The organism is Methanothrix harundinacea 6Ac, from assembly GCF_000235565.1.
GTDB lineage: Archaea > Halobacteriota > Methanosarcinia > Methanotrichales > Methanotrichaceae > Methanocrinis > Methanocrinis harundinaceus.
The window spans coordinates 1468351-1580315 of sequence record NC_017527.1; the positions used below are offsets into that span (position 1 = coordinate 1468351).

Below are 111965 nucleotides of genomic sequence, written 5' to 3' on the forward strand. Positions count from 1 at the left end.
CGCGGCGTCCGGCTCGTTTCCGAATCCACCGTCCTCGTTCTGACAGGATAATAGGTAGCTGACGGCTTTTCTGATGGCTGGATCCTCCCCTCCCAGGGGGAAGTCCTGGGAAGCTCCCGCCCCGGCCAAGAAGAGGATGAGGATGAGGCCGAGCCCGAAAATTCTCAATTCCAGCCTCCCGGGGAGGATAGATCTGTATCCCTGATGCTTCAACTCCTTCACCCAAATTAAATTGATTAAATTCAACTTAATTTGAGCAAGAATAGTTTATCTTAGTTAAACTTTATTGTCTTAAATCGCAAAAACGAGGTATCAGCCGAATTGATCTCCAATGCCTCCGACCCGTCAGACCCGGTGGCTGCCGTCGCATAGCGGCTTCTTCGCCGATCGGCCGCACCTGCAGAGGGCGAACTGCCCCTCCTCGGCGATCAGTCGGCCGTCTTCTCCGAAGAGGGAGCACCTCCCCTTAACCAGGAGGGGGCCGTCCTTCACCACCCTGATCTCCGCGGCCGGGGCCCCTCCCGGGCCTTTAGCCCTTCCGATGTCGTCGTTTCTCCTGTAGGATAGGGCCCCCGAGGGGCATCGGTCGATGGCGGCCATGATCTCGTCGGAGGTGGCCCCCTCCATATCCACCCAGGGGCTCTTCTGGGGGTTGAAGACCCCCGGCAGGCCTCTGAGGCACTCCGCCGCATGGATGCACCTCTCCGGGTCCCAGAAGACGGTGATCTCGCCGTTTGTGTACTCCTTCACGATCCAGCACCACCATAGCTTTTCTCATTATGATATGGTCGGGGATCTCCCTAAAGCTTATCCTCCGGCCGTCTTCATCCCCCTCGGCCCAGGGCTGCGGCGAAGGGCACTCCTGGCAAGCAGTATCCGAACCGCCGGTCCATAAGGGCTGACGGAGATTTTTTATAGTTATCTCATCTATTTAACATCTGATAGTCATGAAGGTAATATCTCATCGAATATCGGCCTTCGCCCTGATCGTCGCCCTCCTCTGCACCGCAGCGGCTGCCGAGGAAGGGGCGGTAGAGGGCGGAAAGGAGCTTTTGAGGATCTCGACCACCACCAGCCTCTACGACACCCTCCTCCTGGACGAGATGGAGGACATCTTCGAGGAGATGTACAACGTCGACGTCCGGACCGTCTCCGGAGGGACGGGGATAGCCATCGAGCGGGCCGTCAAGGGCGACGCCGACCTGATCCTCGTCCACGACGTGGAGAGGGAGAGAAAGTTCATCGAGGATGGTTACGGTCTCTCCCGGACCTGCTTCGCCTACAACTACTTCATCATCGTAGGCCCCGAGGATGACCCCGCCGGGATCACCGGACTGAACGCCTCCGATGCGATGAGGGCGATCATGCTCCACGGCGTGGAGAACCCCGGCGAGGTCAAGTTCGTATCTCGAGGCGACGACTCCGGGACCCACGCCCGGGAGAAGCTCCTCTGGGATAGAGCTGGCCTCGACTACGCAGAGATCGCAACTTCTGGCAACTGGTACGTCGAGGCAGGGCAGGGGATGGGCCCGACCCTGATGATGGCCGACGAGATGGAGGGCTACACCCTCTGCGACACCTCCACCTTCGCCGCCTTCAGGAGAGACCTCGACCTCGTACCCCTGATCGAGAGCGATGAGTTCCTGATCAACGTCTACGCCGCCGTACCCGTCAGCCCCGCCGTCTACCCCGATACAAACTGCGAGATGGCAAGGAACTTCATCAACTTCCTCGTCTCCGCCGAGGGGCAGGACCTGATCGCCGAGTACGGTAAGGAGACGATCGGAAAGCCTCTCTTCAACCCCGCCAGAGGCAACTGCGATCTCATAGGATGCTCCGGCGACGAGTGCCTGGTTCCCCTAGCCGAGGACGTCTGCAGCAGGGCCTCGGCGTAACCGCCTTATTCGCGGAAGGAGTCCCTGGACTAAATAAGAGTACAGGTGAGCCCTTTGGATGAGATTGCGGCGGGTCTGGCGAAGGCGGTGGAGCTGATCCTCGCCCTCGATCCGGTTGTGGTGGAGATAACGGCCAGGTCCCTGGCCATAGCCATAACCTCGACCGCCATCGCCGCCGCCATCGCCGTCCCCATCGGCGGCCTCATCCATTTTCATAATTTTTTCGGTAAGAGGGCCGTCATCAACCTCATCCAGACCCTCTACAGCCTCCCGACGGTGACCGTCGGCCTCGTCGTCTTCCTCCTCCTCTCGCGGTCCGGCCCCTTCGGCAGCCTCGGCCTCCTCTTCACCCCCGCAGGGATGGTAGTAGGCCAGACGGTCCTCATAACGCCGATCATGATAGGTCTGACCATCGCCGCCCTCAGCGGCGTAGGCCCCGCCGTCCGGGATACGGCCTTATCCCTGGGGGCCTCGAGGTATCAGGCGATCCTCACCATCATGGGAGAGGCGAAGGCCGCCATGATGGCGGCGGTCCTCCTCGGATTCGGCCGGGCCCTCTCGGAGGTGGGGGTGGCGATGATGATCGGCGGCAACATCCGGGGTCACACCAGGGTTCTGACCACGGCCATCGCCCTGGAGACATCCCGGGGGGAGATCGAGCTCTCCATGGCCCTGGGGATCATCCTCGTCTCCATATCCCTCCTGGTGAACCTCCTCGTCAACAGGGCCCAGGGGAACTGGTGGGCATGATCGAGGCGGTGGGGGTCACGGCTATGCGGGGAGGGGCGGAGATCCTGAGGGGCGTATCTCTGAGGGCCGACCGGGGGGAGGTCCTCGCCGTCATCGGGCCCACCGGAGCGGGGAAGACTACCCTCCTGCGGATCCTGGACCTCCTCGACCCCCCCGACGGGGGGAGGGTCCTATTCGATGGCGTCGACGTGACCGAGGACGAGGGGGCGAGGTCTGCTGCCAGGAGGCGGATGGCGATGGTCTTCCAGAAGCCGACGATCTTCAATCTATCTGTCGAGAAGAACGTCGCATACGGCCTTTCGATGAGGGGCATCACCGGAGCCGCTGCCCGGGATAGGGTGAGGGGAGCCCTCCGGGACGTGGGGCTCGCCGGTTACGAGGACCGGAGGCCCTCCAGCCTCTCGGGGGGGGAGGGCCAGCGGGTCGCCCTGGCGAGGGCGCTGGTCACAGAGCCGGAGCTCCTCCTCCTGGACGAGGCGACGGCGAACCTCGACCCCCGGACGGCGGAGAAGATCGAGGAGCTGATCGAAGGGGCGGTCCTCCGGAAGATAGCGGTGGTTATGGCGACCCACGACCTCGACCAGGCGAGGCGGCTCGCCGACAGGGTCGCCGTCCTGATGGGCGGAAGCCTCGTCGCCCTCGGCTCCCCCCAGGAGATCTTCGAGGCCCCGGGGTCGGAGGAGGTGGCCCGCTTCGTCCGGAGGAGGTCTGGATGGTGACGGCTCTCCCTCATCCGAGGTATCTCCTTTTTAACCTCAAGCCCTTATAAGCCGAATACTAAAGACGGGAGGATGAGGATCTCTTGGCGAATCCAGAACAGCTCTCGGCCCTCCTGCAGGGGCCCGAGGCCTGGAACCGGTGGCGGGCCGCAAACCCTCAGATGAGGGCTGACTTTCGGGGCGCCGACTTCAGCGGTATGAACCTATCGGGCGCCGACCTCCAGGGCTCAAACCTCATGGGCGCCTCCCTCAGGGGGGCGGACCTCTCGGGGGTCGACCTCGGAAGGTCAAAGCTCGTATCCGCCGACCTCCGATCCGCAAATTTGTCAGGAGCCGACCTCTCCGGGGCCAAGTTCTCGGGGGCGGACCTCGCGGGGGCGGACCTTCGGGAGGCGAGGCTCGTCGGGGCGGAGCTCTCCGGCGCCGACCTCAGATCCCTGGCCATGGCCGGGGCCGACCTCCGGGGCGCCACCCTGACCAGGGCCGATCTATCCGGCGCCGACCTCCGGGGTGCAAAGCTCATAGAGGCCGACCTCCGGGGGGCGAAGCTCCGGGGGGCGGACCTCGCGGGGGCAGACCTCGCCGGGGCAAAGCTCGTCCGCTCGAAGCTCTCCGGTGCAGTTCTCAGGGGCTCATCCCTCGTAGGGGCCGACCTCTGCGGAGCGGACCTATCCGGCGCCGACCTATCTCGAGCCGACTTCAGGTCCGCGAAGCTGGAGGGGGCGATCCTGGAAGGGGTCCGGGGAATGGATATGGGGATATAGCATAATTCGGCCAACGCCGCCTCAGCTAAGGGCCAAGTCGGCGGAGATCATCGTCTTGCCGGGCGACGACGGCCTCTCTCTCCCCTCTCGGCCCGGGCATCGGAAGAGAAGGAAAGACATATAAATTTCACAGTCCAATAAAAAGCTCAGAGCATGACCACGATGAACCGGTTCTACTGGATGGCAGGGGCGATCCTGATCGCCGCGGTGGCGGGGGTCTTTTACGTCACCCAGAACTTCATCACCACCATCCTCCTGAGCTTCTTCTTCGCCTACGTCCTCCATCCCTTCCACCTCCGCCTCTACGCCCTCACCAGAAGAAGGAGGGTCTCTGCCCTTTTATCGATATCCATAGTCTTCCTGATCTTCCTCGTCTTCGTCCTGAGCGTCATCAACGCCCTGACGACGGAGGTGCTCGAGCTCTCCAAGAACCAGGATTACTTCGACGAGGCGGCGAGCAAGTTCGCAGACCAGACCGCAGGGGACTTCTTCGACTGGACGAGGGGCCTTGCGGTGGAGCGATCTCCCCAGGCCGTCGCCCCGTATCTGGGCCACGCCCTCGACCAGGCGGAGGAGCAGATTGGGGCGGTCTTAGCCGCTCCCGGGACCTGGCTCGTACCGGAGGTGCTTCCGAGGGCCAGGAGTATCTTGACGGGCCTCGCCGACTGGATAGCCAAGAACCTGCCGATCCTGATGGCCCAGTTCGGCGTCGCCATCCTCCTCACCTACTACCTCCTCGTCGACGGCGCGGGCTCGATAGAGAAGTTTCTGGGTCTATTGCCCGAGAGGGCGATAGTACGCCGTTTCCTCACGGAGCTGAACGCCATCTACAACAGCCTCTTCAACGTCTACCTGATAAACAGCTTCCTCACGGGTCTGATCGCCGCCTTCGTCTACCTCTTCATCGGCGTCCCCTACCCCTTCCTCTGGGGGATGGTCACGGCGGTCTTCGCCCTGATGCCCCTCATCGGGACGAGCGCCGTCTACGTCCCCATGGCCCTCTACTACCTGATCTTCCAGGATTACCTCAGGGTGGCGGCTCTTCTTATCCTGGGGACGGTATTTCTGAACGTATTTCCCGAGAACATCATGCGGCCTGCCCTCGCCAAGGCCGGGGCCGCGATCCATCCGGCAATTACCCTCCTCGCCTTCGCGGCGCCGATATTCGCCATCGGTGTTATGGGGGTGATCGTGGGGCCGGCCCTATACGGCTTCGTCCTCGCCGCCTACCGGACACGCCTCTCGATCATGGAGGAGGAGGCGGGATTGGTGCCGACTCCGCGACGTCCCAAGCCCCCGTCAGGAGGGGCCGTCGAGGGGCTCCGCCGCCTCGGCCGGAGGGCGAGGGGCTTCCTCTCCAGGGGGAAGCCCTGAACCCCGTCGGTGGGGTACCTTCAAATTATGACGAACATGTCTGTACCGGCTGGGCCGCAATACCCCGGATTCCGGGGTCGCCACTTCGGCACCTTTAAAGCCTTTCGGAGCGGAATAAGATCTTGGACCGGGGGCTATAGATGACCGAAAGGGCTGAAGAGGGCGCTGGGATTGAGGAGGGGTCGGAGGCGATGGAAGGCCTTCTAACCAGAAGGCAGGTGGCTGTCCTGAAGCTGAGGCGGCAGGGCCTCTCTCAGCAGGAGGTGGCGGAGATCCTGGGGACGACCAGGTCCAACGTCAGCATCCTCGAGAAGCGGGCCCACCAGAACGTCTCCCGGGCCCGGGCCACCCTGAGGGACTGGAGGATGATCCAGGCCCCCGTCTCCCTCACCGTCCCCGCCGGGACGGATCTCTTCGACCTTCCGGGGCTGGTCTTCCGGGAGGCGGACAGGGCGGGGATAAAGCTCGATATAGGCTCCGTCGAGATCGTCGTCCAGGTCAGGGAGAAGGCGCCGGAGGCGTTGAAGAAGAGGGTCACCGTCCGGGACCTGGAGGTGGCCATCACCGAGGACGGCCTCGTCCTCGTCTCGGAACCTCTGGCTGCATAGGTCCGACTGATCCATGGGAGTTTGATGATATATGGCCAGGACGCTATCAGATAAGGATCTCTCAATCCTCAAGAAGCTAGCCCCGGAGTGCGCGGATACCACCTGCTCGGGTTCGGGATTTCATTACCAGTCGATCCTACCTCCAGTCTCAAACCACTACGCCCTCGACGACGACGACTTCGAAGAGAGGCTGAAGAGGCTGGACCTCTTTGAGCTCCGGTACTTGGCGGAGGTGATCCTCGACGGCTCCGAGAGCCTCTGCTGCGTCCAGCCCGAGCACGCCGAGATCCTGGCGAGGCTCCTCTCCGAGAGGGTCTCCGAAGATTTGGGCAAGAGGGTTATGGCCTTCTACACGGCGGCAGGGGAGGGCAGCTATTGAGGGGCGATTTCGTCGTGGTATTGACCACCGCCCCCCCCAACGGCTCCGGGAGGCTCGCCCGGCTGATCGTCGGGGAGGGGCTCGCCGCCTGCGTCAACATCTCCCAGGTCCGGTCCACCTACCTCTGGGAGGGCGAGGTGAAGGAGGAGGCGGAGGACCTCCTCATCATCAAGACGATGAAGGAGAAGTTGGAGCCCCTCGCCTCCAGGATCCGGGAGGTCCACCCCTACGACCTCCCCGAGATCATCGCCCTCCCGATAAGGGGTGGGGACGATGGCTACCTGGACTGGGTATCCAGGTCGGTGGGAGGGCCGATCCCTCCCAAGGAGTAGTTTGAGGGGCCGATCCCCTCAGGCCCTCCTGAGGAGCTCGGCCGCCTCCTCGAGCTCTTCGTCCTCCTTCAGCCTCGCCATAGGAGCCGCCCCCTCTTGGAACCCCTCCAGGGCGTTGAAGAACCTGTCGAGGACGTCGCCTCCATAGGTCGGAACGAGGAAGATGTGGGTGTGGGGTATCCTCCGACCCCGGGCGTATATTGCCACGAAGTCGGGGTCGTAGGCCCGCATGATCTTCTGGGATACGGTCCTAGCCACCCGAAAGAGGCTCTCCACCTCCTCCTCCGTCAGGTCGTGCCACCAGGGGACGTGCCTCTTGGGGATAACAAGAGAGTGGCCCCTGGAGAAGGGGTTTATGTCCAGTATCGCGAGGGACAGGTCGTCCTCGAATATCCGGCGGGCCTTCGCCCTCCCGGCTACGATATCGCAGAATATGCAGCCTTCATCGTTTCTCAGGTCCATTGAGACTCCTCCCTTTCATCGGAGTTCTGACAATTGGAAGAATATAAGCCTTCTCCGATTCAACAGCCGCTGCTCGAAGTTGTTATATACCCTCGGGATTAAACTATAACAAGCTTTTGAAGGTATGAATCGGCCAAAAGGCCACTCGGGCATCGATAGCATCAGAAGATGAACCGCTGAATAAGGAGAAATTTCAATGAGGGACGAAATCTCCGTTCTGGTGGGGGGGAGGGCGGGCGACGGGATAGCTGAGGCGGGGATGGTCATCGCCCGCCTCTACAACCAGCTCGGATACTGCCTCTACCAGTACCTCGACTACCCCTCCCTCATCAGGGGGGGGCACAACTTCGCCATCGTCCGGGCTGCGGGAAAGAAGATCGGAGCTCACCGGGACGGGGTGGACTATCTCCTCGCCCTGAACCAGGATACCATCGACAGGCACCTCTGGCGGCTGAACGAGGGAGCCGTCGTAATCTACGACTCTGACGAGGTGAAGGCTCCCCCAGCGGGGGGGGCGGGCCTCCCCCTCAAGAGCTTCGCGAGGGAGGCGGGGGCGCCTCCGATAGCAAGGAACGTCGGCCTCATCGGCGCCCTCTCCGGGGCCGCCGGGATCGAGGAGGAGATCGTTGAAAAGGTCCTCCGAAAGGAGATCCGCAAGTACATCGACGAGAACCTGGAGGTCGCCCGCCGGGGGCGCGCCGGGATCGAGGAAAGGGGCGATGGTAGGGCTGAGAGGAGGTCTTACCCCTGCTGCCCCGTCATCACCGGAAATGAGCTCATCGGCCTCGGCCTCCTCCGGGGCGGCCTCGACGCCTACGTCGCCTACCCCATGACCCCCTCCTCCGGGGTCCTCCACTTCCTCGCCGGGGTCGCAGGGGAGTTTTCGATCAAGGTCGTCCACCCCGAGAACGAGATCGCGGTGATCCTGATGGCCGAGGGGTTCGCCTACGCCGGGAAGAAGACGGCCGTTGGCACCTCCGGCGGCGGCTTCTGCCTCATGAATGAGGGGATGAGCCTCGCGGGGATGGCCGAGATCCCCCTCGTCGTCCTCGTCTCTCAGAGGGCGGGGCCGAGCACCGGAGTCCCCACCTACACCGCCCAGGCCGACCTCCCCTTCGTCATGAGCGCGGGGCAGGGGGAGTTTCCGAGGCTCGTCATAGTCCCCGGGGACGCGGAGGAGGCCTTCTTCTGGTCGGCGACGGCCCTGGGGCTCGCCTGGAGGTACCAGATCCCCGTCGTCCTCCTATCGGACAAGACCCTCAGCGAGTCGGCCTACAGCTTCAATATCGAGGAGGCGAGGGATATCCCCGATATCGCCCCCGTCCTCTGGGATGGCGAAGGCGATTACCAGAGGTACGCCTCCCCAGAAGACGGGATCTCCCCCCTGGCCTTCCCGCCGCGGGCCGGAGCGGTGGTGAAGGCGAACAGCTACGCCCACCTCCCCTCCGGGATCACTACGGAGGAGGCCCGGGCGATCGAGAGAGGCCAGGATAAGCTCCTCCAGAAGGAGAGGAGGCTCGCCGAGGAGCTGGCCTCCCTGAAGACGGTGAAGGTCTACGGGGACCCGGGGTCCTCGACGGCGATCCTATGCTGGGGATCGAATAAAGGGGTCTCTTCTGAGGTCGGGGAGGAACTCGGCCTCCGGGTCATCGCGCCCGTCGTCGTCAGCCCCTTCCCTGCCGATCGGTTCAAAGAGGCGCTCCGGGGGGTCGAGAGGACTATATCCGTCGAGACGAACTCCACGGGGCAGCTCGCCCGGCTGATCCGGTCTTACGGCTTTGAGGCTGATGATCTTATCCTGAAGTATGACGGAAGGCCCTTCACCGTGGAGGGTCTGATGGAGAGGCTTCTGGAGGTGGCGGCATGAAGCCCCGGGATCTGGGAACGACGGCTCAGAACACCTGGTGTCCGGGTTGCGGAAACTTCGCCATCCTGAACGCCATAAAGCCCGTATTGGCGGAGCTGGACGGGGCGGGGCTCGTACCAATAGAGAACGTCGTGGTGGTGACCGGGATAGGCTGCCACGGGAAGATCGCCGACTACCTCCACCTCAACAGCTTCTACGCCATCCATGGCCGGGCGATCCCCGTCGCCACCGGAATCAAGCTTGCAAACCCCGACCTCAACGTCATCTGCTTCGTCGGAGACGGCGACGCCTACGCCGAGGGGCTCGACCACCTGATCTTCGCCGCCAAGAGGAACGTCGAGATTACGACGATCGTCCACGACAACCGGGTCTACGGCCTCACCACCGGCCAGTACACCCCGACATCCCCCTCGGGCTTTTCAGGCAGGTCCACCCCCGGGGGGCTGGAGGTTTCGCCGATCAACCCCCTGGAGCTGATCTTCGCCAGCGGTGGGACCTTCATCGCCCGGGGGTACTCGAACAGGATCGACCTCCTCAAGGAGACGATGAGGGAGGCGATCCTCCACCGGGGGTTCGCCTTCCTCGACGTCCTCCAGGTCTGTGCCACCTTCTTCAACATGTATGATCTTTACAACCGCCGGACCTACGCCCTGGAGGAGCACGACCCCGAGGACCCCGTCCTCGCCCAAGAGAGGATGCGAGAGTGGGACTACAACTCCGAGGGCCCCATACCCCTGGGGATATTCCATCGGCGGGCGGCTCCGACCTTCGGGGACAACTTCGAGGATAAAAACTCAAAGATCCCCGACATGGAGGGGGCGGTCAGGAGGGTTCTGAAGGGGTACATCTGAGGCTGGAGGATCTCGGGAGGGGGCCGTTCCCCTCCCCTGGATCCAAAGTATTATATACTTCGGGATGGAGAATACATTGTAGCATTATTAGGCATGTTTTTGGCGGTCGAGATCCCCGGCCGCCCTCGGACTGATTCTACAAGTCCGGTCCAGGAGGCGATGTGGATGGCGAAGAGATACACCTGCACGGTCTGTGGATACATCTACGATCCAGAGAAGGGCGACCCCGATTCCGGGGTCACCCCAGGTACCGCCTTTGAGGATCTCCCCGACGACTGGACCTGTCCAGTCTGCGGGGCGACCAAGGAAGTCTTTGAGGAGAGCTGAATAGGGAGCTGATGAAAAATGGCTGCCATCGGCGAGAAGATGACCCGAGCCCTCAACGAGCAGGTGAGGGCAGAGCTCTACTCCTCCTACCTCTACCTGGCCATGTCCGCCCACTTCTCGGCGGCGAACCTCCCGGGGTTCGCCAACTGGATGAGGGTCCAGGCCCAGGAGGAGCTGATGCACGGGATGAAGATCTACGACTTCGTCATAGCCCGGGGCGGAAGGGCGGAGCTCCTCGCCATCGAGAAGCCCTCCTTCGAGTGGGCGTCCCCCCTGGAGGTCGTGGAGGAAGTCTTTCGCCACGAGAAGAAGGTGACGGGGCTGATCCACGCCCTCGCCGACGTTGCGGCCGGCGAGAAGGATCAAGCCACCTCCAATATGCTCCAGTGGTTCGTCGAGGAGCAGGTGGAGGAGGAGGCGAACGCTAGGGAGATCGTCGAGAAGGTGAGGTTGGCGATCGGCGAAGGGGGGAGCGGGTTCCTGTATATCCTCGACCGGGACCTGGGGATGAGGCCTGCCAAGCTCGGGCCGGTCGCCTCCGCGGACTGATCTGCAGTTTAAGGGCCGGGGCTGCGGCGGGTCGGCGGCTCGACGCCACTTTCCCTCCCCAGATCCGCGCTGGCGGGATGGATACAATTGATGGATCCGGTCGGATGACGCCGATCGGAGAAGAGATGAGGCAAATTGCTCTGATTACCGCTCCTCGACGGAGCGGTTGAACAGCCTGATAGAACGCCTGGAGTCTTCGCGCTAGGGTCGTAGAGAATCTGATATTTGGTGGTGATTCAGTTGAGCAAACCAAAGGATATGAAGCTGGGCATCCTCGGACTGGGAAAGATGGGCGGAAACCTCGCACTGCTGGCGAAGGAGAAGGGAATCGCCGTGGTGGGGAAGTCGAGGTCCGCAAAGCCTCATCTTGAGAGAAAGGGCGTCAAGGTGGTGGGCGCGTACGATCCCATCGTCGACTTCCTCGATCAGCCCCGGGTGATATACATATCCATCCCCGCGGGGCCGACGGTGGACAAGGTCATTGAAGAGCTAGTCCCCCTCCTGGACTCCGGGGACGTGGTGATCGACGGCGGAAACTCCTTCTACCTCGACTCCGTCCGGAGGGAGGAGGACCTCGCCGACAACGGCATATTCTTCCTCGACTGCGGGACGAGCGGCGGGGTGGACGGAGCCCGGAAGGGCCCCTGCTTCATGGTCGGCGGAAATAAGGACGGCTTCAAGGTCGCAGAGCCGATCCTGACGAGCCTGGCAGCCGAGGGAGCCTGCATCTACACCGGCGATCCCGGCTCCGGCCACTTCACCAAGCTCGTCCAGGACGGCGTGGAGGCGGCGATGCTCCAGGCGATCGGCGAGGGGGTCTCTCTCCTCCGGGAAAGCGACTTCCACCTCGACATGGAGAAGATCTTCAAGGGCTGGGCGAGGGGGGCGACCGTCCGGGGCTGGCTCGTGGAGCTGATGGCCAAGAGCCTCGCCGAGCAGAGGTTCAGCGACGTCCCGACCCACGTCGAGGATACCGGCGAGGTTAACTGGCTCGTCCACGACGCCCTAGAGAAGGAGGTCCCGATCCCCGTCATCGCACAGGCGGCGATGGAGCTCTTCCGCTCCCGGGACAAGAACTGCGACGCCTGCAGGTCGGTGGCGTTGATGAGAAACAGCCGCGGCGGCTACCCCCTCGGCAAAGACGATCAGCTCGCCCGGGAGAGGAGGGCGAGCAGGACGGAGAAGATCTGAAGGAATGAACTATCTCTAAGGGGCGGGTGAAATTCGAACTCGCCTCAATTTAATTAAAACTTATATAATTTTAATAATACTGTCCCTATATTTATTAATACAGCTAGTATGATTTTAATAGTATTATTCCTACCAAATGAGTAAGAATTAATATTTTCGATCTCGTTAAGATAAAGAAGAATTTGAATGGAATAGAAAGAATGCATAAGGTGATCTTTATTTTTCATTTTGTTAGATTTTTTATTTATAATTTTGCGGAATTTTTTCCTATATCCCTGAATTATCAGCTTATTGATCGATCTTTGAGGGAAGATGAATAAAAAGAGGCCAAATAACGATATAATTGTTATTAAAATTAAATATTGGACCAGCTCTAATTCTGGCATCGGATCAATCAAATTCTCATCGAGGAAAGTTACATAACAAACATAAAAAAGCAACAGCGCACCTATAAGATACGTTAAAGATATTTTATAATATATATCTCCCAAGAATCCCAGACCACCTCGCCTATCGATATTCCTAAGATCTATAACAGCTATTTTATACAACTCCTTTCCTAATAAAACAAAGCTAATAATAATTGCGAAAAGATCTGCCAATATTATCAATTGTATCATTACTCCTGGGAACCAATGCAGAAGATTAATGATCAAAGCCAGATCAGAAGATGCGATTTCAGGACCAAATATTGGATTAAGTGAAGTATTATTTAATCCAATTTCATTTAATGGCAGATAGCCGAATAGAATTGTCGGAGTTAATTTTTGGCAAATATATGAATAATAGGTTGGGATGAATAATAGGATTATTACAAGCAATCTTAATATATTTATTAGACTAATATTTAATTTATTTTTAAAACTACATTCATGATCTCCAAATAATCTTTCTTTAAATAAATCTAATTCACCTTCGGAGACTCGCCCTGTTTCAATTAAACAATTTTCTATTCTTAAAAATGAGCTCCTAAAATAGTACATTAAAAATAGCGAGTACAACCAAGCAGCATTCCAATTAATATATAATCTTACGTAATTTATGAAAGGCTCTCTCCAAATGCTAGTATCAGAAATTATTAGTAAAATTTTATAATATCCATTGATTATTTTTCCATCTTGCTGACCAATATCAGAAAAGAAAATGACGGTGAAAGGAATAAAAATCTCAATTATAATGAAATATAATACATACCATGCAATTAAAAAACCAATGACCCCAAGATGCGTCTTGTCACCTAATTTCTCAATTAATAATTTTGGATTTTGATTTATATGATCAATTCCTACTATCCTTAAAATCGAGTCATAATTCAAATTAATCCCTCAATTTTTTGCTACATTGTGGTTATCCGCTAAGCTCTCACTAAAGCATTGAATAAATCTCTTGATGACTTGCTAAACTTCCTGCAAGCTCAATTCAATTTCTCTCCTGTTTCCAATTTCTCTCCTGTTTCCAATTTCGCTCAAGTTTTCAAACCTCATTTTATGCATAAATATTTAAAAGTTTCCCTTGGAATCACAATAGATTTATCTTCTTCTAGGGCCAGGATCGAGGAGGGTCTCATCTGGCCATGGTATTACTTCGACGATATACTAAAAGTTTGGGTGGGGGGGTAGGGATTTGGGGTCGCTTGTCAGACGCGGAATTATGAGATCCCAGACTCCGACGGCAAGGATTATAGGCGATCGCCTTCTTAGTGGCGGGGAAAGCTCATGGACCTGATATCCTCCCTCCTCATCGCCCTCGGCCTCTCCATGGACGCCTTCGCCGTCTCGGTGACCGGCGGGGCGACCATGTCCCACGATAGGCTCAGGGGCGCCCTCGCGGCGGCGATCTTCTTCGGAGGCTTTCAGGCCTTCATGCCCGTCATCGGCTGGCTCGGCGGGATCGGATTCAGCGACCTTGCTTCCAGCTACGACCACTGGATCGCCTTCGCCCTCCTCGCCCTCATCGGCGGCAAGATGATCTTCGAGTCGATGACCGTTGAGCCGTCCGAGCGGTCTGCGGACCTCCTCGACCTCCGCTTGCTGACACTTCTGGCCATCGCCACCAGCATCGACGCCCTCGCCGTCGGCGTCACCTTCGCCTTCCTCGACGTCTCCATCCTCGTTCCGGTGGCCATCATCGGCACCGTTACCTTCGCTCTCTCCTTTCTCGGGGTCTTCATCGGGAGCCGATTCGTCGGCCTTCTGGATAACAGGGTCGAGGTCGCCGGAGGTTTGATCCTGATCGGGATCGGCCTCAAGATCCTCCTAGATCACCTCTTCTTTTAAGTATAATTCCGGATTATGGCTGAAAGGGAGAACGAAATAGAACGAAGATCCTTATGCAGAGGTGGTGACAACCATTCCGAAATCCGACCCCTACAAGGACCAGGTCGAACGCTACGACCGCTGGTTTGAAAAAAATCGGGCAGCCTACCTCTCGGAGCTCGCCGCTGTGAAGTCCTCCTTGCCCCGCTTCGATCGGGGCCTGGAGGTGGGGGTGGGAACGGGGAGGTTCTCCGCCCCCCTCGGAGTCACCTTCGGCCTGGACCCGTCGGTGGCGATGATGGAAGCGGCCCGAAGGCGGGGCGTCACCTGCGTCCGGGGCGTCGCCGAGCGGCTCCCCTTTCGGGACGGGGCCTTCGACCAGGTCCTGATGGTCACCGTCGACTTCCTCCTCAGCGACAAAATGGCCGCCTTCCGGGAGATGGCGCGGGTCCTCGCGCCGGGCGGGGCGGTCGTCGTCGGGTTCATCGACAGGGAGAGCCCCGTCGGCAGGCGGTACCAGCGAGAGAAAGGAGATAGAGAAGGTGAAAGCGATGGCGTAGACGGCTTTTATGGTGAGGCCCGCTTTCTCGCCCCCGAGGAGATGGCCGACCTCCTCAAAGCCGCCGGATTTGCCGACCTCGCCTTCGTCCAGACGCTATCCTGCGAGCCGGAGGCGATGACGGAGGTGGAGGCCCCTCGGCCTGGGTGGGGTCGCGGCTCCTTCGTCGTCGTTCGAGGGAAGAAGGGCGATTGATCGGAAAGCCTTTTTTTCGTCCAGAGCTCCTTAGGGGGCGGGAGGGGCGAGGCGCCGACCCCCCGACGCTGCCCGTCGCCATCGGTCGCCACCGGTCGGAAGCAGGAGTCCTCGCCGGTGAGGTGGCTCAGCCTCGCCTTCCCGGCCGGGTCCCTTAAACTTCACGAGCATAAGTCGATCTCATAGCTCCTACCGCTCTCGTAGTAATAATCACACCTGCAGGTGCGCCCCGAGCCGTAGACGGTGATCGTATGGCTCCTTCCTCCCGAGACGGTGATCGTAAATATCCCGTCCTTGGCGTCCCCCACCTGGCCGTCGGATCCGACGTAGGCGCCGTCGACGTAGACGCTGTAGCCCCTGAGGTTCGCGGACCTGAGGGTCACCTGGGAGGAGCCGTAGCCGGGCTGGGGCCCGGGTCCAGGTCCGGGCCAGGCCGCCTGCCTCACGTCCACCACCACCACGTTGCTCGTAACGCCGTCGGCGGAGAAGAGGAGGATGTGCCTTCCCACCTCTTCAGGATGGAATGCGATGAGGCTGTATCCTGGATAGAGGGTGTACCTCCTCTGAACCGCCCTCGAGGAGGGGGTTATCTCGTAGAGATCGGCGGCACCTCCGGCCGGATGGAGGGCGATGAGCCTCAGATAAGCCCCCTTCGGCGCGATGGCGTACTCCGTCCAGCTGCTCGGCCCCAGAATCCAGAGGCCGGCGGCGGCCGGGGGCTGGGGGAGGGCGATGGGACGGCCCCCGGGGCCGGCACCGTAAATCACGGGGGTCCCCGTCACGTAGTACCGCTCCACCTCTCTGCCGCCGAAGGAGACGATGCTGAAGTAATCCGAGTACCAGGATAACTCCGGGGCAGGAGGCATGGTCTTGTTCTCCGGGGGATACATCTCGGGGTGCCTCTCGCTTATTATCCAGGGGCCGCCCAGGCCAAGCTCGAAGAGCCGCTCCGCCTCCCTCTCTCCGGGCTCATATCCGAGCTGGGCGGATGAGATGATGATCATGGAGAAGAGGAAAATGGCCACTGATAACGGTCCGAATTTGGTGGCGAAATTCCGCTGAAGGCCTCTTTTGGGAGATCTTCCGGCGGTGAGAGATCTCAATTCGTCAATCTCAGACATCTAAACCCACTCCACAATGATGGCCTCTCATCAGGCCAAGATGGTTCATATTTGTCTGGGAAATTATTTAAGCTAATTGTAATGAGTATTCCTATTTACCATTGCCCATTCTTTAATTATCTCGGATCCGTCTCTTATTTTAGCTCGTTCTCCGCTCTTAATCGATTCTCGATCCTTTTCCTCGTTTTTCGTCGATAGCTACCGCTATTTTGAGACGATTTCAGCATTTTTAAGTGTACATAGCTGGTATAAGTCGAAAGCAAAGGCAGTGAATACCATTTTAACGTGAACTCTCGGGATCGTCGTTACCATTACATGCGCGCTTCGGAACACTCTTTTAATAACAGCAAACTGACGTTCGCCCGGAAATCTCAGTTTGCTAATCAAGCGGTTTCGCAGCTTATCGAGATCGCTTAGAGGATGACCCGCTGCTGCACGTTTCATTGTGAAGTCGTTTCCCTTAGCCTTCACACCGAAATATCCTTTGTCCCTGAGGACCACCTCTCCTTCAACCGATAGATCAACCCGACTATCGTGCACCGAAGCAGTTGTCGATTCGATGCTCCTTATCAGGCCGTAATCGATATCGACTTTAGAATGAAGTTTATAACCAAAATGGAGTTCCTCACCCTTCTTAGCCCAAGTTCCATCCCTGCTCCGACGAGTCCTAGCGGTCTCTCTTCTTGGTTTCTTTGAACCTCCTGGGTCGGCCTCTATAAACGTTGCATCCTGAATGGTTCCTCTTTTTACCTGAAGCCCTTTAAAATCGAGCTGTCTCTGGAGCTCTTCCCAAACGGACTCATCCTTTCCCGTCTGGGCCATCCGCTCGCGAAAAAGCCATATCGTCCTGGAATCGGGTATAGAATCAGGAAATCCTAAGAATTTCATAAAAGATATTCGATCCGAAATCTGCTTTTCAGTCTCGAGGTCGCTCAACCCGTACCACTGCTGGAGCAAAAGCACCTTGAGCATCAGGATAACATCAAAGTTCGGCCTTCCGCCTCGTTCGGTTTTATTATGATACATCTCTTCAAGAATTGGTCGAAATGGTTCCCACTCGATCAAGTTCGTTATCTTTGAAAGCCTATCGCCCAGCTTCTCTACGTTCTTGTAAGCTTCTCGAAGGCCCCAGGCAGTAAAAGAACTCATACACTATTCATGTATATATTAGTATATAATGTTTTCCATAGACATGCTAGGTTTTTAGGAATCCTCTATAGCCTCGTTGTATTGATTTAAAGCGTAATGGACGTTCCCTTTGCCAACCAATGCATCTAATTGTATTTCTGTTGGAACAGTCGGACTCTCATTCAGCACAGCCTCATAACATTCCAACGAAAGATCGTATTTATCAAGATTGTAAAGAGCGTCACCTTTCGCAATTAGAGCATTATTATGTCTAGGATTCTCTTTAAGAGTGAGATCATAATATTTTATAGCTTCTTCGTATCTTCCACGATTATAGTACTTATTACCTTCATAGTATGGCGCTTTATCTCTCATTTCGATCCTCCATTATCAGTTTAGAGGCAGAGATATTCACTTTAGTGCGACTCCTCAACTTTCTCGCTTTGGCTAGCAGCCGTCTTTTTTTCGTTTCTCTCACAATCATCTCTATTCTCATCTGAATCGCACTCGACCAGTTCTTTCTCTTCGTATCTGTCATAATTCTTCACTAATTTATTAAGAGTCGTGATTTATTAGATCCCGGCCGAGGGGTCAACCCCCCCGGCCTTCGCGATCGAGCCCCTCACCCCAGCATCTTCTCTATCCTCGCCAGAGCCTCCGTGAGCCTCTCCCGCGAGGCGGCGTAGGAGATCCGGACGTGATCGACTCCGCCCGGTCCGAAGGCCGAGCCGGGGGTCGCCGCCAGCATCGCCTCGGAGAGCATCCTCTCGGCGAATGAGTCTCCGCCGCCGAACTCCGAGACATCCGGAAATACGTAGAAGGCGCCGCCGGGAAGCGGGCATCGGATGCCGATCTCCGCGAGCCCCGCGACGAGGAGGTCCCGCCGGGCCCGAAACTCCGCCACCATGCCGTTGATGCTCTCCTGGGGGCCCTTGAGGGCCTCGACCCCCGCCCACTGGACGAAGGTGGTGGCGTGGGAGACGGAGTGGGAGAGGATCCTGTTCACCCACTTCATCACCTCCTGGGGCCCTGCCAGATAGCCGAGCCTCCAGCCGGTCATGGCGTAGCACTTGGAGAAGCCGTTGACGGTGACGGTCCTCTCCTCCATCCCGGAGAAGGAGCCGATGCTGAGGTGATCCTGGCCGTAGATGATCTTCTCGTAGATCTCGTCGGATAAGACCATCAGGTCGTGGTCGACGGCCAGGTCCCGGATCTCCTCGAGGATCCTCCTCCCGAAGACGGCGCCGGTGGGGTTGGAGGGGGAGTTGACCAGGATCATCTTCGTCTTGGGGGTTATGGAGTCGGCGAGGGAGACCGGCTCGAACCTGTCGTCCACCTCGGCCCACCGCACTCTGCCGCCGGCGAAGTTGATGCAGGGCTCGTAGCTGACCCAGGAGGGGCCGATGAGGACGCCCTCGTCGCCCTCGTCGAGGAGGGCCTGCATCGCCGCGAAGATCGCCATCTTCGCCCCCGGGACGACGGATACCAGGTCCGGGGAGACCTCGATCCCGTTCTCCTGGCTGAGCTTCTCGGCGATCGCCGCCCGGAGCTCCGGGATCCCGCTGGTGGGGAGGTAGTGGGTGTCCCCCCTCGCGAGCGACCTGATGGCGGCGTCGCAGATGTTCTTGGGGGTGTCGAAGTCGGGCTCCCCCACTCCCAGGTCGATGACGTCGAGCCCCGCGGCGTTCAGCTTCTTCGCCATCGCCGAGATCTTCATCGTCGTCGACTCGGGGATCGAGGCGAGTCTCTCGGATACCAAATCTAATCACCCTTCAGCCTTTTGACCATCTTGACCGCGGCCTCCACGGCCCGCTTCGAGTAGTCTATCCGGCTGTGGGCGTCCATCCTGGACATCTTGGGGCCGGATATCCCCAAGGTCACGGGCTTGTCGAACTCCAGGGCCAGGTCCATGATCTTCCGCGAGGCCTGCTGGGCGACGATCTCGTCGTGGCCCGTCTCCCCCTGGATGACGCAGCCGATCGTCACCACCGCGTCGACATCCTCCTTCGCCGCCAGCTTCTTGACGGCGAGGGGCATGTCGTAGACCCCCGGGACGTGGAGGGTGGCTACGACTTCTGCACCCAGAAATTCTGCATGTTCTCTTCCCAGGATCTCCATCTGGTACGTTATATCCCGGTTGAACTCTGCGACCACAAAACCAAGTTTTATCATAGATCCAACACCGCCGATGGGAGGCTGCTTCTTTAGCCGGGCGCATTTTGCGCTAATAAACCCATCGATCGTCGGTGGCTGGTACGGTCAAAACCCATTTATCCCTGGCCAATTCATCCGGGGTGGTGGATGGCTTATGAGCTGGATCTATCTGGATGGGAAGTTCGTCCCCGCTGAAGAGGCGGCGGTCTCGGTTTACGATCACGGCCTTCTGTACGGCGACGGGGTATTCGAGGGGATCAGGGCCTACAACGGTAGGGTTTTCAGGCTGGAGGAGCACGTCAAGAGGCTCTACGACTCCGCCAAGGCGATCATGCTGGAGATACCGATGACGGAGGAGGAGATGGCGGCCGCGATCCGGGAGACCCTCCGAAAGAACGGCCTCTCGGACGCCTACATCCGTCCCCTCGTCACCCGGGGCGTCGGCGACCTGGGGCTCGACCCCAGGAAGTGCGCAAAGCCGACGGTGATGATCATCTCCCAGAAGTGGGACGCCATGTACGGGGACCTCTACGACGTCGGCCTCACCGCCATCACCGTCACCGTCAGGAGAAACTCCCCGGCGGCGCTTCCCCCCAACATAAAGTCCCTCAACTACCTCAACAACATCCTCGCCAAGATCGAGGCGAACGTCAAGGGCGGGAACGAGGCGATCTTCCTCGACGACGCCGGAAACATCTCCGAGGGGAGCGGCGACAACATCTTCGTCGTCAAGGACGGTGAGATCTCGACCCCCTACACCGCGAACAACCTGAAGGGGATCACCAGGCTCGCCGTCATCGAGGTCGCCCTGGCCAGGGGGTACGGTGTGAAGGAGGCAAACCTCGGCCTCTTCGACCTCTACACCGCCGACGAGATCTTCGTCACCGGGACGGCGGCGGAGGTCGCCCCCGTCACCAAGATCGACGGGAGGGTGATAAGCGGCGGAAGGCCCGGCCCCGTCACAAAGGATCTGATGGAGGGGTTCAAGGAGATGACGATGACGACGGGAACCCCCATCTGACCCATCCCCGACGTCGAAAGATATGGGGCCGGACTACCCCGGGAGGACCCTGACGATGACGTTCCTCCGTCGGGGGCCGTCCAGCTCGACGAAGAGGACCCGTTGCCACGTCCCCAGGGCAAGACACCCTTCCTCGACGGGTATGGTCCGGCTGTTTCCTAAAAGGACGGCCTGGAGGTGGGCGTGGGCGTTCTCATCGATCCTATCGTGGAGGTACCCGTCCCCCGGAGGGGCGAGGGACATAAGCCTCCGGAGGAGGTCGGCGACGAGGCCGGTCTCGGCCTCGTTGATGACGATCCCGGTGGTGGTGTGGAGGGTGTAGACGAGGCAGATTCCCTCGGCGACGCCGCTCTCTCCCACGGCCTCGTTCACCTGGCGGGTTATGTCTATCACCTGAACCGGCTCATCCGTCTTTATCTCGAGCAAAGAGGTCACCCCATCTGCAGAGGAGTTCTAAGCCCCGGCGGAATTTAAGCCGAACGGGCGGGGATCGCCGCGTATCCCTTATCCAAACCTCTTAGAGAGAGGGGGGCCCTTTCTCAGCTGACCCGCTTCCTCGAAAAAAATTATGGCCTGGCCCCTCCTAAAAGGCCGGCCCCTCGGAGAACCTCAGGGTCTTCTCCACCTCGAAGACCCCGGAGAAGGCCTCGTGCCCCTTCATGTCCTTATAGAAGATCTTGTGCCACCGGTAGTCGTTCTGCCAGGTGCCGTTGAAGCTCGTGGCGATGTCCATCCCCACCAGGTGGGCGGGGCTGGCTTCCCTCAGGGCCGCGGCCTCCGCGGGGTCGGAGGCCCGAGAGCCGGGGTCGGTGGAGGCGAAGTAGGTCTTCTGGACCCGCTCCATCTCCGTCACCTCGAAGGCCTCCTTCACCTCGGCGCCGATGCCGCCGTAGAAGGCCTTGGAGTGGATGAACTTCGCCCCCACCAGGGGGGTCTTGCCGGAGTAGCTCATCTTCACCTCCTCCAGGAGGTTGAGGGGGACGGAGGTGCCGTTCAGGGTCCCCCAGACGTCTCCGGCCCGGTTGGAGACGGCGCTCTTCTGGTCCATCTCCAGCCGGCCGTCTCCGTAGACGTAGGTGTAGTACTCCAGCCCCATCCTCCTGTCGACGACAGAGGTGCCCACCTCGAAGTAGCCGGTTCCCGATGCCCTGACCCTGTTGTAGAAGTCCTCGCTCTGGGCAGGCTCGGGGATCGCCGGATTTCCGGCAGCCCCTCCCATCGCCAGGACGGCGATGAGGAGGATCGCTCCAAAAGTAGCCCCCTTCGTCCCTCTCGCCCCACAATAGCTCCTTGCTCCACTCTATCGCTTATTAATTGAAATATGTGTCGTTTGAAGGGCCGGTCCGGATGGCTTAAATCTCTCAAACCCAGATGGTGAGAGGCCAACCGAGAAATCCTGGCGGTGGAGAACGAAGGGAATAGAACGGCAGAGGGGGGATCCGAGGTGGTGGCTTGAAGATCGAGGTCTGGACCTGGGGGACGGGAGGGCCCTTCGGCAGGGAGCTGGGGGTCGGGGCGAATCGACGGCGAAGAGGGCATACGGCGACCTCGATCGTCATCCCGGCCGGCGAGGCTGGAGGCGCCCCCGGCGCCCACATCCTCATCGACGCTGGGGCCCCCGTCGTCGAGCGGATGATCGAGGCGGGGGTCACCGCCCCAGACCTCCTCTTCCTCACCCACCCCCACTTCGACCACGTATCAGACCTCGACAGGCTTGCCAACAGCAGGATGAGGGGCCTGATGGTCCGGTCGGGGGTGAGGGATTTTGAGAGGGCGGCGAAGCTCTTCGGCCCCCTGCCGGTGATCGGGACCGAGGACTGTCTCCACCACCCGGAGGACGGGGTCATGGGGAGGTTCGGCTACCTGGGCGGCCTCGTCTCCTGGAGGCCCCTATCGGATTACGACGTCTGGCAGAGGGTCCGGAGGCCCGACGGCGCCCTCCTTCCCCCGGAGTCCCGGGGAGAGGCGTTGATGCTGGCGGGGGCCAGCCGGAGGAGCGGGGGGGCGGTCGAAGGGGCACCGTCGGAGAGGGTCGGTCTTCCCGATCCCGGGTCGCTCTTCCCCTTCGAGATCAAGGCCCTCCCGGTCCGCCACTCGAAGCATTCCCCAGGCTCCTGCCTCTTCGTATTCAGGTTGGGCTTCGGTCCAGTCGGCAGTCCTGGCGGAGACGGCCCGAGGGTAAGGAGCGTCGTCATCTCCGGGGACTTCAAAACGATGGAGGAGGGGGTCCTCGAGAGCCCCGACCTCCGGGACCCCGCCTGCCTCGTCCTCGACGCGAATACCATCAAGGCCCCCGGAGATTATCATGCGAGCCTGGAGGAGGAGAGGGCCCTCATCGACCGATGGACCTCGGGGGAGGAGGAGGTCCTGGTCCTCTTTAACCACCTCTCCGGCTTCGGGGACTATCGGGGGGGGTTCTACGACCACGTCCCCGACGACGAGGAGTGGAGGGCGGCCGCGAGGTTTCCCACCAAGCCGAAGGTGACGGTCAGGATCGCCGAGGACGGGGAGTGCTATCGCATATGATCTCCGGGGATAGAAGCGCTACGGAGCCTTTAAGAAGATGGCCGACTGTGGCCAATACCACGAGATCCGTCAGGGGGATGTCACCATCTTGAGAACTGAGCCGTTTCTGGTATTACTTACGGTCCTCCTCCTCGCCCAGGCGGCGAGCTCGAAAGAGGAGGCCGTCGACCTCGGACCCCACCGGGTCACCTTCAGCCTCCCCTCCTCCGTCGAATGCGCCCTAACAGTGGCGGAGCCCTTGGAGGGGAGGACGCCCACCGGGATAGATTACATCGAGAGGTCGATAGACCTGGACTGCGGCGGGGGTCGGGCTTCGATCAGTTTGAGGGCGCATCAGAGCCCCGTCCCGGCGGGGGACGGGGTCGTCAGGGCCCTCAGCAAAAAGACCCCCTGGGGGATCGGGGTCGTGGGGGTGGAGACCGAGGCGAGGCTCGTCGACCGGCACACCGGATATCTGACGACCTTCTCTTTGGCGAGGGGGGGTGAGGTCTATCAGGCCGCCTACTGGCTAGATCGGCACCTGGCCCCCGGGGACTTCATGGGATCGACCTATTGCGTCATCTCCTCCAGCCTTCCCTGGACGGCGACCAAGGAGCTCCTCGACTCGATCCACCTCGAGGTGAAGGAGGAGGCGGCGAGGGCCTCGACGGTGGAGACGGTGGCGGTCGGTCCCTATCTGGTCTACTTCGACCTCGGGGGTCTCAGCTACACCGTCTTTACGGAGGGACCCCATGCCGGCGATCCTGAGCCGGGGGCGGAGAGGTACAGGGCCATCCTCGCAAGTGGGCAGCGGAGGGCGACGATCGAGATCGACGGCTACGACGACTACAGGATGGTGAACCTGGAGACGGAGCGGCTCCTCGCCGAGGCCCACCTCCAGGCGAAGGGGTACACCAGGAACAACGGGTCGGTGTGGACGGTCGGGGGAGAGGCCGGCATCCTCGGCGTGGGGGAGGACGAGGACCACCAGATCCTCTTCGTCGCCATCTTCTGGCCAGGCCAGGTCGAGGCCGGGGAGGGAGTGCTCCTGGCGAGGACCAGGTGCGAGGTCGAGTCGAGCTTCTTGTGGAACGCGACGGAGATCCTCCTCGACACGATCAGGGTGGAGAGGATCGGGGAGGTTTGATCGTTCTCGGACCTCGGGATTGGGGCGGGGCCGGCTTCCTGGCGGCTTTTCTCCTCCTTCTCCTCTCTTCTGCCGCGGCCTTCCAGGCTGAACCCTCGCCCCCGACCGTCGCCATCGCCAGGGTCGAGACTAACCCCCCCGGCTCCGACGGGGGCCGGGAGTGGGCGGAGCTCTTCAACGACGGCGCGTTAGACGCCGAGGTCGGGGGGTGGAGGATTTTGACCCGGACGGGGGAGGGGGTGACGATCCCCCCGGGGACGATCGTCCCTTCCCGGGCCCGCCTGAGGGTAGCCTTCGATGGGGGCGAGGGCCCCTCCCTATCTGATGAGGGGGAGTCGATCTCCCTCCTCAATGAGTCCGCCAGGGCTGTCGACGAAACCCCACCCCTGAACGATTCGGAGAACTCCCACGGCGTATGGACGCGGCTCTCGGAGGAGGGGGATGCTCTAGTTGGAGGCTGGCGGTTTGAGCCCCTCTTTTCGCGGATCGACGACCACGCCCTCCGGGCCCCCCCGGAGGCGGAGGTCTCCCTCGAAGATCTCGCCCGATACCTGGAGGCCCCGGCTAAAAACGACGAAGAGCGGGCCCGGGCGATCTACCGGTGGGTCACCGACAGGATCGAATACGACGTCGAAGCCGCCATGATGGGAGGCGGCAGGGGCCGGACTCCCCAGGTGGTTTTAGAGGATCGTAGAGGGGTCTGCAGCGAGTACAGCGCCCTCTTCGAGAGGCTCTGCCAGCTATCCGGCCTGGAGGCGGAGGTGATCCGGGGGTATGGGAAGGGTTACGGCTACGCCGTCGGCTCTGGGATACCCCGCATCAGCAACCACGCCTGGAACGCCGTCAGGATCGACGGGACCTGGCGGCTCCTCGACTCCACCTGGGGGGCTGGCCACCTCGAACCCGGAGAGGGGTTCGTCGAGAGCTTCGAGGAGTTCTACTTCCTCACCCCCCCCGAGGATCTGGTCTGGACCCACCTCCCCGATGATTCCGCCTGGCAGCTTCTGGAGACGCCGATATCGAGGGAGGAGTTCGAGGCCCTCCCCTACGCGAAGCCCGCCCTCTTCAGGGACGATATCCAGATAGATAGTCCCCCCGGCGGAACGATCGAGGTCGAGGAGATCCCGACCGTCACTTTGTCGGCCCCCCCCGGGGTCTCTATCATCGCCGGGCTTCGGGACGGTTCGGGGACGGAGCTACCCGGCCGGTTCGTCCAGGTCCAGAGGTCCGGGGAAAAGATCCTGGTGAGGGCTGCCGCCCCCGGCCCCGGAGACTACACCCTCCGGATCTACTCGAGGAGGGGCGGCGGCGAGGGTGGGGATCAGAAAGTCTACGACTGGGCCCTAGACTATCGTATCGAGGCCGGGCCGGATGCTCCCGTTGAGACGGGGTTTCCCGTCGTCTGGGATCTCTTCTGGGATCTGGGCCTCGACTTCAAGAGCCATCCCCAGGGGCTGATCGAGGCGGGCTCGGAGCTCTCGGTAATCATCTCGGCCCCCGGGGACGTCCGCCTCCTGGCGAGGCTCCTGGACGGGGAGGGCCGGGAGCTCCCCGAGGAGAGGACGATCTCCCAGAGGGTGGTGGGTGAGGAGGGCGGATACGGGGTGACGGCATCGTTCCCGAAGGCGGGGAACTACACCCTTCGAATCTACGCGAAGCGGGGAGGCGAAGCCGGCGGCGAGTACGCCTCCGTCGCCGAGTACTCGGTGGTGGCCTCCTCCGGGAGGGAGGAGGCCGTCTATCCCAGGACCACCGGATCCTTCGCCGAAGTCGGAGCTCTTCTCATCCGCCCCCTGGAGGGGAGGCTCGCCGCCGGGGAGGCGGTCGATTTCGAGGTCATCGTCCCCGGCGCCGAGGATGTGGCGGTGATCTCTGGGGGAGAGTGGATCCGTCTTTTCCGGGACGGGGAGATCTTCCGGGGATCGGCCTCTCCGGCGGGGGAGGTCCAGGTGGCGGCCCGGTTCGGAGGCGGGGCAGCCTATCAGGTCCTCCTCGTCTACTCCATCGTCTGAGGAGGGGTTCGGTACAGGTCTTCATCCGGAGGATGGATCAAGGGAGGATGCGAGAGATCGGCGGAGAAGGGGTGCTGAGGGATGAGAAGAGAGGTTTGGGATGATGCTGGAGGTTCGGAGGTCGGGAGGGAGCGGGATCGGGGCGGCGGTCCCGGAGCCGGCAGGTTGAAGGAGCCGGAGGCTGAAGGTAGGGCGGCGGCGACGGACTCCATCGCCTCTGACCCCGTGGCGAGGGTCGCCCTCCTCTCCCTCCTCGTGAACCTATCCCTGGTCGGGATCAAGCTCCTCCTCTCGGAGATATCCGGAAGCCTCGCCCTCCGGGCCGACGCCGTCCACTCCGTCGTCGACGTCTTCGGATCGACGGCCCTGATCCTCGGGGTCGTCATCTCCGGGAGGAGGAGCAAGAGCTTCCCCTACGGCCTCTACAAGGTGGAGAACCTCGTCGCCGTCGTCATCTCCCTCCTCCTCTTCCTCACCGCCTACGAGATCGGCCGGGAGGCGATGATGGGGACCGCCGCGGAGGCGGCCCCCGGCGGCTGGGTCCTCCTGGCGGTGGCGGCCCTCGTCCCCGTACCCCTCCTCTTCGGGAGCTACGAGGTGCGGGTCGGAAAAAAGCACAGCTCTCCGAGCCTCGTCGCCGACGGCCGCCAGTTCCGGGCCGACGTCCTCACCGAGCTCGTCGTCTTCGCCGCCCTGGCGGGGCAGCTAGTCGGCCTGCCTCTCGATAGAGTGGCCGCTGGGATCATCGCCGTCCTCATCATCAGGGCCGGCTGGGAGATCCTCGTCTCGGGGATGAGGGTCCTTCTGGACGCCTCCATCGACTCGGCGACCTTGAGGAGGATCGAGGCGACCATCGAGGCCCACCCCGAGGTCTCAATCGTGGAGGAGGTCCTGGGGAGAAACTCGGGGCGCTATCTATTCGTCGAGGCGAAGGTGGCCTTCCGGGTCACCGACCTCGCCCGGGCCCATCAGGCGAGCCAGCGGATCGAGGGGGATATTAGGGAGGCGGTCCCCAACGTCGACCGGGTCCTGATCCACTACGAGCCGAAGCCAAAGGACCACATCCGTTACGCCGTCGCCCTGGCGGACCTGGGTGGAAAGGTGAGCCGCCACTTCGGGGAGTCCCCCTACTTCGCCCTCGTCGACTTCGACCTCAAAGGGCGGCGGGTGGAGGGGCAGACGATCATATCAAACCCCTACCGAGAGCTGGAGAAGGGGAAGGGGCTGAAGGTGGCAGCCCTCCTCCTCGCCAAGAAGCCCGACGTCGTCGTCGCCGGCGAGAGCCTGGCGGGGAAGGGTCCCGGCTATGCCCTCGCCGAGGCGGGGGTTGAGACGGTGATGACGGAGGCGGCTGACCTGCAAGAGGTGGTGGCGGAGATGGGCGGAGCGTGAGAGTCGGTAACTGAAGGGTCAAAATGGAGGGTCAAAACCGGTGGCGTCTCCGGCAAAAGAGGCCTTGGGCGCGTGCGATAAATGAAAAGAGGCGGGGATTGAAGCGCCCCCGGCCCCAGCATCCTTCTAAAAGCTCCCCGCTTCGATGACCGACCACGTCCTCCTCCAGCCATCGCTGGCCTTCAAGAGCGCGAGGTTGCCGCCGCCGTCGGTGCTGTAAAACTCGCCCTGGCCTGCGGCCGGATCGTAGAATAGGAGGTCGGTGAATCCGTCACCGTTGAACTCTCCGGGGACGATCGTCGACCAGGTCCTTCGCCACCCGCTGTGAGATTTCAGGAGCCTGATGTTCCCGGTCCCGTCGGTGGCGTAGAACTCCCCCTGGCCGGCGGCGGGGTCGTAGAAGAGGAGGTCGGTGAATCCGTCGCCGTTGAACTCTCCGGGGACGATCGATGACCACGTCCTCCTCCATCCGCTGTGAGATTTCAGGAGTCTGATGTTCCCGCTACCGTCGGTGGCGTAGAACTCGCCCTGGCCTGCGGAGGGGTCGTAGAATAGGAGGTCGGTGAATCCGTCTCCGTTGAACTCTCCGGGGACGATCGATGACCATGTCCTCCGCCACCCGCTGTGAGATTGGAGGTGCCTGATGTTCCCGGTCCCGTCGGTGGCGTAGAACTCGCCCTGGCCGGCGGCGGGGTCGTAGAATAGGAGGTCGGTGAATCCGTCTCCGTTGAAATCTCCGGGGACGATCGCCGACCATGTCCTCCTCCATCCGTCGCTCGCCTTCAAAAGCCTGATGTTCCCGCTTCCATCGGTGGCGTAGAACTCGCCCTGGCCTGCGGAGGGGTCGTAGAATAGGAGGTCGGTGAATCCGTCGCCGTTGAAATCTCCGGGGACGATGATAGACCATGTCCTCCGCCAGCCAGAGCTGCTCTTCAACAGCTGGATGTTACCGCTACCGTCCGTCGAATAGAACTCACCCTGGCCGGCGGCCGGATCGTAGAATAGAAGGTCTGCATAGCCGCCGCCCGTAGGCCCAGGGAAGCCGTCGCTTTCATCATGCTCCGGCCCCGGGGAGCCGTCAGCGCCGCCGCTGAACACTCCGGGGACGATGATCGACCATGTCCTCCTCCATCCGCTGTGAGACTGCAGGAGCCTGATGTTACCGCTCCCATCGGTGGCGTAAAACTCGCCCTGGCCGGCGGCGGGATCGTAGAATAGGAGGTCGGTGTATCCGTCGCTGTTGAAGTCTCCGGGCATGATCATCGACCATGTCCTCCTCCATCCGCTATGAGATTTCAGGAGCCTGATGTTCCCGGTCCCGTCGGTGGCGTAGAACTCCCCCTGGCCTGCGGCCGGGTCGTAGAATAGGAGATCGGTGTACTCGTCACCGTTGAAGTCTCCGGGGACGATCGATGACCATGTCCTCCTCCATCCGTCGCTCGCCTTCAAAAGCCTGATGTTCCCGCTCCCATCGGTGGCGTAGAACTCCCCCTGGCCTGCGGCCGGATCGTAGAATAGGAGGTCGGTGAATCCGTCACCATTGAAGTCTCCGGGGACGATGATCGACCATGTCCTTCGCCACCCGCTGTGAGATTGGAGGAGCCTGATGTTCCCGGTCCCGTCGGTGGCGTAGAACTCGCCCTGGCCTGCGGCGGAGTCGTAGAATAGGAGGTCGGTGAATCCGTCACCGTTGAAGTCTCCGGGGACGATCATCGACCATGTCCTCCTCCATCCGCTGTGAGATTGGAGGAGCCTGATGTCGCCCCTTCCGTCGGTGCTGTAGAACTCGCCCTCGCCTGCGGCCGGATCGTAGAATAGGAGGTCGGTGAATCCGTCACCATTGAAGTCTCCGGGAACGATCATCGACCACGTCGCCCTCCAATTTCGATAATTTTTTAAGAGATCTGCGTTTCCGGCTCCGTCCGTCGAATAGAACTCACCCTGGCCAGTGGTGGGATCGTAGAACAGAAGATCCGACTCACCGAAAGCTCCGTCCAGGCAGAACGCCGAGATCATCAAGACCATCGCCAGTCCCTTCCAGCTCATCTCTTATCACCTCAGATCCTCTCGATTATTCATATCAATAGAAATAAAATACGATGGCCAGATATAAATAGCTTCGTCTCCGGTCGATTTTTCGAATGAGTGAAGGGGCTCCACCCCCTCGTCGACGACGGCCCCGTCTCCAGCCTCTCCGGTTTTGCTCCTCCGACCAATAGGTCCCATCTCGGGCTTGTATCCGCCTCCCAAGTTCCGCCACCTTTTAGTAGAAATAACTAACTAATTAATCGATATAATCTGCAAGCTCTCGATTAAGATATCAGGAGAACGAAATATTATGAAAACCTACATCAAATCTGCCGGCAAAGGGGTCCGGGGAAGGTCTCTGGCCCTCCTCCCGACCCTTCCCCTTCTTCTGACGGTCATCCTAATAGGAACCGCTTTTGCCCTTCCCTTCTCGGTAGGGCCGAATGATAAAGACGAGTACCATTTCCTCGTCGGCGCCCCCGGCGAGATCCGGGTTCAGGCCTCCTGGACGGGAACCGCCAATAACCTCGCCCTGATCCTCAACGGCCCCGGCCAGGTGAACGCCTACGCCCGACAGGACGGCCCAAGCCCCCTGGAGATCCGGTATCTCGTCACCAGCGCCGACGTCGCCAAAGGCGAAACCTGGACGATGGGGATCTGGAACTTCGGCGGAGGGACGGCGGAGGGGGACCTGATCCTCACCTCCCCGGGCGCCCCCTTCTCCGTCGGCTCCGGATCGGCGGAAGTACTTGAGATCCGCTTCCCGGTGAGGTCTCCGGGGCTGATCAGCGCCCAGGCCATCTGGGCGGGATCCAGAGAGCTCGACCTCGCCCTCAACGGCCCTGGAAATTTCGGGACTCATGCCCTGGGCCAGAGCCCCCTGGGGAAGGGGTACATGGTCACCAACGACGACCTCCTGAAGGGGCAGACCTGGCTCCTCACCCTCGAGAGCCACGAGCTTGACCCGTCCCAGACCGCCACCGGGACGATCCATCTCTCTTATCCCGGCGAGTGCTCCTGGACCGGGATCTGGGAGACGAACTTCGGCGATATGGAGCTGGTCCAGGAGGGGTCCACGGTCACCGGGAGCTACACCCACGACCAGGGGCGGATCAGCGGGACGGTCTCCGGCAACACCTTCACAGGGACCTGGTCGGAGGCCCCCTCCTACAGTCCATCGAACGATGCCGGAGGGGTTCAGCTGGTAATGGCGGAGGGCTGCACCTCTTTCAGGGGCTCCTGGAGGTACGGCCACGATAAGACGAGCTGGGACGGGGACTGGACCGGCACCAGGGCGCGAGGGGGTCTCGACCTCCGCCCCAAGGGCTTCGGGATCTTCGGATAGGGGTTTTGGGGCGCCTCACCCCCCCCACTTCCGCCAGCGCCTCCGGAGTCCTTTCAGGCTCCAAAGCCTTAACTCACCCTCTCCCATAACCCAGGCCAGGAATGACCGAAGACCCCTCCCAGAAGATGGCGGCCCTGGCAGCGGCGGCGGGCAGCTCCTTTCTCACCCCCTTCATGGGCTCCTCGGTGAACATCGCCCTCCCGGCGATCGGCGAGGAGTTCTCCTTGGACGCTGTCACCTTGAGCTGGGTGGCGACATCGGCGGTCCTGGCGGCGGCGATCTTCCTCGTCCCCTTCGGCCGCCTCGCCGACATCCACGGCCGAAAAAGGGTCTTCACCTGGGGCGTCGTCACCTATACGGGCTCGGCCCTCCTCTGCGCCCTCGCGACCTCGGCCCCGATGCTGATAGCCTTTCGGTTCACCCAAGGGATGGGAGGGGCGATGATCTTCGGGACCGGCACCGCCATCCTCACCTCCGCCTTCCCCGCCCGGGAGCGGGGGAAGGCCCTGGGGGTGAGCGTCGCCGCCGTATACCTCGGCCTCACCCTGGGGCCGTCCCTGGGGGGGCTCCTCACCTTCACCTTCGGCTGGAGGGCGGTCTTCCTCTCTAACCTCCCCGTCGGCCTCCTGCTGCTCCTCTTGATCGCCTGGCGGCTCCGAGGGGAGGTGGCCGAGGCCCGGGGCGAGAGCTTCGACCTCCTAGGCTCTGCCCTCTACTGCCTCGGCCTTCTCGCCACGATCTACGGCTTCTCCAGGCTGCCGGAGCCCGTCGGCGGAGGTCTCCTCCTCCTCGGCCTCGCCGGCATCGCCGCCTTCGCCCTCTGGGAGTCGAGGACGACGAGCCCCCTCCTGGAGACGAGCCTCTTTCGGGATAACAGGCCCTTCGCCCTCTCAAACCTCGCCGCCCTGATCAACTACACCGCCACCTTCGGGGTGGGTTTCCTCCTCAGCCTCCACCTCCAGTATGTCCAGGGCTTCTCGGCCCGGGAGGCAGGGCTGGTCCTGATGGCCCAGCCTCTGCTGATGATCTTCGTCGCCCTCCTCTCGGGCTGGCTCAGCGACCGGATGAGCCCCGGGATCCTGGCGGGACTAGGGATGGGGCTGACTACCGCGAGCCTCCTAACCCTCCTCGACCTCGGGCGGGAGACCTCCCTCTGGTCGGTGATCGGAAGCCTGATGATCCTCGGCCTCGGCGTCGGCCTATTCTCCTCCCCCAACACCAACGCCGTAATGAGCTCCGTCCAGCCGAGGTTCTACGGCGTCGCCTCCTCGACCCTGGGGACGATGAGGCTCTCTGGCCACATGCTGAGCATGGGGATAGTGATCCTCGCCCTCTCCCTTTACATGGGGCGGGTGCCGATCGCCCCTGAGAGCATAGACCTCTTCATATTGAGCGGTCAGGCCTCCCTCCTCGCCTTCGCCGCCCTCTCTTTTTTGGGGATATTCGCGAGCATGGCCGGCTTGCGGCGACCGGAGCCTCCCGGCCGGGGTAGATGAAGGGCAAAACGGGTGGATGGGGATCGAAATTCCCTCCCCGGCTTCGAGGATCGACCTCATCATTTATGTAAATCTATACCGGCTATTTTTCTACAAAATCCGCGCAACCTTGAAATAGATGGTGGCATATATCCGGGGTACAGGAGTTATAACAATACCATCTGCGATTTGCTTTGAGATCACAGCAGGTCGCCGAATGTGATGAGAATATCAGAAAGTATCTTTGAGGAAGTATTGATATGAAAATTTGTGTTACAGCCACCGGCCCAGGCCTCGAAGCCCCCGCCGACCCGAGGTTTGGAAGGTGCGCCTACTTCGTGATCGTGGACGTTGATACGATGGTGGCGGAATCGATCTCCAACTCCAGCGCCAGCGCCGCCAGCGGCGCCGGGATCCAGGCGGCCCAGACGATCGCCAACGCAGGTGCTGCTGCTCTTATAACTGGCAACATCGGCCCCAACGCCGCCGAGACCCTGAAGGCCGCAGGGGTGAAGGTCTACCTCGCCTCGGGCGGGACAGTTCGAGAGGCTGTGGAGAGGTTCAAGAAAGGAGAGCTCACCGAGACCTCCTCCGCCTCGGTCCAGCCCCACTCGGGGATGGGCCGCGGCGGAGGCCGGGGCGGCGGTCGTGGCGGCGGAAGGGGACAGGGCGGTCAGAACCGGTGATCTGGTATGAAAGTTGCAGTTCCAACCATGGGGGATAAAGGGCTCGAGGAGCTGATCTGCGCTCACTTCGGGCGGGCCGAGACCTTCACGATAGTCGACATCGATTCCGGGGACGTCGAGGTTTTGAAGAATACAAGCGAGCACATGGGAGGGACCGGCCTTCCTCCGGAGCTGATCTCCGCCAGGGGAGCCCACGTCATGCTGGCGGGGGGGCTCGGCCCCAAGGCGGTGAAGATGTTCGAGGGGTTCGGCATCGAGGTCTTCATCGGGGCTACCGGTACCGTCCGGGACGCCATAGCCGACTGGAAGGAGGGGTACCTGGAGGAGGCCACCGACGAGAACGCCTGCCGGGAGCACCGCCACTGATTCCCCGGACGAATCCGGAAAGGGGGGGATGAATGGCCCCCTCCTTGGGCGATCCTCTCTTTTGTAATGCCGACGATCATCTCGGCCTCCAATGGCAATCCTCAAATCATATCTCGTTCTCACCGACTTCTTAGGCAAAGGTGATTGAGATTGGATTTTGAGGAAAGCGGCCAGGACATGATAGAGATTGACGAGCTGACGGAGGCGCTCTACTCGTGCATCTCCTTTCGGAAGGGGGAGCGGCCCGATCTCCATCGGCTGAAAGGCCTCTTCATCGATGAAGGGATGCTGATAAACAACAACGACGACCCCCTGATCTTTTCCATCCATCAGTTCGTGGATGCCATCGATTGTCAGATCTCCGCCGGGAGCCTCACCTCCTTCAGCGAGCGCGAGGTGGCGGAGAGGACCGAGATCTTCGGAAAGATCGCCCATCGGTTCAGCACCTACGAGGCGAGGTTCGACCCCGAGGATGCGGATCCCATCTCCATCGGGATCAACAGCATCCAGCTCGTGAAGGTGGAGGGGTCCTGGCGGGTGAGCTGTCTCGTCTGGAACGACGAGAGGGAGGGCCAGCGGATTCCTGAAAAGTATATTTTGGCGAATAAATAGTCAAATTGGCTGAGCGGCTTCCTTGATAACATTTGGTGCGGGAGAACAGATCCCCCGCACCCTAATAACGTTTCACTGGCTCATAGAGCAGATCTCGTCGCAGGTTGTCTCTTCGGAGTAGCCGACGTACTCGAAGTCCCAGTTCGGAGGCCGCCACGTCGAGCCGATCCGCTCTTTATCCACCTGTTCGATGTCGATAACGGCGGTTGCATATACTGGGTGCTCTGGAAGCCCGTCGAGAGACTTGGGGTCTACTCTGACAACGTTCACAAACCTTCCTGCGTGGAGCGCCTCTACACTGTAAGTTATGGTCTCCGTATCGAACGGCTCGATATCCTCCAAGTTCCATGTGATGGTACCGTTATCCTCCGATGAAGCTGGGAATGTGGGGTCCAGAAGCTTCATGCCTTCTGGCAACTGGTCGGTCACCGTGGCAGCTCTGTCGCTATTGGCATCGTTGTTGACGTATATTTTGTACCAGACGATGCTACCATTCTGGGGATCTAACTGGGCCGTCTTAACAACCGACACGCCGTTGGATCCGCAGATCCATTCGCTGCCGTTGTAACCGCCGCAGGCTTCCACTCTGTTCACCAGCTCTGCTGGATGATGGGTCAAGGACTCCACGTGAAGAGCTTTCGTCACCTCCAGGCTGAATATTATGGTGGCGACATCCCCTATACCAAGATGCGTCAGCGTCCAGTTGGCATACTTATCATTCAGCTCTGTGGGCCTTACCGAGGCGGGATGGATGAAAACAGATCCCGGCGGGAAGATGTCCCTCACGTAGACTGGTGCAAGCGCCCTGTCCCCGTCGTTCTCGATACTGATGGTGTAGGTGGCGATCGTTTCGTTTACCCCGATCGTCTCCTCGTCGATCCATTCTAAGGTCGTGGTGACGTTCAAATGGGGCAGGTTGTATTTTGGAGCCGACACGTATAGGTTTATTCTCCTCTCGATCAAGTGGTTGCCCTCGTAGAGCTCGTCAAAGTCTAGGCTGTCCCTCAGAATCGCCCTGTACCTGGCTCGGCCCGAGAAGTTGGCGATGGTTTCGGTATTGTTTAGTCCTGCCGCCACCGCGGATTTATAGAGATAATCGGCACTGGTGTACTCCTCGCCGATGTAGCTTCCGCCTGGGCTTCTGGAGTACATGCCCTCCTTCCACCTCATCGAAGACTCAATCGAGACGTCATCAGTGAGGCTCTGGCTCATCGGCGCGTGTACAAGGCTTATGTCTTTTGAGATGTAGTTTGTGTAGGTTCTTATCATCTCCTCAGAGTCGTAGGTTCCAGTGCCAGATTCGTAGCTGCTCTGATTGGAACCGATGCCCTTGTTGACGGCGACGCGGCCCGTTCCTGAGACGTACTTGTCGGAGGTGACGCTAGATCCGTACTCGTCGACGATCTGCAGTATCCTAAAGCTCCCGAAGTAGTCCTCGCGGGACTCGAAGAGCGGCAGCGCCTGAGGCGTTGGAGGTGGTGAGGGAGCAGGTCCGTTGGAAGAGGTTGAAGTATCGAAAGGCATCTTCAAAAATCCGATGTGACCGGTCCCGTTGAACACCGATTCTATATTCATCACCGACTCGTTCTCGTCGAGAAACATCCTAGACTTGCGGTCTATCGATGTCGCGTACCTGTACGATTCGCTCATTGAGGCCCCGGTCGCCCAGTTTTCGGCGCTGGCAATCTGGGTCCATTTCGAAGAGTAGTTCACCGTCCTGTTGTTGTAGAGGTGGATAGAAGTCGATTTGTATCCTGAAGACCCGTCCTTTTCCATCGATATCGACGTGTTCTCCGTCCTGAGCTTTAGCTTCTCATCGCTTTCGTAAGTGCCGCTGCCGTGCTCCATGATATCGAGCTTTGTATTGCTGATGGCAACTGAAACTGAGGCGTTAACGGGAGCCGTCTGATCAGAGTCGATCGTTGCCACGTTTTTCAGGTTATGGCCTACAGGGCTCGTGGATAGGCTATCCCTGACGCTCACAAACCCCTCACCGACGACCCGCCCCTCTTCGGAGAATTCGAGATCCTGAATATCGTGAACCATAACCCCTATCCCGATAACTCCCCCTTCGCCTGGGGAGAGATCTCCTATCTCCCACACATTCACCGTTCCCGGCTTCGGATCGATCGATGCCTGGACGAACTCGGTCCCGGGGGGATAACTCTCGGTTATATCGACTCCGGTAAGATCAGTATCCCCGTCATTTTCGTAAAATATGGCGTAATACAGGGGCTCTCCTGGAGATACGCTGGTGGCGGATGCGATCTTCATAATAGAGACGCTCGCCTCGCCCTGGGCTGAGGTGGCCGAGATGAAGAAAATTGATGCGAGCAATAGCATGAACAAAATTAGTTTCAGTTCTCGTTTGATGTTGCTCCTGGCGTGGTAGAAGATCGAGATCGAGAAGGTATATTTCAATTCAATCATTCTGATACCCGAACTTTCTTGGACCATTATAAATCAATGCGTTCTCTTGATGGTTAAGTTCAAACTATAGCATTTCTGAGCCAACACCCATCTGAGGACGTTTTGTATCTAATCGCCTACCTTCTATCTCCAATCCCAATGCCCACAGCAGCCATTGCAGCCATCGATAAAGAGCGCGGCGGGGCCGAAGGTCTCCGGCAGGGCCTGGTCAGCTTGCTCGTTGAACGTGGCGTAGCTGAGTTCCGGCTCTTCGAGGATGCTCACGTTGTATTGAAGAGTTTGGCTGCCAGCGTCGTAGACAGGATCGAATAGCTCGACCACTGCTACATCCTCATCCTCATCTGCATCCAGGATCTCGATGGCGGCGTTTGGCGGATTCTCAGCCGAGAAGGCCAAGCTGTCGAGGAACTGCTGCATCTCCGCCTGGATGACGATCCGTTCCGGCCGGTCCGAGAAGGCGATCGTCTGGGGAGCGACGCCCATGAGGGTCAGGGTGTAGAGGTTATCCACGCCCTCTACAGGGATCAGGATTCCGGACTGGGCGGTCTGGACGAACATGAAGGTTACGTTCTTCTCACGTTGGAGTTCTTCGGTCTCTTCGGCCAGCACTCCATAGCTCACCGTGAAAAGGGCCATCGCCAGAAGGGCGATGGCCGCAAAAGTCTTTGTAATCACTCTATCCACCTTCCGTGCTCTCATACGGGTGTTCGATATGGGTATTCACTATTATCCGGGGAAATATAGCATTTCTTGCAACATCCACCATCATAATTACAGAGAAGCTGCCACCAACTCCAGGAAGTCGAGTAACAATTCGAATCGCAACCTTCCATTGCGATATTCCAAAGACAAGGGCAATCGTCGATGAAGAGAGCAGTGGGGCCGAAGGTCTCCGGCAGGGCCTTGTCGTGGCGTTCGTTGAAGACTGCATAGCTGTGGTCCGGCTCTTCAAGGATGCTGATGTTGTACTGCAGGGTTTGACTGGCAGAGTCGTAGATTGGATCGAAGAGCGCGACCACTGCTACATCCTCGTCCTCATCCGCCTCCAGGATCTCAATGGCGGCATTCGGCGGGTTCTCAACCGAGAAGCCCAGGCCGTCGAGGAACTGCTGCATCGGTGCCTGGACTACGATCCTCTCCGGCCGGTCCGAGAAGGCGATCGTCTGAGGAGCGACGCCCATGAGGGTCAGGGTGTAGAGGTTCTCCTGGCCTTCGATAGGTACGAGGGTCCCGGAATGGGCGGTCTGGACGAACATGAAGGTGACGTTCTTCTCAGCTTCAATCTCTTCAACATCCTCAACTTCTGGCTCTTCGGCCAGCACCCCACAGCTCGCTGCGAGGATCGCCATCACCAGAAGGGAGATGGCCGCAATGGCTTTTTTGTACATTTTAATTCGCCCCCTATGACATATATATCCTTGGATAGTGTCGAGGCCAGTATCAGGGCAGTCTGACATTTTGTTCACAGTCTGAGTTGGGCGGCAACAGAAGCTACCGCGAAGAATCGCGGTATCAACACTCAGACTAATATCATGAGGCGTATCGCTACCTTCTGACTCCGGAACGGGATTCATGGCAAATATGTGCATGATTGAGTCAGCTTATCGCTATCCTGAAGTTACCCACACGGAATAGCGAAGAGCCTCAAACCTGGAGAGGGGCACTAAAAAATAATAACCTGCACCACTTTGGTGGTGCAAGTCATTATCTTTTTACTATCCATGGCCCCATAGTGAGCCTTCGTTGGCTTATTGCTACTTAATTACCACAGTCGTACTCGCACTGAGAACCGTAGGAATCGGTACAGCCATGCCCGTGGTCATACGAACACCATTCACAACGCGCATGCGCCCAGTTATAGCACCTGCCTACTTTGATCTTCCCACAAAATGTCCCATCCAAAGTACAGCATCTCCACCAGCCGTCAGAACAATCGTCTATGAACAGGGTGGCGGGACCAAAGGTCTCCGGCAGGGCCTGGTCAGCACGCTCGTTGAAGACGGCATAGCTGTGGTCCGGCATCTCCAGTATGCTCACGTTGTACTGGAGGGTCTGGCTCTCATTGTCATAGACTGGATCGAATAGCTCGACGACGGCTACATCCTCCTCTTCATCGGCGTCCAGGATCTCTAGGGCGGCGTTCGGCGGATTCTCAGCCTCGAAACACATGCCGTCGAGGAACTGCTGCATCTCCGCCTGGGCCACGATCCGCTCCGGACGGTCCGAGAAGGCGATGGTCTGAGGAGCGACTCCCATGAGGGTCAGGGTGAAGAGGTTCTCCTGGCCTTCGACAGGGACTAGGGTTCCGGACTGGGCGGTCTGGACGAACATGAAGGTGACGTTCTTCTCGGATTGCAGCTCTTCGAGATCTTCAACTTCTACCTCGGTTCCTTCAGCCTCTTCCGCCATCACTCCACCGCTAACGGTGAGGAGCGCCATCGCCAGAACGGCCATGACAGCACGCGCTTTCTTGCTCATATTTATCTACCTCTTATGATGATTTTGCACAGTCTACAGGCATGTTTGCTTCCCTTAAGCCGGGCATATACCAGAGGAACCTAAATAAAAACCAGGTGGTGAAAACCTTTTCCTTCGCTGAACTCTCTGGTACATGTCAAGCATAATAGGGCAGCCATTCATCCACCTTATTTCAGGTTATTGGATTTTTTAAGTTTTTAAGCTTTTCTAAATATACACTCATCCGCTTTTCAGTTTGAAGCGTCTTAATATGATAAAAAACAACTCTCCAGCCATTGTTTTAATTCTTATATACTCTTCCTTCATGAGGTCAGAATATTTGCGATTGGCCGAATCCAAATTATAATGAATCAGTCCCCATAATGCAAATTATAATAGTCTGTACGATCATTTTTTGATTTTTTTTCCGTCATTAGAGTGAATCTGTATCCTGATTAGCGTATCCGCGAATGCCATAATGGTCGCGACGGAGATGAATGGGTCGCGTACTCGCTCTACTGAAAATCGCCACTCGAATCGAATTCAAGGGATCTATTTTTCCGCTAAACAGCAATTACGTCACCCGTTAGCGCTATTCAGTAATCTGGGTACGCGACCGATGAATGGAATGCCAAAGGAATAAAAAAAGCGGAATTGGATCCCAAAATCAAATGTCCATCGGGTCCCCGTTCCCGCTCACCTGACAGACGGGGCAGGCGTCCTTCTCCTCGTTCAGCTCCCTCGTGGCCATGGCGAGGACGGTGGCGTTGGCGATGTTCCCGGCTATGAGGAGGGCGGCTCCGATCTCGTCGTCGGTGATCCCCATCCTCTTAGCGATCCTGAGGTGGAGCTTGAGGCAGTGGCTGCACCGGATCGCCGCGGCGACGGCGATGGATATCAGCTCCTGGGTCTCCAGGTCCAGGGCCTTGGAGCTTCTTATGATGGCGTTGTTGTGAAGGATCTTCGTCACCAGAAGCTCGGGCTTGTCCTTCATGAACCCGAATATATAAGGGACCTCGCCGTACGCCTTCTCGATCGACTCGAGCATATCCTCCGCCGTCTGTTCTGTGCCCTTATCGAGGATCCTCTCCAGATCTTCTTCAAAACTCATTCATCTCACCTAGACGACAAAGCCGGTTTCAGAGACGGGCAATATCCGAACGAGTATATAGTCCTTCATCCTCGACGGCATCACCTTGGCTATCTCACCCAGGGTCACCCCCTCCTCGAACCTGACCCCCGCCACCGCCTCGTGATACTCCTCATAAGGAAGCTTGATCCTCAGGCCGTTGAGGTTGAGGGCGATAGGGAGCGGCGAATGGGAGATGAGGACGTCGGGGACCTGCTCCCTCACCGCGTCCATCACCCGCGGTGGCGTGGTGGTGAGGGGGTCCTTGGAGATCGAGGTGCGGACGCTGTCGAGGGCTCTCCCCACCGCGGCGACTATGTTGTCGAGGCTTCCGATCTCCGTCGCCTTCCGGGAACGGTGGGCAATCCTGCCGACGTTTGGGACGTACTCGAAGGCGTAGGGAAGGTCTTCCTTCCTCATATCGGGTCCGCCGGTAACGATCACCGGGACGGTGAGGGTCCGGTAGAGGTGCTCCTTCTTCAGGATGCAGTCGGCGAAGTTCCCGAAGGTGAAGACGACGGCATCGTGCTCGTTGATGAGGGCGGTCTCGTACTCGTCCATCTGGGCGATCTTCTTCGCCACCCCCCGGCTCATCCCGATCATGTTGCTCTTCGCCCCGTGCCTCCTGAGGTACTCGGCGACGTCGCAGGCGGGGTGGGGGAGGTGATGGATGGCGAGGGTCGGGGTCACCACGGCGATCTCCGTACCCGCCAGTGGCGCCCGTTCCAGCTTCCCCTTCAGCTCCTTGGTCAATGCCTCCAGGACCGGCATGTCCTCGTGGGGGACGAGCATCAGAAGGATCACCTCGCTCTGGGTGACGTTCTTCTGGAGGAGGTACCCTCCCAGGTCCTCGACGAGCTCCGTCACCAGGTCGTGCTTGTAGACGCCGCCGGTGAACATCACGGGATCAAGCATCTCGCATGCCTCCGATCTTCTCCTTCGCCTCGGCGACCAGCTCGGGGGTTATCGTCTCCTCCGCCGCCAGGAAGAAGAAGCTCTCTTTTCCCATCTCGTTCCTCCGGTTCCTGAAGCCCTCGGGGGATATCCTGACGAGGGCGTCCATCAGGTCCCTGCGGAACTCCGTCTCCAGGTCCGCCACCACCAGCTCCTCGGGGGATTGGTCCGATAGGACCACCAGAACGTTCCTGTCGGGCTGCTCCACCTTCTCCCGGCCGTAGGCCTCCCAGAGGGCGCGGATGAGGCCGGCCATATGCTCCTCGTCCTCCACGGTGATCTGGTATCCGCCCTCGGCGGCCACCAGATCCCCGACGTCCCTCACCCTCAGGGGGGGGAGCTTCCCCCGGATCATCCCGAAGACGGCGAAGTAGGGGACGAGGATGTCGACGTAGACGTAGAGCCTCCCGATCGACCTGATCAGCCCCAGGTCCTGGAGGATGTCCATGATGATCTCTCGATACTTCTTCGCCCCATACTCCTCCCCGGGCATCTGGACCTCGAAGACCTCGAGGGGGTCCATCTCCATCTCAGTCCTCCACGAGCCCCGAGACGAGGAGGCTTGCTCCGACGCAACCGATGTACTGGGCGTACTCTGGGACGATCACCTTCAGCCCCAGGAGCTGCTCCATCGCCCTCGGGAGACCCTCGATGAGGGCGGTCCCGCCCACCATGATCACCGGCTCCTTCACCTCCACCTCCTGGAGCTGCTGCTCGAAGACCTGCTCGGCGACGCTGTGGCAGGCGGCCATCGCCACGTCCTCGGGCCTGGACCCCGCGGAGAGGCTGTTCACCAGGCTCTGGGTTCCGAATACTATGCAGTAGCTGTTCATGGGGACTTTTCGATGGTCTCCCTTGAGGGCGAGCTTCCCGAGCTCCGTAATCTCGACCCCGAGCCTTCTGGCCGTCAGCTCCAGAAACCTCCCTGAGGCCCCGGCGCAGATCCCGCCCATGGTGAAGGTTCCCGGGACCCCATCCTGGACGGATATCGCCTTGTTGTCCATCCCTCCGATATCTATCACCGTGGCGGCGCCCTTCTGGGAATCTGCCAGGAAGACCGCCCCCTTGGAGTTGACGGTGATCTCCTCTTGGATCAGCTTTGCGCCGAACTCTTTGCCCACGAGTTGGCGGCCGTATCCGGTCGTTCCCAGCCCCTCGATCTCCCCCCTCTCGACCCCCGCCGATTCGAGGGCGGCATTGTAGGCCGCCTCGGCGCTCTTTAGAACCTCGGTGGTGGGGACCCATCCGGTCCCTATTACCTCGTTATCCCTCATCACCACCGACTTGGTCGTCGTCGAGCCGGAGTCGATCCCGGCGGTGAGGCCGGTCTGCCTCTCCCGACTTAATAGACCCTTGAACTTGGCGGTGGTGACGAGGGCCTCCATCCTCGTGAGGAGGGTCTCGGCCGTCGTCCTCTCGGTAAAGGAGTAGCTGAGGACTGGGATCCTGGAGTTCTCGTGGATGTACTTCCGCAGCTCGCTTCTGACGATCGCCCCCTCGGCGCACCGAAAGCAGGTGGCTACGAAGACGGCGTCGGCGAGGTCGGGGTTCTCCACGATCCTGGTGGCCCTCGCCATGGCGAGGTTCAGATCGCCGCTCGCCACCTCGATCCCGAACCTCTCCTCGACGTTCCTGACGTCGTCTAGGGATACCTCAGGGAAGATGAGCTCGGCCCCCACCATCTCGGCGGCCTTCTCCAGTTCCCCCTGGACGCCGCTGTACTCGGGGCCGCAGGAGAGCTGGGCTATTCTTATCAACTCAACCCCTCCAGAAACTCCCGGATCTTCGAGACGAACCGCCGCGCTGCCAGCTCATCCCCGGGAAACTCCATCTCCAGGAGGGGTATCCTCTTGGTCCTGAGGAGGAAGCGGGTCAGCTCGTTGGTCCTGGCGCATCCTGTGCACCCCAGGGTGCACCGGTCGTTCATCACGACGATCGCCGCCTCTGCCTCCTCTATCATCGGACCGATGAGGGCCATCCGACCCCTGACACCCGAGGGGACGTCGACGGCGGCGTACTTCAGCCCCTTCTTCGGGTCCTCCGGGGTCATGTTCAGGGGAGGGGAGTCGAGACCGGGGGTGTTGACCATCTTTCTGACCTCTTTTGATACCACCAGCGCCTCGTGGCCCGTCCTCTCGACGAGGTCCGCGAGGATCATGCTGGTGGGGGGGTAAACCATGACTTTGACCATGAACCAACCTCAGGAAAACTCCTCGTTTATCATCTCTTCCAGCTCCTCCAGCCCAGGCCGCTTCTTCGCCTCGGCGGAGGGCGGGGCCTCCTCGCCCCGAAGGTCGGCCTCGAGGGCCCGGGATATCAGGGGCAGGATCTCGGACTCGTGCTGCATCATGTAGAAGCCGGGCCTGGCTCCTCCGCCTCGATGCCCCCGACACCTCCTGGGATCCCCGGGCGGAAAGCCCCGATCTTTGATGAAGATGTTGCTCTCGTCCATCTTCCTCAGCTCCTCCACCGTCGCCCTGATGTCCTCCTCCTCGCCGTCGATGATGACGCCAAAGCAGGTCTCTTTGACGTTGATATCCCGGCCGAGCTCGTATATCTTGAGAGCGATGTCGGAGGGGAGGACGTCGGACTCCTGGCTCGTCACCACGTACTTGGTAGCCTTCACCTATCGCACCTCCAGAACGTAGACGGTCTCCTCCTCCCTGACGTTCCGGAGCTTCTCCAGGTCGAGGATCCGACCGACGATGTTGGTCGCGAGGAACTTCTCCCCCGAGGGTCCGTACCTGGGGTCGTCCTGCAGCTTCACCCCCACGAGGCCGGCGTTCTTCGCCGCCTGGTTGGTCACCCCGATCTCCCCGGCCCTGACCATATCGACGGGCTTGTTCTCGGGGAGGATCTCCTTGTAGCTTGTGGCGGAGATGGCGGGCTTGAAGAGGATGGTCTTCTCGTAGACGAAGTAGACGGGCAGAGGACCCACGGGCTTCTCTTTCAGCCCTACCACGTGCCTGAAGTAGTCCAGAGTCTTGGGGGCGAGGTCGTCATAGAGCTCGATCGCCACCATCCGGTCGGCGGGGATCGAGGTGACGGAGACCCGCCCCTCCCTCAGGATCTGCATGGTGGTGACGGGCCTCTGCTCCACCACCACAGCGTCGTCGCCGGTATATCCTTCGACCTCAAACTCCAGCCCCCGGTCGACGGCGGTCCGCTCCGCCTCTTTGAGGGAGAGCCCCATCAGCATGATCCTCTCGGGCTTCACCTTCGCCGCGAGCCTCATCCCGGGGCCTGCCAGCTTCACCAGGTCCATCCCGGAGGTGACGGTCCCCACCACCGATTGGCTCGGGGTCGACGTCCTGTCCGCCTTGTAGATGAAGATCCGGCCGAGGCCCCTTCCCGTGGTCCTGATGGTGACGGCCCCCTCGGCGCGAGGCTCCCGGTTCTCAAACTCGATCCGCTCTCCCAAAAGGACGTCGGAGGACGCGTAAGAGCTGGAGGTCCCGTCGACGGCGAAGACCCCGTCCCTCGTCGCCGCCAGGAAGAACTCCGCCCCCTGGGGGGCCTCCTCCAAAAGTTCGACCTCTATCCTGGTGTAGATCTCCATCCCGTCGGTCAGAGGGAGCGAGAGGTCTCGGGTCACCATCTTATCGGAGAGGGCGGACCATTCCACTATCGGCTCCGCCTCCAGGATGGCGTCGCCCTTCTCCAGCCTTCCCAGCAGGTCTTTGCCCCCCACCACCGCAGCGAAGACCCCCCGGTTCTCGCCGGGGGCGCCGTAGGCTGCCGAGTGCCTCCTCCTGGCGAAGATCACCTGGGTCTTATCCGCCTCAAAGCCGCTGGTGCCGAATATCACCTCCCACCGGTCGTACTCGTTCTCGCCCCGGGTGGGGGCGATCGCCGTTCCCACCGGCCCGAAGGCGACTGCAGCGCCGTCGCTCCACCGCGCCTGGAGGCCGGATATCTGGCTGACCGCCTGGTGCCATGGGCCCACCAGGCCCGTATCCAGAAGCTCGATCCTCAGCTTCCCTTTGGTGGTGTTCAGCCAGTAGGAGTTGGTCTCCCGCGCCTCCTCTTCCCGGCCCCGGACGATCCCGATGATCGCCCCCTCCCCCGGCGACGCGCCCGCCGCATCCAGGGCGTCTTTCAGGGTCGAGCCGTCCGGAAGGGTGACCTCCGCCCCGTCCACAAAGACCTTCAAGTTAACTCCCCAGCATCTCCTCTTCTTCCTCTTTGGTCATGAGCGAGAGGACGCCCTCAGGGGTTCCTACGTGGACGATCTTCCCGTTCCGCATCAAGGCCGCCCGGTCGCAGACGTTCTGGACGAAGTCCATGTCGTGGCTGACGATGAGGAAGGTCTCGCCGAGCTCGTCCCTGGCGTTGAGGACGGACTTGGAGACGTCGATCTTGGTGATGAGGTCCATCGTCCCCGTCGGCTCGTCCAGGACCACGATCCTCGGCTCCTTGATCAGGACCTGGGCCATGGCGACCCTGTGCCTCTCCCCCTCGCTCAGCTCGTTGGGGTTCTTGGTGAGGACCCTCTCCGCCTCCTCCTCGGAGAAGCCGACGGTCACCAGGGTGTGGATCGCCTTCCTCTCGGCGAGCTCGAAGGGGAGGGAGAGCCCGATCGACTCGGTGAGGTTGTCGATGACGCTCCGGTAGGGGTAGAGGGTGTACTCCTGATGGAGCATCCCCATGTACTTCGTCGCCCTCCCCTTATGATCGGCCCCCAGGATCGTCATGTCGACCCAGTCATCGCCGACCCTGCACCAGATCCCGCCGCTGGTGGGCATGACTATGCCGTTCAGCATCTTGGAGAGGGTGGTCTTCCCGGCGCCGCTCGTCCCTACGAGGCCGAAGATCTCCCCCTCGTAGACCTCCAGGGATACCTCGTCGACGGCCCGGACGACGCCGCGGTCTATGCTGATGTACCGCTTGGAGAGGTCTTTGCACCGGATGATCGGCGACCCGACGTCGGTCTTCTTCCTGTCCTCGATCTTCCCGGCCATGGCTACGAACTTTCCGGCGATCTTGGAGGGCTCGCCGATGGAGACGATCTCGCCGTGGTCCAGGAGGACCGCCCTGTCCGTCAGCTCCACCATCACGTCCGGCCAGTGGCTGGTGATGATCATCGTCATGTTGAAGTCGTCCACCGCCCGCCTAATGCTCTCGTGGACGAGGTCGGCGGTCTTCGGGTCCAGGGTCCCCGAGGGCTCGTCGGCGAGGAGCATCATCGGGGACTTGGCGAGCTGCCGGGCGAGGACGACCCTCTGCTTCTCGCCCCCGGAGAGCTCCCTCGCCACGTGCATCATCCTGTGGGACATGTTCACCTCGTCGAGGAGGTCTGCAGCCCGGTTGACGCTGATCGAGCCGCCGCTCGCCTCCTCTACGGCCCGCATTACGTTGACGATGACCCTCTCGTCGCCGTAGAGGGCGAAGGTCCTCTGAAGCATGATGGCGATCCTGCGAGATACATCCCTCCTCTTGGGATCGTTGATCCCGAGAGATACGAAGTCGGCTTCGAAGGGCTGGAAGGTCCCGCCGCACCTGCAGCTCTCGCCGGCCCTGCTCGGCGGCTCGACGTGGCTGCACTGGGGACATCTTGCTACGTGGTAGATGACGCTCCCGGTGATCTCCTCGAAGGGCTCGACACCCCGAAGGACGTGAAGGAGGACGCTCTTCCCCGACCCGCTCCTTCCCAGGATGCCGAGGGACTCCCCCTCTTCAATCTCCAAATTGACGTGGCGGAGCGCTTCGACTTCGCCAAACTTCACCGTCAAGTCCCGGATCTCAATAAATGGTGTCAAATTATCATGCCTCGAATTGGTATTGCAAACGACCTACGAACCATCCCGAATTTAAGTTTATCCGAGACCGTCCCGCCAGAGACCGCCGTCATCGATCATCAACTTCGATTACATATATCATCCAGCCATGGCCCGGCCTCTCGATGTAGGAAAGTCTCCTCCGACGACCCGCCGAAGATCTTCGGGCTTGATCGGGTGATCCCTATCCCTGCCCTCCCTTCTTGAGGAGAAACTCTTTGTCCAGGTGAGCCTTGTGAGCAGCCTCGAGACATTCCTTACATACGTGAAAAACCGTGTCCTTCAGGCCGTGTATGGTAGCTTGTTTCGCTTTTACAGGCAGCGTCTCCTTGTCAACAGCACAGATTTGACATTTCATCCAGGTCACCTCTTTCCAATCTGGTTTTCGTCGTTATAAGCATTTCCGCTCAGGGGCGTCCTCCACCGCTGGTAAAGGTCGTGCTCAACCTCCAGGAGGTCCAGGATCCTCCCCACCACCGCGTCCACCATCCCCCCGATCGTCTCCGGCTTGGAGTAGAATCCCGGAGACGGCGGAAGGATGATCGCCCCCGCCTCCGTCGCCGCCACCATGTTCTTCAGGTGGACGAGGTTCAGGGGCGACTCCCGGGGGACGAGGATCAGCCTCCTCCTCTCCTTAAGACAGACGTCCGCCGCCCTGGTGATGAGGGTATCGGATACCCCGCTGGCGATCCCCGCCAGGGTCCTCATGCTGCAGGGGGCCACCACCATGGCGTCGAATTTGCAGGAGCCGCTGGCGATACATGCGGTGAAGTCCCGGGGCGAGTAGACCCGGTCCGCCATCATCTCCACGTCGATGGGGCTCTCCTCCGTCTCGATCTCGATGATCCTCCGGGCGGCCTCCGTCATCACCAGGTGGGTCGTGGAGCCCAAATCCGCCAGGACCTCCAGGAGCCTGATCCCGTATACGACCCCGGAAGCGCCGCTGATCCCCACCACCACGTCCACTACTTTTCCCGTCCTCTTAATGGTATCACATCCTCCTACTAATTGGCCCCCCCCCATCAGCCCCTCCCGGCTAGCCGGGTCAGGGTCGAGGCCACCATCAGGGGGAAGTTGATGGTGGCGTCGCCGTAGACCGTCACCTTCCTCGCTCCCGGGGAGATCTTCCCCCAGGATACCGCCTCGGAGAGGGACGCCCCCGAGAGCCCCCCCGCCTCGGGCCTGTCCGTGGTGAGCTGGATCGCGAGGTCGAAGCTGTTGGGGGTGACGAGCATCGCCTGGAGGGCGAAGTTCTTGGGGACCCCCCCTCCTATTATTACTATCCCGGATCGCTCCGCTCCGTAGCAGATATCCACGAGCTCCCCCACATCACCGAAGAGGTCGACCTCCAGGGGGTGGGTCTGGCGGAAGAGCCAGGCCTGCAGCCCTATCATCGAGTCCGAGAGGGCGGGACAGAAAACGGGAACTCTGGCGTCGGCGGCCGCCCGGAGGATCGACCTTTCGTCCTCGATCCCGCTTCCCAGAACCCTCAGAAGCTCGGTCCCCGTCATATCCTTCCCCTGGGGGAGGATCTCCTGGAGGAGCTCCTCGAACCGGACGAAGTCGTCGTCTCCGACGTAGACGTCGTATATCCTGCTCACCCCCGACTCCCTCAGCTCGGAGTCGGAGGCCTCGGGATCTCCCAGGACGTGGTGGCTGAAACCCTCTATTATATCGTGGACGAGGTTTGCTCCCGTAGTGACGAGGACGTCTATCCTCCCGTCCCGGATGAGGGATGAGAGTATGTTCCTCATCCCGGCGGGGACCATCGCGCCGGCCAGGGTGAAGAACCTGGTGTACTCTCCCGACTGCATCTCCTCGTAGATATTTACGGCTTCGGCAAGCCTCCTCGCCCCAAAGCCGCAGCCCTCCATCATCCTCACCAGCTCGTCTGCACCCATCCCGGCCTTTATCTCCATCTGCCTTATATAATCCACCTAAACTCACCCATATTATGCCAGTTTGAAGCCTTTTAGGACCGACCGCATCACTGCTTAGCGGTAGTGATGCTAATCGATTTTCTCATAAACCTTTTATATCAGTACCTTGTGTTTAGCTCTTACGGCTAATGGAGGTAAAAAATGAGCGGCGAATTGGTGGCAGTGGACTATTATATCCCACTTATTATGTTTCTGATAATAGGTGCTCTTGTGCCCATAGGCGCGCTGGCTGCCGTGAAGATCATATCTCCTCAGAAGTCAACTTTTCAGAAGCGGGCGACCTACGAGGGCGGGCTTAGACCGATACGGGAGGCGATAATCCAGTACAACGTCCAGTATTATCTCTTCGCCATCGTCTTCGTAATCTTCGATGTGGAGGTTCTCTTCCTCTATCCCTGGATCTACGTCTACGCTTCCGAGGCGATCCCTGCCTTCGGCGGAGTGAGCATTGCCATCACCGGGATGCTGATTTTCATCGTAGTGCTCCTGATCGGGTTGCTCTACGACATTAAGAAGGAGGCATTGCGTTGGGTATAAGTGATGTCATACCTCTTCCTGTTGCTGTTGATAAGGAGCTGGAGAAGTGGACGATCTGGGGGCGGCCCCTGACGGACGTCTGGTTCACCACCACGGAGAAGATCCACGAGATCATCGATATGGGCCCCATCAAGAACGTCCTGAACTGGGGGAGGAAGAACTCTCTCTGGTTCTTGATGCAGCCCATGGGGTGCTGCGGCGTCGAGATGCTCGTCTTCGGATGCCCTCACTATGACTGCGACCGTTTTGGGATCTTCCCCCGGGCAACCCCCAGACAGGTCGACGTCATGATCATCAGCGGCTACATAACCAGAAAATACCTGCCGGCGATCAAGAACCTCTGGGAGGAGATCCCTGAGCCCAAGTGGGTCATGGCGATAGGCGAGTGCGCCATCTCCGGCGGGCCCTTCTACGACTCCTACAACATAATAAATGACACCAGCAAGTTCTTCCCCATCGACGTCTTCATCCCGGGCTGTCCGCCACGCCCCGAGAAGTTCATCGAGGGATTCAGGGGGCTGCAGGAGAAGATCAAGCAGCGCGAGGATAAGAGGGGCTATTAGAGAGGAGGAGTTCACCGTTGACAACTGCAAATGATGTCTTGGCAGCCCTGCAGTCGGCCTTTCCGGGAGTGATCGAGGAGTCCAAGGTCGGTCCCGAACGGCAGCTCTGGGCCACCATCAAGCCGGACAGGATCGTGGACGTATGTAAGTACCTGAGGGACAACCACGGCTTCGACCACTACTCCGGCGCCGTCGGCGTGGACAGGATCAACGAGGGCCTCTTCGAGGTGACGGAGATGCTGGCGAGCCACGGCTCCCACCAGGTGGTGGCGCTCCTGAAGGTGAAGACCAAGAGGGAGAGCCCGTCGGTCAAGTCCCTGACGGGGCTCTACTGGAACGCCAACTGGTACGAGCGGGAGATCTGGGAGATGCTGGGGATCAACTTCGAAGGACACCCTGAGCTCTATCCCCTCCTCCTCGCCGACGAGCTGGTGGGGGTCTGGCCCTGGAGGAAGGACTTCCTCGGCTACCCCGACTACACCACCGCCGACAGGGCGATAGAGAAGGTCAATGCCGAGGGGTACACCGATTATTCCTTCAGACCCACCGAGGCTGAGATCAAGGCGGGGACCGTCCCGGTGGAGAGGCCGAAGTACCCCACCTTCCGGGAGCGGGAGGAGATGGAGATCAAAGGCAGCTCTGAGATGATCCTCCACATGGGCCCCCAGCACGCCGTCGTCCCCGGCCCCTTCCTCCTGGATCTCCTGGTGGACGGGGAGAGGGTGAAGAAGGCCTTCCTGGACGTGGGCTACATCCACAAGGGGATCGAGAAGATCATGGAGAACCGGACCTACCAGCAGGGGATCCCCATCACCGACAGGCTCTGCTACATGGCCGCCATCACCAACAACGAGGCCTACTGTGGAGCCGTGGAGAGGCTCCTCGGAATCGAGGCTCCCGAGAGGGCCCAGTACATCCGGATGATCCTCCAGGAGCTCTCGAGGATCCAGAGCCACCTCCTGGGCACCGGCGAGTTTCTCACCCTCATCGCGTCCGCCGTCTACTCGCCCTTCCTCTACATGATCATCGACCGGGAGGACGTCTTAACCTGCATCGAGAGCGTCACCGGAGCGAGGATCAACCACAGCTTCGTCCGCTTCGGCGGGGTCCGAAACGACCTTCCTGACGGCTTCAAGGACATGACCCTGGACACCCTCAAGATGATCCGGGAGAAGACCGCGGAGTACAAGGATCTCTTCTCTTCCGACAGCATCTACCGGAAGAGGATGGAGGGGATCGGGACCCTCTCGCCCCAGGATGCTAGGAGGCTCGGAGTTTCAGGCCCGCCCCTGAGGGCGTCGGACACCCCCTACGACATGAGGCGGGAAGATCCTTACCTCCTCTACCGGGATATGGACTTCGAGGTGATCACCAGGAAGGAGGGAGACTCCAAGGCTCGGGTCGAGGTGAGGCTCGACGAGATCCTGGAGAGCTGCTACATCATAGAGCAGTGCCTCGACCAGATCCCGAACGGTCCCATCATGGCCGAGGGCGTCCCCAAGAAGATCAAGCCCGAGCCTGGCGAGGCCTACTACCGCGTCGAAGACCATCGGGGAGAGATGGGATTCTTCGTGGTGAGCGACGGGTCCGACAAACCGGTGAAGGTGAAGGCTCGAGGTCCCGTCTACGCCTACTTCCAGGCCCTTCCCCCGCTCCTGGAGGGGGTATACATAGCCGACGTGGTCGCCATCGCGGGCAGCATGGACGCTTGCACCAGCGAGGTGGACAGGTAGGAGGGAACGAACTTGGTATTATCTGCGATCACAGAATTTGCAGCCCAGGAGCCTAAGATATACGCTCTGATCATCGGGCTCATCGCCGCCGCCATCCTCGCCTCCGTCATCAACGTGGTGGCGATGCTCTTGGTCTGGCTCGAGAGGAAGGTCATGGGCGACTTTCAGGCTCGGTACGGGCCGAACAGGGTCGGCGGCCGGTGGGGCGTCCTTCAGCTCGGCGCTGACGCCATCAAGCTATTCACAAAAGAGGATGTCATCCCCCGGGGAGCGGACAAGCCCGTCTTTGTCTGGGCTCCCATCGTGGCGGTGGCGACGACTATGCTGGTGGCGGGGGCCCTCCCCTTCGGAGCCGTGATCATAGACGGCAGAGAGATCCCCCTGGTGGTGGCCAACATGGACATCAGCGCCTTCTACATCGAAGCGGCGCTGAGCATCATGGCGATATCCGCCTTCATGGCTGGCTGGTCCTCCAACAACAAGTACTCGATGCTGGGAGCCTTTCGAGGCATCGCCAGGATGATCGCGTACGAGGTTCCGATGGGGGTCTGCGTCATCAGCGTCGCCATCATGGCCCACAGCCTGAACGTGGTGGAGATCGTCCATGCCCAGCAGGGGATCTGGTTTGCCCTGGCCCAGCCGATAGGTTTTGTCATCTTCGGCATCGCCCTCATCACGGACTTGGGGAGGATGCCCTTCGACCAGACCGAGGCTGAAGAGGAGATCATAGCCGGCTACAACACAGAGTACAGCGGCATCCGGTTCGGCCTCCTCTACTTCCAGGAGTATATCGTGATGCTCCTCGGGTCGATCCTCCTCGTCCACCTCTACCTCGGTGGCTGGAACGGCCCCGTCATCCCGGTGATCTCCTTCATATCACCTATGATCTGGTTCTTCATGAAGCTCGTCATAGTGCTGGTGGCCCTGATATGGATCAGGGTATCTCTGCCGCGGTTCAGGATAGACCAGGTCACGGACCTGGGATGGAAGATCCTTCTGCCCCTCTCGATGGTCAACCTCGGATGGGCGGTCGCCGTGGGGCTTTACTTCGCATGAGGTGACGATCTATGGTCCTCAAGAACCTCAAAATGACCTTTAAGCGGGCAACAAGCGGCGTGGAGGTCACCCGTCTCTATCCAGAGAAGATCATGGATCTTCCCGATGCGGAGAGGGGGGTCCACGTTCTGGAGATCAGGAAGTGCATAGGATGCGGAGCGTGTGCACGGATCTGCCCCAACGACTGCATCAAGCTCGTGGCCTACTCCCGCGGAAACCCGGTCAAGAACAAGAAGCTCCAGTATCCTCAGATAGACTATGGCAGGTGCATGTTCTGCGGCCTCTGCGTCGACGACTGCCCTGCCAGCTGCCTGATTATGTCCAAGCAGTTCGAGATATCGGGCTGGAACAGGGAAGACATAATCTACGACCCTGAGGATATCGCCGTCGGCCTCTACTCCGACCAGGAGCTGGCCGAGCTCGCCGAGGAGGCGAGGAAGGCCGAAGAGGAGAAGAAGAGGAAGGCCGCCGAGGCAGCCAAGGCCAAGAAGGAGAAGGCAGCCAAGGCCGCCGATGAAGGAGATAAGGGATCCGGCGAAAAGGCCGCAAAGAAGAAGAAGGCAGAATAAACATCGGAGGGTGAGACAGGATGATAGATCTGACTCAATTTTATGATATAAGGTTCCTGATTGAGCTGGGAGCTTTCTCTCTGCTCGCAGTGATCATCCTCGGCCTCTCAATCCTCACCGTCTACTCCAGAAATATAGTCCACAGCGGCCTTTACCTCCTGGGGAGCTTCGCCGCGGTGGCTGCGTTATACATATTCCTGAACGCCACCTTCGTCGGAGTGGCCCAGGTTCTGGTGTACATCGGAGCGGTTGGGGTGCTGATACTCTTCGCAATAATGCTCACAAAGAAGACGCTGATGGAGGAGGAGACCCATGGTTAAGGTCAAGACTTCGATTCTGATGTTGATCTTCCTGGCCACGCTGATCGTCCTCCTTGCAGCGACGCCTTGGGGCGGCGAGGAGATGGGTTCGTACAGCTTCGAGCCTAGAGAGGGGAATAGGGCCCCGGAGAGCGGGATAGGGGACATCGGCGTCGAGATCTTCACGTTGTACATCGTCGCCTTCGAGGTCCTCGGCCTGGTTCTCCTGGCAGCCATGATCGGGGCGATATACGTCGCAAGAAAGGAGTTGCCAAGATGACGGGGTGGAGGGAGGAAAAGAGATGATCCCACTGGTGCTATACGTGCTGCTGGCGTCGGCGATGTTCACCATCGGCCTTTATGGCCTTCTGACCCAGCGGAACGGTATCAAGCTTATGATGTGCGTGGAGATCCTGCTGAACAGCGCAAACATCAATCTGGTGGCGTTCTCGGCTTACCTGCCCAACGTAAACGGCCAGGTCTTCGCCCTGTTCTCCATCGCCCTCGCCGCTGCGGAGGCGGGCGTTGGATTTGCCATATTGATCACGCTGTACAGGCTGTACGGAACCATAGAACTGGACAACATCAACGCTCTGAGGTGGTAAAGGGATGTACCAAGATTACGCCTATCTGATCGTGGGGCTGCCGGTACTGGCCTTCGTCCTCACGATCTTTCTCGGCTGGCATCTGCCAAAGGGAGGCGGGTTCTTCACGGTTCTGGCAACCTTCGCAGGGTTCATACTCTCCTTCGGTATATTCAGGGAGATATACCCCAACGACGAGATCGTCCACCAGTCGATGCACTGGTTTGCGAGCTTCAACGCCGGGATCCTGATCGATCCCCTGGCGATAGTGATGCTCCTGATGGTCACCTTCGTCTGTACCCTGATTCACACCTATGCCCTAGGGTACATGGAGGGGGACCCCGGGATGGCCCGGTACTTCGCCGAGGCCGGCCTCTTTACGGCGGCGATGCTCGGCCTCGTCTTCTCGGACAACCTGCTCCAGCTCTTCATCTTCTGGGAGCTCGTCGGACTCTGCTCCTACCTGCTCATCGGGTTCTGGTACCGAAAGCCCTCGGCGGCCTCCGCCGCCAAGAAGGCCTTCCTGGTGACCAGGGTTGGAGACGTGATGTTCCTCGCGGGGATAGTCCTTCTCTATACCAACATGGTGAAGCTGAACCTCGTCCTGCCTGAGGGGGCTTACCTCCTCCAGTTCCAGACGATATACGACAGCCTGACCCTGATACCGCCAGACCAGCTCACCTGGATCGCCATCTTCCTCTTCGGAGGGGCCGTCGGCAAGTCCGGTCAGTTCCCCCTGCACGTCTGGCTTCCCGACGCCATGGAGGGTCCCACCACCGTCTCGGCGATGATCCATGCCGCGACGATGGTTACCGCCGGTGTCTATCTGGTGGCGAGGATGTTCCCGCTCTTCTACGCGGCCCCCAACGGCCTCACCGTCGTCGCATACGTCGGCGCCTTTACGGCGCTATTCGCGGCAACGATGGGCCTGGTGATGTTCGACATCAAGAGGGTCCTCGCCTACTCGACGGTCAGCCAGCTCGGTTACATGATGGCAGCCCTGGGGTTCGGCGCTGCCGTAGGGGCTACGGCCGTGGGCGTCTCCATCTTCCACCTGATCGGCCACTCCTTCTTCAAGGCCCTCCTCTTCCTCTGCGCCGGTAGCGTCATCCACGCCGTCGGCACCAACGACATGAGGGAGATGGGAGGGGTCCTGAAGCACATGAAGTGGACCGGCCTGACGATGCTCGCGGGCTCCCTCACCCTGGCCGGGTTCCCCTATACCACCGGGTTCTTCAGCAAGGACGAGATCATCATCCTCGCCTTCGAGAACGGAGCCTTCGGCCTCGGATGGATCCCGTACGTCTTCGTTATCCTCGCCGCCCTCTTGACGGCGATCTACACCTTCCGGCTCTGGTTCCTCACCTTCGACGGCGAGGCGAGGAGCGACTACCACAAGCACGAGTCCCCCTGGATCATGCTGGGACCCCTGGTGATCCTGGCGATCTTCGCCCTCTTCATGGGGATGCCTTCCCAGGAGGGGTTCTACCACTACGTCGGAAACAACTTCGATCACTTCGGGGTAGACTTCGAGGAGCTGGCGGTGATCGGGGGCCATCACGTCTCCCACGCTCACGTCCACGAGCCGCTGATCTTCAAGCTCCTGCCGATCATCATCGGAGTCGGCGGCATCATCGTCGCAGCCCTCTTCTACTCGCGGTGGAAGAGGTTCGATCCGGGGATGGTCACCTCGGAGAGGGATCCCCTTCGGAAGATCCTCCTCAAGAGGTACTACCAGAACGAGATCTACACCCTCTGGTTCGCAGAGAAGGTGGTCTACGGTATAGCCATCGTCTCCAACATGATCGACCTCAAGATCATCGACGGAGCGGTGAACAAAATTAGCGCCATATCCGTCGGAATCGGCGGGACGGTCCGCAAGCTCCAGACCGGGGTGATCCAGAACTACCTCACCGCCATAGTCCTGGGAGTTGCGGTCCTGCTGATACTTATTCAGCTGGCGTCGATGGGGGTGGCGATATGATGGATAACGCCATATCGTTGATGATCGCCTTACCTCTCCTGGCAGCGGTAGTGGCCTTCTTCGCCGGAAGGTTGGCGAAGTACGCGGCCCTGATCGGGTCTCTAGTGCCTCTGGCGATATCCCTCCAGATGTTCCAGGAGTTCGACAAGACCTCGAACGCTATGCAGTTTGTGGAGAGCTACGACTGGGTACCCGCCCTAGGCGTCAAGTACACCGTGGGCGTCGACGGCATTGGGCTTCCCCTGATCCTCCTCTCCACCATTGTGAGCATCCTCGTGGTGGTATACTCCTGGGGCGAGAAGACGAGGTCCAACCAGTTCTTCGCCCTCCTCCTCCTCAACGAGGTGGGGGTCCTCGGAGTCTTTACAGCCCTCGACTTCTTCCTATTCTACATCTTCTGGGAGGTCGTGCTGATACCCATGTTCTTCCTGATAGGGATATGGGGCGGTCCGAGGAAGGACTACGCTGCGATTAAGTTCTTCATCTACACTCACGTGGCGAGCCTGATAATGCTCTTATCCATATTCGGGCTCTACTTCAGCTACAGGACGCCTGAGGGCATGAGGACCTTCGACATGATGACCCTCCTCCAGGCGACGGGAGATTCGACGATCTTCTCGCCGATGCTCCTGAACTTGATCTTCTTCGGGCTCCTCTTCGGGTTCCTGGTGAAGATGCCCGCGGTCCCCTTCCACACCTGGCTGCCGGACGCTCACGTCGAGGCGCCGACGGCGGGGTCCGTCCTCCTGGCGGCCTTACTCCTGAAGATGGGAGGCTACGGCCTCTTCAGGATCGTGATGCCGATGCTCCCGAACGTCTCCAGCCACTACATCACCCTGATGGCGGTGATAGGGGTCATCAGCATAATTTACGGCGGCTTCCTGGCGCTGGCCCAGAAGGACCTGAAGAAGATGGTCGCCTACTCCAGCGTCAGCCACATGGGGTACGTCCTCCTCGGAGCGGGGGCCCTCAGCGTCCTATCGGTCCAGGGGGCTATGTTCCAGCAGTTCAGCCACGGGCTGATCACCTGCGTCCTCTTCATGTCCGCCGGAACGATCCAGCACACCGCTGGCACCAGGATCATCTCCGATCTCGGCGGCCTATCCGATAGGATGCCGAAGTTTGCGGTCCTGATGCTGGCCGGGTTCATGGCCTCTCTCGGCCTTCCGGGGATGTGCGGCTTTGTAGCAGAGGTCTCGGTCCTGGCCGGGGCGTATCAGAACCTCCCCGTCTACGTCCTGATAGTGATCTTCGGCGGCATCGCCGTCACCGCAGGCTACCACCTGTGGGCGATGCAGAAGGTCATGTTCGGGCCGATCCTGAAGAAGTACCTGGATCTCAAAGATCCTCATTCCTACGAGATCCTCTCCATGAGCATCCTCATCCTGCTCATAATCTACTTCGGGGTCCAGCCGGCGACGATCACGGACATCATGGGCGTGGCAGCCCAGCCGCTGGTCGATCCGTTTACCGCTATCGCTCAGGCGGGGGTGATCTGAAGTGACACTGACATTCGGTGACTATCTCTCTATCTTCGGGGCAGAGGCTCTGCTGACGGGGCTATCGCTGGTGATGGTCCTCATCGGCCTGTTCATGAAGAGCAAGAACCTGATGGGATACCTGAGCCTGGCGGGGCTGGTCGCCTCTTTGTTCCTGGTGATGGGCGCTGACATGACCAAAGGCCCCCTGATCTTCGGGACGCTGGAGGTCGACGCCCTATCCCAGTTCTTCAAGCTCGTCTTCGTCGCAGTCGCCCTCATCGTGGTGATGGCAGGTCTGAGCAGGTACAAGGACAGCCCCGCCCAGGACGAGTTCTACATCCTCCTCCTCCTGGCCACCGTGGGGATGATGGTCGTCGCCAGCTCCATCGACATCGTCACCCTCTTCGTAGGGTTTGAGCTGGCAAGCCTCGCCACCTACGCCATGGCGGCCTTCGACAAGGAGAGGCAGAACCTGGAAGCTGCGATGAAGTACTTCATCTTCGGATCGGTCTCGTCGGCGATGATGCTCTTCGGCTTCTCCCTCCTATACGGCCTCTCGGGAACGACGAGGCTAGCGGAGATCGCCGCCGCCTCCGTGGAGACGATGGGACCTGCGACCCTCGTCGCCCTCCTCTTCGTCGTGGCGGGCTTCGGGTTCAAGATGGCCCTCGTCCCCTTCCACATGTGGGCTCCCGACACCTACGAAGGGGCTCCGACGATCGTGACGGCCTTCCTTGCGGCGGGCTCGAAGAAGATGGGGTTTGTCGCCGCCTTCAAGGTCATCTTCATCGCCCTGATAGCCCTCCGGTTTGAGTGGTACTTGGCCTTCGCCATCCTGGTGGCGATAACCATGACCCTCGGGAACGTCGTGGCCATCTGGCAGAAGAGCGTCAAGAGGATGCTCGCCTACTCCAGCGTCGCCTACGCCGGGTACATCGCCATCGCCTTCGTCGTCGTCGGAGCCGCAGAGCACGGCGGCCTCGACCTGGCGGTGGCGCAGAACGGCCTGGCGAGCGGCCTGATGCTCATCCTCGGCCACGCCTTCATGAAGACCGGGGCCTTCATCGCCGCCGCCGTGGTCGGGTACATGGCCCTCTCCGAGGGGAGGAAGAACCCCGACGACCTGGAGCAGTATGCGGGCCTCGGCCGAAGGGCGCCGATAACCGCGTTCTGCATGCTGATCTTCCTCTTCTCGCTATCGGGGATCCCCCCGACGGCGGGGTTCGTCGGGAAGTTCATGCTCTGGGGCTCGGCGATCGACTCCGGCCTCGTCTGGCTGGCGGTGCTATTCGCCCTCAACAGCGCTCTCTCCCTGTACTATTACCTTAGGGTGATCATGTACATGTACGTCAGAGAGCCCGCGGGCGGGAAGATCATCGAGCCGAAGGGGTACGTCCTGGCCATGGTCGCGGCCCTGGTGGTCGTCATCTGGATCGGCGTCTTCCCCCAGGCCTTCGTCGACTTCGCCTACAGTGCAGCAGGGGTTCTGCTGCACTGAAAACTTTCTTTTTTCTCGCACCATTTTGACTTCCGATCGTTTTTAAAGCCGAGATTGCTCCCGATTAGAACCCCGTCTCTTCGATCCAAAATAGAACTCCCAAAAGGATCAGAGCCGTCGGGATCACCACCATCCAGGGGTTCACCCCCAGGATCTCGGGGATCGTCTTATCCCCGAACTCGCCCCTCCTCAGCACCCGCTCTTCGAGGCTGGGGTACCTCCAGGCGAAGATGCCGGCCCCGAGGAGGATCCCGCCGACGCCACCCAGGAGGGCGTCGATCGACCCCTGGCCGACGGCCCCGGCCGCCGTCCCCGGGCAGTAGCCGAGGAGGCCGAAGCCGACGCCGAAGATGAGGCCGCCCAGGGCCGAGGAGCCCCAGGAGCCGGCCTTGGGGTGGAGGCTCGCGAGGCCGAGGCTTCGCAGGAGGTGGATCCCGACCATGCCGACGATCACCGCCGAGGCCATCACCTTGAAGACGGTGAAGTCGGCGAGGAGGAGCTGGCCGACGATGACGTCGTATCTGGTGACCCCCCCCTTCTGGAGGAGGAAGCCGAATCCGATCCCGATGAATAGGCCGATGGCGAGCTGGGCCCGGTGGTTTGATCGCAGATCTTCAATTGCCAAATCCATCACCGCCTCAGACCCCGGCCCCGAAGAGGACCATAGCCGTGGCCACCCCGCCGATGAAGAAGCACGCCACCGCCAGCCACGAGCTTGCGGCGAGCTGGGCAGTCCCGCTGATCCCGTGGCCGCTGGTGCAGCCCCCGGCCCACCGGGCACCGAGGCCCATCAGGACGCCTCCCGCGAAGGCGGCGGCGATCCGCAGGATCGGATCGGGTCCGAACCGAGCCGCCCAGAGGGCCGGGACCGCCTCCACCCGGAAGGACCCCGAGAGGACCGCCGAGAGGAATGCCCCGACGACGATGCCGAAGACGAGGACCACCTCCCAGTCGACGACCGGCTCAAACTTTCGATAGTAGGCCTTGGCCTCGACCTTCGATCCTCGAAACGCCCTCTCGATCATCCCGCTCCCCCTGGCGTAGGCGGATGAGGTGCCTATGGGCCGGTCAGAGAGGAGGAAGGCCAGGGTGTTCAAGGCCCCTATCCCAGCACCGACGACGTAGGGGGACCACAGATCCATCTCGAATTGCTCCATCATACGATCTCCTCGGTCTACCTACCTAGAGGCGGGACCTTCGGGGGACGGGTCCACCGACCAGGCCCGATCCTCTGGATGATCAATTTAAGTCGTCACATCTTTATAAAGCTGATACGAAGACGGGGACGGATCATCGTTGGAGATGAGAAGATGGATGGAAGACTATCTTTGAGGCTACTCATCACCCTCGCGGCGATGGCGGCGACCATCTCAGCCCTTCCCGGAGGGCTCGGCGACGCCGACCTGGGGGAGGCGGAAGGGCTGGTGGTCCTCCTCACCGACTACGGCACCTCAGGCTTCCGCGTCGGGGCCCTGGAGGGGTCGATATATTCGGAGAACCCCCAGGCCCGGATCTCCACCATAACCCATCAGGTCTCAGCCTTCAACGTCGCCGAGGGGTCATACCTCCTCGCGAAAGCAGCCCGGTATTACCCGCCGGGGACGGTCTTTGTGGCGGAGGTGAACCCCGGGGTGGGGACGGATGAGCGGTCCATCGTCGTCGAGACGGAGGACGGCAAGCTCTTCGTAGGCCCCGACAACGGTCTCTTCACCGACGTCATGGAGGATCTGGGGGTCGCGAGGGTTTGGGAGGTCAGAGGCCTGAACCTCACCCGTTCCGGGGGTGATCCCGTCACCTTCAACGGCGTCGAGGTCTACGGCCCTGTTGGGGCTATTCTGGCGGCCGGGGCCGATCCCGCCGGGGTAGGACCCGAGGTCTCCGATCCCGTGAGGCTCGAGCGGCAGAGGGCGGGGGTCGAGGGCGATGAGGTGGTGGGGGCCGTCGCCTACATCGACCCCTGGGGGAACCTGGTCACCAACATCCCCGAGGAGCTCCTCGGGGGGACGGATATCGGTCCCGGAGATCGGGTCGAGATCTCCGTCAACGGATCGAGGATCGATGCGCTCTTTGGCACGACCTACGCCGACGTCCCCGTCGGGGAGTGGGTCGTCCTCGTCGGCATCCTCGGTCGGCTGGAGATCGCGGTGAACATGGGGAGCGCCGCCGGGGCCCTGGGGGTCGCCGAGGGCTCCGCCGTCAGGGTCCGGGAGATCTGAGGGCTCAGAGGTAGAATAGATCGACCATCAGGGCTGCGACGAGGATGAAGATCACCGTCATGAAGCCTCCGGCCCTGATGTAGTCGGAGCTCGAGTACCCCCCGGGGGCCATCAGGAGGGCGTTGACCTGGTGGGTGGGGAGGATGAAGGAGTTGGAGGCACAGACCCCCACCAGCAGCGCGAGGGCCCTCGGATCGATCGCCATATCCCTCGCCATGATCATCGCCAGGGGGACGAGAAGGACCGTGGCGGCGACGTTGGAGATTGTGAGGGAGAGGAGGGTGGCGAGGGCTGCCACCGCCAGGAGGACGAGGATCGTCGGGGCTCCGCGGAGTTGGTCCATCATGCTCTGGGCGATGAGGCCCGCAGCCCCCGTCTCCTCCATGGCGATCCCCAGGGGTATCAGCCCCGCCAGGAGGACGATCGTCCTCCAGTCGATCGCTCCGTAGGCCTCGTCGATGGAGATCACCTTCAGGAGGACCATGGCGAGGGCTCCGGTGAGGAGGGCGATCGAGAGCTGAACCCCTGCGAGGGAGAGGGCGACAGCTCCGAGGAAGCATAGGGTTGCCGGGATCGCCTTCGACGGGTCGAGGACCCCCGCCTCCACCGGCGTCAGGAGGACGAAGTTCTGATCGGATCCGATCTTTCGGATCCTGTCCCAGAGGCCGTGGATGACGAAGGTGTCCCCGGGGCTGAGGGGCCGGTCGTCGAACTCCTTCCTCTCCTCCCTCGTCCCGCTGAGAAGGATGATCGGCTCTACGCCGTAGTTCCTCCGGATCGAGATCTCCCGGGGGGTCTTGCCGACGATGGGGGCCCGGGGCCTGACGACGATCTCCGCAAAGCCCGCCTCCGCCTGGCTGAGGAGGTCGCAGAACCTTGATTCGTCGGTGATCTTCCAGAGGTCGTGCTCGGCGGCGAACCGCTCTACATCCTCGGGCTCCCCGAGGAGCGCCAGCTCCTGCCCCGCCGCGAACCTCGTCCTCCGCCAGGGGGAGTAGGTCACCATCTTCCCCTCGACGATGGCGAGGAGGGTTATGCCGTAATTTCGCCGGAGCCGGAGGTCTTCCCGGGCCTTATCGACGAGGTCGCTCTTCCAGGATACGAAGTAGTAGCTGACGATGGAAGGGAGCCTCCAGGTCTCGATCAGGTCCTCCTGAGATCTGAAATCGTCCTCTGAGAGCCCTCTCTTCGGGAGGAGGCGGTCTCCGAAGATCATGAAGTACCCTATCCCCGATCCGAGGAGGACGATCCCGATCGGCGTCACGCTGAAGATCCCGAAGGGCTCCTCCCCTCCCTGCCTCAAGAGGTCGTTGAGGATGATGAGGGGGCTTGAGCCCACCATGCTGAGGGTCCCGCCGAGGATCGCCGCAAAGCCCATCGGCATCAGAAGTCGGGATGCTGGCGTCCCGGTGCTCTTGGATATCCTCAGGATGGCGGGGAGGAAGAGGGCCGCCGATCCGAGGTTCTGCATGAAGGCGGAGATCATCCCGACCACCGAGGAGGTGACGCCGAGGAGCCTCCTCTCGTCGGAGCCGGCTACCCGCAAGACCGCCCGGCTGATCCTGTTGACGACCCCCGCCCTCTCCATCCCCTTCCCCAGGATCATTATCGCTGCCATGGAGACGACGGCGTTGCTCGCGAGCCCCGATAGGGCCTGGGGCGGGCTGACGAGGCCGGTCAAGGCGAGGATGAGGACGACGATGATCGCCACCAGGTCCACTCTCACGGCCTCGGTGACGAATAGGAGGATGGCGACCGCCATCACGAGAAATGTCAGCTCCATCTCCAGAGAGATGCCCCAGACCATCAGCAACGGACCTCCTGCGACCTGATATCCCTTGGTTTTTCAGTCCTTAATAGAAGATGGCATCAATATATAGATCTCATCCTCTGAGATCCCGGTGGGCGAGAGACCGCCCCCCAGGGCCTCTTCATTGGAGGCTCCAGCCCCTCCCGTCACCCTGGCTCGGGGCTCAGAAGAGGGATATGATCCCCATCACCGAAGCCGTGACTATGCCTCCTGCGACGATCACCCCCGCGGCGATGGCGGAGAAGGCCTCTCTGAACCTGAGGCCGAAGATGAAGGCGATGGCGGAGCCGGTCCAGGCCCCCGTCACCGGGAGGGGGACGGCGACGAAGAGGGCGAGGGCGAAAAGGCCGTACCTCCGGTGCCTTTCCGCGTGCCTCTTATAAGTCCTGGTGAAGAGCCAGGAGAAGAAGGCGTGGCCGGGCCGGTATCGCATCAGCCAGCGGGATACCGGCTCCAGGTAGAGGAGGAGGGGGACGACCGGAGCCAGGTTTCCGGCGACCGATATGGCGTACGCCTCCAGGGGTGAGAGGCCGTATACGGCTATCCCCAGGGGTATCGACCCCCGGAGCTCGATGACCGGGGCCATCGCGAGGACGAAGGTGGCGAGCCACCCTGGCATCGAGCTGAAAAACTCTATCATAGGAAACCCTCGGGCTGCCCCGGGACGATCGCCCTCCCGGGATCGGCCTCGCCCTTTCGCGCCGGCGGGGCGGAGATCCCGGGCGTTCGGGCCTCACTCCCCGATCGATCCCCTGATCCTGACCGAAAGGACCGACTCGTCCTTGGGGGATGTGACGGAGACCGTCAGGTCCAGGGGGATTCTGCCGAGGGCTACCTTCAGCGGGCGGCCTTCGCTGCCTCCCACCTCCACCCCGATCCCCTCCGCCATCTTGGACAAGGCCTGGGCGATCTCCCGAAGGTCGGGGAGGCTGACGACCACGGGGGTATCCCGGTCGCCGCCCACGGTGGCAGATATCGGAGAATCTATTGCCACCGCCACATTCAGGGCTCCCTCCTTCCCCGGGCCCTTCACCTCTGCTACGATCGGATGCCTCTCGGCATCTTCGCTCCCCTGAACTACCGCCTTAGCATCCGCAATCACTTTCAGAGATATCATGAACTTCCACCTGGAAGCTAATTACGGCATCCTCTCATATAAATGAATGCGATGAGAACGGCGTCGGCCGACGGTCCGGCATCAGGAGCTTATGATGAAGTTTATGGGCCCACGCCCCCTCAATCAGGTTTTTTGCCATGGGAGATGGCCGCAGATGGTCAGGATTCTTCTCAATGCCGGCTGGACGCCTGCCACCCCCCGGGGCCTAGGGGTCTAAAGTCCCGCCCTCAGAACGTTCTCAGCCCCCGGGGTGGCCTTGATGAAGGCCCAGTCGGATCTGGTCCCGGTGTCGACGCCGTTGGGGTATCGGGACCAGGAGAAGTCGTTTCCCTCCTCGTCGTTGAGGGGGTGAGTCCGATCCACCTCAGCCCAGGAGTCGGTCCTCAGGACTACGGTCGCGTTATTTCCGTGGATCCAGCGCCGATCCCCCTCGGCGACGTAATAGCCCCCTGGCGGGATGGACGTCCCCTTCGGTATGGGTATCACCCCCGTCCAGATCCCGGGGGCTACGAGGGTCACCTCGATGGCGACGCTCCACTGGCCCAAATCCACCGGCTCTTCCCCGGAGTTGTAGAGCTCCACCCACAAGATCCCCTCCCCCGCGGGGTTCAGCTCCACCTCGTTTACGACGACCGATCCTGATCCGATGGCGGCGAGGACCGCAAAAGATGCTAAGAACGATGGCAAGATTAGTCTCATGATAACCCCCACATGATCCATCTTGAGAGCCGGGGCGCAAAGCCGTCCCGGCCTTCAGGATGAGATCGATCTTCGGATAAATAACCATATCGATCGGCGCGATGGGCGGCTCTCCCTCTGGCCGCCCCATCGAGGCCCGGGGACGATCCCGTTCCCACGCCGCCGTCGGCTTTGGCCTCGGATCAGGAGTTGGGGGCGTTCTTCGTCCCGATGCCAAAGACCCAGTCGGACCTCTGGTCGGAGTCAAACCCGTTGGGATGCCGAAAGTTGGTGAAGAAGTTATTGCTGTGGTCGGAGAGAAGGGGGGTCTCGTCGACTACGGCCCCCTCATCGGTCTTGAGGATCACCGTCCCGGTCCCGGTATTGTGGATCCACTGTCGGTCCCCCTCGGCGACGAAGAAGCTGCCGGGGGCCATCACCGTGTCCTGAGGTATCTTCATGACCCCGGTCCAGGATGGACTCTGGTCGACGATCCAGACGGACCAGCGGCTCACGTCCACCTCTTCTATGCCGTTGTTGTAAAGCTCCACCCACTCGTTCCCGCCCTCGGGCGGACCCAGCTCCACCTCGTTGATGACGACGCCGCCAAGACATGCCATCGTCGACGCCAGAACTCCCAGCAGGGAAGCCAGGAGCCTCACACCATCTCTCTTCATTACGAAAACCCCCACACCAATCCGATATCCTCCTGCCCTAGGGCAGACTGCCGGAGATGCCGGGCTGAAAGATCTCCAGATAAATAATCGTATCGATCGATGGAGGGAGAGGCGAGAGGGCTCCCGCCCTCCGCCCCGAAGCCGGCGGATACGATGAAGGTCCGGACCTCCTCGGTCCTGAGGACCGGGTCCGAACCCTCAAAAATCAGATCCCATAGCTTCCGTCTCCATCGGGCCCCCCGATCAGCTGAGGACGTTTTCGGCCCTGGGGGTGGCCTTCATCAGCTTCCAGTCGGACCTCTGGTCGGTGTCGAGGCCGTTGGGGTAGCGGCCGTAGGTGAAGTCGCTGTCGCCGTCGTCGACCATCTTATGGGTCTCATCGACCTTCATACCGATCGCGTCCACCAGGGCCACGGAGCCCTCATCCTCTCCTCTCCACTGAGGATCGCCCTCGGCGATGTAGTACCCTTTCGGAGAGATGACCGTCCCCTGGGGGATGACGATCGGCCCGGCCCAGGGGAGGTTGTATATGGTGACGACCCAGCCGGAGATCTCGACCGCCTCGTCCCCTCCATTATAAAGCTCCACCCATCTGGTGGCGTTCCCGGGCGGATTGATCTCCACCTCGTTTATCACTACCGATCCTGCGCCGGTCGCCGAGAGGGCGACGGCTATGTAGAGAGATATCAATATCCCTGACGTAACTCGCATGGTTCAAATCCCCCCGAAGGGATGCGATGGTCCCGGCCTCTCCGGAGCCTCCCCCTAGAGAGCTTCTGAGTAGATAACGGTATCGATGGCCTCTCCAGATCGCCGTCCTCCGATCTCTCTCGCCCGATGGGCAGAGGCCCTCAAGGGGTCTGAAGCCCTCTTCCCCCGCCGGGGTCGGGGTTTATTACGTCGGGGCTCCTGGAGTACCCCTCATGGAGTATTCGGAAGGGCGGCTGGCGAGGGTCTTTGTAATCAGGATGGAGGAGGGGGAGGAGATGATCGGATCTCTCGCGAGATTCCTGGCGGAGAAGGGGGTCGAGAGCGGGATCGTCCACTTCCTGGGCGCCCTCCGGGAGGGGCGGCTGATCATGGGGCCGAGGGAGGCGAGGGTCCCTCCCGGGCCGCCCTTCGTCGAGGATCTGGAAGGCGGCTGGGAGATCTTCGGCCTTGGGACCGTCTACCCGGGTGAAGGGGGGGCGCCTTCCATTCACATCCACGCCTCGGTGGGGCGCGCCGGTCGGGGTCTGACCGGCTGCCTGAGGGAGAGAGCCCAGGCCTACCTCGTCGTCGAGGCGGTCGTCTTCGAGGTCGTCAGCCTCCGGGCGAGAAGGTCCGTCGACGAGAGGACGGGGCTCTTGCTGCCTGAACTGGAGGAGAGGGTGTAGATGGGGGGTTGGGCGAGGCGGCTTGGAAAGAGAGACTGGAAATGGCGCAGATGAGGGGGCTATGACGAGGCGTAAGAGGGGCGGGCGGAGGCGTATGAAGCAGCGGGGTCCATCGCCTCTGCCGATATCGATGGAGGAGGCGAGGCGGGACGGCATCGACCGCTTCGACGTCGTCCTCGTCTCGGGGGACGGGTACGTCGACCACCCCTCCTTCGGGGTCGGGCTGATCGGCCGGGTCCTCCAGGATGCGGGGTACTCCGTCGGGGTCGTACCCCAGCCGGACTTCAGGCGCGAGGACGACTTTCGTGCCCTTGGAGCGCCCCGGCTCTTCTTCGGCGTCGCCTCCGGAAACGTCGACTCCATGGTCAACAACTACTCACCGGCCCTGAGGCGGCGGAGGCGGGACGTCTACTCTCCGGGGGGGCGGCCCCTCCGCCCCGACCGGGCGGCTATAGTCTACGCCAACCGGGTCCACGCCCTCTTCCCCGACGTTCCCGTGATCCTCGGCGGGATCGAGGCGAGCCTCCGGAGGTTCGCTCATTACGACTTCTGGTCGGACTCGGTCCGGGGCTCCATCCTGGCGGACGCACCGGCGGACCTGGTCGTCTACGGGATGGGGGAGAGGCCGATCCTGGAGGTAGCCCGCCGGCTGGCCGGGGGGGAGGAGGTCGGGGCGATCAGGGACGTCCCCGGGACGGCCTTCAAGATGGAGGTCCGGGAGTGGAGGGTCAGCGAACGCCAGGGGCTCGTTGAGATCCCCTCCTTCGGGGAGGTGGCGGCGGATAAGATGAGGTACGCCGAGGCCTTCCGCCTCCACTACGGCGAGCAGGACCCCTTCCGGGGCAGAACGATAGTCCAGCCTCACCCCAAGACCGTCGTCGTCGCAAACCCGCCGTCCCTCCCCCTGACGACGGAGGAGCTGGACGAGATCTACGAGCTCCCCTTCACCCGGGCCGCCCATCCCTCCTATCGGGAGGAGATACCCGCCCTGGAGCCGGTCCGGTTCTCGATCACCACCCATCGGGGGTGCTTCGGCTCCTGCTCCTTCTGCTCCCTCACCCACCACCAGGGGAGGATCGTCCAGAGCAGGTCGATCGAGTCGGTGGTGAGGGAGGCGGAGGGTCTGACGAGCCTCCCTGGGTTCAAGGGGGTGATCCAGGACGTCGGCGGCCCCACCGCCAACATGTACGGGATGGCCTGCAGCCGCTGGCGGGCCGGCGCCGGAGCCGCCGGAGGCGTCGGCGCCTGTGCCGACCGGCTCTGCTCCCCCGACTGTCCTACCCTGAAGGCAGACCACCGCCGCCAGGTGGAGCTCCTCCGCCGACTGCGAGAAATTCCGGGCGTCAAGCGGGTCTTCGTCACCTCCGGGATCCGCCACGACCTGATCCTGGCGGACCGGACCGGCGCGGGGGAGGAGTATCTCTACGACCTCTCTTGCCACCACGTCTCCGGCCATCTGAAGGTGGCGCCCGAGCACGTCTCCGATCGGGTCCTGGCGAGGATGCATAAGCCCCCTCGGGCCGCCCTGGAGGAGTTTCGGGACGAGTTCAAAAGGGCGAGCCGGAAGGTGGGCAAAGAGCAGTACCTAGTCCCCTACTTCATCTCCGGCCATCCCGGCTGCGAGCTCCGCGACATGGTGGAGCTCGCCGAATACCTCCGGGACCACCGGCTCCGCTCCGAGCAGGTCCAGGACTTCACGCCGACGCCGATGACCGTCTCGACCTGCATCTACCACACAGGCCTCGACCCCTTCACCGGCAGTCCCGTCCACGTCCCCCGGGGGCGGGAGAAGGAGATCCAGCGGGCTCTCCTCCAGTACTGGGATAAGAGGAATGAGGGGCTCGTCCGGGAGGGCTTGCGCCTTGCCGGCCGGGAGGATCTCATCGGCGACGGGCCGGAATGCCTGGTGCCGAAGGGGTGATCCGGCTTCCTCAGGTCCCCTCCCTTCCGGAGGATTTGAGGACCCCTCCAGGGGATGGGACGGTTGGGCCGCCAGCTATAAATATATATAACGATTAAATATACAGTTTGCCGCCTCGTGCAAGGGTTGGTGGGCGGACCGTGGGCTGAAAGTTCCCGACGATGCTCCAATATCCGGGGTGACTGAAGCATGCTCCTCAACCGGAGGAGCATGGCGTGGCATGGAAGGCTGGCCGATCAGGACCCTCCGGGATAGGAGATGCACGCCTTCGTGGCAACGCATTCGGGCAACGAGCCAGCGAGATGAGAGCTCCGGCGGCGCGGAAAAGATTTGCGCGCCGTGATGGGCGCAGCAATTCGCCGGGGAACTCGCGATAATACGCGGTCGGGAGCATGGGGCGGCACATTCCCTCCTCTTCGGATAGTTAAATATATTTTTCTGGAATAAAAAATCTCTTCTGCCCTCATCGGCCGCCATTACCGTCCCAGAGGAAGAGAAACTCATGGGGGAGGCCGCCGGGAAGTTTGAGCCCCACCTCTCCATAGCTGGTGCCGAGCCGACCAATAACAGTAGATAATGGTCCCCGGTATGGCATCTGTAACCTAGAAATATCGTCGTCCTCGGTGGAATAGCAGAGAGACTTTGATTCATGGAAGCATTCTGGCCGCCCTTGCTTCGCAGAGGGAACCTGGACTCAAAAGTCTGACGATGCTGACATTGGATCTGGCCGGCTGAACACGCGCCTTCGGATTAATGGACTTCGTCATGCTTTGACGTAGCGGACTAGGTAGATCCAGAACGCTATGCCAAGGACGATGATGGCTGCCAGGATCGTACCAATCACTTTTATCACCTCCAGGACTATTATTGCCATTACATTAATTCGTCTCAACGGTTAAGTACCTTTTCTCCTCCGGCAGGAGAAGATCACCAAGATCGAGGCGGCGGATCCGCGCCGCGATGCGGCGGCCGGGAGGAGGGCTGGAGCTTCCGCCCGGCGATGCCCGGAATAGTTGTGGAAGGATCCTTCCCCTTCGGCGCCGCAGATGAAAGGGGATGATCTTCACGGCGTTATCACCGGCGCTTAAGTCATCAATCCCCTCTCGGCTTCGAGCCCCGAACGAAGTCGAAATACGGCTCTCTAATATCCGCGATCTTGAAAGGAGGGAGGAGCAAAAGTCGTTATAGGAGGGTAGAGGGAGAGAATTAGCCTACGACTTTTGCCACTTACCTTTTACGGCAATTAACGAATATATACTTTTCGGTTCCTCTAGGGTCCCGGCCCCGGCCTTCCGCCCCCTTCGGCCGCCACTCTCTTGTGAACTGCGAAGTCGATGACGATGTTGTACTGGTGGGGGGCGTAGCTCCGGACCACCCCTCGGCGGAGGATCTCGGCCTTGACGCCGGAGGCAGAAGCCGCCTCTTCGACGAAAGCCGTATCCCTGCCGAAGAGGTCGTCCTCGGGGGCGATGGCGTAGTAGTGGACGACCCCGCCGTCCTTCGCGACTTTCATCGCCGCCCCCAGGAAGTCGCGGGCGGAGTGGGGCAGGTTCATGATGACCCGGTCGGCCCGGTTCGCGAACTCTTCCGCGAGGTCCGCGGCGTCCGCCTCCAGAATGACCATATCGGTGATCCTGTTGAGGTTGGCGTTCTCCCGGAGGAGCCTCACAGCGTCGGGGTTCTTGTCGACGGCGACGACCCTCGCCCCCCGCTTCGCTATGAGGAGGGCGAAGGGGCCGACCCCGGCGAACATGTCGACGGCCGCCTCCCCCCGCCTCACCAGGCTTGCGACTCTCAGCCGCTCGGTGCCGAGGCGCGGGGTGAAGTAGGCCCGCTCCAGGTCGATTCTGTACCTCAAACCGTGCTCCCTGTGGACGGTCGTCGTCCGCGCCTCCCCGGCGACGTGTTCGAAACGCCGAGTCCGGTACTCCCCCTCCACCGCCGTCAGGGGCGATATCACCGCCCGGACGTTCCTGTGGACGGCGATGATGGCGGCGGCCGCCTCCTGATCCGCCCCCTCCAGGATGGCTATATCCCCCACCACCTCGAAGGAGGCTTTTCGGCCGAGGAGCCCCTCCACCGTCTCCCTCGGCTCCTCCTCACGAAACTCCGCCTCGACGAGGTCGAACTCTCCGAGGCTGGAAAGCTCCTCCTTCGCCTCGCGGGAGAGCTCCAGGATCGGCATATAAAGGTCTTCGCCCTCGGAGCGGATCTTCCGCCCCGGATCGAAGGCCCCCATCTCGACGAGCCTCCGCCGAAAGACCTCCCCCTCCCTCCTCCGGACCTTCAGCCCCAGGGTCGACGCCATCTCAATACCACCCTTCTGCTCCCTCACCGCCCCTCGGCTCTGGCAAGGCCCGCCGCTCCTCGCTGCTCCTCCTTGATGGCGGCGTAGATCTCCTCCTGGCTCGGCCTTCCCATCCTGACGTACCTCCCGCCGGCGGCGGCGCTGATCCTTCCAGCGAGCTCGGATCCCCCGGCGCCTACGTCCACCACCAGGAGATGGAACCCAGTCCTCTTCAGCTCCCGGGCCGCCTCCTCCGCCTCCTGGCCGGGGTCCCCCGCCACCTCCAGGGGGACGTTGGCGGAGCCATCGGTGATCAGGACGAGGATCGGGATCGCCGAGGGCTCTTTATCCCTCTCCCGGGCGAGGAGGGCGGAGCCTTTGGCGAGGCCGCTTGCGAGGGGCGTCGTACCGCCGTACTCGATCCCGTCGAGGTGCCTCTTCGCCGTCGCCGCCGCCGGGGTGAAGGGGAGGACCACCGCCGCCTCCCTCCCCGAGCAGGAGACGAGGGCTACCCTGTCCCTCCTCTGGTAGGCGTCTCTCAGAAGCTCCAAGACCACCCTCCTCGTCGCCTCGGAGGCCTCCTCCATCGAGAAGCTGGTGTCGAGGACGATGGCGACGTGGGTTGAGACCTTCCGACGCCTCACCTTCTCCCGGAGGTCCTCCTCCCTGACGGAGAAGCCCTCGACTCCTGCCTCACCCCCGGCCCCGACGGAGCCGCCGGATCGGGCCAGGGCTGCCCGGATGGTGGGGGCGAGGGCGACGTCCTTTGTCTTGGAGCGGGGCATCCGGGCCCGGACGTACCTACCCCGCTTTCCCCGGGCCAAGACCTCCGCCCTCCTCCCCGAGGCCGGCGACTTTGCGGCCGCCTTCGACCCCGACCGGGCGAAGCCGTCGAGGATCTCGCCGAGGTCGCAGGCCTCCTCCCCGGAGCAGGGCCGCCGGAGGAGCGCTTCCAGCTCCGGGACCCCCATCTCGATGAAGGTATCGTCGCCGAGGAGGACGACGGCGCCGATCTCTTCTAGCCTCAAAGAAGGTCCTCGGCTCTCCAGGACGGACCTGATCCGCCCGGCGTCCTCGTCGGTCATCATCCCCGCCCTCTTCCTGGGGAGCCTGATCCCCAGGACCGGGGCCCCGGCGAAGAAGACCTTGCACCCCCAATCCCGATCGAGGTTCCTCCGGAGGAGGGGGATCAGCTCTCCTGCCTTTGAGGATGGGGATTCTGACGGCTCCATCAGCCCACCAGCGATCGGAGCCTCTCGGGGCTGTAATCGCCTTCGTCGAAGGGGGTCTTCCTCATCCTGTGAGGCAGCACCATCTCCGCCGCGGCGACGATGTCGGCGGCCTCGACCCGCTCCCTCCCCTCGAAGGCGGCGTTAGCCCTCGCCGTCCGCTCGATCATGATGTCGGCCCGATGGCCGTCGACCCCAAACTCGATGGCTATTCTGGCTATATTTCGGAGCTCGCCCCTCCCGACGGCGACCCTGGGGAGGGCCTTCTTGGCGGCGACGATCCGGGATGTGAGTTTCCTATTCTCGGCCTCAAACCCCTCCCTGAACTTGGCGGGATCCTCGGAGAAGGCGTTGCTCCTCTCGATGATCTCCACCCGCTGCTCGACGTCGGATATTCCCTCCACCTCCACCTGGAGGGCGATCCTGTCCAGAAGCTGGGGACGGAGCTCCCCCTCCTCCGGGTTCATCGACCCGACGATGATGAAGCTCGCGGGGTGGCTGGCGCTGACCCCCTCCCGCTCGACGACGTTCATCCCCATGGCGGCGGCGTCGAGGAGGGCGTCGACGACGTAGTCGTCGAGGAGGTTGATCTCGTCGACGTAGAGGATGCCACGGTTCGCCTCCGCCAGGACCCCGGGCTCAAAGGCCCTCTCCCCCCCCCGGAGGGCCCGCTCCATGTCCAGGGACCCCACCACCCGGTCCTCCGTCGCCCCGACGGGGAGGTCGACGACCCGCATCGGCCTCAACTCCGTCGGCAAAACCCCCTCCGCCAGCCGCTCGGCGCACTCCCAGCAGAGCTTCTCCCCATCCCGGGGATCGCAGCCGAACCTGCAGCCCACCACCACCTCGATCTCCGGCAGGACCTCGGCGAGACCCCGGACGGCCGTCGACTTCGCTGTCCCCTTCTCTCCCCGGATCAGGACCCCCCCAATCGAGGGGTTGATGGCGTTGAGGATCAGGGCCCGCTTCATCTTCTCCTGGCCGACGATGGCGGCGAAGGGGTAGAGGAGCCTCTTCGACCTCGCCAGGTGGAGGGCGAAGGATCCGGACGTCCCGCTTTCTGCGGCCGTTGATTCGGGCCAGCCCGATCTGTCCGGGGCCTTCGAAGCGGCCGGATCCCGCCCGCCTCTGCCCCTTCTCTCGTTCTTAGCCGAAGATCCTCTCATCGTGGGGTCCGAGATCGAGTCCGGAGCCCCGCCGGAGCCGGCCTCGGAGGCCGACCCGGGGGAAGAGCCCCTTTCCCTTATGACGCCAGTGATCCTCAATATCTTCACCTCATGAGTACCTGAGCATGATCGCCGAGAGGAGGGTCACGATGAGCAGGAGGAGCCCCAAAAAGTAGAGGCCGAAGAGGGGGCTGAGGTTCGTCCTCTTCCTCTTGGTCGACAGGTTGTTGAGGTAGACGAGGGAGATGCTCATCGTCGTCATGAATATGATCGCTGATACCAGGATCACCGACCCCGCCACTATGACGTACTCCGCCGTCCAGGTGTATTTGCTGGCGTAGAGGAGGTCGAGGAAGAAGTCCTTGCCGTTCCTCTCGTAGGCGGAGGTGATCCAGAGCATGGTGTAGCCGATCTCCGCCGCCCCGATCACCGCCGAGGTGACGGCTATGCCGAGGAGGGTGAAGACCGAGCCGATATCCGAGACCGATACGTCTATCTCCCATTCCCTGTCCAAAAGAGCTCACCCGCAGGAGTTACGTCCTGGTGGATTAAAAGGGTTTAGATCCTTCCGCCCTGGGGGCGATGGCCACCCCGGCCGGGACCTCCCACCCACCCTCCGGCGAGGGCTCCTTCAATATATCCAATTTTATCTGAAGTTTTCCGGGAGGTGACCCCGGATATCTCCTCAAATGCCTTCCGGAAGGGGCCAAAAGCGTCAAATATAATACTGTATCAATTTACAATGTATCCCCGATCAGGATAGCCTTAAATCGATATAAGCCCATCATCACCAAAGGTGTGAGACGTGAAAGAGATTCAGCTCAAGGTGGCCAAGGCTTACCCCAACGACTCGGCCCGGGGGATCGCTCGCCTCGACCCCAACGCCCTCCTGACGTTGCGGCTCTCGCCGGGAGATATCATCGAGATCGAGGGGAGGAGGACCTCCGCCGCCAAGGTCTGGCGGGCCGACCGGCAGGACTGGAGCCAGGACTACATCAGGATCGACGGCTTCATCCGGCACAACGTCGGGGTGAGCATAGGGGACCGGGTGAAGATCCGGAGGGCGAAGGAGGCTGAAGCTCTCCGGGTCGTCATCTCCCCGCCGGCCGGGGCCCACACCTACTACGGCGAGGATGCCGCCGAGCAGATAAAGAGGCAGACTCTGAAGCGGCCCATCGTCCGGGGGGACGTCCTCCCCATCATGAGCTCCTCGGGCCACCCCTTCATCGGTAGGATGGAGGCGGTGCCCCTGGTGATCGCAGACACCGATCCGGAGGGGGTGGTGGTGATCACCGAGAGGACGGAGGTCTCCCTCCTCGACCGGCCCGTCAAGGGCTTCGGCTCGGTGAAGGGGACCGGCATCGCCTACGAGGACGTCGGCGGCCTCAGAAAGGAGGTCCAGCGGATAAGGGAGATGATCGAGCTTCCGATGAAGCACCCCGAGGTCTTCAACCGGCTCGGCATAGAGCCCCCCAAGGGCGTCCTCCTCCACGGCTCTCCGGGGACGGGAAAGACCCTGATCGCGAAGGCCCTCGCCAACGAGACGAACGCCAACTTCTTCTCCATCGCCGGCCCCGAGGTGATGTCCAAGTACTACGGCGAGTCCGAGCAGAGGCTCCGGGAGATCTTCGAGGAGGCGAACCGGTCCACCCCCTCCATCATATTCATCGACGAGCTCGACTCCATCGCCCCGAAGCGGGGCGAGGTTACCGGCGAGGTGGAGAGGAGGGTCGTCGCCCAGCTCCTGGCGATGATGGACGGCCTCAAGGAGAGGGGGCAGGTGGTGGTGATCGGGGCGACGAACCGGATCGACGCCATCGACCCGGCCCTTCGCAGGCCTGGGAGGTTCGATCGGGAGATCGAGATCGGCGTCCCGGACCGGGTCGACAGGCTGGAGATCCTCCAGATCCACGTCCGAAACATGCCCATCGACGGTTCGGTGAGCCTCGAGGACCTCGCCGACAGGACGAACGGATTCGTCGGCGCCGACATCTCCGCCCTCTGCAAGGAGGCGGCGATGAAGGTCCTCAGAAGGCACCTTCCCGAGATATCCTTCGACGACGACATCCCCGAGGAGGTGCTGGAGGAGATGTCGGTGACCGCGGATGACTTCGACGACGCCCTCAAGGAGATCGAGCCCTCCGCCATGAGGGAGGTCTTCGTCGAGATCTCCGACGTCACCTGGAGGGACGTGGGCGGGATGGGGCCGGTCCGCCAGGAGATCGTCGAGTCGGTGGAGTGGCCCCTGAGGCGGCCGGCGAAGTTCGAGGAGATGGGGATCCGGCCCCCCCGGGGCGTCCTCCTCTACGGCCCGCCGGGGACGGGAAAGACCCTCATCGCTAGGGCCGTCGCCCGGGAGACGAAGGCGAACTTCATATCGGTGAAGGGCCCCCAGCTCTTATCGAAGTGGGTCGGCGAGTCGGAGAAGGCGGTGAGGGAGGTCTTCAAGAAGGCCCGGCAGGTCTCCCCCGCCATCATCTTCTTCGACGAGCTCGACGCCATCGCCCCCATGAGGGGGATGGAGGAGGGGCCCAGGACGAGCGAGCGGGTGGTGAACCAGCTCCTGGCGGAGCTCGACGGCCTGGAGACCCTCAAGGACGTGGTGGTAATAGGCGCCACCAACAGGCCGGACATCATCGACCCCGCCCTCTTGCGGTCCGGGAGGTTCGACCGCCTCCTCTTCGTCGGCCCCCCCGATCGGGCCGGGAGGCTCGAGATCCTCCGGATCCATACAAAAAAGACGCCGAACGGGGACGACGTCAGCCTGGAGGAGCTGGCGGAGCTGACTGAGAGCTTCGTCGGCTCCGACCTTGAGTCCCTCTGCCGGGAGGCGGTGATGCTCGCCCTCCGGGAGGACCCGGAGGCTTCTGAGGTGGAGATGAGACACTACCGGGAGGCGCTTAAGAGGGTCAGGCCCAGCTTCGAGGAGAATATGGGGCGGTACTACGAGCGGATCAACGAGCGGTTCAGGGGCGGCGTCAAGGTCGACCCCAGCTCCTATCTGGGGTACCGGTGAGGTGGATTATGCCGAAGATTTACGCCCGGAGCCTCGCCGGAAAGGAGATCGTGACCATGGGCGGCACGGTTCTGGGAGAGCTGGAGAACATCATCCTCGACCCCGAGACGGGACGGCTGATCGACCTCCTCGTCAAGCCCGACCCGGAGATCGACCCCGCGCGGTACCGGCGGGAGGGGAAGCTCATCCTCGTCCCCTTCTCCTCGGTCTGCGCCCTCAAAGACTACATCGTCGTCGACGAGAAGAGGGCGGAGAGGTAGAGGGGGCGGGGCGGCCGGAGGAACGGTCCCGCGGAGGGATTTGATCTTGATAAAGCCCATCACCGGCCTCTTTCTCGTCTTCTGGGGGGCGATGAAGGTCTATCAGGGGTGGCTGATCCTCGATGGAGGGGTGGAGTTCGGGGCCGCCGTCATCCTCCTGGGAGGCCTGGCGGCACCAGTCGGCGGCCTCTTTCTCGCCGACTCCTGGAGGTGAGATGCCGACTTTCCTTTGGAGCTCGTATAGGTATGACGGGCCTCCTCCATCCCGCCTCAGGAGCCTCTGATACCATCAACCTCTCTCTCAGCCGGGAAAAGTATAACTTACCCCGCCTCCACCATCCCTCGACGACCATGACCAGATCTTCCATCCTTCTGGGAATCCTATTCATGCTCGCAATCTTTGGAGCTGGTTGTTTGACAGAGAGAGAGGAGAAGGCTTTGGGGCCGGAGGGGACGATCGTCCTCCTGGAGACGAACATGGGCGAGATCAAGATCCGGCTTCGCGACGACATGCCCGTCACCGCCGGCAACTTCGAGAAGCTGGCGGCCGACGGGTTCTACGACGGCGTGATCTTCCACCGGGTCATCGACGGGTTCATGATCCAGGGCGGCGACCCTTCGGGAACGGGCCGGGGCGGTCCCGGCTACACCATCAAAGACGAGTTCGCGGCCAGGAACAGAAACGACCGGGGGACGATCTCGATGGCGAACGCCGGCCCCAATACGGGGGGAAGCCAGTTCTTCATAAACCTCGTCGACAACAACCGCCTAGACAGGATGCACCCCGTCTTCGGCGAGGTGGTCGGTGGCATGGACGTGGTGGACATGATCGGGAGGGTGAAGACCGGCCCCGGAGATCGGCCCACGAAGGACGTGGTGATCGTCAGGGCCAGGATCTTATCCTGACCCTCCCTTTTGGTGGGGGCTCCTGTCCTCGATCCGCTCTGTCACAACCTGTAAATACCCTCTCTCCCGATGGCATAGAAAGACCTATGGGGGAGACTGAGGCTGGATCGAGGAGAGTTGAGGGACGGGGCGGGTTTATTCGCCATCTTTCTTCTCGGCCTCCTTCTGAGGATGGCCCCGATGAGGGGCGCCCTCGTCGGCGGAGACATCCTCTTCTACGGCTCCGACTCCTTCTACCACATGAGGAGGATCCTCTACACCGTCGACCACTTCCCGTCGACTCTCTGGTTTGATCCCTCCATCAACTACCCGGAGGGGCTGGAGCTTCTTTGGCCCCCCCTCTTCGACCAGGCCGTGGCGGGGGCCGCCCTCCTCCTGGGGGCGGGATCTCCGAGGTCGGTGGAGATGGTCGCCGCCGTCGCCCCCCCGATCCTGGGGTCTCTGACGATCATCTCCGTCTACCTCCTCGCCCGGGAGCTCTTCGGCCCCCGGGCCGCCCTCCTCTCGGCCCTCCTCTTCGCCATCAACCCCCAGCACGTCAGCATCAGCATCTTCGCCCGACCGGATCACCACGTCCTCGAGACCTTCATCCTGGTGAGCTTCGTTTTCCTCCTCGTCCTGGCCCTGAAGAGGGGGGATGGATGGCCCTGGCCTGGGGCCGCCGCCGGGGTCTCGGCTGCCGCCCTCGCCTACACCTGGATCGGAGCCGCCGCCTACTTCGGGGCGTTCCTGGCCTTCGTCATCATCGCCGCCACCCTCGACCTCCGCCGGGGGGTCTCATCTCGCCCCTGCCTCCAGGTATTCCTCCTCGTCTTCGGGGTCGCCCTCGTCCTCGCCCTCCCCTTCTGGTGGGTGGGGTGGATGGCCCCCTCATTTTTCGCCCTCGCCGCCGTCCTAGTGACGACGGCGGCCCTCCTACCCCTCACCGGGGCGTTCTCCAGGAGGGGCGTCCCCTGGATCGCTCTACCCCCCCTCCTCCTCCTCCTCGGCTATCTCCTCTTGTCATCAGCCTTCGCCCTCGAGGGGTGGCTGGGGGTCCAACGGCTCCTCGACGAGGGGATCGACTACTTCTTCGGCGGCGCTCTCTCCTGGCAGGTGGCGGAGGCGGTCCCCCTCTACGGCGTGGTCAGGCCCTTCACCGTCGTTGGATTCAATCTGACGGCGGCGGTCCTGGGATTCGCCCACCTCTGGCGTTCCGACATCGATAGACTCCAGCTCCTCTTCCTCGTCTGGACCGTCTCCCTCCTCCTCCTCGCCGTCTTCCAGAACCGGTTCCTCTACGTCTTCTCCGCCAGCATGGCGGTCCTCATGGCCCTCTTCTTCCTCAGGGCCGCCACTCTCCTCTCCGATGGAGGATGGCGGCTAGGAGACCGGAGGATATCGAGGTACCTGAACCCCCTCCTCCTCATTCTTCTCCTCCTCCCCTCGGCGGTGAGCGTCTCGGAGGTCTTCTCGATCCGGCCGGCGGTGGTGGAGTCGGGGTGGGACCGCCCCCTCCAGTGGCTGGAGGAGAGGTCGGCGGACTCCTCCGCCCCCTGGGAGGGGGATACGGCCGCGGGGGCTGGGGTCCTCACCTGGTGGGACCGGGGGAACTGGGTCCTGTACCTCTCCGGTTGGCCGGTGGTGGCAAACGGCTTCCAGGCCGGGGCCGAGGATGCGGCCCGGTTCTTCATCGCCGAGGATGAGGCGGCGGCCCTGGAGATCATGGACGCGAGAAGGGCCCGTTACGCCTTCACCGAGTCGAGGCTCCTGGGCCCGGGGCTTGCGACGATCGTCCTCTGGGCGGGGGAGGACCCCTCCGAGTACGGAAGGATGGCCGGCGCCGGCCCCGAAGGGGGAGGAAGGTTCCTGAGGACGACCCTGGCCCGGTGTCACCTCACCGACTGCCGGGAGATGAGCTCCCTCCGGCTGGTCTACGAGTCGGATCCGGGGGTGGGGTCTGATCAGGTCAAGATCTTCGAGCGGGTGGCTGGCGCCCGGATCCGGGGCGCCTGCCCCGGGGATGGGCCCGTCACCCTCTCTCTGAACCTCACCACAAACCAGGGCCGACCCCTGAATTACACCAGGAGCGGTCTCCCCAGGGACGGCAGGTACGAGATGGTCGTCCCCTACTCGACGGGCAGGGATGGGGGCCTGGCAGCATGCATCGCCACCTCCGGCGGCGAGAGGAGGGGCATCTTGATCAGCGAGGATGCCGTCCTCCAGGGAGGGGAGATCATCGTCGACCTCTGACCCATTCACCCTCCAAAAGTCTTAAAGCCAATCGGTCAGAATCGATCCCGTCGGATAACTCCTATGTAGAGGAGGCGGCCCCTCTCCGGGGATGACCGGATCGGTGGCTATTTCAAAGATGCCGCTACATGGGATCTCTGCGAGGATATGCTATGAAACCGGCTCTAACGTTCATGCTCGCGATCGCTCTCGTGGTCTGGGCCCCTGCCGTTCAGGCTCAAGAGGTCGTGGATATCTACTCGGACCTTCAGTCCTGCGACGTCACCGTTACGGGGGATGTGGCCGGGTGCGTCCTCCAGCTGGATCTATCATCGAGGAAGGCAGGCCCGATCCAGACTAAGACCCTCGATCTCGACGGTCCTGGGACCTGGGTCGCCACCTGGGACGTCGGCGGGGCTGAGGATGGCAGCTACACCGCCTGCGCCAAGCTGATCCGGGAGGGCGAGGCGATCTCCGAGAAGTGCAGCGACTTCCACTACGGCGGGAGGGTGAGCATCAGGTTCGACGTCCGGGACTCCCACGCCGACCACCGGGGTATGACCCTCCTGGTCTATTCAGGAGACCCGGCGGTGGTGGACATCTACTACATGCTCCTCGAGGGCGATAAGGCGGTTTACGTATCGAAGAGGGAATCGGTCCCCATCTCTGGCTCTTACGGCTCCCCCTCCGACCTCTCTCTGGAGTGGAAGCAGCTCCTGGAGAACGGCCGCGAGTACGGGGGGCGGGTTAAGATCGTCGAGAAGAAGAACGGTCAGACCAGGGCCTTCATGAACCGGTTCACCGCCATAGACGACGCCGAGATCACCGACACCTACCAGGACGAGACCGGGGCCAGCGCCACGGTGATGGGGAGGTCCCGGGTCCCCTTCGAGGGGTCCCTCCGCTTCGACCTCCGCCAGAACGGCGCTCCCCTCGCCACCGTCGAGGAGAGGACGCCGATCCTCTTAGCCGGGGACGACGAGACGGTGGAGATATCCTGGAACGGAACCCTGGAGCCGGGGATCTACAGGCTCACCATCCAGCTCCTCGGAAACGACGGCGACGTCATCGATATGGAGGAGAGCATCATCGAGGCGAAGATCCCGCCGAGGCCCCCGGCCGTCGCGCCGCCGCAGGAGGAGGGGGGCGGGGGCGCCCTCACCATCGCCCTCGTCGTCACGATCCTGGTGGCTGCCGCCGCGGCTCTCTTCTTCCGGCGCAGGAGAGGTGGATAGCCCGAAAAAATCCAAGAGGTCAGAGGGCGGGACCGACGGAGGGCCCCAGGTCCGGTCCGGGGCCCACCCTCTCCCCGGCCCCAGGACGCCTCGGCTTTTTATCAGCGATCCTCAGCCGCTCTTCTCGGGGTCGGCAACGACCCCCCGGACGACGGGGTTTCTGAGGGTCCCAAGCCCTTCCACCTCCACCTCCACCAGGTCTCCGGCGGAGAGGGAGCCGACACCGGGGGGCGTCCCCGTGGCTATGACGTCGCCGGGGAGGAGGGTCATGATCCCGCTTATGAACTCCACCAGCTCCGGGATCGAGAATATCAGGTCCGAGGTGTTGGAGCTCTGTCTCACCCTTCCGTTGACCCTCGTCTCGATGGCGAGGCTCGAGGGGTCGGCCTCGACGACGTAGGGGCCCAGGGGCGCGAAGGTGTCGAAGCTCTTCGCCCTCGTCCACTGGCCGTCCCTCCTCTGGAGGTCCCGGGCGGTGACGTCGTTGAAGTTCGAGTAGCCGAGGATGTACTCCTCCGCCTCGAAGGCGCGGACGTCCCGGCACCTTCTGCCGATCACCACCGCCACCTCCCCCTCGTAGTCGACCTGGCTGCTCGAAGGAGGCATGACGATATCGGCGCCGGGGCCGATCACCGCCGTCGGAGGCTTCAGGAATATGATCGGCTCCGTCGGAAGGTCCATCTTCAGCTCCTTTGCGTGGAGGAGGTAGTTGAGGCCGACGCAGACTACCTTGCTCGGCGCGGCGGGGGCGAGGATCGCGACCTCTCCGATCTCGTAAGCCGTGCCGTCCGTCTCGATGGAACCGTCGGACACTTTCCCCTGGCGGACGACGCCGTCAAATAGGAACCTGGCGATCATTTGATTCATCCATCCCTTAATAATTTTATGCCGCTCGCCCCCCTCCTGTAACGGCCGAACTCCGTCCCGGCGAGCCTGTCGGCCCTGAAGACCGGACCCTCGACGCAGACCCTGATCCCGGAGGGGTCGAGGGAGCAGGAGCCGCAGATCCCCATGCCGCACTTGAAGTAGCGGTCTATGGACGCCTGGATCTTCGTCTCCATCCCGGCGCACCTGCCGATGACGTCCGCCATCATCGGCTCGGGGCCGCAGAGGTAGATCTGGTCGAACTCCTGGAGCTGGAGGGCCGAAAGCCCCGCCGAGGCCCGGCCGCATATCCCCAGGGATCCGTCGTCGGTCGTTATCACCACTTCCCCGATCCGCTCAAACCTCTTGAGGAAGAGGAGGTCGTCGCAGCACCGGGAGGCGAGGAGGGTGGTGACCTCGATCCCCGCCTCCGCCGCAGCCTCCCCCAGGAGGGCGAGGGGGGCAGCCCCCACCCCGCCCCCGACGAGGAGGATCCTCTCGCCAGAGAGGGTGAAGCCGTTTCCCAGGGGGCCCCGGAGGCCGAGGCTCCCGCCGACCTCAAGATCGAAGATAGCCCTCGTCGCCTCCCCCACCAGCTGGACGGTGATCCCGTCTCGATAGGAGAAGCTCATGGGGACCTCGTCGATGCCCCTCACCCAGACCATCAGGTACTGGCCTGGGACCGGGCCGAGGGAGCGGTCGAACCGGAGGCTCCTGACCGTCGGAGTCTCCTGTACGATCTCGACTATCCGGGCGGAGATCGGCCTCATCTCGCCCTCCTGGCAAGCCCCACCAGCTCCTCCATGCCGATCCCCTTCCGGTCGAGGTATGCGGAGAGCCCCGCGGCGATGGACCTGAATACCCCGTACCCTTCAACCATTCCCAGGGCCGTCCCCACCTGGACGCCCCTGGCTCCCGCCATCATCATCTCGGCGGCGTCCTCCCAGGAGGCGATCCCACCGACCCCGATCACGGGGATCTCCAGGGCGGAGGCGAGGTCGTAGACGCACCTCACCGCCACCGGCTTTATCGCGGGGCCCGAGAGGCCTCCGAACCTGTTTCCCAGGATCGGCATCCCGGACTCGACGTCGATGGCCATCGCCCGGAGGGTATTTATCGCCACGACCCCGTCGGCGCCCCCCCGCTCGGCGGCGAGGCCGAGGCCGACGACGTCGGCGACGTTGGGGGTGAGCTTCACCCAGACCGGGACGTTTACCTCCTCCTTCACGGCCCGGGTGATCGCCTCGACGTTGCAGGCCTCGCATCCGATCTCGGCGCCGAGCCTCTCGGCGTGGGGGCAGCTGAGGTTCAGCTCGAAGCCGTCGGCGTCGAGGCCCGTCGCCACCTCGACGAACTCCTCGGCGCCCGCGCCGAAGATGCTGGCCACCACCGGGGCGCCTCCACCCCGGCCGATATCTATCTCCTCCTGAAAGTTCCGGTACGACGGGTTTGGAAGCCCCATGGCGTTCAAGAGCCCCCCCTCCACCTGGACGACGGTGGGACCCCGGTGCCCCTCCCGGGGGGCGACCCCCACCGACTTGGTGACGACGGCTCCCGCCCCGGCCAGGGCCGCTCTCCTGAGGGAGGCGCCGGTAGTCCCCAGGATCCCCGCTGCCAGCATCACGGGGCTCTCCATCCGGATTCCTCCCACCTCTCCCGAAAGGGATGCCATGACGGGAGAGTCGTCAGGGGAGGATAAAAGGCTTCCCGAAGACGGTTCTTCTCCGGGAAGCGGGATACGTCGGCGGTTGGCCATGGGCTGCCGTCCCCCTCAGGAGGCGCGGGACCAGACAGGACCCGTGGAGCTCATCGAGGCCGGCGACCTATACCGGCCTTGGGGGGCGGATGGTCGCTTCCTTTCGTCGAGGCCTCCGACCCCCTCATCCCCGGAGGGGTCTCGACGGCCGAGATCGATCCTCCTTCTGCCTCCGATGAGTTGATCACCTTCACCGGGAGGGATGGATCTATCAGGGTCACCTCTCCCGTGGAGTTGACGATGGTGATCGTCCCCGTCGGGTTGATCAGGGTTACAGGAGCCGTCTGGTTCACCAGAACCAACGGCTCGGACCCGCCGGAGGAGCTGAAGGGGCCGGTCTCTTCCCTTCCCTCCAGGGAGTCGTAGTAGCTCACCGCCCCATCGGTCTCGTTCCCCGTCTCGTTCGGCGGGGCGGCCTCCACCTCGATGGCGGGTTTTCCGGGGCTGACGTTGACGACTGGCTTCGTCGGGTTGACGTTTACCTTCGGCTTTGCCGGGTTTATGTTGACGCTGAGCCGAGAGATGTTGACTTCGACCTGGGGCTTGGTGGGTTTGATATCGATGTTCAGCCCCTTCGGTTTCGTCCCCACCGCCTCATCGGCGCTGATGTTATCCTCGGAGACGTTCTCCTGCGCCGGCCACCAATCCGCTGGGTTGAACTCGTTATCGGTGGAGTCGTTCAGCTCGGCGATCCCGTAGTCCACCAGCATCCTGTTGAAGGATGGGGATAGGAGGGGGCTTCCGTCGAGGCCGGAGAGGTAGAGGACCGCTACCAGCTCCCCCTCGGAGTTCCGTCCGTCCTCGGAGATGTCGTCGATGTCCAGCCAGATGGTCTTGTTGAGGAGGATCGCCACCGCCAGGTCCTTCGCCGATGGGCCCTTGGGGACCGACCCCTCCGCCGTCACGTTGTTGGTCTCCAAAAGTGATCCGTTCGTCATCTCGGCAGAAGGCTCCATCTGGGGTTCTTCCTCCGCACCGATGAGATGGCCGCTCCTCGACCCCTTCATCGGCTCGTCGATAGATCCGCTGAAGGACTCGTTCATCGATCCATTCATCGGCTCGTCGACAGATCCTCGGAAGGACTCGTTCATCGATCCATTCATCGGCTCGCTGATCGATCCGTTGATGGACTCGTTCATCGATCCATTCATCGGCTCGCTGATCGATCCGTTGATGGACACGTTCATCGATCCGTCCATCGGCTCGTCGACAGATCCGCGGAAGGACTCGTTCATCGATCCGTTCATAAGCTCCAGGAGGGTTTGGTCCAGGGGTTCTTCGGGAACCTCCAGATCTGCCAGAGTGACCCTCTCTACATTATATATGATCCTAGGATCGGATCTCTCCATCATGATCTCGAAGGTCTTGCCGTCGATGACGGCGATGACGGTCCCCCTCGCCTCGTACGGCGATCCCCAGGCTGTCGCCGGGATCAGTAAAAGCAGCAACGCCACAGATGCTATCTTCTTCGGCCTCATCACTTTCCCCCTTCAACTTATCTTCCTCCCGATTATAAGAAATATCTTTCGACCCGATATTTCGCCCTCTTCTTTGTCAAATCCGGACCTTCCACCAGAAGGTGGCTTGCGAAATGGACCCTTTGGGGCTGAGATCTTTTGATAGAGGCCGGATGGCCGGCCCACCGAGGCGGCCGGGGCGTTCGGGAGATCCGGGGGATGAGACCTCCTGAGGTCTTCTCCAAAAGCTTTAAGTGATATCTCTTCCATAACTATCCACGCAGGTGAAGGTCGCAGACCAGGGTTTCGCGCCGGATCTCTTCCGGCATCTTTATGGCGGCTGGGGATTGCGACATATACGGCGTTGGATGTGGCTGAGATGGTTGAAAAAATTTATATGGAATTCAGGAAGATGGAGAATGGGAAGAAGGTGGGGATGGAATGCCTCGGCCGGCATTTCGACTACGGCGACCGGGTGGAGCCCTCGGATCTTGGGTTATCCATCAACGCGGCCGAGGAGATGGCGGCGAAGTCCAACGGGAGCATCAAGATAATAAAGAAAAAATAGCCGACCCTCCGGGAGAGGCGGCGGTGATGGGGTCATCATCGTCTAGCGCCGCGGCCCGGGACGGCGCGACCTCTGCGGGGACGGGGCCGCTCCCCTCGCCCTCCTCGGGGGCCTCTTCGACCCCCCCGGGGCGGGCTCGGACGCCGCGCCCGAGGCGTTCTTCGCCTCCTCGGAATGGTATCGATGTTCCACCTCTCGGATCTTCGTCCGGGTGAGCCTCTCGATATCCCGGAGGAAGCTCCGCTCCTCGGCGGAGCAGAAGGAGTACGCAGTTCCAGCTCTACCCGCCCTGCCCGTCCGGCCGATCCTGTGGACGTAGCTCTCGGGCTCGTTGGGGAGGTCGTAGTTTATTACGTGGGATATATCCTCGACGTCGATACCGCGGGCGGCGATGTCGGTCGCCACCAGCACCTGCAACCGGCCGGCCTTGAAGCCCCTCAGGGCGGCAAGCCGCTGGTTCTGGGTTCTGTCGCCGTGGATGGCGTCGGCCCGGATCCCGCTTCTGGTGAGGACCTTTGCCACCCGGTCGGCCCGCCGCTTCGTCCTGGTGAAGACGAGGACCCTCTTCAGGAACTTCTGCTGGAGGAGGCCGATGAGGAGCGGGTTCTTCTCCTTCTGGTCGACGAAGAATATCCTCTGCTCTATACTCTCCACCGGCGTCGCCTGGGGAGCCACCTCGACCCTGACGGGGTCCTTGAGGAGCCTTCCGGCGAGCTCGCCGATCTCCCGCGACATGGTGGCGGCGAAGAAGAGGGAGTGGCGCTTCTTGGGAAGGGCTGAGACGATCCTATGGACGTCTTTTGCGAAGCCCATGTCCAGCATCCTGTCCGCCTCGTCGAGGACGAAGAACTCGATCCCCTTGAGGTCTATGTGCCCCTGCTCCATCAGGTCCAGGAGCCGGCCGGGGGTGGCGACGAGGGCCTCGACGCCTCGAGAAAGGGCCTTCACCTGGGGCTCCTGAGAGACTCCTCCGAATACGGCGGCGTGGCTGAACTGGAGGAACTGGCCGTAGGTCCCGAAGGACTCGTCTATCTGGGCCGCCAGCTCCCGGGTCGGCGCCAGCACCAGGGCCCGGGGGGCGCCCGGGACGGTCCTTCTCCTCTCTTCGGAGATCCTCTGGAGGACGGGCAAAACGAAGGCAGCGGTCTTGCCGGTCCCGGTCTGGGCTATGCCGAGGAGATCCTCCCCCCTCAGGAGATGGGGGATCGCCTCCGCCTGGATCGGCGTCGGATTGGCATAGCCTTCTTTCGTAAGAGCTCGCTGTAGCGGCTCTGCAATATCCAAATCTTCAAACAGCATTTATACCTCTTCAGGAGGAGAGAGCAGGGCGCACCATATGAATTAGGGGAAGAAAAGTCCACATCCGTCGGCTCAGATCTGATCCGGGAGCCAGACTCTGGCGGTCTCTTCAAGGGCATATGAGCTTTGACGTTCCAACTCTGCAGATCCTGCAGCTGATGATCATTGTAAAGCTGACAGATGATCCAACCTCCCCTAGATCCCCTCCCCCCTATTTAAATAGATGGGGTTGAAGGGGGGGGAGGGTCCGCTGCCCTTGCCATCGGCATCGATTTGGAGAAGATCAGGTCATCTCGCCCACCCCGGCGGAGAGGAGCTCCTCGAATTTCTCGTCCCCCTCAAGACACCCACAGCTGGGTGGCGGGAATCCCAAACCATCATCCGCATCCTCCGAGACCTCCTCCGTCACCTCCGAGGAATCCGGCTCCTCCCCGATGCATCCACAAACAGCTGCGAGGATCAAAAGCCCGAAGAATAACCCCTGCCTCAATCGGATCACCGGTGTATCTCTATTCCTCTGACCCGAATAACCTTTCGGCGTCTTCCGGCTCCGGGGAGACGGGGTCTGGCCGAAGTTCCGCCCCTCTGCCATTCTACCAGAGGAGATGGGGGGCGAAGAGGAGGAGCAACCCCAGGATTGCGAGAATCGTCCCGCCGACCACCTTGCACCATCTCGCGTACCTCTCCCCTAAGGAGCTTCCAGCGGCAAAGGCCGCCAGGCTGAAGATCACCATATCGTCGAGCATGAAGAAGAAGGTGTAGAGGGCGATGAGGAGATAGTTCTCGATGGTGGAGGTCCCGCTGAGGGCGAGGATATGGGTGAAGACGGCGGGGATCGCCGATGAGCAGAGGAACTCGACGGCGTTGACGAGGATGGCGAGGGCGACGATGGAGAAGAAGATGGAGACGGAGAGGGGCTGGCTTACGATCTTTTCTATCCTTCCCATCGTCTCTCTCCGCCCCTCTCCCCCCCGACCCTGCAGGCGGGGCTCCCTCCTGTGGTGAGATGGTCTCTGATGCTCAGGATCCCGCCGCCGAGGGCTACAAGGCCGATGAGGATCGTCAGGATCTGGACGTATCCCAAAAGAAGGAAGACGTTTATCCAGGCGGCCATGATGAGAAAGTACAGCGCCCCCGAGGCGAGGACGAAGCTTCCCACGATCAGCCATGCCCTTCTCCGGTCTCTCACCCCGGCGAGGAGGCCTATCAGGTAGACGAGGACCCACATGGCGCAGGGGTTGAACCCGTCTACAAGCCCCAGGACGACGGCGAGGGTCGGAAGCGAGAACTTCAAGAGGTCGGTCTCACCGAGAAGCGGGAGCTGAAAATGGGCGCTGTCAATCTCCGGTTCCGGGGCTATTCCGGCGCCCTTTATTCCGTCGCCCTCCTCCTCCTCCTCCTCCTCCTCCTCCACCCCATCCTCCCCCTCGGCCGCCCTCTTCTCCTCGCGGATCGCCGCGAGGAGCTCCTCCTCCGTATGGAGCCCCACCAGGGGCCTTCCCCCGACGAAGATGGTGGGGACGGTCAGGCTCTCGACGGCGATCCCCCCATCTTTGGCCATCTCGCGGAATAGGGCGAAACCTTCCGGCTTCGAGACGTCGACGGAATAGAACCTCGCCCCCGGGACCCCCTCCCTCTTCAGTGCCTCGAAGATCGGCTTCTGCTCTCCGCAGGTGGGGCAGGTGGGGAGGTAGAAGAAGTGGATCTCTATCGAGGACGATGCCGATGCTCCCGAGCCCTCCGCCGGCGCCGCCGGTCCGCTCTCTCCCGCGAGGGCGTAGGAGAGGGCGCCCAGGATCAAAAGGAGCGCCAGAAGCCCGATGTTGAACCTCGACTTGAAGATGTGACCACCGATGCCGCATATCCTGACCATCGTACCCCATCCCGGAAAGATACCATATCAGCGATCAGCGAGCAGGTCGCCTGTTCTCTCCTTCCCCAGGCCGCTCTCGCCCTTTACCTTTATCCTCATCTTATGAGATACGTCTTGCTGATGGCCGTGATCAGCAGGGCCAGGAAGACCGACCCCAGGAGCCGCTGGAATATGACCCGCCGGGTGTGCCTCTCCGCCTCGTATTCGATTGAGGGTTAGAGAAAGGAGGTCAGGCCAGAGGTGAAGGTAGTCAGGCTGAAGAGGAAGGGGTCTCTCACCGCTCGATCGCGGCCAGGATCTCGCTCGCCTGGACTATCTCGCGAGAGTCTGACGCGCCCTCGGACGCGCCTGCCGCCAGCAGGAGCGCCATCAGTATCAAAGGCGGGATCGATCTCGTCGGGCCTACCTCCTGGCAAATACTTTGCCTCCATTGTAAAAGAAGCTTCTTACGTTATGTTGTGAATTCGATAAACCGATTTAAAAGACTGGAAGCAAATTAGCGCTGATGTGAATTTATCGCCAATTTACTGGTAAATTGATCTCTCAAATGGTCGCGCAGGTAGAATTCTGGTATTTTTCTGTGGACTCTATTAGCTTTAGGTGACGCTCTGATAGTATGATAGAGGTGCGCCTAATCTCGTGCTTAATACGGTGAATATATGGGATAAATACGGTTGGCAGGAAAAACGACGCAAATAGGCAATAAAATGTCATCAAATATTTATACCATGAAATACCACTAGACTTGATACAAGGTGATTTAATGAATATGCAAGAAATCGACATGAAAATTTTGAGCGAAGTAGTTCAATCTGAGCATGGAATTAGCGATTCCTATATTGCAGAGAAACTAAGATTAGATCTCGAACGAGTGGGTGACCATTTTGTAATGTTAAAAAAAGACGGATTTGTCGAGCTGATCAGGACCTTTGACGGACGTTACAGCGCTTACCCCACATCTGAGGGGCGATTGATGATCAAGGAACCAGGATACATGTTAAGGAGATTAACCGGTCCTATGATGATACAGGTGCTTAAAGAAGCCGTCGAAAAAGACGAAGGCATACCTAAACCTGAGAAGAAATCAATAACCGACATGCTAGATGATTTAAAAGATAATCAATATGTTTCTGGCCTCAGCACTGCAGCAATTTTCGAAATTGCTAAGACACTTATAGGATTTTCATAGTTATAGGAAATAATATGACACAACAGGAAGAGATCTCGTCCCGACATTAGCCTGAGAAGGTCAAGTAGTACCGGCAAAACGGATCGCTCGGATATCTCAGCCAGTTCTAGACTTTGTCGCGTTTTTACTAGTAAATTATGGCTGCGAATACTTGGGCATATAACTCAGACCACTAACAAAAACGCTCTAAAATCCACAGAAGGCCGTCCTGTGCAAAGAACATCGCAAGCTGGATATAACGAGCGTCTGGCGGGCGCCGAGGGCAGCACAAGGCATCTTGCGAGCCACTGTGGATAAGGTTGGAAGGATCAGCCGACTTGTCTTATCTTCGCGCTCGCGTCCATTTGGATGGAAACCACCAGATGGTTTAGACGGGAGGAGACTCACGCCTTGAAATCTAGCGATTTCATGAATCTTTTTACCACGTCATTAGAGAACTTGCCGGCACGTTCGGTTAATATGGATACACCAATTGTCCCATCGTCGGAAACACTGATCTGACCGATAGTCATCGGATCATCAGGAGCATCATACGCAGTGTTATATAAATTGAATTTATAATATACAATATCAAGTATACTGTTATCCTCTATACTAGCGTAGTTGTTGAAACGAATTTCGGCTGAATCGGCATACTTTTTTGGGCGATCAACACTGAAATACATGCAATCGTAAGTCACATACTCAAGCGGCGTTTGTGAGGTGCCTTCCGATCCGAGTTCGAATTCTAGCCTGTCAATAATATGCTGCATTACCTCATCAGACACGGTTCCATTCAACACATTGTCAAATGAAGTCACATATGTAACCATGTTGATATCTTCGCTTACGGTTATGGTGGTGGTGGTTGCGGAGTCTAAATCGATGAAATTGTAACTCCATCCCCTTAAACTGGTATCAGGTTTCTTTACTACGATCCAATCTGATGGGTATTCGAGGCTGAAATATTCGCAGTCATACACTTCATATGCCGTGTCATCATCAGCTGAAGCCACACCACCGCCAAAAAGGCAGAACACTGCCAGCGCGCCAAACAACATTTTAGGTAATCTCATTATAAATGCCTCACTGGATGTTCTTCTTTGGTCTTTTTAAAAATATCCCTCAAAAAGCTTGACGATATTGTGGGATTAACCTCTCGCCTTGACCTTTTCCTACCAGGTAGACGCTCGGGTCCTTGAGAGGATGAACGGTAGCATTAGGGAGAAGGAGAAGGTCATGAGGGGCATCAAGGTAGAGGCACGCCCATCATCCCCTTGAATCAGATCTATTACAACTTCATCAGACCGCATATGGGGCTAGACGGGATCACACCAGCAGAAATGGCTAGCGTGGGTATTGAGGGAGATAATAAGTGGATGGAGCTAATCAGTAGGAGTACAAAAGGGCTCAATGACTTTGACCAGTTATTGGTAAATAATATTTCAGATCTATAACATCCTTTATTTCCAGATTGGATAAAATTTTATCTCTGCAACCTATAGATATGCCGCCATCGAAGGTCCAAAACTGTAATTCGTCATTAAGTTTGTTTAAAATAGGATCTAAAGCCAGATCATGCGCATCTAATATTATCCCCCTATCTCCATCACCATTATGAACACACTCTATTATTGCGGATTCCTCCGTTGGATAATTATTTATTCTTTCGTGCATCTTACAGAGTGATTTCAATTTATATAAACGAATATTTTTTCCAGATCCCATTGATAGTAGTATATCCTCGATTTCATTGCATAATTCCTCCTTCGATATCGGATACATCATATCTGCATATAATCTTTGGAAAAAAGGTCTAACCTTATCATCCGCAATTTTAATAAGTTTGTCCCTGTGATCTATCTCGATCATATCTGGAAAATTTTTCCTTATATTCTGGACATGCCGCCGTATTTTATTATCCAAGTCTACCTGAATCTTTCGATCTTTCCGCTTCCACTCAGTTAAAACTTTATCACTCAGCCATAAATTATCCATCTCTTCGAGTATTTGGCACTGATCATTATAATTATGGGCTTCGAAGCAATAGGCTATGAAAACATTGGTATCTATAAAGTTCAACATATTATTTTAATATGGACTTAAGGCATTCACAATAGGCATTACATATGTCTTTATTTAGACCTCCAGATGGGCGATAAATCGAAGAATAGAATTTGGTCTCCAGTTCTTCGAAATTCTGTTCATATCCATCTTGTTTCGCTGGTAATTCCCGTTCCCATTTCGATATCAATGCGTCTGGTAGGTTCCGATACTCCTTTACTCTTAGAAACATACAGAATAATTTATCCCAATATATACTTGATAGATCTAATATGAATTTCGAATCTATTGTGGATAATTGGTTAATAGAATATTTTGTAAGTGTTTTCCATTGCAGCAAATCATCATAAATTTGAGGAAACTCAGATTCATCAAAAATATCAACCGCCCTTTCAAGGCGACTAACATCCTCCTTTTCCCTTAATCCTTGGACTTTGCAGAGTATATCTCTATCTGAGACCTTATGTCGAATATATTTTATAAAATTCTTATATTCACGCTGAAACGGGTGTGGAGCCATGCTGTACACATCCATAACAATCTTAGGTGTTTTAGCATTACTGTAATTGTCCCACAGTAACGCGACCGAATCATCTATAAGTTCTTTATTACTGGACGCGATCCTAGTAGGTAGACGACGATTCCTAAGCAAGACCCACTTTCCTTGATACTTGTTCCAATCCATAGATCTTAATTCTATTATTCCGCCTGGTAGAAATGCATAAGGTACTACTGGACCGTGGCGATACCAAAAATACGGTAATTTGATATCCACACCACGGTTCATCAGATCAGCAGATAATATATATAACAACTTATAGAATTTGGTTTGAGATACTTTCCCAGTGTTATCAGGATCGAAAGCAGAAATTAGCGCGCCAATTGAGTATGCTAAACTTTCATCCGAGACACGATAGCTATAGCTCCCAACAGCGCGCCAATCGGCGTTGAATTCTTGAACGTCTACTAGGCTGCCTTTTTCTTCTCGGTTAGTAAAAGCAGCCTCTATATTTGTCATATCACTAATTACCTCTTCAACCTCAGTTACAGCCTCGCTTTTATCGATTAACGGGTTATTAAGCGTTTCGAGTCGTCAATTCAACAGTTTGAATTTTTTATTACACGCTGGGACTTGAAGTAACACACCTTCAGGAAGTTCCCACTCACCGCCGCCACTAATGCAACATCATGCATGCACCACCCTCAAACGCAACAGAACCATCGGCCCAAAGCAGAACGTACTTCACTGGAGCCCTCGCCCTCTCCAAAGCTTCAAGCTGCCGCTCAAGCCTGTGGTTCATCCTCCCTCTCCATCACACGCCAACATTTAGTGCACGCGGGTTTTAGTTCCGGCAAATTCTCGAAAAAATCCACAAGCTCCGCCTCTTCCTCTGGCGATATCTCGTATTTGGTCGATGGTAAGGATGCGTCGCGCACACCCATCAGGATGGCTCTCAATACGTATAATTGCCCGCTGGAGAACGTCCCCATGCGCTCCGCAAGATAATCACATTGGGGGCATAGTGGCGGATGCACCGACTCCAGGGCTTCCAGCCGCCTCTTAAGGTCGCTCTTCATCCTCACCAATTCCCAGCCGCCCGTTGATCATCTCATTTATCCAGGGAGAAAACTCGACATTTTCATCTAACGGCTTCTCAGCAGCCCAAACCACAAAGTCTCTCAACGTTGCGATCTGTCGCGGTGGTGGAGTCAGTATCTCTTCCAGCTGGGCATCGCCCCTCATTTACTGGATAAATTCGCGAGGCATACCGGCCCGGCGGAGGAGGTGAAGAACCAGTGGCGTCAACAGTCGGGAATGATGCACCATCAGGTCAGAGTTTTGATCATGCAAAACCCATTTTTCTAGTATTCAGTCGGCCCATTGAATCGTAAGCTAATTTATTCCAACAATGTTATTTCACAGAAGGAAAATTTTGGCGCTGAGGGTGAGATTTGAACTCACGAGGCGCGTGAGCGCCACCGGTTCCCCCGTCGGACCGCTCGCTTTCGCCGATGGTCCGAGTTCAAGACCGGCGCCGTGGGCCGCTTGGCTACCTCAGCCCGCGCCTCTTTCTTGGGGCCGGTTCTTCTTAAGGCTGGCGATCTGGGCCCCTCGCAAAAGTTTTAACGCCGATGGCGGCAGATGAGGAAACCATGCTGATCAGAAACGCCTCGATCGTGGCGGGCGGAAGGCTCCTTCGAGACCAGAACATCGCCATCGACGGCCCCCGGATATCGGGGGTCGGCCCCGGGATCGCCGACGAGTCGGGCGACGGCGAGGTGATCGAGGGAAGGGGAAAACTCGCGATCTCCGGCCTCGTCAACGCCCACACCCACCTGGCCATGACCCTCTTTCGGGGGTACGCCGACGACATGGAGCTTATGCCCTGGCTCTCGGAGAAGATCTGGCCCCTGGAGGCGAAGCTGACCGCCGAGGACATCCGCTGGGGGGTAAAGCTGGGCTGCCTGGAGATGATCAGATCGGGGATCACCTGCTACAACGACATGTATTACTTCATGGACGAGGCGGCCCGGGCGACGAAGGAGATGGGCCTTCGGGCCGTTCTGTCCGGGGTCCTCTTCGACATGAGGCCCGATCTGATCGAGGACGCCGAGCCCTTCATCCGGAGGTGGAAGAACGACGACCTGATCGTCCCCGCCGTCGGCCCCCACGCCGTCTACACCTGCTCGGAGGAGACCCTCTCTAGGGCCCTGGACCTCGCCGAAAAGCACGACGTCATGATCCACATCCACCTCTCGGAGACGAGGTCGGAGGTGGAGAGCTTCGCCAAGAACCGGGGCAAAAGCCCCGTCGAGTATTTAGATTCTTTAGGCTTTCTCAGCGACCGGGTGGTGGCGGCCCACTGCGTCTGGCTCTCACCCCAGGACGTATCCATAATCGCCGACAGGGGGGTGAACGTCGCCCACTGCTCCATCAGCAACCACAAGCTCGCCTCGGGGATCGCCCCCCTGGACCGGCTGGCGCGGGCGGGGGCGAGGATATGCCTGGGGACCGACGGCGCCTCCTCCAACAACAGCCTAAACCTCTTCCAGGAGATGAAGACGACGGCCATCGCCCAGAAGTGCGCCCACTCCCGCCCCGACCTCTTCGCCGCTGGCGAGGTCTGGAGGATGGCGACGGAGAACGCCTACACCGCCTTCCGCCTCGATATGGGCCTCCGGGCTGGGGCCATCGCCGACCTCTCCCTCATCGACCTCAAAAAGCCCTGGTTCTGCCCCCTCGCCGACGACAACATCGTCTCCCACCTCGTCTACAGCGCCCAGGGCGGCGTCGAGACCACCATCGTCGGCGGTCGGGTCCTGATGAGGGGCGGGGTCATCCCCGGGGAGGAGGAGATTCTGGAGCGGGCCCAGGAGCAGTTCAACGACCTTCTGGCGAGGTAGACCCCCTGGGTCACCACCGCCTCCTCCTCCGGATCCTGGGGAGGCGGAGCCCCCTCCTCACCCCGCCGAGGTAGATCAGGGTTATGAGGATGGCGACGATGGGGACGACGAAGAGAGCCCTAAGCCCCGTCGGCGCCTTCACCTCCACCAGGGCGGCGAGCTCCTCCGACCTTTCCTCCCCCAACTCGCCGGGGAGGTATCGGACCTGCCAGACCAGGGCCCGTTCCCCAGGATCGGCCAGTCTGTCCACCTCCAGGGGGTACTCGGACGCCGCCCTCTTCCCCGGCTCGATATCTCCCAGCTCCACCTCCTCGCCGGTGGAGTTGAAGGGGGGCTGGACGAGGAGCCTCGCCCGGACTTCCCGGGCCGGGACGTCGCCGCCGTTCGCCATCACCAGCTCCAGGGCGGAGGAGCGGCCGGGGGATATGGAGCCCTTGACCTCCGCCACCTCCAGCCTCGGCCCCGTCATCACCGGTACCTCGATGGATATGGTCTCCGTAGCCTCGGCCCTCTGGAAGTGGATCTCGGGGTAGAGGGGGTTACCCCGAACGAGAACGTCCTCCAGCCTCTCGTAAGACACCTCCAGGAGCATGGGGTAGACCCCGGCGCTGGCGGAGCTCTCCGCCCGGACCGAGAACTCCATCGGCCTCTCTAGGGCCTCGCCCCCAGAGAGGGAGCCGGCCAGCTGGGGGCGGGAGAGGACCTCCAGCCTCCCGTCCCTGGACGAGAGCTTCCCCTGGATCCCCACCGCCTCCGAGCCCTCCATCTCCATCTCCCCCTCCAGAAGGGCTAGCATCTTCTCGTCCTCGGTTTGGGGCGTCCTCTTCTCCACGAGGCCGCTGATCTCGCCCCGGTTCTCGATCTTCACGAAGACCGATCCCGTCTTCCCCGTCTCGAGGCTGGAGGTGACGGAGGTGACGAAGATCTGGGGTCCCCCCTCGGCCCTGTAGAAGTCGTCCTCCGCCCAGGCCTGGGGGGCGAGGAGGAACAGAACCACCCCCCCCACCGCAAGGATGTAGGAGGCGATGGCAGCCCTTCGGAGATCGCCTTTTCCGCCTTCTCTCTCTATCAGCATCACCCTCTTTCTCATATCGACGGTATCGACACCTTCGATCTCTTTTCCTCCTCCTTGATAGCTTTCGTGATATAAGCACGTCCCTCCGCCGAGGCCTGGTCTCTGGAACCCGGGGATGTGATCGATCGGAATTAGGGGGAGGAAGAATAGGCAGGAGGATGGGAACGGGATCAGGACGATAGGCAATGGTCGGGGCTACCTACCCAAGGCATATCGCCGCAAGCGTTCTTTTAGTAGCTTTTTTAGGGATGGGTGGCCCGGGGCGGGCGGCCGTCCCCCCGTTCCCCTCTATCTTCCCATCTCCAGGGCCTCCTCCGCCGTCATCCCCCTGTGGACGATGGAGCAGATCTGCCTGGTGATGAGGGTCGGATCCCTGTGCTGGAAGACGTTCCGCCCGATGGCTACCCCCCGGGCTCCGGCGCCGATCGCCCCGGCGACCATCTCCAAAAACTCCGCCTCCGTCTCCGTCCTGGGCCCTCCGGCGATGACCAAGGGGACGGGGCAGCCATCCACCACCTCCCGGAAGGAGTCGGGGTCGCCGGAGTAGCTCGTCTTGACGACGTCCGCCCCAAGCTCCGCCCCCACCCTGGCGGCGTGGGCGATGTAATCGGCCCGGTGCTCGTCGTCGATCTTCTTCCCCCGGGGGTACATCATGGCGAGGAGCGGCATCCCCCACTCCTGGCACCGCCGGGCGGTCTCCCCCAGGGTCGACAGCATCCTCGCCTCGTCCTCGGCCCCCACGTTCACCTGGATGCTGACCCCGTCGGCTCCGATCTTCAGAGCCTCCTCCACCGTAGCCACCAGGACCTTGTTGTTGGGGTCGGGGCCGAGGTTCGTCGAGGCCGAGAGGTGGAGGATCAGACCCAGGTCCCGGCCGTACCCCCGGTGGCCGAAGGTGGCCGCCCCCTTGTGGACGACGGCGGCGTCGGCCCCCCCCGCGGCGACGAGGTCCGCCGCCTCCCTGACGTTCTTGATCCCCCGGATCGGCCCGACGGTGACGCCGTGGTCCATGGGGATGATCACCGTCCTATCCGTCTCCCTGTTGAAGATCCTCTCCATCCTGACCGACTTTCCTATCAAAGCCATCTCTCCTCATCTTGATGTATTTTTACGTACATTAAAGTACTTTATCGGCCTCTGATGGACATTATTTTTAGTATTTATAAGTTCCCGTTCATCGTCTCGCCAGGCTGAAATACCATCGATGTATCTCCCTCCGGATCGGGGAGTGATCATCATCGAGAATAGTAGATCGATTCCAACTCGGGAGGGCGGCGGCCGGATATCGGGGGGGCTCCTCAGATCCGCCATCTCGTTTATCATGTTTTTCGCGGTCCTCACCAGCATCAGCTCTGCTGGGGGGAATATGAACTGCCCGGACTGCCCGGACTGGTCAAATTTTGACGCCTGGTGGGCGAGATACCATAAAAACCCTGCCGCAGCGGAGCCCTCTACCCCCCAGGCGGCGCGGACTCAGGCCGTCGAGGCGAGGAACAGCTCTGAGGAGGTCGAGGTGGAGAGGGGAGAGTATCCCGTGGCTTCGATCCTGATCCGTCCTGGGGACGACCTAGAGGGAAGGGTCCTCCTGGACGCCCGCTCCCCCGAGGATTATGAGAGGGGGCACCTCCCGGGGGCGAGGAACCTCTACTGGAGGTCCCTCAGGGCAGGAGACGTCCTGGACCTGGAGGTGGCGGCGGGAGAGCTCCGGCGGCTGGGGGTGAACGAGACCGACTCGATCGTCGTCTATGGGAGAGGTGACGACTCGGCCTACCTCTTCTGGGCCCTCGATTACCTCGGCCACCAGGACCTCAGCCTTCTGGACGGGGACGTGGAGGCCTTCCCCGAGGTCGGGCTGGTCCAGAACTCCCCGGAGCCGGCGCCTTCCAACTACACCCCCTCCCTGAGGCCGGAGCTCCTGGTCAACGAGTCGATCCTCAAGGAGGCGCAAGGGAGCGTCAGGGTCCAGATCGTCGACACCAGGTCCAGCTACTCCGACCGCGCCGCATCCCGCATATCAAACTCCATGTACTTCAAGCCGGAGGAGATCTACTCCGACCCTGAGGCCCGGACCCTCAAGAGCCCCGAGGAGCTCGATCAGCTCTTCCTCCGCCGGGGGCTTGAAGATCGGATGGTCCAGATCGTCTACGGGACCCCGGAGGCCTGCGGCTTATACGTCGCTCTGAAGGCGATGGGGTACCGGGCGACGGTCCTCGACGGCACCTGGTGGAAGAGGACCGAGTTCGCTGTCAGCTCCCTATCCTGAGGCTCCTTGCGCCCCTCTTCTCCGAGGGGCAAGGGGTAGGAGGCTGCCTCCGGGGGATGGAATGGCGGAGGAGAGTTTGGGGACGGGAATCCCTTTGAGGGAGGAGAGGAGAAGGCCGGGGCTTCGCGGCCGAGGCCTTCTGGTCTATGAGGTTTTTCACCTTGCACCCAGGGGCCATTCCGACGAGGGCTCCGGGGTCTCTGCCCTTCTCTCGGGAGCAGATGTAACTTCCTTTCCGCGGCCCAGGATAAATAAATTGTGGTTAACTGAACGCAAGATTACTTGTTTAGAACCAAACACTTAATATGTATTAATTTCGACCGTATATCCATGCCCAGGCCTGAACAGGTCTCCATAAGGAGATGTATGCCCTCCGAGGAGCTCGACGCCAGGATAAGGAGGCTGGAGAGATGCGTTGGGGTCCTGAGGAGGCTGCACTTCATAAGATACCGTTACCAGGGGCTCAGCGTTGAGGCATCGGCCCACCTCGTCGGCGTCACCAGGAGCGTAGGATATACCTGGCAGAGGAGGTGGAACGACGGCGGCTATGAAGGGCTCAAGCCGAGGCACGGGGGCGGAAGGCCTCCGAAGCTCTCGGCGGCAGAGAGGGAGACGCTGGCGATGCTCCTCCGCCAGAGGGGCCCCTCGAGGACGGGTGAGGTGAGAGATCTCCTCCGAGGCGAGTTCGGGGTGGAGTACACCTCGAAACAGATACGGATAATCCTGAAGGGGCTCGGCGTTGAGACCACCCGGAGCCGTTAGAATGGGACCCGGATCAGACGGCGGATCCTTCAGGGGGGGGCCAGAGGCGGGGGGCCTGGCGACGGCAAAGGAGGTCGTCCTCCGGAGGCCGGAGGTCTCCGACGGGGCGAAGATATGCGCCCTCGCGAAGGAGACCCCGCCCCTGGATAAAAACTCCGCCTACAGCTATCTCCTCCTCTGTCGCCACTTCGCCGATACCTGCAGCGTAGCCGAAGAGGACGGCGAGATCGTCGGTTTCCTCACCGGATATCTTCCTCCCGATCGGGGGGGGTCTTCTTCGTATGGCAGTTGGCGGTGGACCCTCGGAGGAGGGGTTGCGGCCTCGGGAAGCTCCTGATCCGGGAGGTTCTGTCGAGGCCGGCCTTGACGGGCTGCAGGTTTCTGGAGACGACGATAACCCCCTCCAACGAAGCCTCTCGGAGGCTCTTTCTCTCCCTGGCCAGGGATCAGGAGGCGAGATGCAGAGTGACCTCCTTCTTCTCCGAGGAGGATTTTGGCGGAGAAAACCACGAAGCGGAAGACCTCTTCCGCATAGGACCGTTACAGCTTCAACGGGTGATATAATTATGAACGATATGAGCACCATCAATCGTCTTGAGTCAAAGGTTCGAAGCTACTGCCGCCACTTCCCCGTGGTCTTCACAAAGGCCAGGGGGGCGACCCTGGAGGACGAGGGGGGAAATGTGTACATCGACTTTCTCGCCGGCGCCGGAGCCCTCAACTACGGCCACAATGACCCGGCTCTGAAGGCGAAGCTCCTCGATTACATCGAGGCGGACCAGATAGTCCACGGCCTGGACATGGCCACGGGGGCGAAGCAGGCCTTCATGGAGGCCTTCGAGTCCCTGATCCTCTCGCCCCGGAGGATGAGGTACAAGATGCAATTTACGGGCCCGACGGGGACGAACGCCGTCGAGGCGGCGATGAAGATAGCCCGGAACTTCACCGACCGCCAGACGATCGTCTCCTTCACCAACGGCTTTCACGGCGTCACCCTGGGGTCGGTCGCTGCCACCGGAAACAGCCACTTCCGGGATGGGTGCGGGATGCAGCCCCAGGGGACGGCCTTCATGCCCTACGACGGCTACATGGGCGACGGAATAGACACCACCGAGTACCTGGACAAGATGCTCGCCGATGGGAGCAGCGGCCTCGACCATCCGGCGGCCGTCATCGTCGAGACGGTCCAGGGCGAGGGGGGGATCAACGTGGCGAGGAATGAATGGCTCCGCTCCCTGGAGGCGGTCTGCCGGAAGCACGGCATCCTCCTGATCGTCGACGAGATCCAGGCGGGGTGCGGAAGGACCGGGACCTTCTTCAGCTTCGAGGAGGCGGGGATATCCCCGGATATCATAACCCTCTCCAAGTCCCTCAGCGGCTACGGCCTTCCCCTCTCCCTGGTCCTGATGAAGCCGGAGCTCGACCAGTGGAAGCCGGGGGAGCACAACGGGACCTTCCGGGGAAACAACCTCGCCTTCGTCACCGCCAGGGCTGCCCTGGAGGAGTACTGGAGGGACGGATCCTTCGAGAGGGAGGTGAGGAGGAAGGGCGGGATCGTCCGGGAGAGGCTGGAGAGGCTCGTCGACCTGGACGAGAGGGGCGTCCTCTCCGCCCGGGGGAGGGGGATGATGCAGGCCCTCGACTGCACCATCGGCGAACTTGCCACCCGGATTTCGGCCCTCGCCTTCGAGAAGGGGCTGATCATGGAGACCTCCGGATCCGATGACCAGGTCTTAAAGTGCCTCATGCCTCTCACCATCAGCGACGAAGAGCTGGAGCGGGGGCTCTCCATCCTGGAGGAGTCGGTGATCGAGGCATTATCGGAGATCCCCGAGGAGGCTCTGGATAAAGATGGTGAGAAGCTCTGGATGGAGGTTCTGGCATGATCGTGAGGAGGCTCTCGGAGGCGGAGAGGACCGGCCGGAGGGTGGTGGCCGCAAACTGGGAGAGCACCCGACTCCTCCTGAAGGGGGATGGGATGGGCTTCTCCTTTCACATAACCACCATCTATCCGGGGACTGAGACCCTCATCTGTTACAAAAATCACCTCGAATCGGTCTACTGCCTCGAGGGCGAAGGGGAGGTGGAGGTCCTGGAGGGGGGCGAGGCCAGGGAGGGGTTCGACCTCCGGAGGTCTGATGCCAGAGGCGACGGAGGCGGCGGCGCAGGCGGAAGAGTTTTCAAGATCGCCCCCGGCACCATCTACGCCCTGGACCGGCACGACCGCCACCTCCTCCGGGCCAAAACCCCCCTCAGGCTCGCCTGCGTCTTCAATCCGCCCCTCCGCGGAAGGGAGGTCCACGACGAGGAGGGGGCCTACCCCCTGGAGGCGGAGGAGGGGGCGGAGAGGTGGTCCGGGATTCAGGGGATGTAGTCGGTCCGGATGGGGGAGAAGATCTCGACGGCAACGGAATCTTCAAGGATAAGGGCGCCATGCTCGACGCCACCGGGTATGCACCAGCTATCCCCTCGTTCTGCCTCGAACTCCTCTGAGCCGATGGAGAGGAGCATTCTGCCCGAGACCATATACCCCGTCTGCTCTTGGGGGTGGCTGTGCTGGGGAAGGTGGCTTCCCCGAGAGAGCCTGAACTCCGTGAGGAGGCTTTCCTTCCCGTAAACCAGGGTCTTCTGGCTTATCCCCGCCAGGGGCTGCCTATACCCTTCATCCTCGCCTTTGTAAAACATGCTCTCACCTCTTTGGTATATTTCGGCTCCAATCGTCGAAGCCTTCTTTCTCCCCCGCTGAAAGGGGGGTCGTCGGCCAAGTCGGCCCTATCGCCAGATCTCCGGCTTTACCCAGCGGGCAGATGGCGGACCTCTAACCGGTCCGGAGGACCCATATAGCCTCACCCCTTATTATCGCCTCGCCTTGGAGGTGGGGCGATGAAGATGGTCGATAGTACCCTGGAGATCTGCGGCTCGGAAGGTGATTTGAGCTGCGGAAGCTGTGAACTCCATCGAGGGCTGATCTGCCGGGAGGATCGAGGAGAGCGGAGGCTCTTCGTCCTGAGCCAGCTTCCCTTCTTCTTCCTCTCCTTCTCGGGGATGGGGGCGGTGGGAGCCGCCACGGGGGTCTGGTGGCCCCTCCTGGCTTATTCGATGGCAGGAGTAGCATTTCTCGGCCCCGTGGGGATGGCCGCCCTCTGCCGCCACTGCCCCCATTACTCCAGGGGCGGCACCCGCCTCCGCTGCATCGGGCCTAACCCCTTCCCCAAGCTCTTCTCACCCCGCCTCCAGCCTATGAGCGGCTTCGAGAGGGGCGTCGTCATCCTCTTCATAGCCTTCATCCTCCTCTTCCCGATCGTCGTCCAGGGTTATGGAGCCTGGCAGCTCTCGGGGAGGGGGCCGGCGCCTCTCGGGATCGCATTGGCGGGGCTGGGAACGGCCCTGGCCGCCCTCCATCTCCTCCGGACCCTCACCCTCCATTTCTGTCCCCGGTGTGTCAACTTCTCCTGCCCCCTAAATCGGGCTCCCAAGGCCCTCATTGATCGTTATCTGGAGAAGAATCCGCTAGTTGGGGCCGCCATGGATACGGAGGGCCGATAGAGGGGCAGAGGGCCATCGCCCCCGGAATTCCGGAGGAACGAACGGCTAGGGGACCGGGTCCGTTTGAAGCAGGAATGGAAGAAGAGGTCCCCCGCAGCATCTGAGGCGGAGGGGGCTAAAGCCCGCCCTCGGCCTTCCAGGAGGCGTCTTTGAATACCGTTCCCGGATACTTGACCTCGGAGGTGAGCTCCTCGGTCACCAGGCGGTACTGCCTCTGGGTTCTGTTGCCGCGCCGCTCGAGGACGCCGTCGTAGAACATCCTCGATAGGTATGTAGATACGGTGCTGAGCTTTATGTCGTCGGATACGGTCTCATACCGGTCCCTCAGCTCGTTCGATGAGAACCAGGAGTCAGGAAACTCCTCCCGGATGAAGATCTCCAGCCTGTCTCTGAGGGTACGGCTGTTCTCTGATTTGGGGAACGGCACCTCTGGCATCTGATCTGAGCCTTCAGAGAATACGCCAGCTGCGGTCAAGAAATCGATGACCCTCTCTCGGACTATGGCCCCCTCGAATACGTGCGTGGACCTCATGCCCTTATCTTCGATCTCGATCTTGACCTTCATCCAACCCACCCCCTCACGCGAGGGCTGACGGGACTTCCGCTGGCATGGAGAAGCCCGGCAGATGGATGGAAGATCCTCTGGAGTGGCAGGACTAAACCGGGCCCTGTCTCCCTTGATCTGAGAACCCTTCCTTCGGCTTCATCGGCCGCTGAGTGATGAAGGGCGAACCGGGATGGGAGCCGTCTCGGAAAGCTCCATCTCGATCCGCCCACCCCCCTTCATTGCTATCTCCCTTACCATTCACAGATGTAAATGTGAACTTGGAGCTCCCGGATTCATCCCTGAGTCGCTCCAAAGACAGAGCAAAACCCCGGATCCTGCCTCCCCTTCACTTCCCCTACCAATGAAGAACCACCGCCCCCTTCAAAGCGGAGGTCCCCCCTTCATTGCTCTGTGATCAGACAGGATCCGAATTTGCTTCTGCAATCATCCCTTGTGTTATATTGGTATATAAACCTTTCTGAGTGTAGGGAGATGTAGTAGCCAAGTTAAAACCGATAAAGATGGTCTAATTTCAAATTTAAGCCGAATAAACAGGTTTAACTATGTTCACAAGGCCTCAAATAGGCTTCGGATATGGACAGTCCCAACATGAGGCGATCGATGATCTAAAAACAAATTAAATCAGGAGGATTCCTCTGCGACCCCAGGAGAGATGGTGAATATCTCAAAAAGTCCTCTGGCCGCCACCATCGAAGATAAATTGGGGTCGGGAGGGGCCTTACCATCGCAGGGGATAGGCCGCCTCAGTCCTGCCCCCCGAGGAGGTCGCCGGCCCGCCGACCGCCAGCGCACTGGCGGCATACCCCGGAGCCCGGGTCGAGACATCGCGCGCAGACGAGCCCCCCACAGAGCTGGCAGGTGAAGAGCTTTCCCGCCGCGCCGCATGAGCTGCAGATCCCCAAAAGTTCCATGGTATCAAGACGCCTGATGCAGTTCGAAGTACTCCTCCACCAGCCAGTCGCCGATCTCTTTCATATACTTGCGCCTCCGCTCGTCCTCCAGAGCGGCCTGGTAGATCTCGGATAGGTCTTCGTACATGGATGTCCAGAGGGCTGGCAAGAACCCATTTAAATCTATCGCGACCCCCGGAGGCGCCCTTTTTGGGGATTATCTCCTCGCTGGAGGGGTAGCGGAGCCCCCCGGGACGGCGGTTTCAGCCCAACCCCCTCCACCAGAGGATCAGGGCCACTGACCCCGAGTCGAAGACCCCCTGGAGCTTTCCGGCATGGATGGGGTGGTCCCCGCAGACCATCAAAATCGCCCTTTCCGAGATCGCCGCAGCCATCTCTCCGATGAGGCCATCGATGGCGGATGCTGCCTCCCGGATCTCCTCGATCCCCCCGCCCCGATGCGCCGCCCGGTCGATCCCGACGAAGTGGGCGACGAGGACCCTCGGGTCTCCTTCCAGGGCCTCGATAGACCGGGCCAGGATCTGCCGGTCGAAGTCGGGGGCACTGAGGGCCCGGGGGACGCCGAGGGCGATCTCGACGAAGCCCTGGAAGGTCCGGGCCCCCTCCTCCTCCATCACCACCGCCGATCGGACCCCCTCGGAGCCCGCCCACTCCAGGAGGCTTCTGATCTCCGATTCGGAGGCCTGGCTGGTGTTGCTGATCCCGTGGTTTTGGGGTAGGAGGCCCGTGAGGATCGAGGCGATGGCCGGCGTCGTGGAGGTCGCGACCGCCTCGGCCTCGAGGAGGAGCCCCTCCCTCGCCATCTTCCTCATATTCGGCAGGTAGGGCTCCAGGGACGTGTAGAGGCCGTAGCCGAGGCTGTCGACGATGGCGAGGGCGACGCGGTCGCAGTCCCACCCCTCCACCCCGCCGATCGGCCTCCCGTCGATGGGAGGGGTCTTCACCCCCAGGACCCGGGCCATGGTGGGGGCGACGTCCACGAGCTTGATGGATCTTGACATCTTCAGCCTTTCCCAATAGGGTGGTCATGCCTCTGGAGCTGCCGGATCCCTACCGGTCCACCCCCACCGATCTCCTTCCCTCGCCAGGGCCCAGCCTCGCCCTTCCCGTCCCCCTCACCGCCGGAGGAAGTGCTCTTTATTCTCCAGCCATTTTGGCGACTTCCCTAGAGCTGATCTCCCGGGCGATGGGCTCCTCGGGGATGAGCCGGAGCTGCTGCTGAAAGATCCGCCAGCTCTCAGAGGAAGGCAGCGGTCGAGATTCAAATCGCCCCTCTCGTCGGATCTGTAGCCATTTGTGATCCCCATAGATGAAATAGGTTTGGCAGCATTGGGATGTTGAGAACCTTTAGATTTCATTACCCTGGCCGGATCTGCCGGATTTTATAGGCCCTTTTGCCTCAGATGGCCGAGGGGGCGGGAGAGCCCGGCCTCGGAGCCCCCCAAGAAAATATCCCGGGGCACAGGGCCCCTCCCGACCCGAGATCCCAAAGGGCTTATCTGGAAGGAGACGAGATCAGGGCGGGGGCGGATCTATTATGATGTCAGATGTATATTTTACTCCCCTGAGGGCTGAAGGCCCCAAGGAGGGAGAGGGGGGGCGGGTCCGGGGCCTATTTGAGGCGGCGGGTTTTGAAGCTCTGATCCGGGAGGGAGACCTGACGGCGATAAAGCTCCACTTCGGGGAGCAGGGAAACGAGACCTACGTGAGGCCGGCCTTCGTCCGTCCGGTCGTCGATAAGGTGAAGGAGGTCGGAGGGAGGCCCTTTCTCACCGACACCGCCACTCTCTACGGCGGGAGCAGAAAGGACGCCGTCGGCCACCTCCTGACGGCCCTGGCCCACGGTTTTGATCTTTCGTCGGCGGGAGCGCCCCTGATAATCGCCGACGGCCTCTCCGGGAAGAACTTCGTCGAGGTGGAGATCGGAGGAAGGCACCTCCAGGGGGTGAAGATCGCCGGGGATCTGGCGGCGGCGGCCTCGATGATCGTCCTCTCCCACTTCAAGGGCCACTCCATGGCGGGCTTCGGAGGCGCCATCAAGAACCTGGGGATGGGGTGCGCTCCCCCCTCGGGCAAAGCCGATCAGCACTGGGCCTCAAAGCCCGCCGTGGCGGAGGAGGGATGTACAGGGTGCGGGAGGTGCGCTTCCCTCTGCTCCAGATCCGCTATCGTCCTGGAGGTGGGGAAGGCCTGGGTCGACCCCGAGGTCTGCACCGGCTGCGGCGCCTGCCTCGCCTGTCCGGAGGGGGCGATGGATCTGGACTGGGAGAGGATGCCGATCTTCATCCAGCGGCTCGTCGAGTACGCCCTGGGAGCCGTTTCCGGCAAGGTGGGAAGGCTTGGGTTCATCAACTTCGTCATGGATGTCACCCCGGAGTGCGACTGCGCGCCCTGGAGCGACCCACCCATCGTCCCCGACGTGGGGATCCTCGCCTCGAAGGACCCCGTGGCCGTCGATGCGGCGAGCCTCGATCTGGTCAACTCCCAGGAGGGGATCGCGTCCTCAGCGTTGCAGTCCCATCTCCGACGGGGCGAGGATAAGTTCAGGGGCTTATGGCCGAAGGTGGACGGAAGCCTCCAGATAAGATACGGCGAGGAGATGGGCCTTGGGTCCTCCCGATACCGGCTGATCGAGATCTGAATCCTCGGCCAAGAGTTTGAAGGCGAAGGAGGTCTCCAGGGTGCTGGGATCGAGGGTTCGGGGGTCGGGGCGGAAGGATAAAACGCCGAGGACCCTGAGGGCGGCGGTGGCAACACTTTTGAATCTACAGGGAGACCTGATACCTGCTATTTGAGCTATGGAGAGGAAGAAGATGGTAGATCTGTTCACGGAGGTTGCTGGCCGGGCGGAGGCGGAGGATAGAAGATACCTGATGGAGCACGAGGTGAAGGCCGTCCTCGAGGGGCTGGGGATCTCGACGACGGGGTCGGGGGTCGCCCGATCCGAAGAGGAGGCGGTCGGGATGGCGGAGGCTATCGGCTACCCCGTCGTCCTCAAGATCGCCTCCCCGGAGGTGGTCCACAAGTCCGACGCCGGCGGGGTGAAGCTGGACCTGAAGGGGCCCGAGGAGGTGGGGAGGGCCTACGCTGAGATGGTGGAGGCGTTCCGAGGAAAGGAGATCTTCGGGGTCTCCGTCCAGAGGATGGCCCCGCCGGGGACCGAGGCGATCGTGGGGGTCGCCCGGGACCCCACCTTCGGCCCGATCCTGATGTTCGGCCTCGGCGGGATCTTCGTCGAGATCCTCCGGGACGTGTCGCTGCGGTCGATCCCCATCACCGAGGCCGACGCCGAGGATATGATACGGGGGATAAAGGGGCGGCCCCTCCTGGAGGGATACCGAGGCCGTTCCGCGGATATTCCGGCCCTCAAGGCCCTCCTTCTGGAGATATCCGACCTGGTGGTGAGACACCCGGAGATCGGAGAGATGGACTTGAACCCCGTCATCCTCTACCCCGAGGGGTACGCCGTGGTGGACGCGAGGATCATCATCGGCGAGGTGCCCGAGCCATCCGCCGAGGCCCCTCCGAAGGTCCAGGACCTCCACGACCTCTTCTATCCGAGGAGCATCGCCGTCATCGGAGCCTCGGGGACGAGGGGAAAGCTCGGCTGGAACGTCTTCTGCAACCTGATCAACCACGACTTTCAGGGGGAGCTCTACCCCATCAACCCCCGGGCCGAGTCGATCATGGGGATAAAGGCCTACCCGCGGATCAGCGCCGTCAAAAAGCCGATCGACGTCGCCGTCATCCTCGTCCAGGCGTCGATGACCCCGGAGGTGGTGAAGGAGTGCTGCGACTCCGGCGTCAAGTACGTCATCGTCGAGTCGGCGGGCTTCGCCGAGATGGGGGAGGCGGGGCGGCGGATCGAGGAGGAGATGAAGGCGATCACCGACGCCTACGGCGTCCGGCTCCTGGGCCCCAACTGCTCGGGGATAATAAACACCCACTGCAGCATGGTCCAGTCGATCGGGATCGTCGACGCCCTCTCGAAGGGGAACATCGGCCTCATCTCCCAGGCGGGGGTCTGCGCCGCCGGGATGCTCTGGGGGCTGCGGCACATCATGGACTTCGGGATCGTGGCGACGATCGGAAATAAGCTCGACATCAACGAGACGGATATGCTGGAGGCTGTGAGCGCAGACGAGAACGTCGAGGTCGTCTGCATGTACCTGGAGTCGGTGAAAGGGGGAAGACGGTTCATCGACGCGGCCAGGAGGATAACAAGAGAGAAGCCGATCATCGCCCTCAAGTCCGGCCGGACCGAGGCGGGGAAGAGGGCGGTCGCTTCCCACACCGCCTCCATCGCCGGCGACGACCTCGTCTACAGCGCCGTCTTCTCCCAGGCCGGGGTGATCAGGGCGAGGGACTACGAGCACATGTTCAACCTGGCGAGGGCGGTCTCTAAGCAGCCCTTCCCCGAGAAGGACGGGGTCTTCATCATCACCTACGCCGGGTCCCTGGGGGTCATCTCCGCCGACGCCGTCATCGACGAGGGGATGAGGCTCTCGGAGCTGGAGCCCTCTCTCAAGGAGAGGCTGCTGGCCCTCCTGCCGGAGTACGTCGGCGGGACGAACCCCGTCGACTACACCTTCAGCATGGACGCCGAGACGGTGAAGAGGACGATCGAGATCGGGGTCGAGAGCGAGGACGTGGGAAGCTTCATCGTCATCCTCCAGGCGGAGATCCTCGGAAGCTACGTCGCGCCCCTGGGCGGAATCGACTATGGGGGCAAACCGATCATGGTCTGCGTCGCAGGAAAGGAGTTCGCCATGGAGGACGTCATCAAGATGGAGAACGCCGGGATCCCTGTCTATCAGACCCCCGAGCAGTGCGCCGACGCCATATCGGTGATGTACAGGCACTGGCAGTCTTCGAGATGATCGCTGGACCTTCCGGGGGTCGGAGCCGATCGGATCCGGGGGGCAACTGCCCCCCAATCGAGAACCTCGGGCCCGATTCGTTCGGTCCCGATCGATCGGCTCCATCGACCGGACCGAAAGATGGGATCCGTGGATCAGGCCTGGATATCCGCTTCTGCTGGTCACTTCGGCTTTACAGGTCTTTTACGTCCCACCGTCATATCTGTCCGATGGGCCGGGTCAATACATCTTCTGGACGTCCTGGGGCACCGTCCACTCTCCACCCTCGAAGACCTTCACGGAGGATCGGTTCGTTGCATACTCCATAGTTCGAGTCCAGTTCTTGCTGGACTGCAGAGTCTCCGGGTTGATCATCCTTCTGTACCTGGGGCTCAAGGCGGAGGCCGACTCGTTCCCCGTCGATAGGCTCGCTTTCGCCATCTCCTCGGCGAGCCCTCTCGCCACCTTCCCCAGGACGGCGGGGGCCTTCGAGGACCCTCCCAGAGACGCCGGAGTTCTGAAGATCTCCGAGCCGAAGTAGGGGTAATACTGGCTGTAGTCGACCCTCGATGGCGCGCCCCCGGAGAAGAATATGGGGTCGGAGAAGTAGCTCCTCCACTCAGAGAGGCTGGGCCCGGTCCCGGGGTCGAGGTAGTCGCCGCCCGCCTCTCCAGCCGCCAGAAGAAAGGCAGCAGCGACTAAAATCGAAATACGGCTTGAAATCATATCCAGATCACTCTCCCAGGAGGGGAGTTATCCCGGCTCCGATTTAAATTCTTTTCCCGGCAAATTACAGGATGATCTCCTCGCAGGTCACCGCCGCGAGATCCTCATGACGCAGCCCTCGTCCATCTCCTCGACCTCCAGGTTCATCCCCAGGTCGGCGAAGACCTTCCTCCAGTGGCTCTCGATGCAGGTCTTGCAGTGCTGCTTTGCGACGAGCCCCGCCCCCAGGCGGGCGAAGGCGTTGATCCCTTCCTTGATGGCGCACCTCTCCCGCCGGATCTCCGCCCAGCCGTCCCCCTCCTCCACCGAGACGGCGGAGCCGAAGAGGTTCTTGTCGTTGGTGGCGACGGCGATGGCGAGGTCCTTCGGCTCGGATATATCGAGCCTTTTGAAGGTGTCCGCCACCTGGTGGGCTCCCATATCCTGGAACTCACGAAGACCCTTTTTGCCGAGCCGCTTTGCTACATAGCCGCTGCTTCCGTAGAAGCTTCCCAGCCACATCGCCACCACCCGCTGCTGGATCTGCTCGACGGGGATCTCGGGAACGTCGGTCATGATGGCGGTTCGGACGGGAGGTGATATAACCCTTCCGAGGGGCCAGGGGGGCGACCTTCTCCGCCGCCGTCGGCCTCGTTAGTAAGGCTTATTGTTGTCTTATGGCTCTGATAGTAAACATAATAGTTAACTATAGTCTATTTGTACATAAGTTAAGCGGCGATAGTTATCGATATCTTCAAAATTTATAGACAATATTATAATATAATCAATAAAGATCGTCGGGAATGCTTAAATAGTTTCCGAGGAAAAATTGCCAAGGTAAAATCTTCTGGAGGATCCGGAAGGAAGGCGGCCGGGCAGGGAGGGAGAGGATGGCAAAAAAATCGACCGAAGGATCGAGATTATATAATCATGGAGAATCGGATAAAGATCATCTTTTTCATCTAAATAAAATTACGATTCCCACCAACAACCTCAGATATATTTTTAATTCATTGATACGTAAGGGCCCGGGAAGGGCCTCCACCCTTCTCATCCTGGCCCTCATCTCCTTCGCCTCCATAACGGGTGCCTTCGCCGCCCTCAGCGGGAGCGTCATCGCCCCCGCCTCCGTCAACATCTGCGAATCGACGGGCTTCGTCGTATACATAAACAACACCGGAACGACCCCAGAAAACGACATCCTCCTCAACGTCACCATCCCTTCCGGCTTCTCTTACGACGACGGAACCACCGTCATCACCTTCCCCAACGGCTCATCGAATCAGGACCCCCAGATCAAGGGTGGAGGGGCGTATCTGGAGTGGAACCTGACGGATATAATGAGCACAGAGACGGGCGTCGTCCTGAACGAGATATTTCCTAACCCCATCGGCGTTGAGACGAGCAACGAGAGCTTCGAGCTCTACAACGCCGGCGCTAGCCTCGTCAACGTCAGCCAGTGGTACATCAAGGACGCAGCCGATCACACCGTCCAGATCGGACCGAACGTCATATCCGGGAGCTTGAACCTGCCCCCCGGAGGCTTCCTCTGGGTGAGGATACCGGGGCAGTCGATCCTCAACACCGGCGGCGACACGGTGAGGCTCTTCGACGGCTCGAACGTCCTGGTTGACAGCGTCACCTATCCCGACTCAGC

The 111965-nt window shown here is 60.8% G+C and carries 123 protein-coding genes and 1 tRNA gene (2 of these 124 only partly in view); 60 read left to right on the forward strand and 64 right to left on the reverse strand.

Going from position 1 to position 111965, the window contains the following annotated elements; translation table 11 throughout:
- Positions 1–168, reverse strand: partial view of a prenyltransferase/squalene oxidase repeat-containing protein gene (locus MHAR_RS06990; protein ID WP_187287786.1) — the beginning only. The gene continues 5319 nt to the left of window position 1, outside the view; only the first 168 of its 5487 coding nucleotides appear in the window; the start codon lies at positions 166–168; the stop codon falls past the left edge of the window.
- Positions 169–345: 177 nt separating this feature from the next.
- Positions 346–750, reverse strand: coding sequence for a (4Fe-4S)-binding protein (locus MHAR_RS06995; protein WP_014586911.1), 405 nt, complete (start codon positions 748–750; stop codon positions 346–348).
- 197 nt (positions 751–947) lie between these two features.
- On the opposite strand from MHAR_RS06995, the gene MHAR_RS07000 reads away from it, so the two are divergent.
- The 8 genes from MHAR_RS07000 to cutA all read left to right on the forward strand — a co-directional run bounded on the left by MHAR_RS07000 (position 948) and on the right by cutA (position 6821).
- Positions 948–1895, forward strand: a complete 948-nt coding sequence (locus tag MHAR_RS07000; protein ID WP_014586912.1) for a substrate-binding domain-containing protein — start codon at positions 948–950, stop codon at positions 1893–1895.
- Between the two features lie 54 nt (positions 1896–1949).
- Positions 1950–2645, forward strand: a complete 696-nt coding sequence (locus tag MHAR_RS07005; protein ID WP_014586913.1) for an ABC transporter permease — start codon at positions 1950–1952, stop codon at positions 2643–2645.
- A complete protein-coding gene (locus tag MHAR_RS07010; protein WP_014586914.1) occupies positions 2642–3364 on the forward strand; it encodes an ABC transporter ATP-binding protein in 723 nt (240 codons plus the stop codon). The genes MHAR_RS07005 and MHAR_RS07010 overlap by 4 nt, the downstream gene beginning before the upstream one ends.
- An 83-nt stretch (positions 3365–3447) precedes the next feature.
- Positions 3448–4128 carry a pentapeptide repeat-containing protein gene (locus MHAR_RS07015; protein WP_014586915.1) on the forward strand — a complete coding sequence of 227 codons (681 nt, stop codon included), beginning with the start codon at positions 3448–3450 and terminating at the stop codon, positions 4126–4128.
- A 153-nt stretch (positions 4129–4281) separates the two neighbouring features.
- Positions 4282–5502, forward strand: coding sequence for an AI-2E family transporter (locus MHAR_RS12495; protein WP_052301000.1), 1221 nt, complete (start codon positions 4282–4284; stop codon positions 5500–5502).
- A 140-nt stretch (positions 5503–5642) separates the two neighbouring features.
- Positions 5643–6110 carry a Tfx family DNA-binding protein gene (locus tag MHAR_RS07025; protein ID WP_014586917.1) on the forward strand — a complete coding sequence of 156 codons (468 nt, stop codon included), beginning with the start codon at positions 5643–5645 and terminating at the stop codon, positions 6108–6110.
- A 31-nt stretch (positions 6111–6141) separates the two neighbouring features.
- A complete protein-coding gene (locus tag MHAR_RS07030) occupies positions 6142–6489 on the forward strand; it encodes a hypothetical protein (protein WP_014586918.1) in 348 nt (115 codons plus the stop codon).
- Positions 6486–6821, forward strand: a complete 336-nt coding sequence (gene cutA, locus MHAR_RS07035) for a divalent-cation tolerance protein CutA (RefSeq protein WP_014586919.1) — start codon at positions 6486–6488, stop codon at positions 6819–6821. Before MHAR_RS07030 ends, cutA begins: the two co-directional genes overlap by 4 nt.
- Before the next feature lie 18 nt (positions 6822–6839).
- Here the strand turns inward: cutA and MHAR_RS07040 are convergent, their stop codons facing one another.
- Positions 6840–7283: an HIT family protein gene (locus tag MHAR_RS07040; protein WP_014586920.1), complete on the reverse strand. Its 444-nt coding sequence runs from the start codon at positions 7281–7283 to the stop codon at positions 6840–6842.
- Between the two features lie 196 nt (positions 7284–7479).
- On the opposite strand from MHAR_RS07040, the gene MHAR_RS07045 reads away from it, so the two are divergent.
- The 5 genes from MHAR_RS07045 (at position 7480) to MHAR_RS07065 (ending at position 12068) form a co-directional block, all read left to right on the forward strand.
- Positions 7480–9150 (forward strand): 2-oxoacid:acceptor oxidoreductase subunit alpha, encoded by a 1671-nt coding sequence (locus tag MHAR_RS07045; protein ID WP_014586921.1) that lies wholly within the window; start codon positions 7480–7482, stop codon positions 9148–9150.
- Positions 9147–10001: a thiamine pyrophosphate-dependent enzyme gene (locus tag MHAR_RS07050; protein ID WP_014586922.1), complete on the forward strand. Its 855-nt coding sequence runs from the start codon at positions 9147–9149 to the stop codon at positions 9999–10001. Before MHAR_RS07045 ends, MHAR_RS07050 begins: the two co-directional genes overlap by 4 nt.
- Positions 10002–10166: 165 nt before the next feature.
- Positions 10167–10328 carry a rubredoxin gene (gene rd / locus MHAR_RS07055; protein WP_014586923.1) on the forward strand — a complete coding sequence of 54 codons (162 nt, stop codon included), beginning with the start codon at positions 10167–10169 and terminating at the stop codon, positions 10326–10328.
- Between the two features lie 18 nt (positions 10329–10346).
- The gene (locus MHAR_RS07060) at positions 10347–10877 is read left to right on the forward strand and encodes a ferritin (RefSeq protein WP_014586924.1); all 531 of its coding nucleotides are present in this window, start codon (positions 10347–10349) and stop codon (positions 10875–10877) included.
- 231 nt (positions 10878–11108) lie between these two features.
- On the forward strand, positions 11109–12068 hold the full coding sequence (locus tag MHAR_RS07065; protein ID WP_394296396.1) for an NADP(+)-dependent, decarboxylating phosphogluconate dehydrogenase: 960 nt from the start codon (positions 11109–11111) through the stop codon (positions 12066–12068).
- A 53-nt stretch (positions 12069–12121) separates the two neighbouring features.
- On the opposite strand, the gene MHAR_RS13385 is transcribed toward MHAR_RS07065, so the two are convergent.
- On the reverse strand, positions 12122–13384 hold the full coding sequence (locus MHAR_RS13385) for a hypothetical protein (RefSeq protein ID WP_143763333.1): 1263 nt from the start codon (positions 13382–13384) through the stop codon (positions 12122–12124).
- A 399-nt stretch (positions 13385–13783) separates the two neighbouring features.
- On the opposite strand from MHAR_RS13385, the gene MHAR_RS07075 reads away from it, so the two are divergent.
- Together MHAR_RS07075 and MHAR_RS07080 are read left to right on the forward strand one after the other, a co-directional pair.
- Positions 13784–14344, forward strand: a complete 561-nt coding sequence (locus MHAR_RS07075) for a manganese efflux pump MntP (protein WP_014586926.1) — start codon at positions 13784–13786, stop codon at positions 14342–14344.
- A 61-nt stretch (positions 14345–14405) separates the two neighbouring features.
- Positions 14406–15077: a class I SAM-dependent methyltransferase gene (locus MHAR_RS07080; protein ID WP_014586927.1), complete on the forward strand. Its 672-nt coding sequence runs from the start codon at positions 14406–14408 to the stop codon at positions 15075–15077.
- A gap of 161 nt (positions 15078–15238) precedes the next feature.
- Here the strand turns inward: MHAR_RS07080 and MHAR_RS07085 are convergent, their stop codons facing one another.
- The 5 genes from MHAR_RS07085 to ribH all read right to left on the reverse strand — a co-directional run bounded on the left by MHAR_RS07085 (position 15239) and on the right by ribH (position 19498).
- Entirely contained in the window at positions 15239–16081 is an 843-nt protein-coding gene (locus MHAR_RS07085) for a hypothetical protein (protein ID WP_143763334.1), read from the reverse strand.
- A gap of 321 nt (positions 16082–16402) precedes the next feature.
- Positions 16403–17347 (reverse strand): IS5 family transposase, encoded by a 945-nt coding sequence (locus MHAR_RS07090; RefSeq protein ID WP_014586696.1) that lies wholly within the window; start codon positions 17345–17347, stop codon positions 16403–16405.
- A gap of 54 nt (positions 17348–17401) precedes the next feature.
- Positions 17402–17701 (reverse strand): tetratricopeptide repeat protein, encoded by a 300-nt coding sequence (locus tag MHAR_RS12900; protein ID WP_081472295.1) that lies wholly within the window; start codon positions 17699–17701, stop codon positions 17402–17404.
- Between the two features lie 247 nt (positions 17702–17948).
- A complete protein-coding gene (locus MHAR_RS07095; RefSeq protein WP_014586929.1) occupies positions 17949–19085 on the reverse strand; it encodes a pyridoxal phosphate-dependent aminotransferase in 1137 nt (378 codons plus the stop codon).
- A gap of 2 nt (positions 19086–19087) precedes the next feature.
- Entirely contained in the window at positions 19088–19498 is a 411-nt protein-coding gene (gene ribH / locus MHAR_RS07100; protein ID WP_014586930.1) for a 6,7-dimethyl-8-ribityllumazine synthase, read from the reverse strand.
- Positions 19499–19634: 136 nt separating this feature from the next.
- Between ribH and ilvE the strand changes: the two genes are divergently transcribed.
- Complete coding sequence (gene ilvE, locus MHAR_RS07105) at positions 19635–20501, forward strand: branched-chain-amino-acid transaminase (protein ID WP_014586931.1); 867 nt, start codon at positions 19635–19637, stop codon at positions 20499–20501.
- Positions 20502–20534: 33 nt separating this feature from the next.
- Here ilvE and MHAR_RS07110 read toward each other — a convergent pair whose 3' ends face one another.
- The gene (locus MHAR_RS07110) at positions 20535–20927 is read right to left on the reverse strand and encodes a secondary thiamine-phosphate synthase enzyme YjbQ (RefSeq protein WP_014586932.1); all 393 of its coding nucleotides are present in this window, start codon (positions 20925–20927) and stop codon (positions 20535–20537) included.
- A 157-nt stretch (positions 20928–21084) separates the two neighbouring features.
- A complete protein-coding gene (locus MHAR_RS07115; RefSeq protein WP_014586933.1) occupies positions 21085–21720 on the reverse strand; it encodes a hypothetical protein in 636 nt (211 codons plus the stop codon).
- Between the two features lie 233 nt (positions 21721–21953).
- Between MHAR_RS07115 and MHAR_RS07120 the strand changes: the two genes are divergently transcribed.
- The 4 genes from MHAR_RS07120 to MHAR_RS07135 all read left to right on the forward strand — a co-directional run bounded on the left by MHAR_RS07120 (position 21954) and on the right by MHAR_RS07135 (position 27557).
- A complete protein-coding gene (locus MHAR_RS07120) occupies positions 21954–23027 on the forward strand; it encodes an MBL fold metallo-hydrolase (RefSeq protein WP_014586934.1) in 1074 nt (357 codons plus the stop codon).
- A gap of 88 nt (positions 23028–23115) precedes the next feature.
- Positions 23116–24153, forward strand: coding sequence for a hypothetical protein (locus tag MHAR_RS13700; RefSeq protein WP_228369518.1), 1038 nt, complete (start codon positions 23116–23118; stop codon positions 24151–24153).
- Positions 24150–26165, forward strand: a complete 2016-nt coding sequence (locus tag MHAR_RS07130; protein ID WP_014586936.1) for a transglutaminase domain-containing protein — start codon at positions 24150–24152, stop codon at positions 26163–26165. The genes MHAR_RS13700 and MHAR_RS07130 overlap by 4 nt, the downstream gene beginning before the upstream one ends.
- A gap of 81 nt (positions 26166–26246) precedes the next feature.
- Positions 26247–27557: a cation diffusion facilitator family transporter gene (locus MHAR_RS07135; RefSeq protein WP_014586937.1), complete on the forward strand. Its 1311-nt coding sequence runs from the start codon at positions 26247–26249 to the stop codon at positions 27555–27557.
- 126 nt (positions 27558–27683) lie between these two features.
- On the opposite strand, the gene MHAR_RS07140 is transcribed toward MHAR_RS07135, so the two are convergent.
- Entirely contained in the window at positions 27684–29603 is a 1920-nt protein-coding gene (locus tag MHAR_RS07140; protein ID WP_014586938.1) for an FG-GAP repeat domain-containing protein, read from the reverse strand.
- A gap of 6 nt (positions 29604–29609) precedes the next feature.
- Positions 29610–29807 (reverse strand): hypothetical protein, encoded by a 198-nt coding sequence (locus MHAR_RS13390; protein ID WP_143763336.1) that lies wholly within the window; start codon positions 29805–29807, stop codon positions 29610–29612.
- Between the two features lie 88 nt (positions 29808–29895).
- Between MHAR_RS13390 and MHAR_RS07145 the strand changes: the two genes are divergently transcribed.
- The 5 genes from MHAR_RS07145 (at position 29896) to MHAR_RS07165 (ending at position 34069) form a co-directional block, all read left to right on the forward strand.
- Positions 29896–30930: a hypothetical protein gene (locus tag MHAR_RS07145; protein WP_014586939.1), complete on the forward strand. Its 1035-nt coding sequence runs from the start codon at positions 29896–29898 to the stop codon at positions 30928–30930.
- 101 nt (positions 30931–31031) lie between these two features.
- Positions 31032–32426, forward strand: coding sequence for an MFS transporter (locus MHAR_RS07150; protein ID WP_014586940.1), 1395 nt, complete (start codon positions 31032–31034; stop codon positions 32424–32426).
- A 239-nt stretch (positions 32427–32665) separates the two neighbouring features.
- Entirely contained in the window at positions 32666–33091 is a 426-nt protein-coding gene (locus MHAR_RS07155; protein ID WP_014586941.1) for a NifB/NifX family molybdenum-iron cluster-binding protein, read from the forward strand.
- A gap of 6 nt (positions 33092–33097) precedes the next feature.
- On the forward strand, positions 33098–33457 hold the full coding sequence (locus MHAR_RS07160) for a NifB/NifX family molybdenum-iron cluster-binding protein (RefSeq protein WP_014586942.1): 360 nt from the start codon (positions 33098–33100) through the stop codon (positions 33455–33457).
- A gap of 150 nt (positions 33458–33607) precedes the next feature.
- The gene (locus tag MHAR_RS07165) at positions 33608–34069 is read left to right on the forward strand and encodes a hypothetical protein (RefSeq protein WP_014586943.1); all 462 of its coding nucleotides are present in this window, start codon (positions 33608–33610) and stop codon (positions 34067–34069) included.
- Positions 34070–34141: 72 nt separating this feature from the next.
- Here the strand turns inward: MHAR_RS07165 and MHAR_RS07170 are convergent, their stop codons facing one another.
- The 15 genes from MHAR_RS07170 to MHAR_RS07235 form a co-directional block, all read right to left on the reverse strand.
- Positions 34142–36499 carry a DUF11 domain-containing protein gene (locus MHAR_RS07170; protein ID WP_014586944.1) on the reverse strand — a complete coding sequence of 786 codons (2358 nt, stop codon included), beginning with the start codon at positions 36497–36499 and terminating at the stop codon, positions 34142–34144.
- A 123-nt stretch (positions 36500–36622) separates the two neighbouring features.
- Positions 36623–37183 carry a hypothetical protein gene (locus tag MHAR_RS07175; RefSeq protein WP_228369519.1) on the reverse strand — a complete coding sequence of 187 codons (561 nt, stop codon included), beginning with the start codon at positions 37181–37183 and terminating at the stop codon, positions 36623–36625.
- Between the two features lie 11 nt (positions 37184–37194).
- A complete protein-coding gene (locus tag MHAR_RS07180) occupies positions 37195–37887 on the reverse strand; it encodes a hypothetical protein (protein ID WP_014586946.1) in 693 nt (230 codons plus the stop codon).
- Between the two features lie 370 nt (positions 37888–38257).
- The gene (locus tag MHAR_RS07185; protein ID WP_048144475.1) at positions 38258–38977 is read right to left on the reverse strand and encodes a hypothetical protein; all 720 of its coding nucleotides are present in this window, start codon (positions 38975–38977) and stop codon (positions 38258–38260) included.
- Positions 38978–39623: 646 nt separating this feature from the next.
- Entirely contained in the window at positions 39624–40067 is a 444-nt protein-coding gene (locus tag MHAR_RS07190) for a carboxymuconolactone decarboxylase family protein (protein ID WP_014586948.1), read from the reverse strand.
- A 9-nt stretch (positions 40068–40076) separates the two neighbouring features.
- Complete coding sequence (locus tag MHAR_RS07195) at positions 40077–41000, reverse strand: methanogenesis marker 7 protein (protein WP_048144476.1); 924 nt, start codon at positions 40998–41000, stop codon at positions 40077–40079.
- Positions 40993–41568: a methanogenesis marker 17 protein gene (locus tag MHAR_RS07200; protein ID WP_014586950.1), complete on the reverse strand. Its 576-nt coding sequence runs from the start codon at positions 41566–41568 to the stop codon at positions 40993–40995. Before MHAR_RS07200 ends, MHAR_RS07195 begins: the two co-directional genes overlap by 8 nt.
- Position 41569: 1 nt before the next feature.
- Entirely contained in the window at positions 41570–42796 is a 1227-nt protein-coding gene (locus tag MHAR_RS07205; protein WP_014586951.1) for a methanogenesis marker 15 protein, read from the reverse strand.
- Positions 42793–43230 (reverse strand): methanogenesis marker 5 protein, encoded by a 438-nt coding sequence (locus MHAR_RS07210; protein WP_014586952.1) that lies wholly within the window; start codon positions 43228–43230, stop codon positions 42793–42795. Before MHAR_RS07210 ends, MHAR_RS07205 begins: the two co-directional genes overlap by 4 nt.
- A 9-nt stretch (positions 43231–43239) precedes the next feature.
- Complete coding sequence (locus tag MHAR_RS07215) at positions 43240–43665, reverse strand: methanogenesis marker 6 protein (protein WP_014586953.1); 426 nt, start codon at positions 43663–43665, stop codon at positions 43240–43242.
- A complete protein-coding gene (gene mmp3, locus MHAR_RS07220) occupies positions 43666–45192 on the reverse strand; it encodes a methyl-coenzyme M reductase-associated protein Mmp3 (protein ID WP_048144477.1) in 1527 nt (508 codons plus the stop codon). It lies immediately after the preceding gene.
- Between the two features lies 1 nt (position 45193).
- A complete protein-coding gene (atwA, locus tag MHAR_RS07225; protein WP_048144478.1) occupies positions 45194–46798 on the reverse strand; it encodes a methyl coenzyme M reductase system, component A2 in 1605 nt (534 codons plus the stop codon).
- A gap of 202 nt (positions 46799–47000) precedes the next feature.
- The gene (locus MHAR_RS13395; RefSeq protein WP_143763337.1) at positions 47001–47183 is read right to left on the reverse strand and encodes a hypothetical protein; all 183 of its coding nucleotides are present in this window, start codon (positions 47181–47183) and stop codon (positions 47001–47003) included.
- Entirely contained in the window at positions 47180–47839 is a 660-nt protein-coding gene (locus MHAR_RS07230) for a UbiX family flavin prenyltransferase (protein WP_014586956.1), read from the reverse strand. Before MHAR_RS07230 ends, MHAR_RS13395 begins: the two co-directional genes overlap by 4 nt.
- Positions 47839–48753, reverse strand: a complete 915-nt coding sequence (locus tag MHAR_RS07235; protein WP_014586957.1) for a deoxyhypusine synthase — start codon at positions 48751–48753, stop codon at positions 47839–47841. Before MHAR_RS07235 ends, MHAR_RS07230 begins: the two co-directional genes overlap by 1 nt.
- Before the next feature lie 144 nt (positions 48754–48897).
- Between MHAR_RS07235 and MHAR_RS07240 the strand changes: the two genes are divergently transcribed.
- The 11 genes from MHAR_RS07240 to MHAR_RS07290 are packed head-to-tail and all read left to right on the forward strand — an operon-like array spanning position 48898 to position 59060.
- On the forward strand, positions 48898–49293 hold the full coding sequence (locus MHAR_RS07240; protein WP_014586958.1) for an NADH-quinone oxidoreductase subunit A: 396 nt from the start codon (positions 48898–48900) through the stop codon (positions 49291–49293).
- On the forward strand, positions 49284–49856 hold the full coding sequence (locus tag MHAR_RS07245; RefSeq protein ID WP_014586959.1) for an NADH-quinone oxidoreductase subunit B: 573 nt from the start codon (positions 49284–49286) through the stop codon (positions 49854–49856). Before MHAR_RS07240 ends, MHAR_RS07245 begins: the two co-directional genes overlap by 10 nt.
- 17 nt (positions 49857–49873) lie before the next feature.
- Positions 49874–51589, forward strand: coding sequence for a F420H2 dehydrogenase subunit FpoD (gene fpoD / locus MHAR_RS14075; protein ID WP_014586960.1), 1716 nt, complete (start codon positions 49874–49876; stop codon positions 51587–51589).
- A 12-nt stretch (positions 51590–51601) separates the two neighbouring features.
- Complete coding sequence (gene fpoH, locus MHAR_RS07255; protein WP_014586961.1) at positions 51602–52645, forward strand: F420H2 dehydrogenase subunit FpoH; 1044 nt, start codon at positions 51602–51604, stop codon at positions 52643–52645.
- A gap of 59 nt (positions 52646–52704) precedes the next feature.
- Entirely contained in the window at positions 52705–53214 is a 510-nt protein-coding gene (locus MHAR_RS07260; RefSeq protein ID WP_228369520.1) for an NADH-quinone oxidoreductase subunit I, read from the forward strand.
- 20 nt (positions 53215–53234) lie between these two features.
- Positions 53235–53534: an NADH-quinone oxidoreductase subunit J gene (locus MHAR_RS14080; RefSeq protein ID WP_014586963.1), complete on the forward strand. Its 300-nt coding sequence runs from the start codon at positions 53235–53237 to the stop codon at positions 53532–53534.
- A complete protein-coding gene (locus MHAR_RS14085) occupies positions 53527–53793 on the forward strand; it encodes an NADH-quinone oxidoreductase subunit J family protein (protein WP_014586964.1) in 267 nt (88 codons plus the stop codon). Before MHAR_RS14080 ends, MHAR_RS14085 begins: the two co-directional genes overlap by 8 nt.
- Positions 53794–53815: 22 nt before the next feature.
- On the forward strand, positions 53816–54118 hold the full coding sequence (fpoK, locus tag MHAR_RS07275) for a F420H2 dehydrogenase subunit FpoK (protein WP_014586965.1): 303 nt from the start codon (positions 53816–53818) through the stop codon (positions 54116–54118).
- A 4-nt stretch (positions 54119–54122) separates the two neighbouring features.
- A complete protein-coding gene (gene nuoL / locus MHAR_RS07280; RefSeq protein ID WP_014586966.1) occupies positions 54123–56081 on the forward strand; it encodes an NADH-quinone oxidoreductase subunit L in 1959 nt (652 codons plus the stop codon).
- On the forward strand, positions 56081–57580 hold the full coding sequence (locus MHAR_RS07285; protein ID WP_014586967.1) for a complex I subunit 4 family protein: 1500 nt from the start codon (positions 56081–56083) through the stop codon (positions 57578–57580). The genes nuoL and MHAR_RS07285 overlap by 1 nt, the downstream gene beginning before the upstream one ends.
- A 1-nt stretch (position 57581) precedes the next feature.
- The gene (locus MHAR_RS07290) at positions 57582–59060 is read left to right on the forward strand and encodes an NADH-quinone oxidoreductase subunit N (protein ID WP_014586968.1); all 1479 of its coding nucleotides are present in this window, start codon (positions 57582–57584) and stop codon (positions 59058–59060) included.
- A gap of 64 nt (positions 59061–59124) precedes the next feature.
- Here MHAR_RS07290 and MHAR_RS07295 read toward each other — a convergent pair whose 3' ends face one another.
- Positions 59125–59691 carry a DUF6691 family protein gene (locus tag MHAR_RS07295; protein WP_014586969.1) on the reverse strand — a complete coding sequence of 189 codons (567 nt, stop codon included), beginning with the start codon at positions 59689–59691 and terminating at the stop codon, positions 59125–59127.
- Between the two features lie 7 nt (positions 59692–59698).
- Positions 59699–60220, reverse strand: a complete 522-nt coding sequence (locus tag MHAR_RS07300) for a YeeE/YedE thiosulfate transporter family protein (protein WP_048144481.1) — start codon at positions 60218–60220, stop codon at positions 59699–59701.
- Between the two features lie 150 nt (positions 60221–60370).
- Between MHAR_RS07300 and MHAR_RS07305 the strand changes: the two genes are divergently transcribed.
- Entirely contained in the window at positions 60371–61276 is a 906-nt protein-coding gene (locus MHAR_RS07305) for an SAM hydrolase/SAM-dependent halogenase family protein (protein ID WP_187287788.1), read from the forward strand.
- Between the two features lie 4 nt (positions 61277–61280).
- On the opposite strand, the gene MHAR_RS07310 is transcribed toward MHAR_RS07305, so the two are convergent.
- The 6 genes from MHAR_RS07310 to MHAR_RS07335 all read right to left on the reverse strand — a co-directional run bounded on the left by MHAR_RS07310 (position 61281) and on the right by MHAR_RS07335 (position 66269).
- Positions 61281–63083 (reverse strand): SLC13 family permease, encoded by a 1803-nt coding sequence (locus tag MHAR_RS07310; RefSeq protein ID WP_014586972.1) that lies wholly within the window; start codon positions 63081–63083, stop codon positions 61281–61283.
- A 166-nt stretch (positions 63084–63249) separates the two neighbouring features.
- The gene (locus MHAR_RS07315) at positions 63250–63726 is read right to left on the reverse strand and encodes a COG2426 family protein (protein WP_014586973.1); all 477 of its coding nucleotides are present in this window, start codon (positions 63724–63726) and stop codon (positions 63250–63252) included.
- Positions 63727–63819: 93 nt separating this feature from the next.
- On the reverse strand, positions 63820–64203 hold the full coding sequence (locus MHAR_RS07320; protein WP_014586974.1) for a hypothetical protein: 384 nt from the start codon (positions 64201–64203) through the stop codon (positions 63820–63822).
- Between the two features lie 213 nt (positions 64204–64416).
- Complete coding sequence (locus MHAR_RS07325; RefSeq protein ID WP_187287789.1) at positions 64417–64902, reverse strand: lamin tail domain-containing protein; 486 nt, start codon at positions 64900–64902, stop codon at positions 64417–64419.
- A gap of 182 nt (positions 64903–65084) precedes the next feature.
- Entirely contained in the window at positions 65085–65558 is a 474-nt protein-coding gene (locus MHAR_RS07330) for a lamin tail domain-containing protein (RefSeq protein ID WP_048144483.1), read from the reverse strand.
- 243 nt (positions 65559–65801) lie between these two features.
- Positions 65802–66269 (reverse strand): lamin tail domain-containing protein, encoded by a 468-nt coding sequence (locus MHAR_RS07335; protein ID WP_014586977.1) that lies wholly within the window; start codon positions 66267–66269, stop codon positions 65802–65804.
- A 212-nt stretch (positions 66270–66481) separates the two neighbouring features.
- On the opposite strand from MHAR_RS07335, the gene MHAR_RS07340 reads away from it, so the two are divergent.
- The gene (locus tag MHAR_RS07340; protein ID WP_014586978.1) at positions 66482–66934 is read left to right on the forward strand and encodes a PPC domain-containing DNA-binding protein; all 453 of its coding nucleotides are present in this window, start codon (positions 66482–66484) and stop codon (positions 66932–66934) included.
- Positions 66935–67028: 94 nt separating this feature from the next.
- Positions 67029–68855, forward strand: a complete 1827-nt coding sequence (locus MHAR_RS07345; protein ID WP_014586979.1) for a YgiQ family radical SAM protein — start codon at positions 67029–67031, stop codon at positions 68853–68855.
- 1270 nt (positions 68856–70125) lie between these two features.
- Here MHAR_RS07345 and MHAR_RS07350 read toward each other — a convergent pair.
- From MHAR_RS07350 to MHAR_RS07365, 4 genes are read right to left on the reverse strand one after another with little or no spacing between them, the layout of a single operon-like run.
- Positions 70126–71163: a class I SAM-dependent methyltransferase gene (locus MHAR_RS07350; protein ID WP_014586980.1), complete on the reverse strand. Its 1038-nt coding sequence runs from the start codon at positions 71161–71163 to the stop codon at positions 70126–70128.
- Between the two features lie 23 nt (positions 71164–71186).
- Entirely contained in the window at positions 71187–72374 is a 1188-nt protein-coding gene (locus MHAR_RS12500) for a vWA domain-containing protein (protein ID WP_014586981.1), read from the reverse strand.
- The gene (locus tag MHAR_RS07360) at positions 72374–73645 is read right to left on the reverse strand and encodes an ATP-binding protein (RefSeq protein WP_014586982.1); all 1272 of its coding nucleotides are present in this window, start codon (positions 73643–73645) and stop codon (positions 72374–72376) included. Before MHAR_RS07360 ends, MHAR_RS12500 begins: the two co-directional genes overlap by 1 nt.
- 1 nt (position 73646) lies before the next feature.
- A complete protein-coding gene (locus tag MHAR_RS07365) occupies positions 73647–74051 on the reverse strand; it encodes a hypothetical protein (RefSeq protein ID WP_014586983.1) in 405 nt (134 codons plus the stop codon).
- A 291-nt stretch (positions 74052–74342) separates the two neighbouring features.
- On the opposite strand from MHAR_RS07365, the gene MHAR_RS07370 reads away from it, so the two are divergent.
- From MHAR_RS07370 to MHAR_RS07390, 6 genes are all read left to right on the forward strand, one after another.
- Complete coding sequence (locus MHAR_RS07370; RefSeq protein WP_014586984.1) at positions 74343–76553, forward strand: CDC48 family AAA ATPase; 2211 nt, start codon at positions 74343–74345, stop codon at positions 76551–76553.
- 8 nt (positions 76554–76561) lie between these two features.
- Positions 76562–76813, forward strand: a complete 252-nt coding sequence (locus tag MHAR_RS07375) for a PRC-barrel domain-containing protein (protein WP_014586985.1) — start codon at positions 76562–76564, stop codon at positions 76811–76813.
- A 40-nt stretch (positions 76814–76853) separates the two neighbouring features.
- Positions 76854–77027, forward strand: coding sequence for a hypothetical protein (locus MHAR_RS13705; RefSeq protein WP_187287790.1), 174 nt, complete (start codon positions 76854–76856; stop codon positions 77025–77027).
- 137 nt (positions 77028–77164) lie between these two features.
- A complete protein-coding gene (locus MHAR_RS07380) occupies positions 77165–77719 on the forward strand; it encodes a peptidylprolyl isomerase (protein ID WP_143763339.1) in 555 nt (184 codons plus the stop codon).
- Positions 77720–77836: 117 nt separating this feature from the next.
- The gene (locus MHAR_RS07385; RefSeq protein WP_014586987.1) at positions 77837–79951 is read left to right on the forward strand and encodes an STT3 domain-containing protein; all 2115 of its coding nucleotides are present in this window, start codon (positions 77837–77839) and stop codon (positions 79949–79951) included.
- A 152-nt stretch (positions 79952–80103) separates the two neighbouring features.
- Positions 80104–81165: a hypothetical protein gene (locus MHAR_RS07390; protein ID WP_143763340.1), complete on the forward strand. Its 1062-nt coding sequence runs from the start codon at positions 80104–80106 to the stop codon at positions 81163–81165.
- Positions 81166–81276: 111 nt separating this feature from the next.
- Here the strand turns inward: MHAR_RS07390 and MHAR_RS07395 are convergent, their stop codons facing one another.
- The 5 genes from MHAR_RS07395 to MHAR_RS13400 all read right to left on the reverse strand — a co-directional run bounded on the left by MHAR_RS07395 (position 81277) and on the right by MHAR_RS13400 (position 85512).
- On the reverse strand, positions 81277–82023 hold the full coding sequence (locus tag MHAR_RS07395; protein WP_014586989.1) for a fumarylacetoacetate hydrolase family protein: 747 nt from the start codon (positions 82021–82023) through the stop codon (positions 81277–81279).
- Positions 82024–82028: 5 nt separating this feature from the next.
- Positions 82029–82799 (reverse strand): dihydroorotate dehydrogenase electron transfer subunit, encoded by a 771-nt coding sequence (locus MHAR_RS07400; protein WP_014586990.1) that lies wholly within the window; start codon positions 82797–82799, stop codon positions 82029–82031.
- The gene (locus MHAR_RS07405) at positions 82796–83701 is read right to left on the reverse strand and encodes a dihydroorotate dehydrogenase (RefSeq protein WP_048144485.1); all 906 of its coding nucleotides are present in this window, start codon (positions 83699–83701) and stop codon (positions 82796–82798) included. The genes MHAR_RS07400 and MHAR_RS07405 overlap by 4 nt, the downstream gene beginning before the upstream one ends.
- Before the next feature lie 134 nt (positions 83702–83835).
- Entirely contained in the window at positions 83836–85263 is a 1428-nt protein-coding gene (locus MHAR_RS07410) for a hypothetical protein (RefSeq protein WP_014586992.1), read from the reverse strand.
- Between the two features lie 12 nt (positions 85264–85275).
- Positions 85276–85512 (reverse strand): hypothetical protein, encoded by a 237-nt coding sequence (locus MHAR_RS13400; RefSeq protein ID WP_143763341.1) that lies wholly within the window; start codon positions 85510–85512, stop codon positions 85276–85278.
- A 142-nt stretch (positions 85513–85654) separates the two neighbouring features.
- On the opposite strand from MHAR_RS13400, the gene MHAR_RS13710 reads away from it, so the two are divergent.
- On the forward strand, positions 85655–85810 hold the full coding sequence (locus tag MHAR_RS13710) for a hypothetical protein (RefSeq protein WP_187287791.1): 156 nt from the start codon (positions 85655–85657) through the stop codon (positions 85808–85810).
- Between the two features lie 42 nt (positions 85811–85852).
- On the opposite strand, the gene MHAR_RS07415 is transcribed toward MHAR_RS13710, so the two are convergent.
- The 4 genes from MHAR_RS07415 to MHAR_RS12510 all read right to left on the reverse strand — a co-directional run bounded on the left by MHAR_RS07415 (position 85853) and on the right by MHAR_RS12510 (position 88982).
- Positions 85853–87109 carry a DEAD/DEAH box helicase gene (locus tag MHAR_RS07415; RefSeq protein ID WP_014586993.1) on the reverse strand — a complete coding sequence of 419 codons (1257 nt, stop codon included), beginning with the start codon at positions 87107–87109 and terminating at the stop codon, positions 85853–85855.
- 283 nt (positions 87110–87392) lie between these two features.
- Positions 87393–87608: a hypothetical protein gene (locus MHAR_RS07420; RefSeq protein ID WP_048144486.1), complete on the reverse strand. Its 216-nt coding sequence runs from the start codon at positions 87606–87608 to the stop codon at positions 87393–87395.
- 94 nt (positions 87609–87702) lie between these two features.
- Complete coding sequence (locus MHAR_RS12505; RefSeq protein WP_014586995.1) at positions 87703–88056, reverse strand: hypothetical protein; 354 nt, start codon at positions 88054–88056, stop codon at positions 87703–87705.
- A complete protein-coding gene (locus tag MHAR_RS12510; protein WP_014586996.1) occupies positions 88044–88982 on the reverse strand; it encodes a thioredoxin family protein in 939 nt (312 codons plus the stop codon). Before MHAR_RS12510 ends, MHAR_RS12505 begins: the two co-directional genes overlap by 13 nt.
- 769 nt (positions 88983–89751) lie before the next feature.
- Here MHAR_RS12510 and MHAR_RS07430 point away from each other — a divergent pair.
- The gene (locus tag MHAR_RS07430; RefSeq protein WP_014586997.1) at positions 89752–90171 is read left to right on the forward strand and encodes a hypothetical protein; all 420 of its coding nucleotides are present in this window, start codon (positions 89752–89754) and stop codon (positions 90169–90171) included.
- A 383-nt stretch (positions 90172–90554) separates the two neighbouring features.
- Here the strand turns inward: MHAR_RS07430 and MHAR_RS07435 are convergent, their stop codons facing one another.
- From MHAR_RS07435 to MHAR_RS07450, 6 genes are all read right to left on the reverse strand, one after another.
- Positions 90555–91211, reverse strand: coding sequence for a hypothetical protein (locus MHAR_RS07435; RefSeq protein WP_048144488.1), 657 nt, complete (start codon positions 91209–91211; stop codon positions 90555–90557).
- Positions 91212–91560: 349 nt separating this feature from the next.
- Positions 91561–92148 (reverse strand): hypothetical protein, encoded by a 588-nt coding sequence (locus tag MHAR_RS07440; protein ID WP_143763342.1) that lies wholly within the window; start codon positions 92146–92148, stop codon positions 91561–91563.
- A gap of 88 nt (positions 92149–92236) precedes the next feature.
- Positions 92237–93232: a hypothetical protein gene (locus MHAR_RS13405; RefSeq protein WP_014586999.1), complete on the reverse strand. Its 996-nt coding sequence runs from the start codon at positions 93230–93232 to the stop codon at positions 92237–92239.
- Positions 93233–93498: 266 nt separating this feature from the next.
- Positions 93499–93792 carry a hypothetical protein gene (locus MHAR_RS07445; RefSeq protein ID WP_143763343.1) on the reverse strand — a complete coding sequence of 98 codons (294 nt, stop codon included), beginning with the start codon at positions 93790–93792 and terminating at the stop codon, positions 93499–93501.
- Complete coding sequence (locus tag MHAR_RS13410; RefSeq protein WP_143763344.1) at positions 93776–93958, reverse strand: hypothetical protein; 183 nt, start codon at positions 93956–93958, stop codon at positions 93776–93778. Before MHAR_RS13410 ends, MHAR_RS07445 begins: the two co-directional genes overlap by 17 nt.
- A 191-nt stretch (positions 93959–94149) precedes the next feature.
- A tRNA-Ser gene (locus MHAR_RS07450) sits at positions 94150–94275 on the reverse strand.
- Between the two features lie 93 nt (positions 94276–94368).
- Here MHAR_RS07450 and MHAR_RS07455 point away from each other — a divergent pair.
- Positions 94369–95619: an amidohydrolase gene (locus tag MHAR_RS07455; RefSeq protein WP_014587000.1), complete on the forward strand. Its 1251-nt coding sequence runs from the start codon at positions 94369–94371 to the stop codon at positions 95617–95619.
- A 10-nt stretch (positions 95620–95629) separates the two neighbouring features.
- Here MHAR_RS07455 and MHAR_RS07460 read toward each other — a convergent pair whose 3' ends face one another.
- Complete coding sequence (locus tag MHAR_RS07460; RefSeq protein WP_143763345.1) at positions 95630–96694, reverse strand: COG1361 S-layer family protein; 1065 nt, start codon at positions 96692–96694, stop codon at positions 95630–95632.
- 288 nt (positions 96695–96982) lie between these two features.
- Positions 96983–97780, reverse strand: coding sequence for a 2-amino-3,7-dideoxy-D-threo-hept-6-ulosonate synthase (locus MHAR_RS07465; protein ID WP_048144491.1), 798 nt, complete (start codon positions 97778–97780; stop codon positions 96983–96985).
- Between the two features lie 235 nt (positions 97781–98015).
- On the opposite strand from MHAR_RS07465, the gene MHAR_RS07470 reads away from it, so the two are divergent.
- From MHAR_RS07470 to MHAR_RS07490, 6 genes are all read left to right on the forward strand, one after another.
- Positions 98016–98957 carry a sulfurtransferase gene (locus MHAR_RS07470; protein ID WP_187287792.1) on the forward strand — a complete coding sequence of 314 codons (942 nt, stop codon included), beginning with the start codon at positions 98016–98018 and terminating at the stop codon, positions 98955–98957.
- A gap of 330 nt (positions 98958–99287) precedes the next feature.
- Positions 99288–99719 carry a helix-turn-helix domain-containing protein gene (locus MHAR_RS07475; protein ID WP_048144492.1) on the forward strand — a complete coding sequence of 144 codons (432 nt, stop codon included), beginning with the start codon at positions 99288–99290 and terminating at the stop codon, positions 99717–99719.
- Position 99720: 1 nt separating this feature from the next.
- A complete protein-coding gene (locus MHAR_RS13950) occupies positions 99721–100056 on the forward strand; it encodes an L-2,4-diaminobutyric acid acetyltransferase (protein ID WP_014587005.1) in 336 nt (111 codons plus the stop codon).
- Entirely contained in the window at positions 100014–100283 is a 270-nt protein-coding gene (locus MHAR_RS13955) for a GNAT family N-acetyltransferase (RefSeq protein WP_266335506.1), read from the forward strand. The genes MHAR_RS13950 and MHAR_RS13955 overlap by 43 nt, the downstream gene beginning before the upstream one ends.
- A gap of 11 nt (positions 100284–100294) precedes the next feature.
- The gene (ectB, locus tag MHAR_RS07485) at positions 100295–101605 is read left to right on the forward strand and encodes a diaminobutyrate--2-oxoglutarate transaminase (RefSeq protein WP_048144921.1); all 1311 of its coding nucleotides are present in this window, start codon (positions 100295–100297) and stop codon (positions 101603–101605) included.
- Positions 101602–102093: an ectoine synthase gene (locus MHAR_RS07490; RefSeq protein ID WP_014587008.1), complete on the forward strand. Its 492-nt coding sequence runs from the start codon at positions 101602–101604 to the stop codon at positions 102091–102093. The genes ectB and MHAR_RS07490 overlap by 4 nt, the downstream gene beginning before the upstream one ends.
- Here the strand turns inward: MHAR_RS07490 and MHAR_RS07495 are convergent.
- Positions 102081–102404, reverse strand: coding sequence for a cupin domain-containing protein (locus tag MHAR_RS07495; protein ID WP_014587009.1), 324 nt, complete (start codon positions 102402–102404; stop codon positions 102081–102083). The genes MHAR_RS07490 and MHAR_RS07495 overlap by 13 nt on opposite strands.
- A gap of 198 nt (positions 102405–102602) precedes the next feature.
- Between MHAR_RS07495 and MHAR_RS07500 the strand changes: the two genes are divergently transcribed.
- Complete coding sequence (locus MHAR_RS07500) at positions 102603–103265, forward strand: hypothetical protein (RefSeq protein WP_014587010.1); 663 nt, start codon at positions 102603–102605, stop codon at positions 103263–103265.
- A gap of 115 nt (positions 103266–103380) precedes the next feature.
- Here the strand turns inward: MHAR_RS07500 and MHAR_RS07505 are convergent, their stop codons facing one another.
- From MHAR_RS07505 to MHAR_RS07510, 4 genes are all read right to left on the reverse strand, one after another.
- The gene (locus MHAR_RS07505; RefSeq protein ID WP_014587011.1) at positions 103381–103830 is read right to left on the reverse strand and encodes a hypothetical protein; all 450 of its coding nucleotides are present in this window, start codon (positions 103828–103830) and stop codon (positions 103381–103383) included.
- Positions 103831–104576: 746 nt separating this feature from the next.
- Positions 104577–104744, reverse strand: a complete 168-nt coding sequence (locus MHAR_RS12915) for an orotate phosphoribosyltransferase (RefSeq protein WP_081472299.1) — start codon at positions 104742–104744, stop codon at positions 104577–104579.
- 4 nt (positions 104745–104748) lie between these two features.
- The gene (locus MHAR_RS14090; protein WP_266335507.1) at positions 104749–104871 is read right to left on the reverse strand and encodes a hypothetical protein; all 123 of its coding nucleotides are present in this window, start codon (positions 104869–104871) and stop codon (positions 104749–104751) included.
- A 115-nt stretch (positions 104872–104986) separates the two neighbouring features.
- Entirely contained in the window at positions 104987–105745 is a 759-nt protein-coding gene (locus MHAR_RS07510) for an alkaline phosphatase family protein (RefSeq protein WP_014587012.1), read from the reverse strand.
- 26 nt (positions 105746–105771) lie between these two features.
- On the opposite strand from MHAR_RS07510, the gene MHAR_RS07515 reads away from it, so the two are divergent.
- The 4 genes from MHAR_RS07515 (at position 105772) to MHAR_RS07525 (ending at position 109624) form a co-directional block, all read left to right on the forward strand.
- On the forward strand, positions 105772–105966 hold the full coding sequence (locus MHAR_RS07515; RefSeq protein WP_048144493.1) for a hypothetical protein: 195 nt from the start codon (positions 105772–105774) through the stop codon (positions 105964–105966).
- Positions 105967–106281: 315 nt separating this feature from the next.
- The gene (locus tag MHAR_RS07520; RefSeq protein WP_048144494.1) at positions 106282–107385 is read left to right on the forward strand and encodes a DUF362 domain-containing protein; all 1104 of its coding nucleotides are present in this window, start codon (positions 106282–106284) and stop codon (positions 107383–107385) included.
- 16 nt (positions 107386–107401) lie between these two features.
- Positions 107402–107539, forward strand: coding sequence for a hypothetical protein (locus MHAR_RS13715; RefSeq protein ID WP_187287793.1), 138 nt, complete (start codon positions 107402–107404; stop codon positions 107537–107539).
- 18 nt (positions 107540–107557) lie between these two features.
- Positions 107558–109624: an acetate--CoA ligase family protein gene (locus MHAR_RS07525; RefSeq protein WP_048144922.1), complete on the forward strand. Its 2067-nt coding sequence runs from the start codon at positions 107558–107560 to the stop codon at positions 109622–109624.
- A 219-nt stretch (positions 109625–109843) separates the two neighbouring features.
- Here MHAR_RS07525 and MHAR_RS07530 read toward each other — a convergent pair whose 3' ends face one another.
- Positions 109844–110329 carry a hypothetical protein gene (locus MHAR_RS07530; protein WP_014587015.1) on the reverse strand — a complete coding sequence of 162 codons (486 nt, stop codon included), beginning with the start codon at positions 110327–110329 and terminating at the stop codon, positions 109844–109846.
- An 87-nt stretch (positions 110330–110416) separates the two neighbouring features.
- Positions 110417–110884 (reverse strand): hypothetical protein, encoded by a 468-nt coding sequence (locus MHAR_RS07535; RefSeq protein WP_014587016.1) that lies wholly within the window; start codon positions 110882–110884, stop codon positions 110417–110419.
- 437 nt (positions 110885–111321) lie between these two features.
- Here MHAR_RS07535 and MHAR_RS13415 point away from each other — a divergent pair, with 437 nt between their 5' ends.
- Positions 111322–111965, forward strand: the 5' end (the start) of a protein-coding gene (locus MHAR_RS13415; protein ID WP_048144495.1) for a DUF7507 domain-containing protein. 12916 nt of this gene lie beyond the right edge of the window; the window shows 644 of its 13560 coding nt (coding positions 1–644); its start codon is at positions 111322–111324; its stop codon lies beyond the right edge, outside the window.

Bases quoted from the DNA above. Each gene is read 5' to 3' on its own strand.
- MHAR_RS07075 (WP_014586926.1), top strand. From the start codon at position 13,784: ATGGACCTGATATCCTCCCTCCTCATCGCCCTCGGCCTCTCCATGGAC.
- MHAR_RS07445 (WP_143763343.1), bottom strand. From the start codon at position 93,792: ATGAAGAGCGACCTTAAGAGGCGGCTGGAAGCCCTGGAGTCGGTGCAT.
- MHAR_RS12915 (WP_081472299.1), bottom strand. From the start codon at position 104,744: ATGGAACTTTTGGGGATCTGCAGCTCATGCGGCGCGGCGGGAAAGCTC.
- MHAR_RS07440 (WP_143763342.1), bottom strand. From the start codon at position 92,148: ATGGATAATTTATGGCTGAGTGATAAAGTTTTAACTGAGTGGAAGCGG.
- MHAR_RS14085 (WP_014586964.1), top strand. From the start codon at position 53,527: ATGGTTAAGGTCAAGACTTCGATTCTGATGTTGATCTTCCTGGCCACG.
- MHAR_RS07140 (WP_014586938.1), bottom strand. From the start codon at position 29,603: ATGAGCTGGAAGGGACTGGCGATGGTCTTGATGATCTCGGCGTTCTGC.
- MHAR_RS07190 (WP_014586948.1), bottom strand. From the start codon at position 40,067: ATGAGTTTTGAAGAAGATCTGGAGAGGATCCTCGATAAGGGCACAGAA.
- MHAR_RS07345 (WP_014586979.1), top strand. From the start codon at position 67,029: ATGAAGCAGCGGGGTCCATCGCCTCTGCCGATATCGATGGAGGAGGCG.
- MHAR_RS12500 (WP_014586981.1), bottom strand. From the start codon at position 72,374: ATGGAGCCGTCAGAATCCCCATCCTCAAAGGCAGGAGAGCTGATCCCC.
- MHAR_RS07515 (WP_048144493.1), top strand. From the start codon at position 105,772: ATGCCTCTGGAGCTGCCGGATCCCTACCGGTCCACCCCCACCGATCTC.
- MHAR_RS07340 (WP_014586978.1), top strand. From the start codon at position 66,482: ATGGAGTATTCGGAAGGGCGGCTGGCGAGGGTCTTTGTAATCAGGATG.
- MHAR_RS07325 (WP_187287789.1), bottom strand. From the start codon at position 64,902: ATGAGACTAATCTTGCCATCGTTCTTAGCATCTTTTGCGGTCCTCGCC.
- MHAR_RS07410 (WP_014586992.1), bottom strand. From the start codon at position 85,263: ATGAGGCCGAAGAAGATAGCATCTGTGGCGTTGCTGCTTTTACTGATC.
- MHAR_RS07455 (WP_014587000.1), top strand. From the start codon at position 94,369: ATGCTGATCAGAAACGCCTCGATCGTGGCGGGCGGAAGGCTCCTTCGA.
- ectB (WP_048144921.1), top strand. From the start codon at position 100,295: ATGAGCACCATCAATCGTCTTGAGTCAAAGGTTCGAAGCTACTGCCGC.
- ribH (WP_014586930.1), bottom strand. From the start codon at position 19,498: ATGATAAAACTTGGTTTTGTGGTCGCAGAGTTCAACCGGGATATAACG.
- MHAR_RS07045 (WP_014586921.1), top strand. From the start codon at position 7,480: ATGAGGGACGAAATCTCCGTTCTGGTGGGGGGGAGGGCGGGCGACGGG.
- MHAR_RS13405 (WP_014586999.1), bottom strand. From the start codon at position 93,232: ATGACAAATATAGAGGCTGCTTTTACTAACCGAGAAGAAAAAGGCAGC.
- MHAR_RS07505 (WP_014587011.1), bottom strand. From the start codon at position 103,830: ATGAAGGTCAAGATCGAGATCGAAGATAAGGGCATGAGGTCCACGCAC.
- MHAR_RS07460 (WP_143763345.1), bottom strand. From the start codon at position 96,694: ATGCTGATAGAGAGAGAAGGCGGAAAAGGCGATCTCCGAAGGGCTGCC.
- MHAR_RS07300 (WP_048144481.1), bottom strand. From the start codon at position 60,220: ATGATGGAGCAATTCGAGATGGATCTGTGGTCCCCCTACGTCGTCGGT.
- MHAR_RS07135 (WP_014586937.1), top strand. From the start codon at position 26,247: ATGAGAAGAGAGGTTTGGGATGATGCTGGAGGTTCGGAGGTCGGGAGG.
- MHAR_RS07390 (WP_143763340.1), top strand. From the start codon at position 80,104: ATGAAACCGGCTCTAACGTTCATGCTCGCGATCGCTCTCGTGGTCTGG.
- MHAR_RS07025 (WP_014586917.1), top strand. From the start codon at position 5,643: ATGACCGAAAGGGCTGAAGAGGGCGCTGGGATTGAGGAGGGGTCGGAG.
- MHAR_RS07040 (WP_014586920.1), bottom strand. From the start codon at position 7,283: ATGGACCTGAGAAACGATGAAGGCTGCATATTCTGCGATATCGTAGCC.
- MHAR_RS14090 (WP_266335507.1), bottom strand. From the start codon at position 104,871: ATGTACGAAGACCTATCCGAGATCTACCAGGCCGCTCTGGAGGACGAG.
- MHAR_RS07145 (WP_014586939.1), top strand. From the start codon at position 29,896: ATGAAAACCTACATCAAATCTGCCGGCAAAGGGGTCCGGGGAAGGTCT.
- MHAR_RS07495 (WP_014587009.1), bottom strand. From the start codon at position 102,404: ATGTTTTACAAAGGCGAGGATGAAGGGTATAGGCAGCCCCTGGCGGGG.
- MHAR_RS07185 (WP_048144475.1), bottom strand. From the start codon at position 38,977: ATGAGCAAGAAAGCGCGTGCTGTCATGGCCGTTCTGGCGATGGCGCTC.
- MHAR_RS12495 (WP_052301000.1), top strand. From the start codon at position 4,282: ATGACCACGATGAACCGGTTCTACTGGATGGCAGGGGCGATCCTGATC.
- MHAR_RS14080 (WP_014586963.1), top strand. From the start codon at position 53,235: ATGATAGATCTGACTCAATTTTATGATATAAGGTTCCTGATTGAGCTG.
- MHAR_RS07030 (WP_014586918.1), top strand. From the start codon at position 6,142: ATGGCCAGGACGCTATCAGATAAGGATCTCTCAATCCTCAAGAAGCTA.
- MHAR_RS12900 (WP_081472295.1), bottom strand. From the start codon at position 17,701: ATGAGAGATAAAGCGCCATACTATGAAGGTAATAAGTACTATAATCGT.
- MHAR_RS07380 (WP_143763339.1), top strand. From the start codon at position 77,165: ATGACCAGATCTTCCATCCTTCTGGGAATCCTATTCATGCTCGCAATC.
- MHAR_RS07305 (WP_187287788.1), top strand. From the start codon at position 60,371: ATGGATGGAAGACTATCTTTGAGGCTACTCATCACCCTCGCGGCGATG.
- MHAR_RS07405 (WP_048144485.1), bottom strand. From the start codon at position 83,701: ATGGCATCCCTTTCGGGAGAGGTGGGAGGAATCCGGATGGAGAGCCCC.
- MHAR_RS07155 (WP_014586941.1), top strand. From the start codon at position 32,666: ATGAAAATTTGTGTTACAGCCACCGGCCCAGGCCTCGAAGCCCCCGCC.
- MHAR_RS07160 (WP_014586942.1), top strand. From the start codon at position 33,098: ATGAAAGTTGCAGTTCCAACCATGGGGGATAAAGGGCTCGAGGAGCTG.
- MHAR_RS12510 (WP_014586996.1), bottom strand. From the start codon at position 88,982: ATGGTCAGGATATGCGGCATCGGTGGTCACATCTTCAAGTCGAGGTTC.
- MHAR_RS07115 (WP_014586933.1), bottom strand. From the start codon at position 21,720: ATGGGAGGGGCTGCCGGAAATCCGGCGATCCCCGAGCCTGCCCAGAGC.
- MHAR_RS07230 (WP_014586956.1), bottom strand. From the start codon at position 47,839: ATGGGGGGGGGCCAATTAGTAGGAGGATGTGATACCATTAAGAGGACG.
- MHAR_RS07470 (WP_187287792.1), top strand. From the start codon at position 98,016: ATGTTTTTCGCGGTCCTCACCAGCATCAGCTCTGCTGGGGGGAATATG.
- MHAR_RS07490 (WP_014587008.1), top strand. From the start codon at position 101,602: ATGATCGTGAGGAGGCTCTCGGAGGCGGAGAGGACCGGCCGGAGGGTG.
- ilvE (WP_014586931.1), top strand. From the start codon at position 19,635: ATGAGCTGGATCTATCTGGATGGGAAGTTCGTCCCCGCTGAAGAGGCG.
- MHAR_RS07395 (WP_014586989.1), bottom strand. From the start codon at position 82,023: ATGATCGCCAGGTTCCTATTTGACGGCGTCGTCCGCCAGGGGAAAGTG.
- MHAR_RS13410 (WP_143763344.1), bottom strand. From the start codon at position 93,958: ATGAGGGGCGATGCCCAGCTGGAAGAGATACTGACTCCACCACCGCGA.
- MHAR_RS07240 (WP_014586958.1), top strand. From the start codon at position 48,898: ATGAGCGGCGAATTGGTGGCAGTGGACTATTATATCCCACTTATTATG.
- MHAR_RS07150 (WP_014586940.1), top strand. From the start codon at position 31,032: ATGACCGAAGACCCCTCCCAGAAGATGGCGGCCCTGGCAGCGGCGGCG.
- MHAR_RS07285 (WP_014586967.1), top strand. From the start codon at position 56,081: ATGGATAACGCCATATCGTTGATGATCGCCTTACCTCTCCTGGCAGCG.
- rd (WP_014586923.1), top strand. From the start codon at position 10,167: ATGGCGAAGAGATACACCTGCACGGTCTGTGGATACATCTACGATCCA.
- MHAR_RS07060 (WP_014586924.1), top strand. From the start codon at position 10,347: ATGGCTGCCATCGGCGAGAAGATGACCCGAGCCCTCAACGAGCAGGTG.
- nuoL (WP_014586966.1), top strand. From the start codon at position 54,123: ATGTACCAAGATTACGCCTATCTGATCGTGGGGCTGCCGGTACTGGCC.
- MHAR_RS07415 (WP_014586993.1), bottom strand. From the start codon at position 87,109: ATGCTGTTTGAAGATTTGGATATTGCAGAGCCGCTACAGCGAGCTCTT.
- MHAR_RS07000 (WP_014586912.1), top strand. From the start codon at position 948: ATGAAGGTAATATCTCATCGAATATCGGCCTTCGCCCTGATCGTCGCC.
- MHAR_RS07200 (WP_014586950.1), bottom strand. From the start codon at position 41,568: ATGGAGATGGACCCCCTCGAGGTCTTCGAGGTCCAGATGCCCGGGGAG.
- MHAR_RS07475 (WP_048144492.1), top strand. From the start codon at position 99,288: ATGCCCAGGCCTGAACAGGTCTCCATAAGGAGATGTATGCCCTCCGAG.
- MHAR_RS12505 (WP_014586995.1), bottom strand. From the start codon at position 88,056: ATGGGAAGGATAGAAAAGATCGTAAGCCAGCCCCTCTCCGTCTCCATC.
- MHAR_RS07335 (WP_014586977.1), bottom strand. From the start codon at position 66,269: ATGCGAGTTACGTCAGGGATATTGATATCTCTCTACATAGCCGTCGCC.
- fpoK (WP_014586965.1), top strand. From the start codon at position 53,816: ATGATCCCACTGGTGCTATACGTGCTGCTGGCGTCGGCGATGTTCACC.
- MHAR_RS07170 (WP_014586944.1), bottom strand. From the start codon at position 36,499: ATGATTGAATTGAAATATACCTTCTCGATCTCGATCTTCTACCACGCC.
- MHAR_RS07530 (WP_014587015.1), bottom strand. From the start codon at position 110,329: ATGATTTCAAGCCGTATTTCGATTTTAGTCGCTGCTGCCTTTCTTCTG.
- MHAR_RS07295 (WP_014586969.1), bottom strand. From the start codon at position 59,691: ATGGATTTGGCAATTGAAGATCTGCGATCAAACCACCGGGCCCAGCTC.
- MHAR_RS07010 (WP_014586914.1), top strand. From the start codon at position 2,642: ATGATCGAGGCGGTGGGGGTCACGGCTATGCGGGGAGGGGCGGAGATC.
- MHAR_RS07320 (WP_014586974.1), bottom strand. From the start codon at position 64,203: ATGATATCTCTGAAAGTGATTGCGGATGCTAAGGCGGTAGTTCAGGGG.
- MHAR_RS07535 (WP_014587016.1), bottom strand. From the start codon at position 110,884: ATGACCGACGTTCCCGAGATCCCCGTCGAGCAGATCCAGCAGCGGGTG.
- MHAR_RS07430 (WP_014586997.1), top strand. From the start codon at position 89,752: ATGCAAGAAATCGACATGAAAATTTTGAGCGAAGTAGTTCAATCTGAG.
- MHAR_RS07400 (WP_014586990.1), bottom strand. From the start codon at position 82,799: ATGAGGCCGATCTCCGCCCGGATAGTCGAGATCGTACAGGAGACTCCG.
- MHAR_RS07520 (WP_048144494.1), top strand. From the start codon at position 106,282: ATGATGTCAGATGTATATTTTACTCCCCTGAGGGCTGAAGGCCCCAAG.
- MHAR_RS07090 (WP_014586696.1), bottom strand. From the start codon at position 17,347: ATGAGTTCTTTTACTGCCTGGGGCCTTCGAGAAGCTTACAAGAACGTA.
- MHAR_RS13710 (WP_187287791.1), top strand. From the start codon at position 85,655: ATGGAGAATGGGAAGAAGGTGGGGATGGAATGCCTCGGCCGGCATTTC.
- MHAR_RS07330 (WP_048144483.1), bottom strand. From the start codon at position 65,558: ATGAAGAGAGATGGTGTGAGGCTCCTGGCTTCCCTGCTGGGAGTTCTG.
- MHAR_RS07375 (WP_014586985.1), top strand. From the start codon at position 76,562: ATGCCGAAGATTTACGCCCGGAGCCTCGCCGGAAAGGAGATCGTGACC.
- MHAR_RS07525 (WP_048144922.1), top strand. From the start codon at position 107,558: ATGGTAGATCTGTTCACGGAGGTTGCTGGCCGGGCGGAGGCGGAGGAT.
- MHAR_RS07310 (WP_014586972.1), bottom strand. From the start codon at position 63,083: ATGGTCTGGGGCATCTCTCTGGAGATGGAGCTGACATTTCTCGTGATG.
- MHAR_RS07050 (WP_014586922.1), top strand. From the start codon at position 9,147: ATGAAGCCCCGGGATCTGGGAACGACGGCTCAGAACACCTGGTGTCCG.
- MHAR_RS07195 (WP_048144476.1), bottom strand. From the start codon at position 41,000: ATGCTTGATCCCGTGATGTTCACCGGCGGCGTCTACAAGCACGACCTG.
- MHAR_RS07500 (WP_014587010.1), top strand. From the start codon at position 102,603: ATGAAGATGGTCGATAGTACCCTGGAGATCTGCGGCTCGGAAGGTGAT.
- MHAR_RS07315 (WP_014586973.1), bottom strand. From the start codon at position 63,726: ATGATAGAGTTTTTCAGCTCGATGCCAGGGTGGCTCGCCACCTTCGTC.
- MHAR_RS07210 (WP_014586952.1), bottom strand. From the start codon at position 43,230: ATGGTCAAAGTCATGGTTTACCCCCCCACCAGCATGATCCTCGCGGAC.
- MHAR_RS07435 (WP_048144488.1), bottom strand. From the start codon at position 91,211: ATGTTGTTTGGCGCGCTGGCAGTGTTCTGCCTTTTTGGCGGTGGTGTG.
- MHAR_RS13950 (WP_014587005.1), top strand. From the start codon at position 99,721: ATGGGACCCGGATCAGACGGCGGATCCTTCAGGGGGGGGCCAGAGGCG.
- MHAR_RS07510 (WP_014587012.1), bottom strand. From the start codon at position 105,745: ATGTCAAGATCCATCAAGCTCGTGGACGTCGCCCCCACCATGGCCCGG.
- MHAR_RS07180 (WP_014586946.1), bottom strand. From the start codon at position 37,887: ATGTACAAAAAAGCCATTGCGGCCATCTCCCTTCTGGTGATGGCGATC.
- MHAR_RS07465 (WP_048144491.1), bottom strand. From the start codon at position 97,780: ATGGCTTTGATAGGAAAGTCGGTCAGGATGGAGAGGATCTTCAACAGG.
- MHAR_RS07350 (WP_014586980.1), bottom strand. From the start codon at position 71,163: ATGGCGTCGACCCTGGGGCTGAAGGTCCGGAGGAGGGAGGGGGAGGTC.
- MHAR_RS13400 (WP_143763341.1), bottom strand. From the start codon at position 85,512: ATGGAAGAGATATCACTTAAAGCTTTTGGAGAAGACCTCAGGAGGTCT.
- MHAR_RS07085 (WP_143763334.1), bottom strand. From the start codon at position 16,081: ATGATCATCATCTCATCCGCCCAGCTCGGATATGAGCCCGGAGAGAGG.